Source organism: Micromonospora sp. MP36 (assembly GCF_008119785.1).
Lineage (GTDB): Bacteria > Actinomycetota > Actinomycetes > Mycobacteriales > Micromonosporaceae > Micromonospora.
This window is the reverse complement of sequence record NZ_VSFA01000001.1, coordinates 1-114601: the sequence shown is the minus strand read 5'-3', so window position 1 is coordinate 114601 and position 114601 is coordinate 1. Positions and strand designations below refer to the sequence as shown.

The window sequence follows — 114601 nt, the reverse complement described above, 5'->3', positions numbered from 1 at the left end:
GGCACCGGCACCGGCACCGGGGCCACCTTCGCCGGGTTCGCGGCGCTGGCCGACGCGGGGCTGCTACCGCCGCCGGCGACCGACGTGGCGGGGCTCCGGGCGGTGCTGACCGAGGCCGAGCAGTGGGTGGTCGCGGGCACGGCCCGGCAGCGCGGGCACGACCGCACGCTGCTGCTGGTGGTGGCCGCCCTGCCCGACGGCACAGCCTCCGCCGACCTCGCCCGGATCGGGGCACTGGCCGCCGGGGGGCATCGGGCGGGGTTGCACCTGGTGGTGGCCGGCTGGCCGGACGGGGAGCCGTTGCCGCAGGCCACCCCGCTGGCGGTGCGCACCGCGTACGCGCTGGTGGGCGATCCGCCGGGCGCGGGCTTCAGCAGCCCGGGCGCGGAGCCGCCGGGCGGGCTCAACTGCCCGGTGTTCGTGGCGGAGGACCCGCCGGAGGAACTGGTCGTCGGGGTCTGCCGCCGGCTGGCCCGGCAGATCGAGGACGGCTCCCGGCTCGCCCTGACCGACCTGCTGCCGCCCGCCGAGCTGTGGGTCGACAGCGCGGTCGACGGGCTGTCCACCATGGTCGGTGATGCCGCCGGCCGGCCGGTCAGCCTCGGCTTCACCGAGCTGACCCCGCACTGGTTGGTCAGCGGCCGGTCCGGGGCGGGTCGGGCGGCGTTCCTCACCAACGTGCTGTTCGGGCTGACCACCCGGTACGGCCCCGACGAGGTGGCCCTCTACCTCGCCGATCTGGGCGAGGGTGAGTCCTTCGTGGAGTTCCTCCAGGTCGAGCGGGACCGCACCTGGGTGCCGCAGGTCCGGGCCGCCGGGATGGCCGCCGACCGGGAGTACATGGCGGACCTGCTCGGCGAGCTGACGGCGGAGCTGCGCCGCCGGGAGGAGGCCGGCCGGCGAGCCGGCGGGCAGCGCTACCCGGAGCTGCGCCAGCATCAGGCGCTGCCCCGGATCGTCTGCGTGATCGACAACTTTCCGCTGCTGCTGCGGGAGCGGGACCGGCTGGCCACCGACACCCTGGCCCGACTGGACGCGCTGGCCCGCGCCGCCCGGGCGTACGGGATCCACCTAGTCCTGGCGGGCGAGGGCGACCTCGGCATCGGCGGCCCGCGCGACCCGCTGCTCGGCCAGTTCCCGGTCCGGGTGGCGCTGGCCGGCGGCTCGGCGGTGCTGGAGCCGACCAACGACGCGGCCGCCGGCCTGCCGGTGGGCAGCGCGGTGGTGAACACCGCCGGCGGGCTGGGCGGGCCGCGCGGCGCGACCCGGGGCCACGAGCGGATGATCCGGTTCCCGGACCCGCACGCCGATCCGGACCTCCTCGCCGGGCTGCGGCACCGGCTCTGGTCGGCCCGGCCCGCGGACGCCACCCCGCCGGTGGTCTTCGCCGGGTACGCGCGCCCGCTGCTCGCCAACGACCCGCGCTACCGGGCCGCGCTGGCTGGACGGGCGCACACGCCGGCCGCACTGCTCGGCCGGGCGGTGGACGTCCGCCGCTCCACGGTGGCCGTCCCGCTCGGGCCGGCCGCCGGCCGGAACCTCGCCGTGCTGGGCGGCGACGAGGAGGCGGCACGGCTGCTGCTGACCGCTGCCCGGAGCGTGGCGGCACACCACACCGCGGCCCGGTTCGTGCTGGCGCCGCTGGCGAACGGGTCGGCCGAGCCGGCCGCGGCGCTCGCCGCCGAGCTTGCCGCGCGGCACGAGGTCGACACGGTCGACGTGGCCGGCCTGCGGGCGGCGATCGAGACGGCCGAGCCGGGCTACCTGGTGGTGTTCGGGTTGGACGTGCCGGACGCGGCCGAACTGCCGCCCGACCGGCTGCGGTCGCTGCTGTTGGAGGGGCCGCCGGCCGGGCGGCACCTGCTCGGCTGGTGGCGCTCGATGGGGCCGCTGGCCGGCCTGCTCGGCCCGGAGGGCGAGGTGGACAAGCTCACCGCCGTGGTGGTGACCGACGTGCCGGGCAGTCGGCTGGAGCAGCTCTTCGACCGGCCGGTGCTGTGGCGGCCCCGGCCGGAGCGGGCGATGCTCTGGGACGGTCCGGGCGAGCAGGGAACGGTGCTGGTGCCGTTCGGGGAGGGGCCGGTGCCGTGAGCGAGCGGAGCGAGCGAACCATTCGGCTCAGCAGCGAGGCGTCGTGAGCGAGACCGGCGCGCCCGTGCCCGCGCCCCGGTCCGGTGGCCCCACCGCGGACATCGACCCGGCCGAGGCGGCCTGGGCGGACTACGTGGCCGCCGCCCGCCAGCTCGACGGGGTACGTCGCGCCGCGGCGACCGCCGCCAGCGAGCAGGCCCGGTCGGTGGCGGCGGCCCGGGAGGAGTTGACGGCCGTCCGGGAGCGGCTGGCCCCGCAGCAGTCACGGCTGCGGGAGCTGGGCGTACCGGCGATCTCGCTGGTGCCGACGCCGCCGGAGGTGACCGAGGCGGCCCGGTCGATGGCGGCCGGTCCGGCGGCGGTGCTGGCCTGCCTGCGCACCGCCAGCGGCTGGGCGGACGCCGCCGACGACACGCTCGCCGCGCGCGGGCTGCCCCGCCTGGCGCGCTGGCCGGCGCGCCCCCGCAACCTGCTGGTGTACGGGCCGCTGGCGCTGGTGCTCCCGCTGATCCAGTTGGTGCTCTTCCTCGCCACCGGCACCAGTCCGGCGACCGTGGCGGCGCTGGTGGTCGGGCTGCCGATGCCGGCGGTCGCGTTCATGGTGGGCTGGCTGACGGTCGGGCGGCTGTTCCGGCCCCGCCCGACGGACCGGGTGGACCGGACGCCCCGGTTCGGCGCGCTGGTGTGCCTGGTCCCGGCGGTGCTGGCCACCGCCGGGATCGTCCTGGCGATGCTGGCCGGCTGACCTCGGCTCTGTTAGGCCGGCGTCGCGCGAGAAGGGACCCCTTTCAAGGGGCCCTCCTTACGCGTCAGCGGGGGATGATCAGGGCCATCGCCTCGGCACGCGACTTGGCGTCGTGCTGGAGGGTGCCCCGCACCGCCGAGGTGATCGTCTTGGCGCCGGACTTCTGGATGCCGCGCATCGCCATGCACATGTGCTCGCACTCGAGCACCACCACGACGCCGCGCGGGGCCAGCCGGCTCATCAGCAGGTCGGCGATCTGCGAGGTGAGCCGCTCCTGCACCTGGGGGCGGCGGGCGAACACCTCGACCAGCCGGGCCAACTTGGACAGGCCGGTGATCCGACCGTCCGGCCCGGGGATGTAGCCGATGTGCGCGCTGCCCCGGAACGGGAGCAGGTGGTGCTCGCAGAGGCTCATCACATCGATGTCCCGGACGAGCACCAGTTCCTCGTGGTTGGCCTCGAACGTGGTGGTGAGCACCTGCGCCGGATCGACCCGCAGGCCGGCGAAGAGTTCGGCGTACGCGCGGGCGACCCGGGCCGGCGTCTGCTGGAGACCGTCGCGGTCCGGGTCCTCGCCAACGGCGATGAGGATCTCCCGGACGGCCTTTTCGATCCGGGCGAGGTCGATGGTCTCCTCGACCGGGCGCCCGGTCAGCTTGCCGCTGATCAGGCGCGCGGCGACGTAGTCCAGCCCGTCCTCGCCGTCGGGCTCGGTCGCGGAGACGGCCAGCTCCCCTGCGGGGGAGCTGGCCGTCGGGTCGGTGCTCAGTGGGTACCGTCCGAGTTGTTCGCGGACCCGCCGACCGAGGCGCCGTCGGCCTGGGCCTGCGCCTTGAGGGCCTCCTTCTCGGCGGGGGTGAGCACGGGCGGCTCGGTGGAGGGCTGGCGCTTGCCGAAGCCGTGGTACGGGGCCATCGGCGGGCGCTTCGCCACCCGGGCGCAGATCCGGGCCATGTCGGCCGTGGAGAGGGTCTCCTTCTCCATCAGCTCAAGCACGATGTTGTCCAGGACGTCCCGGTATTCGACCAGGATCTCCCAGGCCTCGTCGTGCGCCAGCTCGATCAGCGCCCGCATCTCGCCGTCGATCTCGGCGGCCACCGCGTCCGAGTAGTCCCGCTCGTGGCCCATGTTGCGGCCGAGGAACGGCTCGTCGCCGCTGGTGCCGTACTTGATCGCACCGAGCTTGGAGCTCATGCCGTACTGGGTGATCATCGCGCGGGCCAGCTGGGTGGCCTTCTCGATGTCGTTGCCAGCGCCGGTGGTGGGCTCGTGGAAGACGAGTTCCTCGGCGGCCCGGCCGCCCAGCGCGTACGCCAGGGTGTCGATCATCTCGGCCCGGGTCTGGGTGTACTTGTCCTCGGTCGGCAGGACCAGGGTGTGGCCCAGCGACCGGCCCCGGGACAGGATGGTCACCTTGTGCACCGGCGCGGCGTGCGGCAGCGCCCAGGCGACCAGCGCGTGCCCACCCTCGTGGTACGCGGTGATCTTCTTCTCCTGGTCGCTCATCACCCGGGTCCGGCGCTGCGGACCGGCGATCACCCGGTCGATCGACTCCTCCAGGGAGTCGTTGGTGATCGCCCGCTGGTTCTTGCGGGCGGTGAGCAGGGCGGCCTCGTTGATCACGTTGGCCAGGTCGGCGCCGCTGAAGCCGGGGGTACGCCGGGCGACCGAGTCGAGGTCGACGTCGGGCGTGAACGGCTTGCCCTTGGCGTGCACCCGCAGGATGGCCTTGCGGCCCTCCATGTCGGGGGCGTCGACCGGGATCTGCCGGTCGAAGCGGCCCGGGCGCAGCAGCGCCGGGTCGAGGATGTCCGGCCGGTTGGTGGCGGCGATCAGGATGACGCCGCCCTTGGTGTCGAAACCGTCCATCTCGACCAGGAGCTGGTTGAGGGTCTGCTCCCGCTCGTCGTGGCCGCCGCCCATGCCGGCGCCACGGTGCCGGCCGACGGCGTCGATCTCGTCGACGAAGACGATCGCCGGCGCGTTCGACTTGGCCTGCTCGAAGAGGTCGCGGACACGGCTGGCGCCGACACCCACGAACATCTCGACGAAGTCCGAGCCGGAGATGGAGTAGAAGGGCACCCCGGCCTCACCGGCGACCGCCCGGGCGAGCAGCGTCTTACCGGTACCGGGCGGGCCGAAGAGCAGCACACCCTTGGGGATCTTGGCGCCCAGGGCCTGGTATTTCGCCGGGTTCTGCAGGAAGTCCTTGATCTCGTGCAGTTCCTCGACGGCCTCGTCCGCCCCCGCCACGTCCGCGAAGGTGGTCTTCGGCGTGTCCTTGGTGATCATCTTGGCCTTGGACTTGCCGAAGTTGAGCACCCGGGAGCCGCCGCCCTGCATCTGCGACATGAAGAACAGCAGCAGGAGCACCAGCAGGGCGATCGGCAGCAGGTTGACCAACAGGCTCACCCAGATGCTGTCCGACGACACCTTGGTGTCGGCCGGACCGGTGATCTTGTTGTCCGCCTTGGCCTTGAGAACGTCGTTCCAGACCTGGTTGCCCACCTCGTACGGGAACTGTGCCTGGATCTTGTCGGTGGTGGTGTCGTCGAACTTGGCCTTGTCCTTCAGGTCGATCTGGAGCGTCTGCTCCTTGTCCTGGAAGACGACCTTCTCGATGCCGCCCTTGTTGAGCTGGTCGAGCGCGACCGACGTGTCCACCCGGTGGTAGCTGGGGCCAGCGGTGAACAGCTGACTGAGTACAACGGCGCCGAGGATGACCAGGATGATCCAGACCACCGGTCGGCGGAAGAAACGCGTACGTTCCATACTGTCGTCGGGCATCGAGACGCCCGCATCCTCCTGATCGACGTCCTGACCGTCTGATTGGTGTCGCCGCCTCGGGCGGCGGCCGCAGCCGCCGTGCGGGCCGGCCCCGACCCCGAGGCGCGCCTCCTGCGCGCCGCGGTCATTCGACGGTACACCGTTCGTGCCAGATGTGAGCTTGCGAGCCCGGCACTTACGCGTACGGCGAACCCGGGTTTGGGGCCGGCGTGGCGGGGAGCTCCCCACCCGGCCACCCGATCGCCCGGTCACGCGGTTCGAGGGGTCGGGCATGGAGGTTGCCTCCACGTCACCGGCATCTACCGTAGACCGGAAGGCTGAAAGCCCGCTGAACGTCCGCTTGACGTATCCGGAGCCCGGGCGGGTCGGACCGGCGGGGCCTCAGGCCCGGGCGTAGACCTCGGGCTTCAGGACGCCAACGTAGGGCAGCTCCCGGTAGCGCTCGCCGAAGTCCAGACCGTAGCCGACGACGAACTCCGTCGGGATGTCGAAGCCGACGTACTTGACCGGAACCGGCACCTTGACCGCGTCCGGCTTGCGGAACAGGGCGACCACCTCGACGCTGGCGGCGGAGCGCGACTCCAGGTAGCGGAGCAGCCAGGAGAGGGTGAGGCCGCTGTCGACGATGTCCTCGACGACCACCACGTGCCGGCCGGCGATGTCCCGGTCCAGGTCCTTCAGGATCCGGACCACCCCAGAGGAGGTGGTGCCCTGGCCGTACGAGGAGACGGCCATGAACTCCAGTTCGGCGGGCGGGCCCTGACGGCCCAGCGCCCGGGCGAAGTCGGCCATGAACATGACCGCGCCCTTGAGCACGCAGACGAGCAGGAGACCGTCCTCGACGTGCGCGTAGTCCGCCGAGACCTGCTTGGCCAGTTCCGCCGTCTTCTCGCGGATCTGTTCCTCGGAAATGATCACGTGGTCGATGTCGGCGTCGTACCAGGAGCCGTCAGCCATGCTCCTAGCCTGCCGTACGCCGGATCTCCTCCGTCGGCGGGGCCGCCCCTTTTGGCGCGGTCCCGCCCGGGATTTTCGGCTCGCAACGGGCAAATCAGCTCAGCAGGTACGGGAGGTCCACCGCCGGCCGTCGTCGGTGGGCTTCCAGTCGGCCGAGTCCCGCGAGTCGGCGGTCAGCCCGACGGCGCTCGCGACGACGAGGAAGAGCAGAAGGAGCAGGAGCAGGAAGACGGTCATGGCGGCGCTCGCTTTCGCGTGGTTGATGTCGATTTCGCCGCCGGTGCGCACCGGATGTCACTCAGTCTGCGCGCCGACTCCCCGCCCGGAAAGTGGCAGAAATGCCAGCGGGCATCGAATTTCTGCCACCTGTCGGGTTACCCTCGTCACATGCTCCGCTCCGTGGCCGTCATCGCGCTCGACCAGGTCGCCGCGTTCGAACTCGGCGTCCTCGCCGAGGTGTTCGGCACCGACCGCACGGCCGACGGCTTCCCCGGCTACCGCTTCGACGTCTGCACGGCGGACGGCCGGCCGGTCCGCAGCCGCTCCGGCTTCCTGCTCACCCCGCACGCCGACCTGAGCCCGGTGGACGACGCGGACCTGGTGGCCGTGCCGGCGCATGCCGAGGGGGCGGCCGTCCCGGAGCCGGTCCTGGACGCGCTGCGCCGCGCCGCCGACCGCGGCGCCTGGGTGCTCAGCGTCTGCTCCGGCGCCTTCGTGCTGGGCGAGGCGGGGCTGCTCGACGGGCGGGACTGCACCACCCACTGGCGGCACGTGGACGACCTGCAACGGCGGTACCCGGCGGCCCGGGTACGATGCAACTCTCTCTACGTCCAGGACGGACGGCTGCTGACCAGCGCCGGCACCGCCGCCGGCATCGACGCCTGCCTGCACCTGGTCCGCCAGGAACACGGGTCGGCGACCGCCACCCGGCTGGCCCGGCGGATGGTCGTTCCCCCGCACCGGGACGGCGGCCAGTCCCAGTACGTCGAGGCACCCATCCCGAAGGCGCCGGAGGCACCCACACTGGAGCCGGTGCTGGAGTGGCTGATGGGTCACCTGGACCGGGCGGTGACCGTGGACGAGCTGGCCGCCCGGGCCGGGATGGCGCCGCGTACCTTCGCCCGCCGGTTCCGCGCCGAGACCGGCACCACCCCGCACGACTGGCTGACCAACCAGCGGGTGCTGCTCGCCCGGCGGCTGCTGGAGGAGACCCGGTTGAGCGTGGAGACCGTCGCCGACCAGGCCGGCTTCGGCGACGCGGCGGCGCTGCGGCACCACTTCAGCCGCCGGGTCGGCACCACCCCGCACGCCTACCGGACCACGTTCCGGGAACGGGTCGAGGCCTGATCACCAGCCCAGGATCGGGGCTCACCGGCACGCACCGCCGCCGATGCCGGCTCGCCGATCTTGCGGCAGCCGAGGCCGCAGTCAGCGCCACCTCGGCGACCTGGTGGCCCAAGCCCGCCACTCATCCCGGCGACACTGCTCAGGTGGTCAGGCGGCCGTCGCGGCGGATCACCGGCAGGCCGCCGGGCAGGTGTACCGGACCCTGGCCGTGCCAGTCGGTGACCAGGGCGTCCAGCGCGGCGACGTGCCGGTGCGACAGCGCGCCCGGCGAGGCGCCGAGACCCCGGGCCCAGGCGTGCAGCACCCGGGTGCGTACCGCGGCCGGCAACGCGGCCAGCGCCGCGACAGACAGGCCGCCCTCGGCCGCCCGCACCGGCCGGATCACCGTCGCGCCGTCCGTCGAGGACGGCGCGGGCGCGGAACCCCCGGCTGGGGTCGGAGCGGCGCCGGGCCGGACTTCCGCCCGCGCCGACGGCTCCGGGCCGGATGCCGCCGCGCCTGCTGCCGGCTCGACGGGTGCCGGGGCGGCGAGCGCGGCGGCGGCGAGGGCGTCGAGGGCGGCGGTGTCGGCCGCCACCAGGCGGGCGGTCCGCGCCAGGTTGTCCACCACCCCGGGGCCGAGCGCGCGGACCAGCGCGGGCAGCACGTCGGCCCGGACCCGGGCGCGCGCGTACGCCGGGTCGGCGTTGTGCGGGTCGTCCCACGGGGTGAGCCCGAGCGCGGCGCAGGCCTTGCGGGTGTCCTCCCGGGAGACGTCGAGCAGCGGACGCAGCAGCGGCACCCCGGCCAGCTCGCGGCGCTCCGGCATGCCGGCCAAGCCGCGCGGGCCGGCACCCCGGGCCAGCGCGAGCAGCACCGTCTCGGCCTGGTCGTCGCGGGTGTGCCCGAGCAGCACCGCAGCGGCCGAGTGCCGGTGGCCGGCGCCGACCAGCGCCTCGTACCGGGCCTCGCGGGCGGCCGCCTCCGGGCCGCCGGTACGCCCGTCGACCCGCACCGGCACCGCCTCCACCGGGTCCAGACCCCGCTCGCGGGCCCAGCGGGCGACCGCCTCGGCCCGCTCCGCCGAGCCGGGTTGCAGGCCGTGGTCGACGGTCACCAGGCCGGCGCGCCGGCCGAGGCGGGGCGCCACGAAGGCGGTGGCCGCCGCCAACGCGAGCGAGTCGGCGCCGCCGGAGCAGGCCACCAGCACCGGCCCGTCCCCGGGCAGCCCGGTCAACGCCCGGCGTACGGCGAGCCGGACGGCGGCGACCGGCGGGGCGAGCGCGGCCACGGGCTCAGTAGGCGGCCGGGGTCGCGCCGGTCGGCCCGTGCACCCGGGCCACCCAGGCGTCCGGGTCACCCAGCTCGTCCAGCCGGGGCAGGGTCAGCGGCGAGTCGAAGATCTTGTTGAAGCCGGCCATGCCGACCCGGTCAACCACACCGTGCACGAACTTGCGGCCCTCGGCGTACTGGCGCATCTTGACCTCGATGCCGAGCAGCCGGCGGATCGCCTTCTCCAGCGGGTTGCCCGACTCCCGGCGCCGGTTGAACGCCGCGCGGATCGACTCGACGCTGGGGATGACCTGCGGCCCGACGCCGTCCATGACGAATTCGGCGTGCCCCTCGAGCAGGGTCATCAGCGCGGTGAGCCGGTCGAGCACGGCCCGCTGGGCCGGGGTCTGCACGATGTCCAGCACGCTGGCCCGGCTCTCCGGGTCCCGTACCGCGTCGGAGAGCGTGGCGACGCCCCGCCGCAGCCGTTCCAGCAGCTTTTCGCCCGCCTGCGCGGCGTCCACGAACGCCTGCACCTCACTCAGGAAGTACGCGCGCATCCACGGCACGGCGGTGAACTGGGTCCGGTGGGTCACCTCGTGCAGGCAGACCCAGAGCCGGAAGTCCCGGGGGTCGGCCGCCAGTTTCCGCTCCACCTCGACGATGTTCGGCGCCACCAACAGGAGTTGGCCGGGGTCGCCGGCGAAGACCTCGTACTGGCCGAGCACCCGGCCGGAGAGGTACGCCAGCACGCTGCCGGCCTGCACCCCGGTGAGCCGGGACCCGATCGCCTCGGTCAGCGGCCCGGGCCGCTTGTCACCGGAGATGCGGTTCACCAGCGGAGTGATCACCTCGCGCAGCCCGGCGATGTTCGCGGCCGCCCAGTCCCGGCGGTCCACCACGCGTACGGGCGGGTGGGCGACCTGGGCGCGCAGGCCAGTGTAGTCGGCGACGTGCAACGCCGCGTCCTCGGTCAGCCGTCGCAGCTCGCTGACGACATCGGTGGCCTCGGCGTACGACACCCGGGGGCCCGACTTGCCCAGTGCCCCCGCGGTGGCGGCGGCCAGATCCCAGTCCACGAACTGCGCCATGAACCCACCGTACCCGCGCCGCGACACCCCGACCCGGGCTCGCGACCGCCGATCGACAGCGGTCGCACCGGCGGCACGGTCAGCGGCAGCCGCAGCGAGCCAGCGTGGAGCTGATCCGGTCGAGGGCCTCCCGGGTGTCGTCGAGGCTGCCGGTCGTCCGGTCGGTGAGCACGGCGAAGGTGAGCAGCCGGTTGTCGGCGGTGGTGACCAGCCCGGCGATCGCGTTGACCCCGGTCAGCGTGCCGGTCTTGGCCCGGACCACGCCGGCCCCGGCCTTGGTCACCGACGCCTGGTACCGGTCGCCCAGGGTCCCGGACCAGGCACCGACCGGCAGGCCGCCGAAGATGGCCGCCAGCTCGGGATGGGTGCCGTTGCCGGCGAGGGTGATCAGGTCGGTGAGCAGTGAGGGGCTGATCCGGTTGGTCCGGGACAGGCCGCTGCCGTCGGCCAGGCTGATCTCGTCGGCCGGCAGGCCCAGCTCGCCGATCACCTGGTCGGTGGCGGCCGCGCCGCCGGTGAACGACGCCGGCTTGCCCTTGGCGAGGGCCACCTGCCGGGCCAGGTACTCGGCGATCACGTTGTCGCTGTCGCTGATCATGATGTCGACCAGCCGGACCAGCGGCAGCGACTCGACCTTGCCCAGCTCGGTGCCGGGCGCGGGCGTCGCCCCCGCCGAGGCGCCGGAGGCGGCGGGCGCGGTGCCGCGCTTGACCTGGGCGGCGTCGCCGGAGAGCCCGAGCAGCTTGGCGAACTGGCGGCCGGCGGTCAGGTCCGGGTTGGGCACCCGGTCGGCCGCGCCGTGGGTCTCGTCGAAGTTCTCCCGGGCCCCCGCGGGATCCTGCCGGGCGGCGTCGGTCGTCAGCGCGGTGATCGCCGCGCCGAACCCGCCGGTGGGGATGTCGGCGTCCCAGCCGGGCTCGTAGACCGGGCCGCTGAACAGGGACGAGTCGACCGTGACCTTGGTCGGGGCGGTGCCGCCGAGCGCCTTGCGCACCTGGGCGGCGAGGTCGTCCAGCCGGGCCGCGTTCGGGTAGAAGCCGTCCTTGTCGACGGCGAGGGTCGGGTCGCCGCCGCCCACCAGGACCACCTCGCCGGGGGCCGCGCCGGCCACGGCCCGGGTGGGAATCCGGTACGCCGGCCCCCGGGCGACCAGCACCGCGACGGCGGTCGCCAGCTTGGTCACCGACGCGGGCACCGTGGGGCTGTCCTGGCCGCGGCCATAGAGCTCGCGGCCGGTGGTCACGTCGGCCACCGACACGTTCACCCGGTCACCGAGCGCCGCGGCGCCGACCAGCGGTTCGAGCGCGGCGCGCACCCCGTCGGGGGTGGGCAGGGGCGCGTTGGCGTCGAGGCCGGCCAGCACGGCCGGCGGGTCGGGCTCGGGCGGCTGGGCGCTCGCCCGGGGCGTGCCGGCCTCGCCCAGCCAGCCGGCCAGCGGGCCGGGGGGGACCACGGCCAGCCCGGCGCCGGCCAGGGCGAGCACCAGCACGGCGGCCAGCACGGCCAGCAGCCGGAGCCGACTCCGGCGGGGCGGCGGGGCGGGGACCGGGGCGGGGCCGTACGGCGGGGCGGGCGGACTCACCGGCATGCCGCCTGCCGGCGGGCTCACCGGCACCCCGCCCGGCAGGTCGGGCGTGGGCCAGCTCAGCGGGGCCGTCGGGTCCGGGCCGTACTGTCCCGGATCGGCCCGGCCCACCGGGTTGGCGCCGTACCGGTCGGGATCGCGGCCGACGGAGGCGGACCCGGTAGCCCGGCCCGGGGTACGCGGAAGATGCGCGTCGGGGACCGGCACCCGGCCGGTGGCGCCGCCGGAACCGGAACGGCCGAACTTCGGCCCGTCAACCCCTTCGGGGCGGTAGTGTGAATCTTCCCTCCCCACGACCCCCTCCTCCCCCGCTCAAAAGCACCCTGGGTGACACTACTTCGGTCCGAACACTATGCGGCGGCCGGAGCCGGTGGGGGTCATTCGCCCTTCCGGGAGCGCGGCGCCACTGGTTTCCGTTAGCCAGCGTGGGCAAACGAGGGAGCGTGCGAGATGGATTTCGACGTCACGGTTGAGATCCCCAAGGGTCACCGCAACAAGTACGAGGTGGACCACGCGACCGGCCGGATCCGGCTGGACCGCACGCTCTTCACCTCCACGCAGTACCCCGCTGACTACGGCTTCATCGAGGGCACGCTGGGCGAGGACGGCGACCCGCTGGACGCGCTGGTGCTGGTCCCCGAGCCCACCTTCCCGGGTTGCCTGATCCGCTGCCGCACGATCGGCATGTTCCGGATGACCGACGAGAAGGGCGGCGACGACAAGGTCCTCTGCGTGCCCTACGAGGACCCGCGCCAGGAGCACCTGCGGGACATCCACCACCTGGGCGAGTTCGACCGGCTGGAGATCCAGCACTTCTTCGAGGTGTACAAGGACCTGGAGCCGGGCAAGTCGGTCGAGGGCGCGACCTGGGTGGGGCGTACCGAGGCCGAGGCCGAGATCCGGGCCTCGTTCCAGCGCGCCAAGGAGGCCGCCGAGCGCGGCGAGCACTGATCTTCGACGTCGACGGGCCCGGGCCGCTCAGCCGAGCGACCCGGGCCCGCGCGTAGCGCCTGTTCCGCTGGGTCAGCCGAGCAGCCCGCGGGCCCGGTCGTAGAGGTCCAGCACCGCGCAGGCCACCGGGACCAGGGAGACCACCAGCGCGGTGTCGGTCAGGTCGGCCAGCCTCCCGAGGTACGGGGAGACCGGCCGCCGGGCGTACGTGGCGCCGGCCGCCACCGCGACCAGGGCCACGGCGAGCCCGCCGACGGCCAGCGCCAGCCGGCCGGTCACCCCGGCACGATCGGCGAGCACCGCGCCGAGCAGGGCGTACCCGGCCAGCCCGGCGGCCACCGCGGGCACCCGGTGGCGGACCGCCACGAAGAGCCGGGAGCGCAGCAGCAGCACCGCGCAGCCGACCGCGACCAGCAGCCGACCGGCCAGCCCGCCGGCGGTGGCGAGCACCACCACGGCGGCGACCGCCAGCCCGGCGTGCCCGAGCAGCATCCCGGTGAGCATCTCCTCGGTCCGGGTCACCGCGGCGTGCACCCGCCCCTGGTCCGGCAGGTCGCGTACCCCGTCGGGACCGCCGGCCGGGGTGGTCGCGGGCAGGGTGATCGGCGGCAGCGGCAGCTTGCCGAGCCGGATGGCCAGCAGCGGCAGCCCGCCCAGCGCGAAGACCAGCCCGCAGAGCAGCACGGCGGCGGTGCCCGCCGGGTCGAGGAAGAGCCCGCCGAGAGCGGCGAGTGCCCCGGCGGCGCCGGTGGCCGCGCCGGCCACGAAGACCCGGGACCGGCTGGCCACCCCGAGCAGGCCGAGCACCGACACCAGGAGCAGCGCCACTGAGCCGGCCAGCAGTTCGGGCGCGCCGACCCAGCGCAGCGGCCCGAACGGGCCGACCGGGTCGCCGGAGCCCACCGCGAGGGCGCCGGACGCGGCGGCGTAGGGCAGGGCGTACCCACCGAGGGTGGCGCCGACCAGGCCGTCCCCGTACGCCCGGGAGCCGGCGGTGGCGGCGAGCACGAGGAGCAGGGCCACCGCGGCGGCCACCGGCCAACCGGTCCGGTGCCCGGGCCCGGCGGCGAGCACAGCGAGCAGGCCCACGGCGAGCGGCACGGCCGCCCCAGCCAGCGTGGCGGCCCGGGTGGCCGCCGGCGACCAGGCGACGCCTCGGCGGCGGGCCCCTTCGGCGATCGCCTCGACCACGTCGTCGTACTCCAACTCGGGCCACTCGGCGCGGGCCGGGACGAGGTGCAGCACCTCACCGTCGCGGACGCCCTGCGGCAGCAACGCCTGCGCGGTGGCCAGCACCGCCCCGTCGGTGCGGCGCAGCACCCAGCCGCCGTGCCGCTCCCCGTCGTCGGCCAGCCCCTCGCCGGCGTGCCGGAGCACCTCCGGCAGCAGCTCGGCCAGGGGAACCTGCTCCGGCAGGGCCACGTCCACCCGGCGCTGCGGGGCGCTGATCGTCACCCGGGCCAGCCCGCTTGTCATCGATATCTCTCCACATTGAACGGCAACCGTGGCTGACGGACGACAGGACTTACCTACGATGAGCCAGGCTCGGGTTACCGAGAGCCATGGGAGGCTCAGTGTCCACTGTCGTCATCAAGCGGCCGCCACGCCGCCCGGCGCCGGAGATTCCGGCCGGTGAGCTGCCCGTCGAGGCGCCGCCGGAGATCCCGGTGGCCACCGGTGGGCGCTGGCAGCAGGCGCTGATGGTGCTGCCCATGCTCGGCGGCACGGTGGCGATGGCGATGATGTTCGGCCGCGGCGGCGGGGCCTACTCGTACGTGGTGGGCGGCATGTTCGGGCTCTCCTCCGTGGCGATGCTGATGACCTCCTGGGGCAGCGCCGGCCCGAGGAAGTCGGAGCTGATGGCCGCCCGCCGGGACTACCTGCGGCACCTGGCCACGCTGCGGCGTCGGGGCCGGGAGACCGCCGGGGCACAGCGGGCCGGGCTCTACTACCGGCACCCCGACCCCGGCCGCCTCTGGTCGACGGTGGACAGCCACCGGGTCTGGGAGCGCCGGCCGGACGACCCCGACTTCGCCGTGGTTCGGGTCGGGGTCGGACCGCAGACGCTGGCCACCCCGCTGATCCCGCCGGTCACCCGGCCGCTGGAGGAGCTGGAGCCGATGACCGCGGGGGCGCTGCGGCGCTTCCTCGACGCGTACGCGGTGGTGCCGGACCTGCCGGTGGCACTGTCGCTGCGCAGCTTCGCCCGGGTCTTCGTACGCGGCCCCGTCGGCGACGCCGGTTCGCCAGCCGCGCAGGCGCTGGCCCGGGCCGTGCTCACCCAGCTCGCCGTCTTCCACGCCCCGGACGAACTGCTGATCGCGGTCTGCGCCGGCCCGGAGCGGCGGGCGTGCTGGGAGTGGGTCAAGTGGCTGCCGCACGCCCACCACCCGAGCCGCACCGACGCGCTGGGCCCGGTCCGGCTGGTCACCAGCTCCGCCGCCGAGCTGGAACGGCTCCTCGACGAGGTGCTGGCTAGCCGATCCCGGTTCAGCCCGACGGGTCCGGCCACCGACGGCCCGCACGTGGTGGTGGTGCTCGACGGCGGTGACCTGACCGGGGCCACCGACCTCGCCGGGGACGGCGGCATCGACGCGGTCACCCTGCTCGACCTGGACACCCCGCCGCCCCGCCTGCTCGACCGGTACGCCCTCCTGCTCGACCTGGCCGACGGCCGGCTGCACTCGCACTCCGCCGAGGGGCACGCCGAGGTCGGGACCGCCGACGGGCTGGCGCTCGCCGACGCCGAGGCCGTCGCCCGCCGGCTCGCCCCGCTGCGGCTCGCCGGCCCGGTACGCGGACCCGACGCCCCGCCCGGCGCCGAGCCCGGCCTGCCCGAACTGCTCGGCATCGGTGACCCGCAGAACTTCACCGCGGAGCAGGGCTGGGCCCCACGGGCCGCCCGGGACCGGCTGCGAATACCGATCGGCGTGGGCGCCGACGGCGGCGCCGTCGAGCTGGACCTCAAGGAGTCCGCGCAGGACGGCATGGGCCCGCACGGCCTGCTCATCGGGGCCACCGGTTCCGGCAAGTCGGAGCTGCTCCGGACGCTGGTGCTGGGGCTGGCCGCCACGCACAGCTCCGAGCAGCTCAACTTCGTCCTGGTCGACTTCAAGGGCGGGGCCACCTTCGCGCCCTTCGAGCGGCTGCCGCACACCGCCGCGGTGATCACCAACCTGGCCGACGCGCTGCCCCTGGTCGACCGCATGGTCGACGCGATCAACGGCGAGCTGATGCGCCGGCAGGAGCTGCTCCGCCGGGCCGGCAACTTCGCCAGCCTGCGCGACTACGAGCGGGCCCGGGCGGCCGGCAGCCCGCTCGCCCCGCTGCCGTCGTTGCTGCTCATCTGCGACGAGTTCTCCGAGCTGCTCTCCGCCAAGCCGGACTTCATCGACCTCTTCGTCCAGATCGGCCGGTAGGCCGGTCGCTCGGCGTACACCTGCTGCTGGCCTCGCAGCGGTTGGAGGAGGGCCGGCTGCGCGGGCTGGACACCCACCTGTCGTACCGGATCGGGTTGCGGACCTTCTCGGCGCTGGAGTCCCGGACGGTGCTCGGGGTGCCGGACGCGCACGAGCTGCCCCGCAGCCCCGGGCACGGCTACCTGCGCGCGGGCACCGACCCGCTGGTCCGGTTCAAGGCCGCGTACGTCTCCGGCGCGGTGCCCCGTCGGGGCGGCGCGGCGGGTACGCCGGCCGGCGCCCCTCGGCTGCACGCCTTCTCCACCCATCCGGTGCCGCTGCCCGAGCCGCCCGCCCCGGCCGCGCCGCCCGCCGCGGAGGAGGTGACCGAGTCCCTGCTCGACCTGCTGGTCGGGCGGCTGGCCGGGCAGGGCCCACCCGCGCACCAGGTGTGGCTGCCGCCGCTGGACGAGTCCCCCGCCCTGGACGAGCTGCTCGGCCCGGTGGGCCCCGACCCGGTACGCGGGCTCACCGTGGCCAACCCGGAGCTGCACGGCGCCCTCCAGGTGCCGGTGGCCGTGGTGGACAAGCCGTACGAGCAGCGCCGGGACCTCCACTGGCTGGCCCTGGACGGGGCGGCCGGGCACGTGCCCGTGGTCGGCACCACGCGCAGCGGCCGGTCGACCCTGCTGCGCACGCTGATCTGCGCGCTGGCCCTCACCCACACCCGGCCGAAGCGCAGGTCTATTGCCTGGATTTCGGCGGCGCGCTGGCCGCGCTGCGCGACCTGCCGCACGTCGGCGGGGTCAGCGGACGCGCCGACGCCACCACCGTACGCCGGACCGTCGGCGAGATCGCCGCCCTGCTGGCCGAACGGGAGCGGCGCTTCGCCGAGGCGGGCGTGGAGTCGATGGCGGCCTGGCGCCAGCGGCGGGCGGCGGCGCTGGCCGGCGGGCAGCCGGGCATCGACCCGTTCGGCGACGTGTTCCTGGGCGTGGACGGTTGGAACTCCCTGCGCACCGACTACGAGGAGCTGGAGCCGCTGGTCACCGAGCTGGCCACCCGGGGCCTGGCGTACGGGGTGCACGTGGTGGCCACCGCCCTGCGCTGGTCTGACTTCCGGCCGGCGATCCGGGACCTCTTCGGCTCGCGACTGGAACTGCGGCTCGGCGACCCGGCCGACTCGGTGGTGGTCAAGCGCCCGGTCGCCGCGACCGTGCCGGAAAACCAGCCGGGGCGGGGAATCACGGCCACCGAACTGCACTTCCTCGCCGCGATGCCCCGCGTCGCCGGCCTGGGCGCGGAGACCACCGACCTGGTCAAGGCGATCGCCGGGGCCTGGACCGGGCCGTCGGCACCCCCGGTACGGCTGCTCCCGCCGGTGCTGCCGTACGCCGAGCTGGACCAAGGCGCGACCAGCGGGCTGGCCTTCCCGATCGGGGTGGCCGAGGCGGACCTGCGCCCGGTGGTGCTGGACTTCGCCACCGAGCCCAACTTCGTGGTCTTCGGCGACCCCGAGTGCGGCAAGTCGTCGTTCCTGCGGGCGCTGGCCACCTCGATCGTCAACCGGTTCACCCCGGACCAGGCCCGGGTGATGCTGGTGGACTACCGGCGCAGCCTGATGGGCACGATCGAGACGCCACACCTGATCGGGTACGGCACGGCGGCGCCGCACACCACCGAGCTGATCGAGTCGGCGGCCGGCTACCTCCAGGGGCGGCTCGCCGGTCCGGAGGTAACCCCGGCCGAGCTGCGCGACCGATCGTGGTGGACCGGGCCGGAGCTGTTCGTGCTGGTGGACGACTACGACCTGGTGGCCGGCGGGCCCAGCAACCCGTTGCGGGCCCTGGAGGAGCACCTGCCGCACGCCCGGGACGTCGGCCTGCACGTGGTGCTGGCCCGCCGCTCCGGCGGCGCCGGCCGGACCTCGTACGAGCCGATCATCCAGCGGCTGCGGGAGCTCTCCACCGCTGGCCTGGTGATGTCCGGCGCGCCGGAGGAGGGGCCGCTGGTCGGCCAGGTGAAGGCCGCCCCGCTGCCGCCCGGCCGCGGCCGCCTGGTCACCCGCCGGGAGGGCGTACGCCTGGTGCAACTGGCCCACCTGCCGCCAGGGTGACGGTCTCCGTGACCGGCTCCGTGGCGTACGGGAAAACCGGTAATCTCCGAGCAGCGTGTTTCTGTCGCGATGAACGGCTGGGGAATGTGACCAGGGATCGGCGGTCAGTGAGTGCCGCCCGACGGCTCGTCGGGCGCGCGTTGCTCGGTGCGACGGCCGCCCTCGTCACCGTGGCGGGCCCCCTGACCACGCCCGCGCAGGCCGCCCCGAACACCGCCGTCCGGAAACCCGCCGCGCTGGCGCCGCTGGACGAGCCCACCGGGGTGGACCAGGTCCGCGCGGAGCAGTGGCAGCTCGCCAAGTTGCAGGCCCAGACGGCCTGGCAGAGTTCCACCGGCCGGGGCGTCATCGTCGCCGTGATCGACTCTGGCGTGGACGGTTCCCATCCCGACCTGACCGGCCAGGTGCTGCCCGGCGTCGACCTGGTGCCCGGCGGCGCTGACGTGCCCGATCCGGTGGGGCACGGCACCACCGTCGCCGGTCTGATCGCCGGGCGCAGGGACGACGACCGGGGCGTGGTCGGGCTGGCGCCGGACGCCAAGATCCTCCCGGTCCGGGTGCTCGACCAGGAGAACCGGTACGACGACGCGATGACCGTCGCCAACGGGGTCCGCTGGGCGGTCGACCACGGCGCCCGCGTGATCAACCTCTCCCTCGGCGGCACCGAGACCAGTGAGCCCCTGGCCGCCGCCCTCGACTACGCCTTCGCCCGCAACGTGGTGGTGGTCGCCTGCACCGGCAACCTGGCCAGCTCGACCAGCCGGGACGTGTGGTACCCGGCCCGTGAGCCGGGCGTGCTCGCCGTGACGGGTCTGGACAGCAACGACAACCTCTGGTCCGGCTCGGTCACCGGCCACGAGACCGTGCTCAGCGCCCCGGCCACCGGGGTCTTCGGGGCCCGCCCGCCGGGCACGTACTGGCGGGTCCAGGGCACCAGTTTCGCGGCACCGCTGGTCGCGGCGACGGCCGCCCTCATCCGCGCCCGATACCCGCAGATGTCGGCTGCGGACGTGGTCAACCGGCTGATCAGCACGGCGCGGGACCTTGGCCCCACCGGCCGCGACGACCGGTTCGGCTACGGCATGGTGGATCCGGTGGCCGCGCTGAACGCCGACGTGCCGTCGGTGGGCGGGAACCCGCTCGACGACAACGACTCCCCCGGCGTGGCGGGCTTCGGCCCGGCGCCCGGCACCGGCCCGGACAGCCGGGCCGCCGGCCAGGGCGCGGACCCGTTCACCTTCACCGCACCCAGGCAGCAGGCCCAATGGTCGGCCCACCCGGCCGGCCAGGCCGACGACTCGGCGCCGCAGGAGCGGCTCTGGACCGGCCTCGCGCTGTGCGTCGCCCTGGTCACCGGCGCAGCGCTGGCGGTCCGTCGGTTCCGCCAGTCGCGTCGCTGACCCGGGTCTGGCCGGGGCCTTGGTGGGTAGGGGTGACCGCATGAACGCGTCGGGCGCCGGCAGTCGGACCGCCAGCCACCAGCGGTCCTGGCGGAGCCGCCGGTTGGACCCGGACCATTCGCTGGGGCTCCGGCTCACCCTGGCCGCCGCCGCGGCCTTCCTGGTGCTGGTCCCGTTCACCCTGCTGGCGCTCCTGGTGCTGGCCGCCTGGCCGCCGCTGTTCCGGCTGGACGCCACGGTGTCCGACGCACTGCACCGGTACGCCCTCGACCACCCCGCCTGGGTACGGGTGATGAGCGTCTGGACCGACGTCTTCGCGCCCAACCCGCTGCGGGCCGCCGCGGCGGTCGTGGTGGCCTGGCTGCTGCTCCGTGGGGCCCCGCGGCCGGCCGTCATTCGGTCCGGAGCGCCGTCTCGCGGCGCGAAGGCCGAATTATGGCCGCTGGCGCTCTGGGTGGTCACCACGATGGCCGTCGGCGGCCTGCTCGGCGGCCTGCTCAAGGTGCTGGTCGGGCGGCAGCGGCCGAGCCTGCTCGACCCGGTGGCCCGGGCGACCGGGTTCGCCTTCCCGTCCGGGCACGCGCTGAACGCGACCCTGGCCGCCGGGGTGCTGCTGCTGGTCTTCCTGCCGTTCACCCAGGGCCGGCGGCCGCTGCGCTGGGCGCTCTGGGTGGTGGCGGTGCTGATCGCGGTGGTGACCGGGCTCAGCCGGATCGCGCTCGGTGTGCACTGGACCAGCGACGTGGTGGGCGGGTGGCTGCTGGGCCTGGCGGTGCTCGCGGCGACCGCGGCGGCCTTCACCACCTGGCGGGCCCGGACCGGTCACCGGCCGGCCCGGACCGTACGGGAGGGTGTCGAGCCGGAACTCGCCGACACCCGCCCGGACGGCACGCCGCGGTAGCGCTCAGGTGCAGTCGCCGGTGGCGACGGCCCGGGTACGCTCCGCGCCGGCCAGCGCCACCGGCCGGGCCTCGGCGGCGGTCACCGCGAAGCCGGTGTTCGGGTCGTCGGCCGCCGCCGCGAAGATCACCCCGAGCACCAGCCCGTTCGAGGAGACGAGCGGGCCGCCCGAGTTGCCGCTGCGGACCAGCGCCCGGATCGTGTAGATCTCCCGGGTCACGTCCCCCGAGGAGTAGATGTCCGGCCCGGTGATCCGGTCGACGTCCCGGATCCGGGCCGGGCGGGCGTCGTACGGGCCGTCGAGGGGGAAGCCCAGCACGATGGCGTCCGCCCCGCTGCCGGCCGGCCCGGCGGCGAAGCGCAGCGACGGACCGGGCAGCCCCGGCACGTGCAACACGGCCAGGTCCCGGGCCGGGTCGTAGACGATCACCTCACCGTCGTACCGCTCGCCGCGCAGCTCCACGGCCACCGAGCGGGTGCCCGCCACCACGTGTGCGTTGGTCATCACCCGGTCGTCCGCGTACACGAAGCCGGAGCCCTCGATGCGGCGGGCGCAGCTCGGCGCGGAGCCCAACACCTTCACCACCGACCGCTGGCTGTTCGCGACGACCTGGGAGCCGGCCAGCGCCGGGTCCGGCGGGGCGACCTGGCGGGCGCGGGTCGGCGCGAGGTCACCGAACACGTCCGGGAAGCCGTTGGTGTCGACGGTGTCGCGCAGCGCCGTGGACAGCTGCTGCGCCTTGTCCGGCAGGACCCGGTCGACCACGGTGAGCAGGGCGCTGTTGCGGACCGAGGAAGCCAGCCAGGGCAGCGACGAGGAGCCCAGCGGCACCGCGACCAGCCAGGCCACCAGCATGACCGCGAAGACCGAGATGAAGGCCCCACCGATGTCGTCGATCTTGCGCCCGGCGGAGCCGGTGATCGCGGCCCGCAGGTTGGAGCCGATCCAGCCGGCGAGCGCCTGGCCGAGCACGGCGAGCCCGAAGATCGCGACCAGGGAGATCAGCACCCGGGTGCCGCCGTCGGCGAACTGCCGGGCCGCCAGCGGGCCGACCTGGAGCCCCAGCAGCGCGCCGAGGAAGAACCCGGAGAACGACAGCGCCCCGATGACGAAGCCCTGGCGGTATCCGCTGATCGCGAACACGAGCATGAGCAGAAGCAGGACGAGATCCACGGCGGACACCCGTCAAGGGTACGGGCAGCCGGCCCGGCAGGGGCCCACCGCTCGCGGAACGTGACCGTCAGATCGGCGGAGCTCACCGGGGCGAATCAGCGGACCGGGCTCTCGTCGACCTCGTCGGTGCCGGCCGAGGGCGCCGGGGCGGCCCCGGTCGGGGGCAGCTCCACCACCCGGGAACGCGGCCACGGGCGGGCCCAGCCCCCCATCTCCAGCAGGGTGCTCAGCACCCCGGCGGTGAAGCCCCAGACCAGCATCCCGCGCACCGAGAAGGCCGGGCCGATCCAGCCGCTCGGATGGCGTACCCGCATCCGGTTCTCCGGGTCGACCAGCTCGGCGACCGGCAGCCGGGCGACGTGCGCGACCTCGGCCGGCTCGCGGGGGTGCACCGGGTGCGGGGCGTGCCACCAGGCGAGCACCGGGGTGACCACGAAGTCGCTCACCGGGATCCAGAGCCGGGGCAGCTCGGCCAGGACGGTGACGCTGGCCGGGTCGAGCCCGACCTCCTCGTTCGCCTCGCGCAGCGCGGTGGCGCTGGCGTCGACGTCCTCCGGGTCGGCCGCGCCGCCGGGGAAGGCCGGCTGCCCAGCGTGGTTGCGCAGCGTGGCGGCGCGCTGAAGGATCAGCACGTCCGGGCCGGCCGCCGGCTCCTCGCCGAGCAGCACCAGCACCGCGCTCTCCCGGCCGCCGCTCTCCGGGGTGGTGAGCCGGGTGAAGTCCTCGGCGCGGGCGGTGCCGAGGCGGTCGAGCAGCGGGTCGAGCCACCCCGGCGGCCGCCGGGTCCTGCCCGGGCCTCCGCTGTTCGCGCTCACGTGACCTCCACGCCGAGGTGCTTCCGGACCAGCTCGGCGAGGCGGGCGTCGTCCAGCGCGCCGGTGGAGTCGGTGTGCCGGATCCGACCGTCCGCGTCGACGAAGACGGTCAGCGGGAAGGCGTTCCGGTGCAGCGCCCGCTCGAACGCGTCCCCCTGGTCGACGAGCATGGGGAAACGGACGCCGAAGTCCTCGCCGATGGACTGCGCCCCGCCGCGACTGTCCCGGCTGTTCACCCCGATCACCTGGAACCGGCCGGCGGCCCGCTCGCTGAGCCGCTGGAAGGCGGGCAGCTCCTTGCGGCAGGGCTGGCACCAGGACGCCCAGACGTTGATCACCGCCGGGCCCTTGACGTCGCGCAGCGGCACCGGTGCGCCCCCGGTGAAGCAGGAGAGGGTCAGCTCGGGCAGCGGGTCACCCGGGCTGCCGGCCGGCGCCGGGGCGGCCGAGGGCGGCGTGGCGGTCAGCGGGGCGCAGTCGGCGAACGGCGAGGGACGCTCGGGCCGGGCCGCCGACGCCGGCCGCTCCGGCTCGGTCGCGGTGCCGGTACAGCCGGCCACCGTCAGCAGCAACGGGACGAGCAGGTACGCGAGACGGGCGGTCACGGCACCTCCGCCGCGACCGCCTGCTGCGGCACCAGGTCCGGGTCGATGCCGACGGCCGCCGCGAGGTCCCGAGCGCGGGGCCCCTTGAGCAGCTTGGCGGCGGCCACCGGATCGGTCGGGCCGGTGCCGTACGCCGGGCAGAGCTTCGCCAGCGTGCAGGCGCCGCAGGCCGGCTTGCGGGCGTGGCAGACCCGCCGCCCGTGGAAGATGATCCGGTGCGACAGCATCGTCCAGTCGCGCTTCGGGTACAGGGCGCCGATGGCGTGCTCGATCTTCACCGGGTCGGTCTCGGTGGTCAGCCGCCACCGCTGCACCAGCCGCTGGAAGTGGGTGTCCACGGTGATGCCGGGGACGTCGAAGGCGTTGCCGAGGATCACGTTGGCGGTCTTGCGACCGATGCCGGGGAGGGTGACCAGGTCGGCCAGCCGGCCGGGGACCTCGCCGTCGTACCGCTCACAGAGGGCGCGGCCGAGGTTGATCAGCGAACTGGTCTTGTTGCGGTAGAACCCGGTCGGCCGGATCAGCTCCTCCAGCTCCGTGCGGTCCGCGCCGGCGTAGTCGGCGGCGGTGCGGTAGCGGGCGAAGAGCTTCGGGGTGACCTCGTTGACCTTCTTGTCGGTGCACTGGGCCGACAGGATCGTGGCGACCGCCAGCTCCAGCGCGTTGGCGTGGTCGAGTTCACAGTGCGCGTCGGGGTGCGTCTCGGTCAGCATCCGGCCGATCCGCCGCGCCCGGCGGGTACGACCGAGGTCGGTCTCGGTGGCGCGCGTGGTCACGCCGGCCAGCCTACGTCGCCCGGCCGACGTCCCGGTGGGCCCACGCCCGCGGCGACCGGCGTCAGGCGCCCGCCGGGGGGCTGATCCGGCCCGCCTCGTCGATGGTGGGACCGGTCTGCGGGAAGTCGGCCCGGCTCACCTCGCGGACCAGTCCGAGGCCGCGGTGCTGCCGGTCGATCGCCGGCCGCCCCACCGAGTTCATCGCGGTCGAGGTGAACTGGCCCGCCACGAAGCTGCCGTCTGCCTTGACCGAGACCTTCAGCACCCCGCCCCAGCCCAGCCGACCGGAGGGGTTCAGTGACCGCCCGCCGCCGGCGAAGTTGCCCAGGCTGTACGCGATCAGCCGCCCCCGATAGACCTCCATGCCCCGCAGCACGTGCGGCCCGTGCCCGATGACCAGGTCGGCGCCGGCGTCGATGACGGTGTGCGAGAAGCGGACCGGATCGCCCCGGTTCTCCCCGAAGAACATCTCGGTGCCCGGCTTGACCCGGGTCTTGTCGGCACCCTCGGCGCCCATGTGCACCTGCACCACGACCACGTCGGCCTGGTCGGCGGCCATCTTGACCACCTTCTTGGCCGCGTCGAGGTCGACCAGGCTGTTCGACCACGGGTACGACGAGAAGCCGAGCACCGCGACCTTCACGCCCTGCACCTCGACCACGGTGATCTCGCCCGGCGCGCCGGTGTGTTTGAGCCCGTGCGCCTCCAACGCGGACTGGGTGTTCTCGTAGCCCTGCTGGCCGTAGTCGTAGCCATGGTTGTTGGCCTGGTTGAGCAGCTGGAACCCGGCTCCGCGCAGGTGCGCCGCATACCCGGGGGGCGCCCGGAACTGGAAGCAGTTCGTCGCGTTGGCCGCGCACTTGCCGGTGCCGGTGTCGTCAGTGAGTGGCTCCTCCAGGTTGCCCATCACCAGGTCGGCCTTCAGCGCGGCCTTGACGTCGTCGAAGAAGCCCTTCCCGCCGTTGGCGGGCAGCTTGGCCGGGGCGTTACCCATGATCACGTCACCGGTCGCGGCCAGCGAGATGGTCTTGCCGGACTCGCTCGCCGGCTTGGCCGGCTGGTCGGCCTCGGCCGGGACGGTCGAGCCGGCCGACCCGTCATCCGCGCCCGCGTGCCAGGTCGGCCCGTCCCCGCCGGACTTGCCGCAGCCGGCGGCGAGCAGGGCGACGAGCAGCACGCCGAGGACGGCGGCGAGGCGACGCGGGAGACGGGGCACGGAGGTGGCGGGAGAATACATCGTTCGCGACGCTACCGTCCGGAAAGCGCGGCGACGATGGCCGATCGGTCGAAAAACCCGGCCGGTCGAGCGGGAGCGGATCCGGCTCAGCCCGACTGGCGGTCGGACCACGGCACGACGGTGCCGGCGCCGCCGGCCCGGACGGCCGCGTGCACGGCCCGCGCCAGCGGGGCACCCCAGGCCGACCGGGGGCCACCGTACGGAGCGGCCTCGCCGCCGGCCGGGCAGAGCACCGTGACCGCGTCCGTGGGGGTGCCGGTGGCCGGCATCCCCAGCTCCCAGATCGCCTGCGCCTTCGCCTCGGTGGCCGTGGCCACCGCGTTGACCAGGGCCGCGTCGCCGAGCCGGGCCGGGACGTACACGACGATGTTGACCGTGCCGACGCGCTGGGCGGGGGTGGCGGGCGTGGGCGCGGCGGCCCAGACCGGGGTGCCCAGCCCGACGGTGGCCCAGACCCGTACGCCGGTGTCGGCCCGGGCCACCACCTCGGCCACGTCGACCCCGGTCAGCAGCCCCACCCCGGGCCCGGCCAGGCCGAGGCCGTCGGCCAGCTCGGCGAGGTGGACCGCCGGGTCGTCCCGGGCGTACGACATCGGCACGGTCGCGTTGACCACCCACCGGCGTACGCCGATGCCACCGCCCAGCGGGGCGCTGCCGATCGCCAGCAGCGGCTCCGCCGCACGCCAGACCAGCAATGGGACGTTCCACCCGTCCTCGTCACGGGTGGTCAGGAACGGCTCGCTCAGCACGTCCCAGAGCCTATGATCCGAGGGGGTGCACCTCTGATTCCCGCTCATGTGGGCCTAGACTGGCGGCGCGCGAGGGATCAGCGGACGGCGGACCCGGCCGACGGACGGCACGCGCAGGCGGAGGTGCGCGATGGACGAGGTACTGGCCCGCAGCGGGATCTTCCAGGGTGTCGACCCGGAGGCTGCCGAGGCGCTCGCCAAGGAGATGGAGACGATCGAGGTCCGTAAGGGCGAGGTCGTCTTCAACGAGGGTGAGCCCGGCGACAGTCTCTACATCCTCCTGTCCGGCAAGATCAAGGTAGGCCGCCGCGCGGCGGACGGCCGGCAGAACCTGATCGCCGTGATGGGCCCGTCGGACATGGTCGGCGAGCTGTCGCTCTTCGACCCCGGCCCGCGCACGGCGACGGCCACCGCGGTGACCGACACCCGGCTGGTCCGGCTGCGTAAGCAGGCGCTGCGGCCGTGGCTGAACAACCGGCCGGAGATCGCCGAGCAGCTCCTGCGGGTGCTCGCCCGCCGGCTGCGCCGGACCAACGACTCGCTGGCCGACCTGATCTTCACCGACGTGCCGGGTCGGGTCGCCAAGAACCTGCTCCAGATGGCCGGCCGGTTCGGCACCCGGGACGGCGGCGTGCTGCGGGTGACCCACGACCTGACCCAGGAGGAGATCGCCCAGCTGGTCGGCGCCTCCCGGGAGACCGTCAACAAGGCCCTCGCCGACTTCGCCTCGCGCGGCTGGCTGCGGCTGGACGGCAAGAGCATCATCATCCTCGACCCGGAGCGCCTGGCCCGCCGCGCGCGGGTCTGACCGCCCCGGCCCGGCCGGTCGCACCCGGCCGCCGACCCGTCCCGGCCCGGACCGCCCCACGCGGTCCGGGCCGGTGCCGTGTTCGGGCCCGGTCCGTCTGCCCGCCGCAGAATCACTGGACCCGGCCCCGGCGGGCCGGGAACGCTGGGCCGATGCTGGAACGTGTCGCAGTCCTGTCCGACATTCACGGCGCGCTGCCGCCCCTGGAGGCCGTGCTGGCCGAACCGGACGTCGCCGCGGCCGACCTGATCGTGCTCACCGGCGACATCGCCAGCGGCCCACAGCCGGTCGAGGTGCTGGACCGGCTCGCCGCGCTCGGCGACCGGGCCTGCTGGGTCGGCGGCAACGGCGAGCGGGAGCTAGTCGAGGCGCGGGCCGGCCGGAAGTCGCCGTTCGAGGTGGCGAACTGGGCGGCCGAGCAACTCCGGGACGACCAGGTGGCCCGGCTCGCCGCGCTGCCGCTGACCGTCACGCTGCCGGTCGCCGGTCTCGGCGACGTGCTCTTCTGCCACGCGACGCCCCGGGACGACGAGGAGGTCGTGCTGGTGGACTCGCGGATGGAACGCTGGGCGGAGATCTTCGCCGGCGTACCGGCCGGGGTGGGGACGGTGGTCTGCGGGCACACCCACATGCCGTTCACCCGGCTGGTCGACCGCCGGCTGGTGGTCAACCCGGGCAGCATCGGCATGCCGTACGGCGGGGCGGGCGCCTGGTGGGCGCTGCTCGGCCCGGGCGTGCAGCTGCGCCGGACCGAGTACGACGTGGACGCCGCCTGCGCCCGGGTGGTGGCCGAGTCCGGCTTCCCGGACGCCGCCGAGTGGGCCGACGAGTACCTCCGCGCGCGGCACAGCGACGCCGAGGCCCTCGCCGTTTTCGGCCCCCGCGACGGCCGCTGACGTCCCCCGGCGGTGGACCCGCTCGTCGCCGCGTCCGGCCAGTTTCTGATGCGGTGGCGCGAGCGGGCGCCAAGGACAGAGGGGTCCTGCAGGTGCTACGAACTTGATGACGTAAATGAATCGGGCCGGCCGGGGGTCTGATCCGGATTCGTCATCAAGTTCGTAGCCGATGAACCACCCTCTCCGGCCGCCGACGGCCGCAGGCCGGAGGCCCTCGCGGCCAGGTCGGCCCGTCCCCGCCAGCTTCGCCGCAGCCGGCGGCGAGCAGGGCGACGAGGTCGGCCGGTATCGCAGACGGTTCAGCTCAGAGCGGGCTACGAAACCGGCCGCTGCCGTCGCCGGAAAAAGTCAGGCTTGACTGTTTGTTTCGAGGGCGGCAACCTGTCCCCGTGCCCGTCGCATCGACCCGCGTCCCTCAACAGGAGCGCAGCCGCGCCACCCAGGCGCGACTGCTGGAGGCGACCGTCGAGTGCCTGGTCGAGCGCGGCTGGTCCGGCACCACCACGACCGTCGTGGCGGCCCGGGCCGGCGTCTCCCGGGGCGCCCAGTTGCACCACTACCCGACCAAGGCCGCGCTGGTCACCGCCGCCGTCGCGCACCTCACCGAGCGCCGGGCGGCGGAGCTGCGCGCCGAGGCCGACGCCCTGCCGGCCGGCCCGCGCCGGCTGGACCGGGTGGTCGACCTGCTCGCCGCCGCCTTCACCGGGCCGCTCTTCGTCGCCGCCCTGGAGCTGTGGGTGGCCGCCCGCACCGATGCCGAACTGCGCGACGCCCTGGTGCCCCTCGAAGCCCGGGTCGGCCGGGAGATGCACCTGCTCACCGTCGAACTGCTCGGGGTGGACGAGCGCCGGCCCGGCGTACGGGAGGCGGTGCAGACCACCCTCGACCTGCTCCGCGGCCTCGGCGTGGCCAACCTGCTCAGCGACGACTCGGCCCGCCGTACCGCCCTGCTGCACAACTGGAAGCGCCAGCTGACCGCGCTGCTCACGCCCGACGACGGCCCGCCGGACGCCGGCGGAGCGCCCGGGAGCGGCCCGCCCTGCCCCTGACCGCCCACCCCGCCCGGAGGCACCATGGTCGACCTGACAGCACTGCTCGCGGATCTGGCCGCCGAGTCCGAGCAGCTCGACGCCCTCGTCGCCCCGCTGCCTGCGCAGGAGTGGGACCGGCCCACACCGGCCCCGGGCTGGACCGTCGCCCACCAGATCGCCCACCTGGCCTGGACCGACCAGGTGGCCCACCTCGCCGCGACCGACGCGGCGGCGTTCTTCGCCTCGATCATGGCCGCGCCGGACCTGTCCCGGCTGGTCGAGGATGGTGCGGAGACGTTCCTCGCCCGGCCGGCCGAGCTGCTGGCCCGCTGGCGGGACGGTCGCGCCGCGCTCGCGGCGGCACTGGCCGCCACCCCGCCCGGCGAGAAGCTGCCCTGGTACGGCACCCGGATGTCGCCCGCCTCGATGGTGACCGCGCGGCTCATGGAAACCTGGGCGCACGGCGAGGACGTGGCCGACGCGCTCGGCGTCCAGCGGCCCCCGACCGCCCGCCTGCGGCACGTCGCGTACCTCGGCTTCCGTACCCTCGGGCACGGCTTCGCCGCCCACGGCCGCCCGGTGCCGACGGCGCCGGTCCGGGTGGAGCTGACGGCGCCGGCGAGCACGAGCGGCGACCTGGCGGGCGAAGCCGGCACCGACGGTGCCGTCTGGGCGTTCGGGCCGGCGGACGCGGCCGACCGAGTCACCGGGCCAGCGCTCGACTTCTGCCTGCTGGTCACCCAGCGCCGGCACCGCGCCGACCTGGCCCTGGTCGCCACCGGCCCGGTCGCCGACGAGTGGCTGGACGTGGCCCAGGCGTTCGCCGGCCCACCCGGTGCCAAGCGGGCGCCGGCCGCCGTCGACGGGGCGACCGCATGAGCGTCCTGCGGGTCGGCAACGCCTCCGGCTTCTACGGCGACCGGTTCAGCGCCTGGCGGGAGATGCTCGACGGCGGCGAGCTGGACGTGCTGACCGGCGACTACCTGGCCGAACTGACCATGCTGATCCTCGGCCGCGACCGGATGCGCGACCCCGCCCTCGGCTACGCGAAGACCTTCCTCCGGCAGCTGGAGGGCTGCCTCGGCACCGCGCTCGACCGCGGGGTGCGGCTGGTGACCAACGCCGGCGGGCTCAACCCGGCCGGCCTGGCCGCCGCGATCGGCGCGCTCGCCGACCGGCTCGGCCTCCGCGTCCGGATCGGGTACGTCGAGGGCGACGCGCTCGCCCGGCCGGACGCGCTGACCGCCAACGCGTACCTGGGGGCGTTCGGGATCGCGGCCTGCCTCGACGCGGGGGCGGACGTCGTGGTGACCGGCCGGGTCACCGACGCCTCGCTGGCCGTCGGCCCGGCCATCGCCCGCTTCGGCTGGACCCGGGACGACCTCGACGCGCTGGCCGGGGCCACCGTCGCCGGGCACCTGATCGAGTGCGGGGCGCAGGTCACCGGCGGCAACTTCAGCTTCTTCACCGAGCTGCCCGACGGCGGCCACCGGCCCGGCTTCCCGATCGCGGAACTCCACCCGGACGGCTCCGCGGTGCTCACCAAGTATCCCGGCACCGGGGGCGCGGTGACCATCGAGACCGTCACCGCCCAGCTGTTGTACGAGGTGGGCGGGCCGGCGTACCTCGGGCCGGACGTGGTGACCCGGCTGGACACGGTACGGCTGAGCCCGGACGGCCCGGACCGGATACGGGTCAGCGGCGTCCGGGGCACGCCCCCGCCGGACACCCTCAAGGTGGGCGTCAACAACCTGGGCGGCTTCCGCAACTCGATGACGTTCGTGCTCTGCGGGCTGGACATCCCGGCCAAGGCGGCCCTGATCCGGGGGCAGCTGGAGGAGGCGGTCGGCCCGGCGGGCCTGGAGTTCGTGCTGGCCCGTACCGATCATCCGGACGCCACCGACACCGAGGCGGCGAGCGCGCTGCTGCACGTACACCTGCGGGACGGCGACCGGGCGCGGGCCGGACGGGCCTTCTCAGCGGCGGCGGTGGAACTGGCGCTGGCCTCCTACCCGGGCTGCACCCTGACCACGCCGCCGGGCGACGCGACGCCCTACGGGGTCTTCACCGCCGACGCGGTGAGACAGGACGCCGTCGCGCACGTCGCCGTGCTCCCGGACGGGATCCGGGTGCCGATCGCCCCGCCCGTTCGGACCGCGGCGCCGCCAGCGGACGAACCGGCGGCCGGGGTGACCGGAGGACAACCGCACATCGGCCCGACCCGGCGCGGGCCGCTCGGTGAGCTGGTCGGGGCCCGTTCGGGGGACAAGGGCGGGGACGCCAACCTCGGCGTCTGGGCCCGGACCGACGCGACGTGGACCTGGCTGCGCGATTGGCTCACCGTCGCGCGGCTCGCCGAACTGCTGCCGGAGACCGCCCCGCTGACCGTCGAGCGGTACGAGCTGCCCAACCTGCGCGCGGTCAACTTCGTGATCCGGGGGCTGCTCGGCCAGGGCGTGGCCGCCTCCACCCGGTTCGACCCGCAGGCCAAGGCTCTCGGCGAACTGCTCCGCTCCCGGCTGGTGGACCTGCCCGCCGACCTCGCCCCGGAGGTGCCGTCATGACCATCGTGGACACTCCCGAACGGCGGCAGCTCCGCGAGCTGACCCGCGCCTTCGTGACCCGGGAGGTGCTGCCGTACCTGGACGGATGGGAGCGCGCCGGTGAGGTGCCCCGGTCGCTGCACGAGACCGCCGCGAAGCTCGGGCTGCTGGGCATCGGCTTCCCCGAGTCGGTCGGCGGCAGCGGCGGCAACCTGCTCGACTCGATCATCGTCACCGAGGAGATCATCCGCTCGGGCGGCTCGTCCGGGCTGATCGCCGCCCTGTTCACGCACGGGATCGCGCTGCCGCACCTGGTGGCGTCTGGGAACGACGACCTGATCGACCGCTACGTCCGGCCCACCCTCGCCGGGACGATGCTCGGCGCGCTGGCGATCACCGAGCCGGACGGCGGCTCCGACGTGGCGGGCATCCGCACCTGCGCGCGCCGGGACGGCGACCACTACGTGGTGAACGGATCGAAGACGTACATCACCAGCGGCGTACGGGCGGACTTCGTGACCACCGCCGTGTGCGCCGACTTTCCCGGGTCCGGAGAGCTCGCCCTGCTGGTGATTGAGAAGGGCGCGCCCGGCTTCACCGTCGGCCGGCGGCTGGAGAAGCTGGGTTGGCACTGCTCGGACACCGCCGAGCTGTCCTTTGTCGACGTCCGGGTGCCGGTGGCGAACCGGATCGGCCCGGAGGACACCGGCTTCATCACGATCATGCAGCACTTCGCCACCGAGCGGCTGTCGCTGGCCACCCAGGCGTACGCGACCGCGCAGCGCTGCGTCGAGCTGGCGATCCGCTGGTGCCGGGACCGGTCCACCTTCGGCCGGCCGCTCGCCGGCCGGCAACTGATCCGGCACCGGCTGGCCGAGATGCACACCCGGGCCGAGGCGGCGCGGGCCTACGTGCACGAGGTGGCCGCCCGGGTCGCTGCTGGCGAACCGGTGGTCACCGAGGTGGCGATGGCGAAGAACGTGGCGGTGGCCGCCTGCGACCACGTGGTCGACGCGGCCCTGCAGCTGCACGGCGGCTTCGGCTACCTGCGCGACGCCGAGGTGGAGCGGCACTACCGGGACGCCCGCATCCTCGGCATCGGCGGCGGGACCACCGAGATCATGAACGAGATCATCGCGAAGGGCATGGGGCTGTGACCACGCTGGACAGCGCGCTCGACCCGTCCTCGCCGGCCTACCAGGCCAACCGGGCGGCCCTGCTGGCCCGCCTCGCCGAGCTGGACGCCGCGCTCGACCAGGCCCGGGCCGGTGGCGGCGAGAAGTACGTGACCCGGCACCACAAGCGGGGCAAGCTGCTCCCCCGGGAGCGGATCGAGCTGCTGCTCGACCCGGACAGCCCGTTCCTGGAGTTGTCGCCGGTGGCCGGGTACGGCACCGACTTCCCGGTCGGCGCCAGCGTGGTGACCGGCATCGGGGTGGTCGAGGGCGTGGAGTGCCTGGTCGTGGCCAACGACCCGACGGTACGCGGCGGCGCGGTGAACCCGTGGTCCCTCGCCAAGACCCGGCGGGCCGGCGAGATCGCCCTGGCGAACCGGCTGCCCATGGTCAACCTGGTGGAGTCGGCCGGCGCGGACCTGCCCACCCAGGCGGAGATCTTCATCCCGGGCGGCCGGGTGTTCCGCGACCTGACCCGGCTCTCCGCCGCGAAGATCCCCACGGTCAGCGTGGTGTTCGGCAACGCCACGGCGGGCGGTGCGTACATCCCGGGGATGTCCGACCACACGATCATGATCCGGGACCGGTCCCAGGTGTACCTGGCCGGGCCGCCGCTGGTGAAGATGGCCACCGGCGAGGTCACCGACGACGAGTCGCTGGGCGGGGCGGCCATGCACGCCACGCGGTCGGGCCTGGCCGACTTCCTCGCCGAGGACGAGCGGGACGGCATCCGCCTGGCCCGGCAGTGCGTACGCCGGCTCAACTGGCGCAAGCAGGGCCCGCCGCCGCGCACCGCGTACCCGCGGCCACCCAGGTACGACCCGGAGGAGTTGCTCGGCATCGCCAGCGCCGACCTCAAGGTGCCCTTCGACCCCCGCGAGGTGCTCGCCCGAGTGCTCGACGACAGCGCCTTCGACGAGTTCAAGCCGGGCTACGGCAGCGCGCTGGTCACCGGCTGGGGCGAGCTGCACGGGTGGCCGGTCGGCGTGCTCGCCAATGCCCGGGGCGTGCTGTTCAGCGAGGAGGCGCAGAAGGCGGCCCAGTTCATCCAGCTCGCCAACGCCACCGACACCCCGCTGATCTTCCTGCAGAACACCACCGGCTACATGGTCGGCACCGAGTACGAGCAGCGCGGCATCATCAAGCACGGCGCCCTGATGATCAATGCGGTGTCGAACTCGGCGGTGCCGCACCTGACCGTCAACCTGGGTGCCTCGTACGGCGCCGGCAACTACGGCATGTGCGGCCGGGCGTACGAGCCGAGGTTCCTGTTCACCTGGCCGAACGCCAGGTCGGCGGTGATGGGCCCGGCGCAGCTCGCCGGGGTGCTCTCCATCGTGGCCCGCCAGGCCGCCGCCGCCCGGGGCCGGGAGTACGACGAGGACTCCGACGCCGCCATGCGGGCGATGGTGGAGCAGCAGATCGAGTCCCAGTCCGGGGCGCTCTTCCTCTCCGGCCGGCTCTACGACGACGGGGTGATCGACCCCCGGGACACCCGTACCGTCCTCGGGTTGTGCCTGTCGGCGATCCACAACGGACCGGTCCGGGGCGCCGACGGCTTCGGCGTCTTCCGGATGTGAGGGGCGACTGATGATCAACCGGCTGCTCGTGGCCAACCGGGGGGAGATCGCCCGCCGGATCTTCGCCACCTGCCGCACGCTCGGGATCACCACGATCGCCGTGCACTCCGACGCGGATGCGGACGCGCCCTTCGTCGCCGAGGCCGACCTGGCGGTACGCCTGCCCGGGCACACGCCCGCCGAGACGTACCTGAACCTAGTGCAGATCTTGCGCGCCGCCCGCCGGTCCGGTGCGGACGCCCTGCACCCCGGCTACGGCTTCCTCGCCGAGAATGCCGAGTTCGCCATGCGGGTGACCGAGCACGCCGGGTTGACCTGGGTCGGCCCGTCGGCCAAGGCGATTGCCGCGATGGGCGACAAGCTGGCGGCGAAGGCGCTGCTGGCCGACGCGGGCGTACCGATGCTGCCCACCTGGACCGAGGCCGACCAGGTCACCGACTTCCCGGTGCTGGTCAAGGCCGCCGCTGGCGGCGGCGGGCGGGGCATGCGGGTGGTCCGCGACGCGTCCGGGCTGGCCGAGGCCGTCGCCTCGGCCCGCCGCGAGGCGGCCGCGGCGTTCGGCGACGGGACGGTCTTCATCGAGCGGTACGTCGAGCGCGGCCGGCACGTCGAGGTGCAGATCTTCGGCGACACCCACGGGACGGTGCTGGCCCTCGGCGAGCGGGACTGCTCGATCCAGCGCCGCCACCAGAAGATCGTCGAGGAGGCACCCGCCGTCGTCGACCGGGGGCTGCGGGAACGGCTGCACGCGGCGGCGGTGGCCGCCGGCCGGGCCGTCGACTACGTCGGCGCCGGGACGGTCGAGTTCCTGCTCGCGCCCGACGGGGCGTTCCACTTCCTGGAGATGAACACCCGGCTCCAGGTCGAGCACCCGGTCACCGAGGCGGTCACCGGGTTGGACCTGGTCCGGCTGCAACTGCTCGTCGCCGAGGGCGAGCCGCTGCCGCTGGCGGCGACCCCGCCGGCCGACGGCCACGCGATCGAGGTACGCCTCTGCGCCGAGGAACCGGGCCAGGGCTTCCGCCCGGCCACCGGCACCCTGCACCGGTTCGCGATCCCCGGGGTGGCCGGCGAGTTCACCCCGACGAAGGGGCTGCGGCTGGACTCCGGCGTGACGGACGGCTCGACGGTGAGCGTGCACTACGACTCGATGCTGGCCAAGCTGGTCGCCTGGGCGCCCACCCGCGCGGAGGCGGCCCGGGCCCTGGCCGGCGCGCTGGCCCGGGCCGAGTTGCACGGCGTCGCCACCAACCGGGACCTGCTGGTCCGGGTGCTGCGCAGCCGGGAGTTCGGCGCGGTCGAGATCGACACCGGCTTCCTGGAGCGGCACCCGGAGGTCCTCGCCCCGCTGCTGCCGCCCGAGCAACTCCCGCTGGTCGCGTTGGCGGCGGCGCTCGCCTCGTCCGCCGAGCGCCGCGCGTCCGCGTCGGTGCTGGCCGGGCTGCCCTCGGGTTGGCGGAACGTGCCGGCGTTCCCGCAGGTGGTGCGTTACGCCGGGCCGGACGGCGGCGGGATCGAGGTGCGGTACCGGCTGGACCGCAGCGGCGGGCTCGCCGAATGGTCGACTTCGCCGAGTGCCGCACCTACCCCAGCGGGAGCGGCACCGGTGGCCCGGGACGGCGACGACCCGGCGGCGGAAGACATCCCGGCCCGCGACGTGCCGCCGGCCGTGACCCTGGTCGAGGCCGCCCCGGACCGCGTGGTGCTCGACGTGGACGGGGTGCGGCGGGTGTTCTGCGTACGCCGGGCGGGGTCGGCGGTCTTCGTGGACGGCCCGGACGGGGCGGCGAGCCTCACCGAGCTGCCGCGTTTCCCGCTGCCCACCGCGGAGCTGGCGGCCGGGTCGCTGCTCGCGCCGCTGCCCGGCGCGGTGGCCCGGGTGCACGTCCAGGTCGGCCAACGGGTCGCCGCCGGTGACCTGCTGCTGACCCTGGAGGCGATGAAGCTCGAACACCCCGTGCTCGCCCCGACCGACGGCGTGGTCGCCGAGCTGCCGGTGCCACCCGGCGGCCAGGTCGACACCGGGGCCGTGCTGGCCGTCGTGGACAACGCCAGCTCGGCGCGCCGGGACCTGGAGCCGCCCGACCCCGAGGAGGACCCGCGATGAACTTCGACCTCACGCCCGAGCAGGAGCAGCTCCGCGACGCGGTCCGGGCGCTGGGCCGCCGCTACGGCCACGCCTACTTCGTCGAGAAGGCCAAGGCCGGCGCGCACACCACCGAGCTGTGGCACGAGGCCGGCCGGCTCGGCTACCTCGGCGTCAACATCCCCACCGAGTACGGGGGCGGGGGCGGCGGCATCACCGAGCTGGCCATCGTCTGCGAGGAGCTGGCCGCGGCCGGCTGTCCGCTGCTGCTGCTCGTGGTCTCCCCCGCCATCGCCGCCACCGTGATCGCGAAGCACGGCACGGAGGCGCAGCGCAAGCGGCACCTGCCCGGCCTGGCCGACGGCTCCCAGAAGATCGTCTTCGCGATCACCGAGCCGGAGGCCGGCTCGAACTTCCATCGGCTCGGCACGGTGGCCCGCCGGGACGGCGACGGCTGGTTGCTCTCCGGCCGCAAGTGCTACATCTCCGGCGTTGACGAGGCGGGGTACGTGCTCGTCGTGGCTCGGACCGAGGACGCCACGACCGGCAAGCTGAAGCCCGTCCTCTTCATCGTGCCCACCGACGCGCCCGGGCTGACCTGCTCCAAACTGGACATGGAGATCGTCTCGCCGGAGAACCAGTTCCTGCTCTACCTGGACGACGTCCGGCTTCCCGGCGACGCGCTGGTCGGTGAGTCCCTGGACGCCGGGCTGCCCGCGCTCTTCTCCGGGCTCAACCCGGAGCGGATCACGGTCGCCGCGATGGGCGCCGGCACCGGCCGGTACGCGATCGAGCGGGCCAGCGCGTACACCACCACCCGGAAGGTGTGGGGCGGCCGGAGCATCGGCGCGCACCAGGGCGTCGCGCACCCGCTCGCGCACGCCTCGGTGCAGGTGGAACTGGCCCGCCTGATGATCTACAAGGCGGCCACCCTGTACGACGCCGGCCGCGACCTGGAGGCGGGCGTCTCCGGCAACATGGCCAAGTACGCGGCCGGCGAGGCCGCCGCGCTCGCCGTGGACACCGCCGTACAGGCGCTCGGCGGGGCCGGCATGACCACCGAGTACGGGGTGGCCACCCTGCTCGGCGCGGTCCGCGCCGGCCGGATCGCCCCGGTCAGCCGGGAGATGATCCTCAACTTCGTCGCCCAGCACGTTCTCGGCCAGGAGAAGTCCTACTGACCCGGAAGACTGCGGGCCGGCGAGGTCACACCGGCCCTCGGTCCACCGTCCGGCAGGCGGCGTCGATCCGGTGTACCGGGCGGACCCGCCGGCCCAGCCCCTCCAGCAGCGAGTCCTCGACGTGGAAGTCCCGGATACGCAACTGGCGGCGGGGCAACTCCTCCTCGCTCGGGCAGAGCACCTGGGCCCGTACCTGGTCGACCGGCACGTAGCGGACGCCGCCGCGCTCCTGGAGCAGCACGACGTTGACGTCGTCCACCGTCACCACGTGGCCGCGGATGTCCTCGCTCACGCCCGGGGCCGACTCGATCGTGGTGACGGTGAGCGGCAGCACCGGGGTGCTGATCACCGGGAGCGCGGCCCACACCAGCGTGGCCAGCACTGCGGCCTCGGTCACCGAGGCCAGCGGCCGGATCACCGCCGCCGGCAGCGGCCCGGTGACGAAGAGGGCCAGCACCGGCGGTACGACGAGCAGCACCATGGCGAGCAGTTCCCGCTGCTGCCAGGCGTCGAGCAGGGTCGGCGCGAGCAGCCACAGATAGCCGGTGAAACCGGCACCGAGCAGCAGCGCGCGGGGCACCACCTGCTCGTGCAGCCGCTCCGGGCTGAGCTGGAACGCCGCCACGAACGCCGGGACGAGCAGCGGCAGGTAGAGCAGCGGCCAGGTGACCAGGGCCAGCAGGAAGCTGGCCACCGCGAACCAGGCGGGGGTGGTATCCACCCAGCGGACGAAGAGCGGGCGGCGGACGCCGGGCGGCATCCGGTCCACGCTGATCCGGAGCACCGCACCGAGCGCGAAGACCGCGACCAGCCCGGCGGAGAGCAGTTGCGCGGCCGTGGTGAGGAACCCGGCGAGCAGGTTGACCGTGCCGACGTTGGCGACGAGCAGCAGGGTGGTCTGCAGTTCCCCGCCGGCCTCGACACCGAGCCGGAGCACGGAGAAGACCGCCGGGACGCCGACCACCGCCGTCCAGAAGGACTGGCTGGCCCGGGCCCGGCGTTCGGCCTTGTCCGCACCCGGCGGGAGGGGCGGAACCGGGCCCGCCGGGTCCGGGACGGTCGCCGCCGGTGCGCTCATCGCCGGGGTGCCTTGTCGTCGAAGTCGACGAGCTTGGGCACGTCCAGCGGCTGCGGCTGCGACCGGCCCCCCTTCAGCCACGGCCCCAGCGTCCGGTTGTACGCGCTGAGCCACGGGCTGCTGATCCCGTTCCGCCCCTCCAGGTAGCTCTTGTGCAGGAAGAACGCGACCAGGTCCCGCAGCGCCGGGTCGCCGATCGGCACCCCGATGCCGAGCTGTTCGCTGGTGCCGAAGGGCATGTCGACGATCTCGAACTCGGTGGGATACCGGGAGAGGAAGCCGGCGAGGATGGTCTCGTCGGAGCTGACCGCGTCGAAGCGTCCCTTCCGGATGCCCTCGACGCAGTCGCCGACGTCCTTCACCACGTACGCCTTGACCTGGTGCTTCTCCAGCTCGGCCTCGGTGGTGGAGCCGCCGCTGGTGCAGATCCGGTAGCCCGGCTCGCGAAGGTCCTCGATGGTGCGGATGCGGTCCTTGAGCCGCGTCGGCACCATCACCTCCTGAGTGGTGACGAAGTACGGCCCGGCGAAGCTGACCAACTTCTTGCGCTCCTCGGTGATGGAGAAGCTGGACACCACCAGGTCCACGGTGCCGGCCTGCAGGGCCGGGATCCGGTCCTCGGTGGAGAGTGTCACCCACTCGATCCGCTGGTCGCCTTCGAAGCCGAGGGACGAGGCGATGTAGCGGGCGATCTCGACGTCGAAGCCGGTGTGCGCGCCGTTGCGCAGCTCGCCCATCAACGGTTCCGTGGTGGCCACCCCGATTTTGATCCGGGGTTGGCCGTCGACGTGCGACTCGCGGAGCTTGTCGAGGACCGACGGCAGGGACGGCTCCCGGCGGTTGTCGCACCCGGCCGCGGCGGCCAGGGTCAGGGTCAGCGCCACGGCGAGGGTGGTGGCGACGGACCGGAGCCGGTGACGGGGAGGAACCTCATTCATGGGCGACCTCGATCACGGACACGGCGGGGTACCCAGGGTAGCGGCACCGACGGGTTGCCTGGTGGTTCACAGTGGTCGGTTCAGTCCGACATGGAGGTGGCCGGCCCAGCGGGTCGGCGTTGCCGGGAATTCGTCGCGAACGGCCCGAACCGTGTCGGTGAGCACCCGGGCCGCCGCGGCCGTGTCCGGGCGCCGGGTGCCGCCGTTCGTCAGACCGGCGTAGAAGGCCTCGGCGATCCGGTCGCTGTCCGTGGTACGCCAGGTCGTGCCGATCACGCCGGGGAAGCCCGCGAGCTGGAACGCCGCGGCCAGGTGCAGCGGTTCGTCGGTGAACGTCGGGTGCGTCTCGGCGGTGCTGCACGCGGAGAGAAAGGCGAGTTCGGCCCGCTCGAGGTGATACGAGCTGACCGTGTGCGGGCTGAGCCTTCCGCCTCCGCCGAGGCGCAGGCCGCCGGTCAGCATCGCGCTCAAGCCGGCGTCCGCCTCGCCGTGGCAGGCGAAGTGCGCGATCGGGTGTGCCCGCAGCGCCTCCTCGACCGCGCGCGCCGCCACCTCGGTCCCGGTGAGCACGGTCGAGCCGGGGACCAGGCGGGCGACGTGCTCGACCTCGGCGCGTACCTGGGACAGCGCCGGCAGGTCCCGCGCGGTCGGTACGCCGACGACGGCGGCCGTGGCGGTCGCCGGTGGCCGTGGGCGGTCCGCGGCGATGTGCGCCAGGGCGGTGAGGGTCGGCGTGTAGGACGACACGGTGCGGTCGAGGACCGTACGCCTGCGGCCCGGGTCGCGATGGTGACCGGCGGCGTGGAGCGGGAGGCGGGCCAGCGCGCCGACCGGGGACCACCAGATCCGCGGCGCCGGATCGTCCACGGGAGCGACCCGGTCGAGCACCGGCCCGGTGACGGCGTCCCAGAGCCAGGCCAGGATGCCGTGCAGTTGCTCCTGTGCGGCGGCGCGCCGGTCGAACGGCACCGCCGGGTCGGCCGCCTCGGACAGCGCCGCGTACCAACGGACGACGTGCCGCTGGACGGTGGTCCCCGACAGCTCGGGCAGGCGGACCACCTGGACGGGCCGCTCCGGGTCCGCCGGCATGACCAGCGCGTCGCCCCGGTCGCCGTGCGTGTTGACCACGACGACCGGCATTCCCGCGAGCCGCTGGCGGAGCAGCGGCACCGACGGTGGACGCAGGAAGTCGGCGAATCCGGGGAGCCCGCGGATCCGCTCGATCAGCCGGTCCCGTTCGACGGCGAGCTGCCGGGTACGGGCCGCCCAGGCCTCTCGGGGGTCCCATTCCGTCGTCGCACTGTCCAGCAGATCGCCGTCCGCCGACCGGCGCTCCACCTCTATGGTGAACTTCCGGACGTGCGTGTAGGCGTCCGCCTCCGCCAGTTCCCGGTCGACCCGGTCGAGTTCCGTGGCGAGTTGGGGGCTGACGGTGCGCAGCGCCACCCGTCCGCTGCGGATGCCCAGGGCCTCGTGGAACAGCAGGCCACGGCCGCGTTCCAACAGCTCGATGGCTCGGTCGGCGTCCCCAGCCGCGATCGCGACCGCGGCGGCCTCGGCCGCCAGCCCGCCCAGTGCGGCGACGGCGCCGAGCCGGCGGCGGGCGCTTGACGACCGGCTGACCGAGGTCGGCATGCGCCGCACCGCCCGCTCCAGGGCGGCCAGTCGGGCGGCCGGGTCGCCGGCCTCGCGGGCCAGCGCGGCCTGCTGGCGTTCGGCGTTGATCCGGGTCTGCGCGTCCGCCCTGGGCGACGCGGCGATCGCCGCGTACGTGGCGATGGCCTCGGCCCTCGCCCAGTTGGCGTCCGGCTCTTTCGATCTCGACAGCTCGGCGGCCGCCCGAGCCAGCAGCCCGGCCCGCAACGACCACCAGTGGTGCTCGGTCGGGGTCTCCTTGACCGCCTGCCTGGCCAGCTCCACGGCGTCGGCCAGGACCATGAGGTCGCCGCCGACCAGGTACCGCTGATACCGCGTTTCGGCGACCGAGCTGAGGATCCGGGGCTGGTCGGGATGGTCCGGCGGGAGCAGGGCGAGCGCCTCGCGGTAGGTGCGCTCGGCCATCGCGAGGCCGGCCTCGTCGTTCCGCCGGAAGGCCTGCCGCGCCAGGCTGCTCGCGTGGTTGAACAGGAAACCGATCCGGCGGGAATCGTCATCCGGCAGGGCCTCGACGGCGCGCCGGTTGGTCTCCACGGCTTCGGCGAGGAGCGTGTCGTCGGGTGCCAGCACCTCCCGTTGGGACAGCAGGTTGGCGAGCTTCAGGAGCCTCAGCGGGTACAGCTCGTGCCGGGTGGACGTTTCGCTGAGCGCCTCGCGCTGGTACCCCAGCGCCTCGTCGAGGAGGTCCGGATCGCCGGCCAGCCAGCCGGCGTCGGCCAGCGTGTCGGCGAGGACCACGAGCTGGAACGGGCGCAGGTCCGGCTGCGCGTCGGTCAGTTCCAGCGCCGCGCGGGCGGCCGACACGGCGGCGGCGACCAGTTTTTCGTCCCGCCCCTGCACTCCGGCGTGGCCGGCGGCGCCCGCCAGCAGGTTCAGCGCGTCCCGCCGCAGCGGATGCGACGGCCCGGTGGCGTCCAGGGCCACCTGCGCCCAGGTTGCCGCCCACGCGGTGCCGCCCAGCTCACCGCCGTGTTCCCAGCGATCGAGCTCGGCCCGGGCGAGCGACAGCAGGGCCTGCGGCCGGGCCGGATGGAAGCCGGGCACCGCGGCGGACAGCAGGGCGGCTGCCTCGTGCCACTCGGCCAGTGCCGGTGGTGAGGCGTCCACCGCGATCCGGGCGGCCGTCTCCTCGGCCCGCTGCAGGAGCCGGTCGATCACCTCGGGTTGGTTGGCCGCGGTGGCGACCGTGCGGGCCGGTTCGGGGCCGATCTCCCGGGCCAGCAGGTTGACGACCGTGTTGAGCCGCTCAAGTGCTGAGGCCGCCTCGGGCCGGTCCGGCGCGGCGGCGTGGACCGCGTCCCGCCAGGCGGCGGTCGCCTCCAGCAGGAGCAGGACCGATGCCTTCTCCGGAACCTCGTGCAGCCGGCACAACGCCACGCCGAGCTGTGCCACCGCTCGCGGGTCGGTGGGATGCCGCTGCCAACTGAGCTGCGTCGCCCGGCGGTATTCCCCGACGGCCAGTTCCAGCGCCTTGGGGCCGGCGCCCCGGTCGAAGTAGAGCTCGAACAGGCGGCCACGGCGGGCAAGCCGGTGCATCCGGTGCGGGTCCTGCGCGGAGGTGGCTGCCAATGCCTCCGAGGCGACATCCAGCGCCTCGTCGTACGTCGGCCCGTCCCCGGTCTCCTCGGCCAGCGTGGCCAACGCTTCGGAGAGATCGGTCAGCAGCGCGGCACGGAGCAGGACGGCCGACGCGTCGCGCTCCCGCGCCAGCGGCCGAAGCCATTCCCGGTACAGCGTGACGAGCATCCGGAGGGCCTTCGCCGAACCGGCCCGGTACCGCTGCCAGAGCCCCGCGACCCGGTCGGCCTGCTGCTGACTGAGCAGGACATCGGACAGTCGCGGCGCACTCGGTCGATCGGTCTCCCGGCATTCGTCCCGGATCAGCTCGGGCACCAGGTCCGGGTCCCGGCGGCACCCGCGCCGGAACTGCTCGACCGCCGCCCGGCGCTCCCGCAGACCGTCCAGCCCGGGCAGGTTGAGGTAGCGGTACCAGTGGAGCTGGGCCAGTGCCCGCGCCGCCTGGCGTCCGGCTCCGCGGTCACCGGCTGCGGCAGCGAGGGCCTCCTCTTCGTGGGAGAGATCCGCTCCGAACAGGGCACTCGGATCGCCCGTGCGTTCGTACTCGGCGGTGACCGCCGTGACCCGCTGCGCGGCACTGCCGGTGGTCCGTCTCGACATCGCTGCTCGATTCCCGTCGCTGGTGTCGGCCGGCGATCTCCTTGTCCCGCAACGATCCTGCCCGCTCCGGACCGGTCGATGGAAGCGGCAACACGCTCCCGTCCGGGAATGGTGTGCTGGCGTCTCGCGATCGTTACTGTGACAGCGGAAACACCCAACCGGGGTACGGGGAGCGGCCTTGGAACTCGTTGCGGAGCGCATCGGCCGGCTGTGCCGACAGGCCGGCGGGCAGTTGCGCGAGCATGCCGGGCGGTACGGCGTGGCCGAGGTGCTCGACCGGATCGTCGACGCGGTCGGCCAGGGGCGCCTGGACGGGCAACTGGAGGAGGACCTCGACCGGCTCGACGGGGCGTTCGCGCGTAACGGCATCGACGGGCTCACCACCGGCGTACGCGGGTTCGAGCCGTGGCTCGGCGGAGGCGGCCACCCGGCGGTCCTCGCCTGGGGCTGCCCGAGTCCGGGGCCGTGCCCTCGGAAGGTCCCGGTCGGCGACGGCGACCGGCCGGTGTGCGAGCTGACCGGCACGCCGTTCGTGGAGAGCCGGACCACCTTGTGAACGCGTTCCTGGCCGAGCTGGGCAAGCAGCTGGTGACCCGGTGGACTGTGGCGCTGTTGCTGCCGGGGGCGCTGTTCGCCGCCGCGGTGGTCCTGGCCCACGCCCTCGGCCACCAGCACGCCGTGGATCTCCGGGTCCTGACGGTCCGGTTGGCCGGGCTGTCCGATGGACGCGGCGTGCCCCTGCTGATCACCACGGCCGCGTTCCTGCTCGGTGCGGCGACGGCCGGGCTCACCGCGCAGTCGGTGGGCGTCTTCGTCTCGTGGACGTGGAGCCTGACCGGATCCGTGCCGGTGCTGCGCCGGCTCGCCGACCGGCGCCGCCGCCGGTGGGAGCGGGCGGACGCCGAGGTGGTGGCGGCCGAGCGGGCGCTCCTCGCGGACACCGCCGACCCCACGCTGCGCGATCGGGCCCGCCGGGCCATCGCCCGCCGCACGGCAGTCTGCCTCGTGGAGCCGGCGCGACCCACCTGGGTCGGTGACCGGCTGCACGCGGCCGACGTGCGGGTGCACCGAAGCTATGGGATCGACCTCGCGGCCGGGTGGCCGCGACTGTGGCTGCTCCTCCCGGCGGAGGTGCGCGGCGAACTGAGTGCGGTGCAGGACCGGTGCGCGTCGGCGGCCCGGCTGGCCGGCTGGGGCCTCCTGTACGCCGCCCTCGGGGCGTTCTGGTGGCCGGCCCTGATCATCGGCCTGGTGACCCTGCTCACCGCCCGATACCGCGCCCGCCTCGCCGTGAGCGTGTACGCCGACCTGGTCGAAGCCGCCGTGGACCTGCACGGCCGGGAGCTGGCCGTCCAGCTCGGACTGTCGTGTCCGGACCGGCTCACCCGGGAAGTCGGCGAACAGCTCACCGCGATCGTCCGCAAGGATGGCATCGTTCCCCATGCCCGCCGGGCCAGATCCGCCGAGCCGTCGCCGACCCGCACCTGACCTGCGGCCCTCGGGCCGTCACGGCTTCCAGGACGGGTTGTGCAGGATGGCCAGGTTCTGCCGCGCGTTGACCGCCAGGGTGTGGTCGCCGGCGATCTCCTGCACCGAGTCGAGCACCGTCCAGTACAGGTCGATCGCCCGTTTCCGGTAGCCGGCCAGGGCGAGGGTGGCGGCCAGATTGTTGCGCCGGCCAATGGTGCCGAGGCTGTCCCGCCCGAGGCTCCGCTCGCTGTGCCGGATGTTCTCTGTGTGCAGCTCGATGGCCTGCGCGTACTGGCCGGCGTACTGGTAACCCACCGCCAGGTTGTTCCGGACGACGAGGGTCAGTTCGCCGTCGCTGCCGTGCAGCTGCTCGGCTGCGGGAACGACCTCCCGCAGCACGTCCAGCCCGTCGTCAACCAGCCCGGCTTCGAAGTAGGCCTGACCGAGCGCGTTGCGGACCTTCAGCGTGTCCTCGTCGACCGCGCCGAACGCCTGCGCCGCCCCGGCGGCGAGGGGTTCGAGCAGGGCGATGGCCTCGGTGAACCGTCCACATCGGCGGTGGTCCTCGGCGAGGCTAAGCCGGTATGCCAGCGTGCCGCGGTCGCGGACCGCCTCCCGGCCCAGTCCGGCCGCACGCCAGAGGTCGAGGGACGCCCGGACCACGTCGAGCGGACCGTCCGCCGCGCGCGGGGGCGGCGGTGGCCTGGCGGGTAGGGGCTCGGGCGGCTCTGCCTCGTCCGCCACCCACGACGCGAGCCGCGCCCGCAGTTCCCCGGCCGGGACGCCGTCGACGTACAACCGGCACACCCCGTGGTCGAGGTGCAGGTCCAGGAGCGAACCACCGCCGGCCACCAGGCGGAGGTGAGTCAACGCCATGAAGTGGCCGGGCGTCCGGACGTCCAGCCCGCGCAATGCGGGCCAGGCGACGGCCAGGAACCGACGGATCCGTTGGCGCAGCCGGATGCCGGAGCGGTCGAGGACCGCGGTGAGCCGTGATGTCTCGCCCGTCCCGCGCGGATGCCCACTGAGACAGGTCACCTGGGGTATCGCGAGCGACGACATCGCGTCATCCTTTCAGCCGGACGCGCAAATGCCCACGGCCCGGGGTACGGCGGGCGCCCGATCGCCCGCCGTACCCCGGGGGTCCGTCAGTGGACGGTCAGCGTGCCGACCACCGGCAGCGGCGCGACCACCGGCGGGAGCCGCTTCGGCTCACCCCGACCCGGCGCACCCGCCCGGGCGAGGTCGCTCTTCGCCGCGGCCGCCCGCGCGTCCGGCGTCTCCGGAGCGTCCACGAACGGCTGGTCGTCACCGGTGCAGACCTTGCCCTTCGCCGGCAGCGTCCCCTTCAGCAGGTACCCGTCGACGGCCCCGGTCACGCAGGCCGAGGTGCCGTACGCGGTGTGGCCCCAGCTGTCGCTGCTGAGCAGGCGGCTGTTCGGCAGCAGCGCCGCCGAGCTGACCGCACCCTGGTAGTTGGTCGCCGGGTCCCAGTAGTTGCCGACCACCAGCACCGGGGCGCTGGTGCGCCGGTTGAACGGGCCGGTGTAGGCGTCCTCGTCCCGCACGGTCCAAGTGTTGCGGGCGCAGGGCGAGGTGGCCCAGGCCCAGGCCCGGCCGAAGTACGGGGCCCGCTTGTCCTCCTTGGCGGCCAGCGCCGGCCAGGCGTCGGCGCTCTTCGGGTGGTACGCGTCGGTGCAGTCGACCGTCAGGAACGTCTCCAGCCCGTTGTCGTACGGGAAGTCGTACCCGCGCTGCTTCCGGGCCTGCGCGGCGCGCTCGACCACCGCGGTCTGCGCCTGCGACCGGCGGGCCGCCGACGCCGCCGCCGGGTCGGTCAGCACCAGCAGTTCGCCGGTGAGGCCGACGATGTCCTGCCAGCCGTAGGGGCTGTAGAGCGCGCTGAGGCTGGCGCCGACGAAGTCGGCGTAGCCGATGGTGAACGGACCGTAGTCCGGGTCGTCGATCACCAGCGGCTTCTTGCGCAGCCGCTGCGCCACCGTCTCGTACGCGGCGACCGGGTCGCTGGCGGCGGCCAGCTCGCACTTCTCGGCGCCGGCCTTCGCGCAGCGCACCAGGATCTCGTGCAGCGCGTGGTACGCGCCGTCGGCGCTGCGCAGCCGGGTCTCCTGGAGCTGGTCGCGGGCCTTGCCCTGGCCGACCCAGGCGTTCGGGTTGAGCACCCCGTCGACGACGAGGGCGCGGACCCGGTCCGGGAACATGTTGGCGTAGTACTGGCCCAGCGCCGTGCCGTAGCTGAAGCCCAGGTAGGTGAGCTTCTTGTCGCCGACCGCGCGGCGCAGCACGTCCATGTCGCGGGCCACCTCGGCGGTGGAGGCCGCGCCGGTCAGCGGCTTGCCGGTGGTCGAGCAGGCCTTGCCGACCGCCTTGGACGAGGCGATGTAGGCCTTCTCCTCGGCCTTCGTCCACGGGAAGGCGACGTTCAACCCGGCGCCCGCCTTCATCTGGTCCTTGACCGAGCGGAAGCACTTGACGTTGTCGCTGGCGGCGACGCCGCGCGGGTCGACGCCGACGATGTCGAAGCGGTCGAGCAGGTCGTCGCCGAGGAAGTACGGCGCGGCGAGCGCGATGCTGGTGCCGGAGCCGCCCGGGCCGCCCGGGTTGAGGAAGAGGCTGCCGATCTTGTGCTTCTGGTCGCGGGCCTTGACCCGCAGCACCGCGATCTCGGTGGTGGCACCCTTCGGGTTGTCGTAGTCCAGCGGCAGGCGGACGGTGGCGCACTCGGCGTAGCCGTAGCAGGCGTACCAGCCGAGCTTCGGCGTCGGCACGCGGTCGACCCGGCGGGCCTCGACGGCGCTGGTCCGATCGGACGCGCGGGGCTGCGGCGTGGCGGCCGCAGCGGGCGCGACCGCCGATCCGGCTAGGACGATGCCGGCGGCCCCGGTTGCGAGCAGGGACCGGATTGCACGTGGCATGTGGCTGCCTTCCGGTGGGAGACGGGATCTGTCGAGGAGACCTCGACCCCAGTCACTCTAGGGATCACCGCCAACGAAGGCCGCCCGTCAAACGCTCGCCAAACCGACAAATAGCCGATTGATGTAACGAAATTTTCTTGATCGACGCTTTTTCCGCACCCGCTACGCGCGGATTCCGCACCCCTCACCATCGTCCACCGTGGCCTCCACCGGACGCCCCGACGACGCGCCCGGCCCGGTCCGGCGGTTGACAGGTGGCCGGCCTGGGCCATGCTTGTCGGGTGAGTTCGTTCCCGAAGCCCGATGCGCGGGTGAAGGCCGTCGTCGCGTCGCTGGCGACGGTGGCGGCGTTGGTGACGCTGGTGGTGTGGCGCCCCGCGGGCATCCTGTCGGTGGTCCTGGCCCTGATCTGCGTCCTGCTCGGGATGGTCGCCGGGGTGACGGTGACCGCCGCGCGGCAGGCCCCACGGCAGCCCCGCGGCGACACGCCGAGCGAGGACTGGCCGGTGCCCGGCGGGTACGGAGTGGACGCCGACACGCTGGAGGCGCTGGACCCGCGGGCCGTCCGAGCCGTCCGCGAACACCGGACGGCGGACGGGTACGCGGTGGACGCGGACACGCTGGAGGCGCTCGATCCGCGGGCGGTCCGGGAACACCGGACGGTGAACCGGCTCAGCGACCGGTGAGCGTCGGCACGGCGAGCGCGTTCACGCCCTGCCCCGCAAGGCAGCGGTAGGTGCGGCCGCCGTCCGACGGCGGCAGCACCTCCAGGTTCCACCCGCCCGCCTGCTTGAGGCCACTGACCAGGCGGAAGGTGCTGACGTTGCAGACCTGCCGGACGGCGGGGTCAGCGGCGACCGCGCCGTGGCCCGCCCCGGCCAGCGTCGCCGGCAGGTCACCCTCGGCGTACGTCTCCCAGGTGTGCTGGCCGTCGCACGACACCCGGTCCGCCTCGGCCCGGTCGCGGCGCAGCCGTACCGGGCCGAAACACTCCAGTTCATCGGCACAGCGGGCGCCGGAGGGCAGGCGTATCCCCTCGGCCGCACAGCCCGGCCGCACCTGGCCGACGGCGATCCCGCTAACCACCGGCGTGGGCGAGGCCACCGGGACGGGCGGGCCGCCGGCCAGCCACGCCCCCGCCCCGGCCGAGGCGGCGAGCGCGAGGACCCCCGCGCCGCCGAGGAACCAGCGGCGCCGCCACCGCCGGCCGGGCGTGGGCACGGTCGGGTGGGCGTCGTCCGCCGGCGGGCGCGGGCTCGGCCCGCCGGCCCGGCCCACGGGGTACGGCCCACCGGCGCGGGAACCGCTTACCGGGAACGCGGAGACCGGCACCCCGCTCACCGGGGCGGCCCCCGGATCCAGCGGGAGCGCGGCGAGCATCGCGCCCAGTTCCACAGCGGACGGACGCTCGCCCGGATCGTTGGACATGCCGAGCCGCAGCACGTCGATCAACTCGTCGGGGATCCCGGGCAGGCCGGGGATCGGCTGGTGGAACATCTCCAGCACGGTGACCAGGCTCGGGTTGCGCTCGGACTGCCAGCGCGGCGGGCGGCCGTGCATCACCGCGTAGAGGGTGGCGCAGAGCGCGTACACGTCGACCGCCGGCGTCGGCGGGCTGTGGTTGAACATCTCCGGCGGCGCGTACGCCGGAGTGAGCACCTCCAGGGTGACCGAGGCGTCCCGGACCTCGGCCAGCACCGCCAGCCCGAAGTCGGCCAGCACGGCCGGGTTGAAGTGCGAATAGAGGATGTTGGCCGGCTTGACGTCCCGGTGCAGCACCCCGGCCGCGTGCGAGTGGGCGAGGGCATCGGCGATCTTGACGCCCAGGTCCCGCGCCTCGACCGCGCCCAGCGGCGAGGTGCGCATCCGCTCCGCGTACGACCCGTCGCAGAGCTCCATGATCAGGTACGGGTGCTGGTCGACAGTGACCCCGACGTCGAAGAGGTCGACGACGTGCGGATGGGACGACATCTTGCCGGCGGCCCGCGCCTCGCGCAGGAAGCGCGCCTGGTCCCGCTCGCTGTCCAGCGTGCGGTTCTCCACCTTGACCGCGACCTCGCGACCCACGGAGATCTGGGTGGCCCGGTAGACGGTGGCGTAGCCACCCCGGGCAAATACCTCCAAATCGGTCAGACCGGGCACGATGGGCAGCCGCAGGGCGCCGGGCGGGGTCTCGGTCACGGCTCGAAAATACCCAACCGGTCGGGTCGCTCAGTGCACCGCGTCGGCCGCCGGCACGGGGCCGGAGCCGGCGGCGTCGTCGCCCGGGCCACTTACGGCGGCCGCCCGGCGGGCGTCCCACCGGAGGCCGACCGCGGTCGCGACCGCGCCCAGCCCCTCCCAGGCGGCCACCCCGAAGAACCGGTCCGGGGCGACGTCCGAGAGCACGGCGATGGTGAAGACGGTGAACGTGACCAGCCGGAACCAGACGGTGAACCGGTAGAACGGCCGCCACTCGGTGGCGACGGCGAGCAGGTAGTAGACCCCCATGTTGAACGAGGCCATCGAGGACGCGGTGAGGAACGTGCCGGTGTAGTCACCCGGAGCCCGCTCGGCCGGCACCTCGAAGCCGAGCATCCGCAGCTGCGCCTCCGGCCAGATCAGCCCGAGCGCGCCGAGGAGCAGCGCCAGCACGCCGAAGACCGCGATCGTCCAGCCGGCGCCCGAGCGCGGCAGCCTCATGAGTCCTCCCCACCCGCGACCGCCGACGTGGACGGCCTCCTCGGCCATCGAGGCTAGCCGCCACCCCCCGCTGGACACATCCCCGAAACCGCCAAACCTGCCCACTCCCGCCACATCGTCGGCGCGCACCCCGCCACCCTCGCGGCTGGGGATCCCGGCGACGGGAGTACGGGTCAGGCGGCGAGGCGGGCGCGGAGGGCGTCCGCGTACGCCCGCTCGCTGCGCTGCTCGGTGGCGTAGGCCAGGCGGACCGCCTCCTCGGCGCTGGCCAGCGCCTCGGCCGGGCGGTCGCAGGCGGCCAGCGTCTCGGCCAGCACGCAGGCCCCGATCACCTGGCTGCGGACGTCCTCGGCCGGAGCGGCGACCGCCCGCTGCGCCCAGTCCAGCGCCTGCACGGGCTGGCCGTGGGCGAGCAGCGCGGAGGCGTACCGGGCCATGGTCTGGCGGCGGGAGAAGAGCAGCGACGGGGTGTGGGCGGCGGCGGTGGCGACCGGGGCGAGCAGCCCCACCGCGGTCGCCGGGTCGTCGTCGGCGAGCCGGGCCATGGCGAGCAGTACCCGGGGCGCCACCTGGGCGGGGGCCTGCGGGTTGTGCGGCTCCACCGTGGTGAGCACCGACCGGGCGGCCTGCTCGGCGGTCTCCCAGTCGCCCAGATCCAGCGCCACGAACCCGCGCAGCGTGCCGGCCATCCCGGTGAGCAGCGGATGCGACGTCCGGCCGGCGTACGCGAGGGCGTCGCTGAGCAGGTCGGCCGCGTGTTCCGGCTCGCCCAGCCCGCGCGCCACCACCCCGCGGACCACCAGGGCGAAGCCCTGCCCCCAGTCGTCGCCGACCTCGGCGAAGTCCCGGTACGCGCGCCGCGCCGCCCGGTCCGCCTCGGCCAGCTCGCCCAGCTCGGCGGTGGCGTACGCCTCGACGGCGCGCAGCGTGCCGACCGCCCACGCCTCGCCGACCCGCTCGCCGAAGGGGAGGAAGACCTGCGCCATCCGGCACGCCTCCCGGAGCCGGCCGGCGAGCAGCCGGGCGAACGCCGTGGTGCCGCGCAGCCAAGCCCGGCCGTACGGGTCCTTCAGCTCGGCGAAGAGCCGGGCGGCCCGGCCGAGCACCGCGTCGGTGCCGGCGAAGTCGCCCCGGGTGGTGGTCACCCAGGCCAGGTTCTGCAACGACCAGGCCTGCCCGCGCGGGTCCTTCGCGGCGAGGCTGACCTGGTAGGAGGCGGCCAGCCGGCTGCTCGCCTGGCCGAGCCGGCCGGCGACGAAGTCGGCCATGCCCAGCCGGCGCATCGCCGAGGCGCGCATCGTCGGCAGCCCGGCCGCCGTGGCCACCTGCAACGCCTCCTGCCAGCAGGCTTCCGTCCGGGCCTGGTCGCCGAGGGTCTGGTGGGCCTGCCCGGCGAGCAGCAGGGCGGCCGCCCGGGTGGCCGCGTCGCCGGCGTTGGCGGCGATCTTCTCGGCGGAGGCGAGCGCGTCGTGCGGGCGGCCGACCTGGAGCAGCGCCCGGGCGTGCACGACCTGGTCGGCCGGCGGGACGCCGTCCCGGGCCAGCTCGGCGGCGCGCTCGGCGTACTCGACGGCCAGGGCCGGCTCCCCGGAACGCAGCGCGCGGCGGGCGGCCCGGCCGAGCGCGGCGACGCCCAGCGGGGCCACCGCGCGGGCCGGCGCGTCCGGCCGCAGCTTCACCGCGTCGGCGAGCGCGGCGGCCCGCTCCACGTGCTCGGCCACGAAGTCGTCCCGGTCGGCCTCGGTGAACCCGCCGGGCAGAGCGACGCCGTCGGCGCTCTCCGGGGCGGCCCAGCGGGCCAGCGCCGCGTGCCGCTCGGCCAGCTCCGCCTTGCTCACCCCGGCGTACGCGGCCTCGCGCATCAGCGGCGTGGCGAACGCGAAACCGGTGCGGGTGCGGTGCAACATGCGGCGCTGCAGCAGCTCGTCCACGGCCCGCTCCAGCTCCACCGCGACCACCGCCGCCGGCCGGCCGTCCCGGCCGGTGCGCTGCTCGCGGAGCGCCTCCAGGGCACCGGCGGGCACGGTGTCGCCGACCACCGCCGCGTCGCGCAGCACCGAGCGGGCGTCCACCGGCAGCGCGTCGATCCGCGCGGCGAGCACGGCGGCCAGGTCCCGGGAGAGCAGCCGGCTGCCCAGCGAGCCGGGTGCCAGCCGCCAGCCACCGGGGATGTCCCGGTCCGCGCCCGCGGTCAGCGCGCCCCGCTCCATCAGCAGCGTGACCAGCTCGGCCAGGTAGAACGGGTTGCCCTGAGCGGTGGCGAGCAGCCGGTCGCTGTCCACCTGCGGCAGCTTGCCGCCGCTCAGGTAGCTGGTGAGCAGCCGGGCCGCGTCGGCGCCGCGCAGCGGGGGCAGCGCGTGCACCTCGGCGTCCGCGACCCGGGTCAGCGCGCCGGCGGTACGCACCAGCTCGGGCCGGCCGAGCAGCAGCGTCAGCACCGGGCCGCTGAGCCGGTTGAGGGTCAACCCGAGCACGTTGATCGTCTCGGCGGTCGCGTCGTGCAGGTCGTCCACGACGACCACCAGCGGCGCCTCGACGGCGAGCGCGCTGAGCAGCCCGGCGACCGCGTTCGGCACCGCCTCGGCGTCCGGCGGCGGGGCGGCCGCGTTCCACTCGCCGTTCCCGGCCACGGGCGGGAGTTCGGCGTACCCGAGCAGCGCGAGGAGTTGGTCGACGGCGAGCGGGGGCAGGTCGCCGGGGAGCCGGCCGAGCCGCTGGCCGAGCCGGCGCAGCCGCTCCTCCACGGCTGGGCGGGTGAGCGCGGTGGCGGCGTCGTTGGGCAGCCCGACCGCGGCCCGGACCAGGTCGGCCAGTGGGGCGAGGCGGCGCCGCTCGCCGAACGCGGCGCAGCGTACGGAGAGCACCCGCGCGCCGGTGTGCGCGGCGTACCGGCCGGCGCCCACGTCGTAGCCCGCGGCGAGGCGTTCCACCTCGGCGGCGAACCGGGACTTGCCGATCCCCGCCTCGGCGGTCATCAGCAGCACCCGGGGCTCGCCCCGGTCGATCACCTCGGCGAGCCGGCCGGCGACCCGGCCGATCTCGGTCTCCCGGCCCACGAAGGGCGCCTCGTCGCCGAGGCCGGACCGGGTGCCCGGCGCGTCCAGGAGACCCAGCAGCTCGTACGCCTCGACCGGCTCGCGCTTGCCCTTGAGCCGCAGCGGGCGCAGCGCCCGCCAGGAGGCGACGTGCCGGGTGGCGGCGGCGGTCCGCGCGCCGGCGTAGACCGCGCCGACCGCGGCCGCGTCGGCCAGCCGGGCGGCGGTGTTCACCGTGTCGCCGATGACGGTGTATTCGATGGCCGCCTGGATGCCAGCGATCACGTCGCCGGTGTTCAGCCCGACCCGCAGGCCGAGCGGCGCGCCGCCGCCCCGCTCGTCGTCGAGCACCCGGCGGACGGCCCGCTGCATGGAGAGCGCCGCCCGGACGGCCCGCTCGGCGTCGTCCTCGTGCGCCACGGGCGCGCCGAAGACCGCCATGATGCCGTCGCCGGTGAGCTTGTCGACGTGCCCGCCGAAGGTCTTGACCGCGCCGGCGAGGGCGGCGAGCACCCGGTCGGTGACCGCGCCGACCCGTTCCGGGTCGAGGTCCTCCGACCAGGAGGTGAAGTCGGAGAGGTCCCCGAAGAGCACGGTGACCACCCGCCGCTCGGCGGCGGGCAGCATCGCGGCGGCCGGCAGTGCGGATCCGCAGTTGTGGCAGAACCGCGCGCCGGGTACGGCGACGGTTCCGCACACCGGGCAGGTCACGGCTGCTCCACTCCGAGGTACTCCAGCTGCGCGCGAACCGACCACTCGGCGGCCCACCAGAGCGACCGGTCGACGTCGGCGTACACCTTGGCGACCACCTCGGGCGCGGTGGCCGCGCCCGCGGCGACCGCGGCGCGGACCTGGTCGAGCCGGGCCCGGCGGTGGGCGAGGTAGAACTCGGCCGCCGCGCCGCAGTCGGCCAGCGCCGGGCCGTGCCCGGGCAGCGCCGGGATCCCACGGTACGTGGAGAGCAGTTCCAGGCTCGACAGGTAGTCCCCGAGGTGGCCGTCCGGGTGGGCGACCACGGTGGTGCCCCGGCCCAGGATGGTGTCGCCGGTGAGCACCACCCGCTCGCCGCCGTAGGCGACCAGGAAGCAGACCGAGTCGGCGGTGTGCCCGGGCGTGGTGAGCAGGCGGATCTCCAGACCCGAGCCGTCGACACGCCCGGTCAGCGGCTCGCCGCCGATGGTGTGCGCCGGGTCGGCGGCGCGGACGGGCGTGCCGCCAAGCAGCTCGTGCAGCCGGGCCGAGCCCTCGGTGTGGTCGGCGTGCCCGTGGGTGATCAGCACGGACCCGATCGGCCCGTTCGCCGCGATCGCGGCCAGATGCCCCTCGTCGGCCGGCCCCGGGTCGACGACGACCGCGTGCTCGGCGCCGGGGGCGCGCAGCACCCAGGTGTTGGTGCCGTCGAGCGTCATCGGCCCCGGGTTCGGGGCGCGCAGCAGCGTCACCCAACCCGGCAGCTCGTCCGCGAGCGCCCCTGCCGCCCCGGTCACATGCCCGCCCATGGCAGCGATCGTACGACCCCGCTCGCCACTCCCCGCGATCTTGCAGCTCTGGCCTGTGATTTGTGGTCGTTCACGGCTTTCGCTGGGCCGGAACCAGCAAGATCGCGGGGACCGGGCGTGAGTGGCGGCTCAGCCGACCTCGACGATGACCTCGACCTCGACGGGGGCGTCGAGCGGCAGCTCGGCGACGCCGACCGCGCTGCGGGCGTGCCGGCCGGCCTCGCCGAAGACCGCGAGGAACAGGTCGGAGGCGCCGTTGATCACGCCCGGCTGGCCGGTGAAGCCCGGTGCGCTGGCCACGAAGCCGGTCAGCTTCACGATCTTGACCACGTTCTCCAGGCCGACCAGCGAGTCGATCGCGGCGATGGCGTTGAGGGCGCACCGCTGCGCCAGGTCCTTCGCCTGCTCGGCGGAGACGCCGTTGCCGACCTTGCCGGTGGCGAGCAGCTTGCCCTCCGCCATCGGCAGCTGACCCGAGACGTAGACGTGCTGCCCGGACTGGACGGCCGGCACGTAGCTGGCCACCGGCGGCACCACCTCGGGCAGGCTCAGGCCGAGTTCCGCGAGCTTCGCGTGCGGTCCGTTGCTCATGCCGCCACCTCGTTCCGCTCGGCGTCGCCCTGCGCTGACTTCGCGCTGAGCCCGATGATTCGCTCGCTACGCTCACTCATGCCGGTCACGCCTTCGGCCGCTTGAGGTAGGCGACGAGCTGCTCCGGGTTCGGGCCGGGGACCACGGAGACCAACTCCCAGCCGTCCTCGCCCCAGTTGTCGAGGATCTGCTTGGTCGCGTGGACCAGCAGCGGGACCGTGGCGTATTCCCACTTCTGCATCGGGTAAAGGCTCCCTCGCCTGGCTTGGACTTCGGTCAGGCACAGCCTACGGTCCGCCGTTACCAGTGGGACGCCGGACGCTGCCCCGGCGTCGTGGGCGGCTCGCCGCACGGGCCCTCGTGCTCGTAGGGCTGGGGGCAGCGGGAGCGGTCGGGCAGCAGCAGGTCGCAGAAGACGCGATGCCGGTTGTTCTGGTCGTCCGCCGTGGAGACCGTCGTCTCGCCGGCGTCCAGTTCGCTGAGGAAGCCGAGCGAGGTGGCCACGGTGCCAGCCAGCACGGTGGCGGCCGTCAGGTCGGCGACCCGGACGGGCAGGTGGATGACGTATCCGGGCCCCTCCTCGTCCCGAGTTCGGTCACCCGCCAGGACCAGCGTGCGGAGCGCCTCGGCCGGCTGGCGATACCACCGCTCGTTGAACGGCGCCCCCGGGCCGGCCTCGGCGTCACCGGGCCGCCCCGCCCGGTCACCGGGGGAGAAGTGGGCTCGAGGGGTGTTCTCCGCGTCGCGCATGCGCTTCCTCCGGGCGTCGTACCTGCTCACCGTCACCACCGTCCGGCTCGGACCCACCGCACCGGCCCCGCGTCGCGACGAACGTAGGACGTGCCGTCAGTCCCAGCAACGGGACGCGCAGATGCGATCACCTCCAGTCACATATGCGACACATCTGTGGGCAGGAATGCGACGGCGTGCTTTCGTCCGACCCGCTCAGCGGGCCGGCCACGTACGCGGGGCTGGCAAGTCGCGCACCGACCGCTACCCTTCCGGTCTGGACGGGCGACCCGTGCTCGCCCACCACGCTCGACCACTGTCCGTCGCCTGGGGTGGCGACGGCGCCGCACCCCGGGGGAAGACATGACCCAACCGCCCATCGGTGGCGCCGCCGGTACGCCCGGCGATCCGTCCCACCAGGAGCCGCCCGGCGTCGCACCGGCCCCCGGGCCGTTCCCCGCGCCGCCCCCCGGGCCGCCGCCCGCACCGGCCCCCGGGACGTTCCCCGCGCCGGCCCCTGGGCCGTTCTCCGCATCGGCCCCCGGGGCGTTCCCTGCGCCGTCCCCCGGGCCGTTCTCCGCACCGGCCCCCGGGCCGTTTCCCGCACCGCCCCCCGGCGGGTTCCCCGCGCCGGCGCCCGGCTACCCGCCACAGCCGGGGCCGGTGCCCCCGAAGAAGCGACGCGGGCTGCTGATCACCTCGATCGTGCTGGCCGCGGCGATCCTGCTCTGCGGCGGTGGCGGCACGGCCGCGTTCCTGACCCTGCGCAACGCCGACGAGGGGCAGGGCGCGAAGGAGCCGGCGGTCGCGGTGGACGGTTTCCTCACCGCCGTCTACCAGGACCGGGACGCCCGGAAGGCGGCCACCTTCGTCTGCTCCACGGCGCGGGACGACAAGAAGATCGCCGCCAAGGTCGCCGAGGTGGAGAAGTACGCCGCGCAGTACCAGAATCCCCGGTTCCGCTGGACCACCCCGAAGGTGGACAACCGGACCGGCGACCGGGCCACGGTCACCACCAAGGTCACCATGACCACCTCAGACGAGAAGGTGGCCGACCAGGACCTGCGCTTCACCGTGGTGCAGAAGACGGGTTGGTGGGTCTGCGAGGTCGGCTGAGCCGGGCGGCTGGACGGGAGCCCGAGCGGGATGGTCCGGCGGGGCTCCGCCGCCCGTCCCGGACGGGTTCTAAGCTCGACAGGTGGCACCAGCTGAGCAGCCGGCCGAACGCGCCGGCACCGCATGGCCGGCCCGCCTGCATGTGGTGACCGGAAAGGGCGGCACCGGCAAGACCAGCGTGGCCGCGGCGCTGGCCCTCGGGCTGGCCGCCGGCGGCCGGCGCACCCTGCTGGTCGAGGTGGAGGGGCGGCAGGGCATCGCCCAGCTCTTCGGCACCGACCCGCTGCCCTACGAGGAACGGCACCTGACCGAAGCCCGGGGCGGCGGCGAGGTGCGGGCCCTGGCGGTGGACGCCGAGGAGGCGCTCCTCGAATACCTGGACATGTTCTACAAGCTGGGCGCGGCCGGCCGGGCGCTGCGCAAGCTCGGCGCCATCGACTTCGCCACCACCATCGCCCCGGGCCTGCGGGACGTGCTGCTCACCGGAAAGGTGAAGGAGGCGACCACGCGCACCAGCGGCCAGCGCCGGGTGTACGACGCGGTGGTGCTGGACGCGCCGCCGACCGGGCGGATCGGCCGCTTCCTCAACGTCACCGCGGAGACCGCCCGGCTGGCCAAGGTCGGCCCGATCAAGACCCAGAGCGACGGGGTCGCCGCACTGCTCCGCTCGCCCATGGCGGCGGTGCACGTGGTGACGCTGCTGGAGGAGATGCCGGTCCAGGAGACGGTCGACGCGATCGCCGAGCTGACCCAGTTGGGTTTCCCGATCGGCCGGGTGATCGTCAACGGCGCCCGGCCCCCGGTGCCGACCGGCCGCGCGGTGACCTCCGCCGAGCTGAAGCGGGGGCTGGCGGCCGCCGACCTGCCGACCGACGCGCGGACCGTCGCCGCCCTCGCCGGCGAGGCGCGGGACCAGCAGGTACGCCGGGAGCTGGAGGACTCGCTCCGGGCCGACCTGGTGGAGCTGGGGCTGCCGCTGACCGAGCTGCCGCTGCTCCCCGAGGGGGTCGACCGGGCCGGCCTGGAGACGCTGGCCGAGACGCTCGTCCGGGCGGATTGACTCACACTGCGGCCGGCACGGAGCAGAGACGCCCGGAAGACCGATACGCTCGATTGGTGCCTTCCGAAGACGCGGCGCCACCGCTGGACGTCGACCAGATCCTCGCCGATCCCGGCGTCCGGATCGTGGTGTGCTGCGGGGCGGGCGGAGTGGGCAAGACGACCACGGCGGCCGCGTTGGCGCTGCGGGCGGCCGAGCGGCACGGCCGGCGCACGGTGGTGCTCACCATCGACCCGGCCCGCCGACTGGCCCAGTCGCTCGGCCTGACCGAGCTGGACAACACCCCGCGCCAGGTCAAGGGCATCGACGTCGAGGAAAGCGGCGGCGAGCTGCACGCCATGATGCTCGACATGAAGCGCACCTTCGACGACGTGGTGCTCCAGCACACCGATCCGGCGAAGGCGGCGGAGATCTTCGCCAACCCCTTCTACCAGGCCATGAGCTCCACCTTCGCCGGCACCCAGGAATACATGGCGATGGAGAAGCTGGGGCAGCTGCACGCCCGGGGCGAGTGGGACCTGATCGTGGTGGACACCCCGCCGTCCCGCTCGGCACTGGACTTCCTGGACGCGCCGGCCCGGCTCTCCCGGTTTCTCGACGGGCGGATGCTGCGGCTGCTGCTCGCCCCGGCCCGGACCGGGGGGCGGAGCATGTTCAGCTTCGTGACGGCGGGCTTCGGGATGTTCTCCAAGGCCGTACAGAAGATCATCGGGGCGCAGCTACTCACCGACCTCTCCGGCTTCGTCGCCGCGCTGGACTCGATGTTCGGCGGCTTCCGGCAGCGAGCCGAGCAGACGTACCGGATCCTGCAGGCGCGGGAGACGGCGTTCCTGCTGGTCGCGGCGCCGGAGCCGGATGCGGTGCGGGAGGCCGCCTACTTCGCGGGTCGGCTGCGCGAGGAGCACATGCCGCTCGCCGGCCTGGTGCTCAACCGGGTGCACCGGCCGGCGGTGCCGGACCTGAGCGCGGCCGACAGCCTGGCCGCCGCGGCCCGGCTGGAGCACGCCGGCGGGCACGAGGGCACCGTCGAGGTGCTGCGGGCCCACGCCGCGCTGGCCCAGCAGGCGGTACGCGAGCAGCGGGTGGCGGCCCGGTTCACCGAGGCGTTCCCGGCCGTGCCGGCGGTGTCGGTGACGGCACAGCCCGCCGACGTGCACGACGTCGACGGGCTGCGGACGATCGGCGAGGCGATCAGCCGGCGGTGAGGCACGGTGACCGACGGGCCGGACGGCGCGGCGGTCAGTTCGCGGTGGTCACCAGGACCTTGTCCTTGCCGGCCTTCTCCTTGGCGTTCTTCTTCATGGCGGCCTCGAACATCTTCCGCCAGCTGGTCACCTGCGGGTGGCGGCGCAGCAACGCCCGGCGTTCGCGTTCGGTCATGCCACCCCACACTCCGAACTCGATCCGGTTGTCGAGCGCGTCGGCCAGGCACTCGTACCGCACGGGGCAGCTCCGGCAGATCCGCTTCGCCACGTTCTGTTCAGCGCCCTGTACGAACAACGCATCCGGGTCACCGTTCTGACACGCCGCCAGTGACGGCCAGTCAGTGATCATGCCCATCTGTACACGTCCCCCCTTGCAGTACCTACCGACGTCGCGCGACCAGCCGTCGAACTCCCCCCGGTCGTCCGGCCCGCCTCCCCAGGGCGGCACGGACGACAATGCGGCTCTGTCGCCGTCAACCATCATGCTGTGTAGTCGCCTGATTACGCAACGTTGTCGGCGAAATCCATCATTCCGGACACTCCCGGCTTCCCGGGCTTTCGCCCGCCGTCTACCCCGCCCGAGTACGTGAAAACGCTGCGCGGCTCCCCCATTCGGGGGAGACTTCTGCCGGGTCCACGCAACCACCCGGCAGGGTTCGTGCGTTTAGCACAACGAGGCCGGCGCGCACTGGAAATGGGGAAAGTTCCCCGCGCGCCCCTCGTTCCCTACTCGCGTACCCTGTCGAGGTGACCTGGATGCGGAAACGTGACCACAATGTGCTGACCAACGCCGCATCGCTGCTCATCTGTGGCCTGTTGGCCGGCGTGGTGGTCGCAGCTGCGGCCTTCCCCGCAGTGGCGATGTCCGGACTGGCCGCCAAGGCGGGGGCGGAGACCTTCGGCGCGCTGCCGAAGGAACTGACGGTGGCCCGCGCGCCGCAGATCACCTACCTGGTGGCCTCGGACGGCAAGACCCCGCTGGCCACGATGTACGACGAGAACCGCAGGGACGTCAAGCTCAAGGACGTCTCGCCGTATATGCAGAAGGCGATCATCGCGGCCGAGGACCACAACTTCTACAAGCACAACGGCGTGGACCTCAACGGCGTCGCCCGCGCGTTCGTCAACAACAGCTCCGGGGCCAACTCCCGGCAGGGCGCCTCCACCCTGACCATGCAGTACGTCCGGCTGGCCATCTCCTACTCGGCCACGCACCCGGCCGACGTGGTCGCCGCGACCGAGGACACCAGCGCCCGCAAGCTGCGCGAGATGTCGCTGGCCCTGCAGGTCGACAAGGAGTTCTCCAAGGACGAGATCCTGGAGCGCTACCTGAACATCGCCGCCTTCGGCAACGGCGCGTACGGCATCTACGCCGCCAGCCAGACCTACTTCGGCAAGCCGCCGAGCAAGCTCGACATCCAGGAGTCGGCGCTGCTGGCCGGCATGGTGAAGGCGCCGACCGCGTTCGACCCCACCACCAAGGCCGGCTACCCGGAGGCGGTCGGGCGGCGCGACTACGTCATCGACAACATGGTGCAGATCGGCGCGATCACCAAGGAGCAGGCCGACGAGGCCAAGAAGATCGAGCTGGTGGTCAAGGACAAGCGCGCCCCGAACGGCTGCGTCCAGGCCAACAAGCAGAGCTGGGGCTTCTTCTGCGACTACTTCTACCGCTGGTGGATGCAGCAGGAGACCTTCGGCGCCACCTCGTACGACCGGGAGCGCCGGCTGAAGAGCGGTGGCTACACCATCAAGACCACCCTCGACGTGCAGGCGCAGGACGGCGCCGACCGGGCGGTCCGCAACCATCTGGGCGTGAACAGCAAGGCCGCCCGGATGGTCGCGGTGGTCGAGCCGGGCACCGGCCGGGTCCGCGCCGTCGCGGTCAACCGGAACTACAAGCTCGACGATCGGGAGCACCCGCAGAACAAGGTCTCCAGCGACCCGAAGAAGGCCAAGAAGGGCATCCGGGGCACCTACCCGAACACGGTCAACCCGCTGGTCACCGGCGGCGGCGGCGCCAACGGCTACCAGGCCGGCTCGACCTTCAAGATCTTCACCCTGGTGGCGGCCCTGGAGAAGGGCCTCCCGCTCAGCTACACCATCAACGCGCAGCCGCAGTTCAAGTCCGAATACATCATCAAGCAGGGCTCGAAGGCCGCCTGCCCCGGAACCCACTTCTACTGCCCGGTGAACGCCTCGAAGTCGATGGCCGGCGTGCACAACATGTGGAGCGCGTTCGGCTTCTCGGTCAACACCTACTTCATCCCGCTGCAGCAGCAGGTCGGCGCCGAGAACGTGGTGAAGGCCGCCGAGAAGCTCGGCATCACCTTCCGCTCCCCGGACGACGCCACGCTCGCCGCCGACGCGCACCAGTGGGGCGCGTTCAGCCTGGGCGTCTCGCAGACCACCCCGCTGGAGCTGGCCAACGCGTACGCCACCCTGGCCGCCGACGGCAAATACTGCGAGCCGATCCCGGTCGAGGAGATCCGGGGCCCGGACGGCGACAAGCTGGCCGTCGCCAACCCGCGCTGCGAACAGCGGATTAGCACCCAGGTGGCCCGGGCCGCCGTCGACGCGGCCCGTTGCCCGGTGGGCGACCGCTCCGCGACCTCCAAGTGCAAGACCGCCACCGCGGGCAACGTCCGCGGGATCGTCAAGGCGCCGGTCGCCGGCAAGTCCGGCACCACCGACTCGGACAAGACCTCGGCACTGGTCGCGATGACCAAGCAGTACGCGGTGGCCGGCATCATGGCCGACCCGGACTGGCCGCAGACCAACCAGAAGATGGGCCACGACGTCGCGAACGGCATCAACCCGGCCGTGTACGAGACGCTGCGCGACGCCATGAAGGGCAAGGAGCGGATCGAGTTCACCCCGCCGAGCGGGAAGATCATCGAGGGCGACCAGCGCTCCATCCCCGACGTGAAGTGCCAGTCCATCGACGCCGCCAAGTCGCGGCTGCGCGGCGCCGGCTTCGATCCGGTGGTCGCCACCAACCCGAGCCCGTCGAGCTGCCCGGCGGGCACCGCCGCCGGCACCAGCCCGGACGGGCGCACCATCAAGGGCGGCGTGGTGATGATCGAGGTCAGCTCCGGCCAGCCGAAGCCCGGCGGCGCGGGCATCGGTGGCCCGGTGGTGCCGCCACCGAACGGCAACGGTCGGGGGCCGCGACCGCGCGGCTGACCGGTCAACGACAGAGCGGGCGGGCACCCCTGGTGGGTGCCCGCCCGCTTCGTCGTGTCGCCCCGGTCAGAGCCCGAGCTGCCGGCGTACCTCGGCGGCGACGCGGCCGCCCTCGGCCCGGCCGGCCACCGCGGCCTGGGCCGCCTTCATGGCCGGGCCCATCTGCGCCTTGCCGGTGAAGCCGCCCGCGGCGAGCGCCCCCGCGACCAGCTCGGTCAGCTCGGCGTCGGAGAGCTGCTTCGGCAGGTAGCGCTCCAGCACCTCGCCCTCGGCGGTCTCCTTGCCGGCCTGCTCGGTGCGGCCCGCGTCGGCGAAGGCGGTGGCGGCCTCGCGCCGCTTCTTCGCCTCCTTGGTCAGCACCGCGAGCACCTCGTCGTCGCTGAGCTCGCGCTTTTCCTTGCCGGCGACCTCGGCGTTGCCCACAGCGGCGAGGGCCATCCGCAGCGTGGAGGTGGTCAGCTCGTCGCGCGCCTTCAGGGCGGCGCGCATGTCGGCGGTGAGACGATCCTTCAGCGTGCTCATGGACGGTCAAACTACCCTGAACGGCATGCGAAAGCGCACACTATTCCGGCTCGCCGCCGGGACCGTCGCCGCCGGCGCGGCCGCCCTGGCGTACGCGTCCCTCGTCGAGCGCAATCTGTTCACCCTGCGCCGGTACGACGTACCGGTGCTTCCGACGGACGCCGAGCCGCTGCGGGTGCTGCACCTGTCGGACCTGCACATGATGCCCAACCAGCGGCGCAAGCAGGACTGGGTGGCCTCGCTGGCCGCCCTCGACCCGGACCTGGTGGTGGTCACCGGGGACAACATGGCGCACCCCGACGCCGTACCCGGCGTGCTGCGGGCCCTGCAACCGCTGCTCGACCTGCCCGGCGCCTTCGTCTTCGGCTCCAACGACTACACGGGGCCGGTCTGGAAGAACCCGTTCACCTACTTCCTGCCCGACCGGGAATACACCGAGGGCGTGCCGCTGCCGTACGAGGAGCTGCGCGACGTGTTCACCGGGGCCGGCTGGGTGGATCTCAACAACGCGCGGACCACCCTGAAGGCGGGCGGCCGGGAGATCGAGCTGGCCGGCGTGGACGACCCGCACGTCGAGCGGGACGACTACGACGCGGTGGCCGGCCCGGTCAGCTCCAGTAGCGCGCTCTCCATCGCCCTCAGCCACTCCCCCGAGCCGGCCGTGCTCGACCGGATGGCCGCCGACGGCTTCGGGCTGCTGCTCGCCGGGCACACCCACGGCGGCCAGGTCTGCGTGCCCGGCTACGGCGCGCTGGTGACCAACTGCGGCCTGCCCCGCTCGATGGCCCGGGGGCTGCACCGCTGGCCCGGCTCGGACGCCTGGCTGCACGTCTCCGCCGGCCTCGGCACGCACCCCACCGCGCCGGTGCGGTTCGCCTGCCCGCCGGAGGCGAGCGTGCTCACCCTGATCTCCCGCTGAACGACCCGTGCCGGAGGTGGGGGGTACCGAGTTTGACCATCGGAGCGGGTGGGCTACTATTTGTCGGCACGCCTCGGGGTGTGGCGCAGTTTGGTAGCGCGCTTCGTTCGGGACGAAGAGGTCGTCGGTTCAAATCCGGCCACCCCGACCAGAGGTAAACGAGTCAAGGCCCCTCCACGGAGGGGCCTTGACTCGTTCCTGACGTCAATCCTCGAACCCTGGACGCTTCTCGGCGGGTGACCGTTGATCATGACGGCACCCAGGTCCCCGGACCGGGCCGACGGGTGGCGGGCGCGGTTCGCCTACCCGGCTACGCAGGGGCGGATGATCAATTTTCCTGGCAAGGTTGATGCATGCCTGCGCTGATCCGTTCCCGCCTGACCGACTGGACCACCCTCGTACCCCCGATCGCGGTCCTGGTCCTCGCGGCCTCATGGGGACGGCACCTGCCCGGCGGGCTGATCGTGGTGGTGGCCGCGCTGCTGGCCGGCGCGGTGCTGGCCGCCGTGCACCACGCGGAGGTGGTGGCGCACAAGGTGGGGGAGCCGTTCGGCTCGCTGCTTCTCGCCGTGGCGGTCACGGTGATCGAGGTCGGACTGATCGTCACCCTCATGATCAGCGGCGGGGACAAGACCCAGGCGCTGGCCCGGGACACGGTCTTCGCCGCCGTGATGATCACCTGCAACGGGATCTTCGGCCTGTCGCTGCTGATCGGCGCGCTGCGACGCCGGATAGCGGTCTTCAACCCGGAGGGCACCGGTGGGGCGCTGGCCACGGTGGCCACGCTCGCCACCCTCAGCCTGGTGGTGCCCACCTTCACCATCGGCCGGCCGGGCCCGCAGTTCTCCCCGGCTCAGCTCACCTTCGCGGCGGTGGCGTCGCTCGCCCTCTACGGCCTCTTCGTGATGGTGCAGACCGGCCGGCACCGTGACTACTTCCTCCCGGTCACCCAGGAGGGCAGCATCCTGGCCGTCGACGCCGACCAGGACGGGCACGCCGACCCGCCGTCGGCCCGTACCGCGCTGGCCAGCCTTGCGCTGCTGCTGGTGGCCCTGGTCGCGGTGGTCGGCAACGCCAAGATAATCTCGCCGACGATCGAGGCGGGCGTCTCGGCGGCGAAGCTGCCGCAGGCGTTCGTCGGGGTGGTCATCGCCCTGCTGGTGCTACTGCCGGAGACCCTCGCCGCGGCCCGGGCCGCCCGGCGGGACCGGGTCCAGATCAGCCTCAACCTGGCCCTCGGCTCGGCGATGGCCAGCATCGGCCTCACCATCCCGGCCATAGCGCTGGCGTCGATCTGGCTGGAGGGGCCGCTGCTGCTCGGTCTCGGCGGCACCCAGCTGACGCTGCTCGCGCTCACCGCCGTGACCGGCGTACTCACGGTGGTGCCGGGCCGGGCGACGGTGCTCCAGGGCGGGGTGCACCTGGTGCTGCTCGCCGCGTTCGTCTTCCTCGCCGCGAGCCCCTGAGCGTCGGGGCCGTCATTTGATCGCGCCGAGGTCCAGCACGACGAGTTGATCGTCGGTCGCGCGCAGGGTCAGCACCTCGGGCTCGAAGTCCGCCAGCTGAATGTTCCAGCCGTACCCCGGTGAGGCGCCCGCCGGTCGGGGCTCGCTGATCCCGGCCGCCTTGCCGGTCGTGCGGTCCCAGATGAGGTGCAACCACGCCGCCGGAAGTTCGAGCTGACCGATCGCCAGCCGCCCGCCGTGGCTCGGGGACAGTTCCCCCCGGTAGGACAACTGCACCGGGTTGCTGCCGTCCAGCTCCTGCAGTGCGATCCGATCCCCCGAGCCGCGGCCAGCGCACCAGGTGGGCCCGCACTGCACGAACTGGACGTCGGTGGCCGCCTTCCACCGCAGCCGCTCACCGGTCACCACGTTGCGCAGTTCACCCGACGGCTTCGCCTCTATACCCGTGCCGAACCGCTGGTCCGTGATCCACGGCGCGGCGTTCGCCGGAACGAATCCCTGGCTGCCCGTGACATCGGCCGCCGGACCACCACTCAAGGAGACCCGGCGGACCGACACCCGTGGGCCCTCCGGCAGCTTCCACCTTCCAGGCGCTTCCTGCTCCCAGATGATCGAGTGCCCCGCGACACTGAACCGGGGCGCCGACCCGTCGGGAAGGTCCGTCAGGCGACGCGCCGGACCGCCGTCGAGAGGTGCGACCCATGCCTCCCGGACGGGGCGGTTGTTCCGGAAGCCTTCGAGAAACCAGACCGCCTGCCCGTCCACCTCCCGCGCCATGAGGACCCGCGACATCGCCAGACCCTGACTCACCGCCGACGTGCCCAGCACCGTCACCGTCCGGGACCGGAGGTCAAGAACCAACGGGCCCGCCTCGCCATCGAACCGGTCCCGCGCCACCAGGTAGCGGTCATCGCCGAGGACGGCCATGACGGCGTAGCGGGATCCGTCGGGAAGTCTGCCGGGCAGCCGGTGGACGGCCTCCGGCCAGACCTTCTGCGGCTCGGGCAGGTTGGCGAAGTCGGGGATCCGGTCCGGCGAAAAGACGTACTCGGGTCCGTGGTCGGGCTCCGGCGCGGCCAGACGTACCCCGGTCAGCACTGACCCGGCCACGAGCGCGACGGCGCAGGCTGCGGCGAGGCCCGCCCGCCGGTGCCGGCGCCGGCGCTGTCGCCCGCGCACCGCACCGACCGGGTCGTAGGCGGGCACCGGCGCCTCGTCCGCTGCGGAGGCCAGGGTACGCGTCAGGTGTTCCTCGAGCTCGCTGATCATTTCTGCCTCCCGGATGTCGCTTCCCTGTGCTGGCTGGTGTGCGCCCGGAGCTTCTCCAGCGCCCGGGAGGCCTGGCTGCGGACGGTGCCGCGGGAGACGTTCAGGAGCACCGCGATCTCGGCGTCTGTCCGGTGCTCGTAGTACCGCAGCACCAGGACCGCGCGCTGCCGGCGGGGCAGGCGTGCCAGTACCGGCCACAGCTCCGAGGCCGCGTCGATCCGGTCGACCGCCGAATCACCCACCGGCCGGTCCGGCACGTCGGGCATCAGGTGCTCTCGGCGCAGCCGCCGCCACCAACTGATGTGCAGCCGTGCCATGCTGGTGCGGACGTACGCGTCGGGGTTGTCCCGGCGGACCACCCGCGGCCAGGCGGAGCCCAACCGCGCCAACGCCTCCTGCGCCAGGTCGGCGGCATCGTGCCGGCTGCCGGTGAGCACATACCCATAGCGCACGAGCGACATCCACCGTGCCCGGACGAACTCCTCGAAGGCCGGTTCCGCACCATCCATGGCCACCTCCTCGAATTCGGGACGCCCGAGGAGGGCGAACTGTTGCACGCCGCTGGATCGATGCCCTGCCGCGGCGACCCGCGGCCTGGCCCGGCGCGGCCGCTCTCCGGCGGTCAGTCGTGCAACTCGGTGCGGGCCACCTCGGCGAACGCGGCGGTCAGGTAGTCCGCCAGCGGCCGGCCGGTGGCCGCCAGCAGGTCGGCCACGAGCAACGGCGCGTGTCGGGCGATCGCGGCCGGGTCGGGCGGTGTGTCGTCGTCGCCCGGTTCGTAGACCCCGAGGGCGCTCGCCAGCAGGACCAGCAGCACGTGCGGGTCGACGTCGGGCCACCACGGCGCGGTGGACCGGACGCAGCGCTCCAGCACCTGGCGGACATCGTCCCCGGCCAGCCCGTCCGGGTGGGTCTCCTCCAGCAGCAGCCGGACCACCCCGCCGAGCACCAGGCCGGTCCGGTCGGCGGCGGTTAGCCGCTCCACCGCCGGCCCGTACGCCTCGGCCTCCCGGTCGTGCGCGGCGGCGACCGCCTCGGTGGCGGCCGCGGCGATCTCGCGGGCCGGGGCGGGCAGGTGGCGCCAGGTGGTGGTCACCGGGCCAGCATGGCAGACGCCGTGTTCTTGCTCACCCGGCGGCTCTGCCGAGCACACAACGGCCGGTAATCCGTTCGCGGGTCGTCGTACCCGGCGCACAGAATCCAGGCATGCTGCGCCGCGCCCTGCCTGCCCGCCCGGAAGCCCGTCGGATCCTGATCGGCACCCTGCTGTCGGCCGTCGGGCGCGGCCTGACCCTGCCGTTCCTCTTCATCTACCTCACCAACGTGCGCGGGCTGTCCGACAACCAGGCCGGGCTGGTGATCGGTTGGTTCGGCGCGGTGACGCTCGCCCTGTCCCCGCTGGGCGGGACGCTGATCGACCGGTTCGGCGCCCGCCGGGTGGTGCTGCCCTGCCTGGCGGTCGAGGCGGTCGGCACGGCCTCGCTCGGACTGGTCCACTCGGTCGGCACGGCCTTCGCGGTCAGCACGATCATGGCGATCGGCGGCTCGGCGATCTGGTCCGGCCAGAACACGATCCTCGCCTCGCTGACCGGCGACGGTGAGCGGCAGCGGGTGTTCGGCCTGAACTTCGCCCTGCTCAACCTCGGCATCGGGGTGGGTGGCCTGATCTCCGGCGCGGTGGTCGACGTGGCCCGTCCGGTCACCTTCCAGGCCATCTACCTGCTGGACGCGTTGAGCTACCTGACGCCGGGGCTGATCCTGCTGACCCTGCCGCACGTCGGGCACCGGCTGGCGCAGGCCCGGGAGGCGGGCGCCGCACGGGCGACCGGGGGCTACGTCACCGTGCTGCGGGACCGGCCGTTCCGACGCCTGGTCATCTTCGGCCTGGTGCTGACCACCTGCGGATACGCGCAGATCGAGGTGGGCTTCACCGCGTACTCGGTGCGGGTGGTGGAGGTGACGCCCCGGGTGGTGGCCTGGGCCCTGGCCTGCAACACCGTGATGATCGTGCTCTCCCAGCTGCTGGTCATCCGCCGAATGGAGGGACGCAGCCGGACGGGGGCGCTGGCCGCGGTGGGCGCGACCTTCGCGGCCGCCTGGCTGGTCCTCGGCGCGGCCGGCCTGATCGGCACGGGCAATGCGCTGCTCGCCGCGCTGGGCGTGGTGGCGTGCTCGGCCATCTTCGGTTTCGGCGAGACGATGCTCTCGCCGGTCATGCCGGCGCTGACCAACGCCCTCGCCACCGACGAGCTGCGCGGCCGCTACAACGCGATGAGCTCGATGATCTTCGGAATCAGCGGGATCATCGGCCCGGTCACCGCGGGGCCGCTGCTCGGCGCGGCGCACGGGCGGCTCTGGGTGGCGGTCGTGGTGGGCGGCTGCCTGATCGCCTCGGTGCTGGCCCTGTCGCTGCGCCGGCTGCTCACCCCCACCCAGGACGGCCGCACCACGCCGGTCCCGGTCCAGCAGCCGGAGCCCGTCGTCGCCTGAGGGCGACGCTGCGCAACGAGCGACGGGCCCCGGAGCGAGTGCGCTCCGGGGCCCGTCGTGGTACGGATCGCCGTCAGGCGGCGGGAACCTCCGCGGTGGTCTGGATCCGGTCCAGCGCCGGCGGGGCGATCGGCGACTTCGCGGTCAGGTAGGCCGTGAAGGCGTCCAGGTCGATCATGCCGGTGACCTGGTTCTTCCCACCGGGGAGGATGCTGAAGCCGTCGCCGCCACCGGAGAGGAAGTTGTTCACCGTGACCCGGTAGGTCGCGGTGTCGGTGACCGGGGCACCGTTGATGGTGAGGCTGCCCCGGACCACCCGGGTGCCGCTGCACGGCGACGCGGCGGGCGCGGTGGTGCCGTTGACGTCGACGACGTAGTGCACCGTCGAGGACGCGTACAGCACCCGGGCGACGGTGAACTGCTGCTCCAGCATGCAGTAGAGCTGCGCGCCGGTCAGGTCCAGTGTCACCAGGTTGTTGGCGAACGGCTGGACGGTGAACGCCTCGGCGTAGGTGACCGGACCGGCGTCGACGTCGGCGCGGACACCACCGGGGTTCATGAACGCGGCGACCGCGTTCTGCTCGTTGTCCGTGGCGGCGAGCTGGGCGTCGGCGATCAGGTTGCCGAGCGGCGACTCACCGGTCTGGTACGTCGGCTTGCCGTTGGCGTCGACCCCGGTCTGGTACAGGTTCTCCTGGGTCTTGGTGATCGCCTGGGTGGTCTCGCCGACGACCTTGTCGGCCACCGGGCCGAGCGCGGTCTTGTAGTGGTTGATCAGCGAGGTGGTGGCCGGGTCCTTCGAGACGTCCCGGGTGACCACGACGTTGTTCGCCTTGGCGGTGATCACGTCGCCACTGCGCCGGTCGACCTGAAGGTCGATGTCGGTGACCAGGCGGCCGAACGAGCTGGCGCTGGTGACCAGCTTGCCGTTGATGTTGCAGTTGTACGCGGCGTGGGTGTGCCCGCTGACGATCACGTCGATGGCGGGGTCCATCCGGTTGGCGATGTCGACGATCGGGCCGCTGAACCCGGTGCAGTCGTTGATGCCGCCGCCGTTCTGCACGCCACCCTCGTGCAGCAGCACGACGATGGCCTGCACACCCTGGGCCTGCAGGATGCGGGCGTACTTGTTGGCGGTGTCGGCCTCGTCGGCGAAGCTCAGGCCGGCGACGCCCTGCTGGCTGACGATCTGCGGGGTGCCCTCCAGGGTCATCCCGATGAAGCCGACCTTGACGCCGTCGACCTTCTTGATCCCGTACGGCGGCAGCAGCGGCTGGCCCGTGGCGGTCTTGAAGGCGTTCGCCGACAGGTACTGGAACTTGGCGCCCGCGAACGGCGTGCCGTCGGCGCAGCCGTCGACCGGGTGGCAGCCGCCGTTCTGCATGCGCAGCAGCTCGGTGGCGCCCTCGTCGAACTCGTGGTTGCCGACGCTGGTGAAGTCGAGGCCGGCCAGGTTCATCGCCTCGATGGTCGGCTCGTCATGGAACGCCGCCGAGAGCAGCGGGGAGGCACCGATCAGGTCACCTGCGCCGACCGTGATGGTGCGCTCCCGCTCCTCCTCGGTGGCGCCGCGCAGCTGGGCGAGCCGGGTGGCCAGGTACTCGGCGCCACCGGCAGTCTGACCCGCGATGGTGCCGCTAGACCCGGTCGGCGGCTCCAGGTTTCCGTGGAAGTCGTTGATGGCGAGCAGCTTGACGTCGACCGGCTTCGGGCCGGCCTCCGCCTGGCTGGGGTGTACGGCGACCGCGGTGAACGCGGTCGCGGCGAGTACGGCCAGGCCGACGGCGGCCCGACGCATCCCGGGGACGGACATGGGACTCCTCGTGAGATACCGGCGCGTGACTGTTTCGGGCGATGGTTCGCCCGGCGACCCTGCTGCATGCCGTGACAGGGGTCGGTCGGCGGGCGGCGTGAGTCGGGGGAAACACCGCCCCGCCGGGGGAAAGCTTCTCATCCACCGGGCGATCGGTCGACCGGGCCGGCACCCCTGGATGCTGGCCAGGGCCGGCGACGTGTACCGGTCTGCCCGACGAGTCCGACATGACGGGCAGATGAATTCCTTCACGGCCCCCCTTGTCGGGGTTCGGCAGTAGAAAGTAGCCATGACGTCGAACGGGACCACCTGGACGGTGGAGACGGTGCGGTCCGCCGATGGCACCGCGATCGCGTACGAGACCGCCGGGGAGGGGCCGCCCATCATCCTGATCGGCGGGGCCTTCAACGACCGCGGCACCACCCGCCCGCTGGCCGCCGCGCTGGCGTCCGACTTCACCGTGTACGGCTACGACCGGCGGGGACGCGGGGCCAGCGGGGACACCGCGCCGTACGCGGTGCAGCGGGAGATCGAGGACGTGGCGGCCCTGATCGACCGGGCGGGTGGCCGGTCCCACCTCTACGGCCTCTCCTCCGGCGCGATCCTCGCCGCGTACGCGGCGGCCGAGGGGCTGCCGCTCACCGCGCTGGCGCTCTTCGAGCCCCCGTTCCAGGCCGGACCGCATGGCGGACCCAAGCCGGGGCTGGCCGTACACCTGACCGAACTGGTGGCGGCGGGCCAGCGTGACGACGCGGTCGGGCTCTTCCTGACCGAGGCGGTCGGGGTGCCGGCCGAGGCGGTCTCCGGCATGCGCGGCACGCCGGACTGGGCCTGGATGGAAGGGCTGGCGCACACCCTGCCATACGACACCACGGTGACCGGTGGCGGTGAACTGCCCGCCGCCCGGCTCGCGACGATCGCCGTACCGACGGTGGTGGTGGACAGCACGGGCAGCCCGGACTGGCTACGGGACGCGGCCGCCGCCACGGCGCGGGCGATCCCCCACGCCAGCCATGTCAGCCTGGCGGGCGGCTTCCACGAGGTGCCGCCGGAGACGCTGGCCCCCGCGCTGCGCGACGCCCTGCTGGCCTGAGCCGGCCGGCAGCGGAGCGGCGGGCCGGCCCGGGCGCCCGGCACCGGGTTGGACCCGAGAGCCGGTCCACCGCTTCAGAACCAGCAGGTCTGCCCGGCCGCGTGGCTGACCTGGACGGTGTGCGTCACGCAACTGTCGCCGGCCACCCGGTGCAGCAGGAAGGCGGTCGGCTCGGCCACCATCCAGATCTCCGGGTCGTCGGTCATGGTCAGGTTCACCTGCGCCCAGGTGCTCGGCGCGGTGGTCAGCACCGTGCCGGCGAAGTTGCTGGTCACCGGCCGGTGCAGGTGACCGGCGGCGACGCGTACGACATGGGGGTGCCGCTTGATCACCGCGGCGAAGGCGTCGGCGTCCGTGAGCCGGATGGCGTCCATGGCCGGGATGCCGACCGCGACCGGCGGATGGTGCAGGCACACGACTGCGGGCACGTCGGGGCGGCCGGCGAGCACCCCGTCGAGCCAGCCCAGTTGCTCGTCGCCGAGCCGCCCGGCGTCGTCTCCGGGCGCGAGCGAGTCGAGCACCACCAGCGTCGCGCCCGGGTGATCGACGTGGTAGTACGCCGAGAAGCCACCGCCCAGGTAGGGGGTGCCGCCGAAGGTGTCGAGCAGGGACTCCCGGTCGTCGTGGTTGCCGGCGGCGAGGTGCACCGGCAACGGGAAGCGCCCGATGATGTCGCGCAGCGCCACGTACTCGTCGGGGCGGCCGTTGTCGACCAGGTCACCGGTGATGACCACGCAGTCCGGCCGGGGTCGCAGGGCCAGCACCCGGCCGAGCGCGCGGTGCAGCCCGGACGCCTGCTCGGCGGCGAGCGGGCCGGTGGTCACGTGCGGGTCGCTGAGCTGGGCGATGAGCATCGACGCCTCCTCGGGACCGGGAACCTCACGCTATCGTCGCGGGCCCCGGCGCGCGGCCCCGCCGTACCCACAGGCCGCGTCCACACCCTGTGGATAGCACATGTGTACGAAGGTCGGTGGACCGCCCGCTGAGTACCCTTGATCGCGCCCCGGCCCCTTGACCTGGAACGACGTGGATCACGAGCGAGTCATCCGAGACGTCGCGGTCCGCCTCTCGATGGCGTCGACCGCGCTGGAGGCGTGCCGGTGGACGGTCACCGCGCTCGCCCGGCACACCCCGGCGGCCATCTCGATCCTGCTCGAGGTCCACGACCGGCTGCGCTGCGTCGCGGCCACCGGCGCCTGGCAGGTCTTCTCCACGCTGCCGCCGGAGACCGGGAGCGACACCGCCAGCTCCGCGGACGGCCATGATCCGGTCGCCGCGCCGCCAGGCGGCACTGCGGACCGAATGAGGACCGGTCTGGCGCCGTCGGTCATCGGCCGGGTGTACGCCTCCGGCGAGCCCGCCACCGTCGCCGATGTCGCCGCCGACCCCGACCATCTCCCGGTGCGCCCCGACGTCACCGCCGAGGTCTGCGTACCGCTGTGCGACCCGACGGGCCGGCCGATCGGCGTGCTCGACCTGCAGTGGAGCGGCCCGGTCGAGCTGGACCGGTGGCGGCAGACCGCCGAACGGCTGGCCACCCGGCTGGCCGGCCGGATCGTGGCGCTCGGCGGCCCGCCCGCCGAGAGCCGCAGCGAGAAGCTGCTCCGGCACGCCGCCGCGATGACCGCCGCGCCCACCGACTGGGACCTGATGATCGCCGCCATCACCGCGGCCCGGGACGTCTCGGATCTCTCCGCCGCCGTGCTGGTCCTCGCCGACCGGCCGGAGCCGCGGCTGAGCGCGCCGACCGGCACCCCCGGCGAGTTGGAGTCCCGGATCCGGGCCGAGCTGACCGAGGCCGGCCCCGCCGCGCTCGGCCGGCTGATCGCCCGGGCGCACCGGCACGGCGCCGCGTACACGCTGGGCGAGGCGGGGCACCCGCCGACCGAGGACCACCTGCCGCTGGCCCGGGCCGGGGCGCGGACCCTGGTGACCGTGCCGGTCGGGCCGACGGACACCGGCGGGGTGCTGCTGGTCGCCGACGAGCGGCTGCTGCGCCCCGACCCGACCACGGTCAACCTGATGGAACTGCTGGCCGGGCAGGCATGGGCCTGCCTCGACCGGCTGCGTACGCTCGCCCGGCTGCGCGAGCAGGCCAACTCCGACCCGCTCACCGGGCTGGGCCACACCGGGCCGTTCGGCCGGCGGATCGCGAGCGCCACGCCGGGGCGTACCGCCCTGCTGGCGATCGACGTGGACGGCTTCAAGGACGTCAACGACACGTACGGCCACCAGGCCGGGGACCGGCTGCTGGTCGGGCTGGCCCGGGCGCTGGAGGGGGCGCTGCGGCAGGGCGACGAGCTGTACCGGACCGGCGGCGACGAGTTCGTCGCGGTGATCGAGGTGAGCCGCCCCGAGGAGGCGCTCCGGATTGCCGAGCGGCTGACCGAGGCGGCCCGGCGGACCGGCCGGACGATCAGCGTCGGTGTCGCCCTCCCCCAGCCCGGCGAGTCGCCCGACCTGGCCCTCCGCCGCGCCGACCAGGCCCTGTACGCGGTCAAGCGGCACGGCCGCGACGGCGTCCGCCTGGCCGCCGCCTGACCTCGTCCCGCCCCCACCGCACCCCGACCCCACGCGATCGATCATGAAGTTGTTGTCGCGACACGCCGGGCGGCGCGACAACAACTTCATGATCAACGGGTGGATCCGCGGGGGGGTGGGATCCGCGGGGGTGGTCAGTGGGTGAGGTCGGCGGCGAGGAGTTCGGCGATCTGGGCGGTGTTGAGGGCGGCGCCCTTGCGCAGGTTGTCGCCCGTGACGAAGAGGTCGAGGGCGCGCGGGTCGTCAACGGCGCGGCGGATCCGGCCGACCCAGGACGGGTCGGTGCCGACCGCGTCGATCGGCATCGGGAACTCGCCGGCGGCCGGGTCGTCGACCAGGATCACGCCGGGCGCGTTGCGCAGCGCCTCCCGGGCCCCCTCGGCGTCGACCTCGGTGGCGAAGACCGCGTGCACGGCGACCGAGTGGCCGGTCACCACCGGCACCCGTACGCAGGTGGCGGAGACCTTGAGGTCGGGCAGGCCGAGGATCTTGCGCGACTCGTTGCGCATCTTCATCTCCTCGGACGACCAGCCGCCGTCGGCCAGCGAGCCGGCCCAGGGCACCACGTTGAGCGCCAGCGGAGCCGGGAACGGGCCCAGCTCGTCGCCGACCGCCTGCCGGACGTCGCCCGGACGGGAGCCGAGCACCCGGTCCCCGGCGATCTTGCCGAGCTGGGCGTGCAGCGCGTCCACGCCGGCCTGCCCCGCCCCGGACACCGCCTGATACGAGGCGAGGACCAGCTCGCGGAGGCCGTATTCGCGGTGCAGCGGGGCGACCGCCACGATCATCGCCAGGGTGGTGCAGTTGGCGTTGGCGATGATCCCCTTCGGCCGGTTGCGGACCTGCTCCGGGTTGATCTCCGGCACCACCAGGGGGACGTCGCGGTCCATCCGGAACGCGCCCGAGTTGTCCACCGCGACCGCGCCCCGGCTGACCGCGATCGGCGCCCACTCGGCCGAGACCTCGTCCGGGACGTCGAACATCGCCACGTCCACGCCGTCGAACGCCTCCGGGGTGAGCGCCTGGATGGTGACCAGCTCACCCCGGCACTGCACCTGCCGGCCGACCGAACGCTCGGAGGCGAGGAGCCGGATCTCACCCCAGACGTTGGCCCGGGAGGAGAGCAGCTCGCACATCACCGTGCCGACGGCACCGGTCGCCCCGACCACGGCGAGGGTGGGCAGCGACGGCATGGCCGGCTACCGCCCGGTGCCCGCGTAGACCACGGCCTCGGACTCGCCGCCCAGGTCGAAGGCATCGTGGATGGCCCGGACCGCCTTGTCGAGGTCGGTGTCGCGACACACCACGGAGACCCGAATCTCGGAGGTGGAGATCATCTCGATGTTCACGCCGGCCGCGCCGAGGGCGGCGAAGAAGCCCGCCGCGACGCCCGGGTGCGAGCGCATGCCGGCGCCGATCAGGGAGACCTTGCCGACGTGGTCGTCGTAGAGCAGGCCCTTGAACTTGACCACGTCCTGGATCTTGCTGAGCGCGGCCATCGCGGTCGGGCCGTCGGTCTTCGGCAGGGTGAACGAGATGTCCGTGCGGCCGGTGCCCTCGGTGGACACGTTCTGCACGATCATGTCGATGTTGATCTCGGCCCCGGCCACGGTGTCGAAGATCCGCGCGGCGGCACCCGGCTCGTCGGGCACCCCGACGATGGTGATCTTCGCTTCGCTGCGGTCGTGGGCGACCCCGGTGATCAGTGCCTGTTCCACAGGAAGGTCCTCCATCGATCCGGTGACCATCGTGCCGGTGTTGGTCGAGTATGACGAACGGACGTGGATCGGCAACCCCGCACGCCGGGCGTACTCGACGCTGCGCAGGTGCAGCACCTTGGCGCCGCAGGCGGCCAGCTCCAGCATCTCCTCGTAGGTGATGTGCTTGATGTGCCGGGCGTTGGGCACGATCCGCGGGTCGGCGCTGAACACGCCGTCCACGTCGGTGTAGATCTCGCAGACGTCCGCGTCGAGTGCGGCGGCGAGCGCCACGGCGGTGGTGTCCGACCCGCCCCGGCCCAGCGTGGTGACGTCCTTGGTGTCCTGCGAGACGCCCTGGAAGCCGGCCACGATGACCACCGAGCCCTCGTCCAGCGCGCCCTTGAGGCGGCCCGGGGTGACGTCGATGATCCGCGCCCTGCCGTGCACCGAGGTGGTGATCACGCCGGCCTGCGAGCCGGTGAACGAGCGGGCTTCGTACCCGAGGTTGTGGATGGCCATGGCGAGCAGCGCCATGGAGATCCGCTCCCCGGCGGTGAGCAGCATGTCCAGCTCGCGACCGGGTGGCAGCGGGCTGACCTGGTTGGCCAGGTCGAGCAGCTCATCGGTGGTGTCCCCCATCGCGGAGACCACCACGACCACGTCGTCGCCGGCCTTGCGGGCGGCCACGATGCGCTCGGCCACCCGCTTGATCCGCTCGGCGTTGGCGACGGAGGACCCGCCGTACTTCTGCACCACGAGTGCCACGACGGTGCACTCCCTCCCAGCGACGACCCTGAGCGTGCCGGCGCCGCCGGGTTCCGGTCCGGCGGCGCGTGTCAGACCTCCCCAGGGTATCGGGCGGCGCCCGGCACCGGGCCGGGTGATCCCACCATCCGGCCCAGGGTGGGGCGGCTCACCAGGGTCGGACGCACCGCCGGCGGGCGTCGCGACACGCCGACGGAAGAGCCGCGCGGCGGGCCCCCGGGACCCGGGTCGGCACCGCAGAATGTCCCGGTGCACGCTCATCTCCGCGCGGCCCGCCTGCTGACCGGCGCCCTGGCGATCGTCCTGCCGGCGCTGCTGGCCGCCTGCACCGCCGACCCGTCGGAGCCCGCCCCGGCCAGCACCGGCGACCCGGCGCCGGCGGAGGTGGACGGGGCCCGCGACGAGCTGGCCGCGCTCGCGGCGGCCGCCCAGGACCGGCACCTCACCGCCACGTACACCTGGACCGGCGCGGACGGCGCGGCCCGGACGGTCTCGGTGACCAGCGCGAACGACGGCACCTGGCGGGTGGACGTGCCCGGTTGGGGGCGTGGCGGCACGGTCGACGTGTCGCTCGCCGGCACCGCCGACGGGCTGTTCCAGTGCGCGCTGCCCTCGGCCGGCCGCCCGGAGGCGGCGAGCTGCGTACGCCTCGGCGACCCGGACGACGCCGTGCCCCGGAAGCTGGACGTCCGCGTGCAGCACCCGTTCACCGACTGGCTGGAGGTGCTCACCGACCGGCGGGCGCCGCTCGCGGTGTCACCGGCCACCCCGCCGGCCGGGATCAGCGGCCAGTGCTACTCGGTGGACTCGACGTCCGCGTCGCTGAACGCCCCGCTGGACGTGGGCATCTACTGCTACCGGCCGGACGGCACCCCGACCGCGGTCCGGGCCGCCTTCGGCACCCTGAAGCTGGCCGGCGAGCCCGGCCCGGCCCCGGCGACCGTGCGGTTGGCCGGCCCGGTGACCGAGGACGAGCCGCTCGACGCCGGGTCGCCCACCGACAGCCCGAGCCCGGAAACGCCCTGACCCCATTGTCCGTTACGGGTGCTCTTAGCCACATCTGACCGGCCCGCCCGAGCGAGCCGGAGCACCGTCCGGGATGCTCCACCCATGGCCGATCTCACACCGCTGCTCGCCTTCCGCTGGAGTCCCCGGGCCTTCGACCCGAACGCGGAGCTCACCGGCGACGAAGCCGCCTCCCTGCTGGAGGCCGCCCGCTGGGCGCCCTCCGCCGGGAACGCGCAGCCGTGGCGATTCGCCCTGGGGCACCGGCAGGACGAGACCTGGAAGCGGATCCTGATCAGCCTCCCCGCGAGCGACCAGACCTGGGCGCGGCACGCCGCCGCGCTGGTGGTCGGCGCGCACACCGGCGGCGAGCCGGAACGGGCCGCGTACGACCTCGGTCAGGCGGTCGCCCACCTGACCGTGCAGGCCAGCGCGCTCGGCCTGCACGTGCACCAGCTCACCCGCTTCGACCGGGCCGGTCTCGCCGCCGAACTGGACCTCGCGCCCGGGATCCGGCCGCTGGTGGTGGCGGCCGTCGGCCGTCTCGGCGACCCGTACGCGCTCCCGGCGGAGCTGCGCGCCCGGGAGACCGGCCTGCGCCGCCGCCAACCCCTCGCCGCCCTGCTCCTCCGCTGAGCCCCGCCCCCGGCCCCGCGCTCGATCCAGAAAGTAGTGGCCTCGACGGGACCTGGATGCCACTCGATCCAGGATCAAGCACTATCTGGCAAGGCTGCGGTATCCGCTGGAGATTCGGCTCAGCCTTAAATGGGTCGACCGGGCGACGGGGGCACGGTTTGCTCGACGGCCATGGGGGCCAGGGACACCATCCGCACCGCCGTCCGGCACGTCGTACCACCGGCCGGCCTGACCCGCGCCCTGGCCGTGCAGGCCATGGTGTACGCGACCGGCCACGGCCTCTTCCAGGCCGGCAGTGCGGTCTTCTTCACCCGGGCGCTCGGGCTCAGCCCGACCCAGGTCGGGCTCGGGCTCTCGCTGGCCGCCGGGGTGTCCCTGCTCGGCACGGTCCCGCTCGGCGCGGTCACCGACCGGTACGGCACGCAGCGGGTGTGGCAGATCGGGCTGGTGGCCGAGGCGGCGCTCTTCGGGGCGTACCCGTTCGTGGGCGGCTTCGCCGGGTTCCTGGCCGTGGTGGTCGCGCTGGCCGTGGTGGACGCGACCACCGGGGTGGCCCGGCAGGTCTACTCGATCAACGTGCTGCGCCCGGAGGACCGGGTGACCGCGCTGGCCTACCAGCGCTCGGCGCTCAATGTCGGCTTCGGGCTGGGCGCGGCGATCAGCGGCGTGGTGCTGGCCGTGGACACGCTCGCCGCGTACCAGGGGATGGTCTGGTTCAACGCGGCGATGCTGCTGGTCACCGCGGTCTTCGTGTACCGGCTGCCGCGGGTGCCGGTCGCCGCCGCACCGGCTGCGGGGCCCAGCCGCTTCGCCGTGCTGCGCGACCGGCCGTTCATGGCGGTGTCCCTGCTGTCCGGCCTGCTCGGCGCGCACGGCACGCTCTACCTGGTGGTGCTGCCGCTCTGGGTGCTCAGCCACACCGACGCCCCGCGCACCCTGATCGCGGCGCTGGTGCTGCTCAACACGATCCTCGCGGTGCTGCTCCAGGTACGCGCCAGCCGGGGCGCCGACACGGTGGCCGGCGCCGGTCGGGCGCTACGCGTCGGCGGCCTGTTGATCGCCCTGTTCTGCCCGGTCCTGCCGATCTCGGCGGTGACCGGCGGGGTGCTGACGATCGTGGTGCTGGTGGCGGCGGCGGTGGTGCTCACCCTCGCCGAGCTGGTCCAGTCGGCCGGGGCCTGAGGGATCACCAGCACCCTGCCGCCGGCCGCGCACCGGGGCGCGTACGTCGGCGCGTTCCGGCTCGGCGGGCAGCTCCAGTACCTGGCCGGTCCGGCCGGGTTGACCGCGCTCGGGGTGACCACCGGCGGCTGGGGCTGGTTCCCGATGGCCGCGCTGTTCGCCGTCGCCGCGGTGGCGGCGGTGCCGCTGGTCGGCTGGGCGGACCGCCGCCCCCGCCTCGGCGAGACCGCGACGGTCGCCGAGCCGATCGGATCGGACGCCCCTGCCGCGACCGGACCAGGGGCCGACGAGCCCACCCGCGTGCCGGGTTGATCAGGGCCTCGCGGGCGTCGAGCGATCCTGGATGCGCCCGCGAGCGCGAGCACCGACGCTCTGGCCTGGCACCGACGGCGACTGGGATCCTCGTCTCACATGACGGACCCAGCTACCACCGGGCCACGTGATCACGTAGGGTCACCTTGTCATGTGGCAGGCGCACCTTCTCCTTGGCTGCCGCGACGAGGCCTGACCGGCCGGCACCTCGTCGCGGAGTTGAACCGCGCCGTCCAGCACATCCGAGCTTTCTCGCGGCACCGCCCGGCAACGTCGCCCGGCATCCCGCCGACACCTTCCGATCTGCTGACGCCACATGTTCCAGGGAGCACTCCGAGATGGCTGAAATCGCCACCGACGCTGAAACCGATCCGATCGCCCGGCAGCGCCCCAGCCGGATGCCGGTCCACCGTTACCTGCCGTACCACCAGCAGTTCCGCCTCGATCTGCCGGACCGCACCTGGCCGACCCGCCGGGTCGACGCCGCGCCGCGCTGGTGCGCGGTGGACCTGCGCGACGGCAACCAGGCGCTGATCGACCCGATGTCGCCGGAGCGCAAGCGCCGGATGTTCCAGCTGCTGGTGCAGATGGGCTACAAGGAGATCGAGGTCGGCTTCCCGTCGGCCAGCCAGACCGACTACGACTTCGTCCGGCAGCTGATCGAGCAGGACCTGATCCCGGAGGACGTCACGATCCAGGTGCTCACCCAGTGCCGGGAGCACCTGATCGACCGGACCTTCGAGTCGCTGCGCGGCGCCCGCCGGGCCATCGTGCACTTCTACAACTCGACCTCGACGCTGCAGCGGCGGGTGGTCTTCGGCCTCGACCGGGACGGCATCACCGACATCGCCACCACCGGCGCCCGGCTCTGCCAGAAGTACGCGGAGATCCACACCCCGGACACCGACATCCACTACGAGTACTCGCCGGAGTCGTACACCGGCACCGAGCTGGAGTACGCCCTCGAGGTGTGCGCCAAGGTCATCGAGGTGGTCGACCCGACCCCGGACCGGAAGCTGATCGTCAACCTGCCGGCCACCGTCGAGATGGCCATGCCGAACGTCTACGCCGACTCGATCGAGTGGATGCACCGGCACCTGCCCCGCCGGGACAGCCTGGTGCTGAGCCTGCACCCGCACAACGACCGGGGCACCGGCGTGGCCGCCGCCGAGCTGGGCCTGCTGGCCGGCGCCGACCGGATCGAGGGCTGCCTGTTCGGCAACGGCGAGCGCACCGGCAACGTCGACCTGGTGACGCTGGGGCTGAACCTGTTCTCCCAGGGCATCGACCCGATGATCGACTTCTCGAACATCGACGAGATCAAGCGGGCCGTCGAATACTGCAACCAGCTGCCGGTGCACGAGCGGCACCCGTACGCCGGCGACCTGGTCTACACCGCCTTCTCCGGCTCCCACCAGGACGCGATCAAGAAGGGCTTCGACGCCCTGCACGTCGACGCCGCCGCGGCCGGCGTGCCGGTGGACGAGTTCACCTGGGCCGTGCCGTACCTGCCGATCGACCCCAAGGACCTGGGCCGCACCTACGAGGCGGTCATCCGGGTCAACTCGCAGTCCGGCAAGGGCGGCGTCGCGTACATCATGAAGAGCGAGCACCAGCTCGACCTGCCGCGCCGCCTCCAGATCGAGTTCTCCGGCGTGGTCCAGCAGGTCACCGACCACGACGGCGGCGAGGTCGAGCCGGGCACCATGTGGGAGATCTTCGCCCGCAACTACCTGGTCGACCACCAGGTCGACCCGGCGGTCGCCCTGACCAGCTACGCCATCGGCACCGCCGACGGCAAGGTCGAGATCGAGGCCCAGGTGGGCTTCGGCGGCGAGGTCCACCCGCTCACCGCGGTCGGCAACGGCCCGATCGACGCGTACGTCAACGCGTTGCAGTCCCTGGGCGTGGCGGTACGGGTGCTCGACTACCACGAGCACGCGCTCTCCTCCGGCGGGGACGCGCAGGCCGCCGCGTACGTGGAGTGCGAGGTGGACGGCCGCACGGTCTGGGGCGTCGGGGTGGACCCGAACATCGTGACCGCCTCGGTGAAGGCGGTCACCAGCGCGGTCAACCGCGCCCGCGCCTGAGTCGCCCGGCGGCGCCCGGCCCGGTGCCGGGCGCCGCCCTACCGCTTGTCGGGCGGGGTCGAGGCGGGCAGCGAGGGGCAGGGCTGGGCGCCGGGCGCCTTCCGGGCCGGGCGGTGGATCAGCAGCCCGGCCATCGCGGCCCCGACCAGCAGCAGGCCGGCACACCAGAGCATCGCCCCGCGGAACGCGCCGGCCAGCGCGCCCTTCTGCTCGTACCCCGTGCCGGAGAGGCCGACGACCAACGGCAGCGCGGCCACCGCCAGCAGGTTCCCGACCCGCGAGGCGGCGTTGTTGAAACCGCTCGCCACCCCGGCGAACCGGTCCGCCACCGCCGCCAGCACCGACGCGGTCAGCGGGGCCACCACCAGGGTCAGGCCCACGCCGAACAGGACCACCCCGGGCAGCACATCCACCCAGTACGACGCGCCCGGCCGGATCCGTCGCAGCAGCACCAGGCCGACCGCGGCGATCACCGGGCCGACGGTGAGCGGCAGCCGGGGACCGATCCGGGCGGACAGCGCCCCGGCCCGGGGCGAGCCGATCAGCAGCGACGCCGTCACCGGCACGGTGGCCAGCCCGGTGAGCATCGCCGACCAGCCCACCCCGTTCTGCAGATAGACGGAGAGGAAGAAGGTGAAGCCGCCGAGGGCCGCGTACACGACCACGGTGTAGACGTTCAGCACCGAGAAGAGCCGGCTGGTGAAGAGCCCGGTGGGCAGCATCGCGGCCTCCCCGCGCCGCCGTTCGAACAGCACGAAGACCACCGCGGCGAGCACCCCGACCAGCACCGCCGCCAGCACCGCGGGGGAGGCGGCGCCGCCCGTCCGGGCGTCGATCAGGGCGTACGTGACGCCGCCCAGGGCCAGCGCGCCGAGCAACGCCCCGACGACGTCGAACCGCCGTCCCGCCCCGGTACGCGACACGTCCACGTCCCGGCTCTCCGGCACCCAGCGGAGCGTGGCGAGCACCACCGCCACCGCCAGCGGCAGGTTGATGAAGAAGATCCACCGCCAGGAGAGCGCGTCGATCAGCCACCCGCCGAGGAACGGGCCGAGCGCCGTCGAGACGCCGGAGAGCCCGGACCAGGTGCCGATCGCCCGTCCCCGGTCGTCCGGGTGGAAGCTGGACTGGAGCACGGAGAGGGAGCCGGGGGTGAGCAGCGCCCCGCCGGCGCCCTGCAGGAACCGGGCCACGATCAGCCAGCCGGTGCCCTGGGACAGTCCGCAGAGCACGGACGCCGCCGCGAACCAGACCACGCCGAGCAGGAAGACCCGCCGCCGGCCGAACCGGTCGCCGAGCGCGCCGCCGAGCAGCACGAACGCGGCCAGCACCAGCAGGTAGCCGTTGACGGTCCACTGGAGATCGGCCACGGTGGCCTTGAGCTCCGCGCCGAGCCGGGGCAGCGCCACGTTGACCACCGTGGCGTCCAGGAACACCATCCCGGAGGCGAGGACCGCAGCGAGCAGGGTGCCGCGCCCGGCGGCGGTGTTGATCCGGAGCGCGGGAGCGGGTGCCGTCATGGGTATCCACTCTGCCCGGCACCATCGCCCGGCGTCACTAATCACAGAAACCCTTCCCGGGGTACTGTGCGGACTCGCCGGGAGCCCGCAAGCTGGAGAGGTGTCGTCTGTGCGTACGAGAGCAGGAGTTCGGGCCGGGCTGGCGGCCGCGGCCGCCGCGATGCTCGCCCTCGGCGCGGCGGGTTGCGTGCCGGTGGTCGACGAGCCGGAGGCGACGCCGAGCGACGCCGGCAACGTCATCCAGCAACTGGATCAGTTGACGGTCGCCGCCGCCGGGTCGATGAAGGGCTACAGCCGGGCCCGCTTCCCGCACTGGCGGGACACCGGCAAGAACTGCGACGTGCGGGACAGCGTGCTGCAGCGGGACGGGGAGAGCATCGAGCTCTCCGGGTGCAACGTGGTCGGCGGCCAGTGGGAGAGCCGGTACGACGGGCAGGTCCTGACCGACCCGACCGACGTGGACATCGACCACGTGGTGCCGCTGGCCAACGCCTGGCGCTCGGGCGCGGACAAGTGGGACGACTCGAAGCGCGGCGACTTCGCCAACGACCTGACCCGGCCGCAGCTCGTGGCGGTTTCCGCGCGCTCCAATCGGGCAAAGGGTGACCAGGACCCGTCCCAGTGGAAGCCGGCGAACCGGTCTTACTGGTGCCAGTACGCCGCTGACTGGGTAACGGTCAAGCACTACTGGCGGCTGACGGTGACCACCGCCGAGAAGGCCGCCCTCACCGACATGTTGGAGGGCTGCAAATGAGCGAGCGTCAGCGAGCGAATCATCATTGCAGTGCGCTGGTGCCTCATGACGGCACGCAGCGGAGCGGAGTGCCGGCATGAGCGAGCGTCAGCGAGCGAATCATCATTGCAGTGCGCTGGTGCCTCATGACGGCACGCAGCGGAGCGGAGTGCCGGCATGAGTGAGGGTTCGGCGACCGGGCCGGCCGCGGCCGGGATGTCCGCGGACGGCGCTCCGTCCGCTCCCGCCGACGTCTCCGGGGCGGGCATGTCCGCCGACACCGTCCCGGGCACTCCGACCGGTGGCGCGCCGGCCGGGCCGCAGCAGCGGGTCACCGACATCACCGCCGGGCCCGGCGGGGTGATGACCGACGAGGTCGGCGTGGTGACCGGCGAGCTGACCCTTCGCACCGCACAGGCCGACGGCCAGGTCACCCTGTCCGTGCAGTACAAGGACGCCGACGAGTGGTACGCGGTGACCGGTGGCCGGGCCCCGCTCGCCGACCCGGCCGGGCTGGACACCGTGCACACCATCGCGGTGGCCCTGCTCAACCGCCCAGAGGGCTGACCGCACCGACGACGAGGCCCCTTCCCCGTCCGGGGAAGGGGCCTCGTGCCGTGATCACGGGGTCGGGATCAGCTCGCCGGGGTCGCCCGGCGCCGCGCCCTCGTCCGGCCGGACCAGTTCCGGCTCCACCTCGTGCGGCCGGATCCGGCCGGCGGCGATGTCCTCGGCGTAGTGGCAGGCCACCCGGTGTCCGCTGAGCACCTCGCGCAGCGCCGGCCGCTCCTCGGCGCAGCGGGTCGGCTGGGCCCACGGGCAGCGGGTGTGGAACCGGCAGCCGGCCGGCGGGTTGCTCGGCGAGGGCAGGTCACCGGCGAGCAGGATCCGCTCGCGGCGGTCCTCCGTCACCGGGTCCGGCACCGGCACCGCCGACATCAGCGCCCTGGTGTACGGGTGCATCGGCTCGCGGTAGAGGTCGTCACTGGACGCCTCCTCCACCAGGCCACCGAGGTACATCACGCCGACCGTGTCGGCGATGTGCCGGACCACCGCCAGGTCGTGGGCGATGATCAGGTACGTCAGGCCGCGCTCGTTCTGCAGGTCCTCCAGCAGGTTGAGCACCTGCGCCTGGATCGACACGTCCAGCGCGGACACCGGCTCGTCGGCGACGATCAGGTCTGGGTCGAGCACCAGCGCCCGGGCGATGCCGATCCGCTGCCGCTGGCCGCCGGAGAACTCGTGCGGGTACTTGCTCAGCGCGGAGGCGGGCAGGCCGACCGCGGCCAGCGCCTCCCGCAGCTTCTTGGCCGTGGCCGCCTTGTCGCCGGCCAGGCCGTGCGCCCTGAGCCCCTCGACCAGCAGCGACTCCACCGACTGCCGCGGGTCCAGGCTGGACAGCGGGTCCTGGAAGATCATCTGCATCCGGCGGCGGGCCCGGCGCATCGTCTCGCCCTTGAGCGAGCGGATGTCGGTGCCGTCGAAGACGATCTCCCCGGCGGTCGGTTCGACCAGCCGCAACAGGCCCCGGCCGAGCGTGGACTTGCCACACCCCGACTCACCCACCAGGCCGTACGTCTCACCCTTGTTGATCGACAGTGAGACGCCGTCGACGGCGTACACGTAGCCGACGGTGCGGTCGATCAGCACGCCGCTCTTGATCGGGAAGTGGACCTTGACGTCGCGCAGTTCGACCAGTGGTCCGGTCCGCTCGGTCACGGCACCGCCACCTCCTCGGAAACGGGGTTGTTGCAGCGCAGGTCGCCGCCGGTCGCGGTGGGTTCGAGCGGAGGCGTCCCCTCCAGGCAGGCGTCCACCACGTTGTCGCAGCGGGGGGCGAAGGCGCACCCCTCGGCCCACGGGATGTTGTCGGCCACCGAGCCGCGGATGGCGTGCAGCCGCTCGCCCCGCGGCGCGTCCAGCCGCGGCACCGAGTCGAGCAGCCCGCGCGTGTACGGGTGTCGCGGCCGGGCGAACAGCTCGTGCCGGGCGGCCCGCTCGACCACCTTGCCGCCGTAGAGCACGTTGACCGTGTCGCAGAGGCCGGCCACCACGCCCAGGTCGTGCGTGATCATGATGAGCGCGGTGCCGGTCTCGTCGACGAGCTGCTTGAGCAGGGTGAGGATCTGCGCCTGGATGGTCACGTCCAGCGCGGTGGTCGGCTCGTCGGCGATCAGCAGCCGCGGCTTGCAGGCCAGCGCGATGGCGATCAGGGCGCGCTGCCGCATGCCGCCGGAGATCTGGTGCGGATACTCCTTGAGCCGCCGGGTCGGGTCGGGGATGCCGACCGCGTCGAGCAGCTCCCGGGCCTCCTTCAGCGCCGCCTTGCGGTCCATGCCGCGGTGCCGCTCGAGCACCTCCGCCACCTGGACGCCGATCGGCACGACCGGGTTCAGCGAGGAGAGCGGGTCCTGGAAAATCATGCCGATGTCCCGGCCGCGCCGGTCCCGCATGTCGTCCGGACGGAGCTGGAGCAGGTCGGCGCCGTCGAAGAACACTTCCCCGGTGACCTTGTTGCCCCGCCGGGGCAGCAGGCCCATGATCGCCAGGCTGGTCACGCTCTTGCCGCAGCCGGACTCGCCGACCAGGCCCACGGTCTGCCCCGGCTCCACGCTGAAGCTGACCTTGTCGACCGCGGTGAAGGGCCGCTCACCGCGACGCTGGAACACCACGCTCAGATCGCGTACGTCGAGCAGGCTCATCGGGTCACTTCCTCTCGCCGATCGGTGGCGGTCGTGCTGGTCCCACGCATCGCCGTCACCGCCGGTTCTTCGGGTCGATCGCCTCGCGCATCCCCTCACCCAGCAGGGTGAAGCCGAGCGCGACCACGATGATCGCCAACGCCGGGTAGTAGGCCAGCTCGGGCCGCACCTCGAAGTAGCGGACGCCGTCCACACCGAGCATCAGGCCCCACTCGGCCCGGTTGATGTCCGGGTCGCCGAGACCGAGGAAGGAGAGCGAGGCGGCCTCCAGGATCGCGGTGGAGAGGGTCAGTGTGGCCTGCACGATCACCGCGGTCATCGCGTTGGGCAGCATGTGCCGCAGCACGATGGACCGTTGCTTCACGCCGAGCGCCCGGGCGGCCAGCACGTGGTCGCTCTCCCGCTGGGCCAGCATCGAGCCGCGCAGCAGCCGGGCGAAGATCGGCACGTTGACGATGGCCACCGCGAGGATCACCGTCCACTGGCTCGACTTGCTGGCCATGGCGACCAGGCTGATCGCCAGCAGCAGCGCCGGCAGGGCCAGCATCACGTCGGTGAAGCGCATCAGGATGTTGTCGATCCAGCCGCCGAAGGCGCCGGCGACGGCACCGATCAGCACCCCCAGGGCCAGCCCGATCAGCGTGGCGAGCACGCCGACGAAGAGGGTCTGCCGGCTGCCGTAGATCAGGCGGGACAGGAAGTCCCGGCCGAGCGGGTCCGACCCGAGGGGAAACCCGCTGCTGGCCCCGGGGATGCTGTCGACGGTGAGGTTCTTCGTGAGCTCGTCGAAGCGCTGCGCCGGGTCGTGTGGCGCGAGCAGCGGCGCGAAGATCGCCACTAGGATGAACACCGCGACGATGGCCGCGCCGAACATAGCGACCGGGTTACGCCGCAGCCGGCGAAAGGCGTCCCGGACGAGGCTCACGCCGCCCTTGTCGGCGCTCGCCCGGGCCAGTTCGTCCAGCCGCGCCTTCTTCCGGTCGCCGAGCCGGCCGATGCCGCGCTCGGTCGCGCTCGCCGGCCGTTCGCCGGTGCCGGTTGGGTCGGCGCCGTCACGGGGGGCGGCCACCCCGGGCCGGGTGATCGGGTCGCTCATGCGGCCACCTCGCTTCGCTCGGCGGCAGCATGAGGCTCCGCCAGACTGTGCCTGATGATTCGCTCGCTCACCGCACACGCACCCTCGGGTCGATGACGGCGTAGGAGAGGTCGACCAGGAGGTTGACCACCACGAAGACCAGCGCGGCCAGCAGGATCAGCGCCTGGAGCACCGGGTAGTCGCGGCCGCCGCTGATCGAGTCCGTGATCAGCGTGCCCAGGCCGCCCCAGTTGTAGACCTTCTCGGTGAGCACCGCGCCGGAGAGCAGCGCGCCGGTCTGCAGGCCGATGATGGTGACCACGGGCAGCAGGGCGTTGCGCAGGATGTGCCGGCCCCGGATGGTCTTGTGCCGCAGGCCCTTCGCCTCGGCCGTGCGGACGTAGTCCTCGTTGAGCACGTCCAGCACGCTGGCCCGGGTCATCCGGACGATCACCGCCAGCGGGATGGTGGCCAGGGTGAACGCCGGCAGGATCAGGTGCCACAGCGCGTCCGCGGTGGCGTCGAACTCCCGGGTGAGCAGTCCGTCAAGGACGAAGAAGCCGGTGACGTTGGTGTTGTCCAGGCCGGTGCTGAGCCGCCCGGAGGGCGGGAACCAGTGGATGTTCTGGGTGAAGACGTCCTTGAGCAGGTAGCCCAGGAAGAAGATCGGGATCGAGATGCCGAGCAGGGTGCCAGCGATGCTCAGGTTGTCCAGCAGGCGACCCCGGTATCGGGCGGCGAGATAGCCGAGCGGGACGCCGAGTCCGATAGCGATGATCATAGCGGCCAGGGCCAGCTCGATGGTGGCCGGGAAGGCGCGGCCGATCACCTCCGTCACCGGTTCGCCGGTCCGGATGGAGTTGCCGAAGTCGCCGGTCAGCACCCGCTGCATGAACTTGGCGTACTGCACCAGGATCGGCTGGTCGTAGCCGAGGGCCTTGGTCAGCAGGGCGCGCGTCTCGGGGGTGGCCCGCTCGCCGAGCAGCGCATCGACCGGGCCGCCGGGCAGGTTCCGCAACCAGATGAAGATCAGCGCTGACAGCGCTATCAACGTCACCACCAGCTGGAGCAGGCGGCGGACTATGACTCGCAACATCTCTCACACACCAGATTCTCGGTAACTGCGGGTCGGCCCGGGCCGGGGGAAGCCCGGCCCGGGCCGATTCCGCGTACGGCGTCAGTGGAGCGTCAGCCGACGCTGACCGTGTTGAACCGCTCGTCGGTCAGCGGGCTGGCGATCAGGCCCTTGACGTCCTTGGTGACCACGATGGCCGGCGGGGCGTGCCAGACCGGCACGGCCGGCAGCCACTTGGCGGCGATGTCGCGGTTGACCTGCTCCCAGGCGGCCTTCTTGCCGGCCTCGTCGACCGTGCCGTCGGCCTTGGTGATGGCGTCGAACATCTCGGTCATCCCCTGGTCGCCGAACTCGTTCTTGGCCCGGCCGAAGAACGTCCCGACGAAGTTGCCCGGGTCGTTGTAGTCACCGGTCCAGCCGAGGATGTGCAGGTCCTGCTTGCCGAAGGTCTGCACGTCGTCCTTGAAGCCACCGTTCCACGGGCGCGGCACACCGTTGACCTTGATGCCGACGGCCTGCAGGTCGTTGGCGAGGACGGTGAAGATCTCCTGCGGGTTCGGCATGTACGGCCGGGAGACGTCGGTCGGGTAGTAGAAGTTGAGCGTCAGACCCTCGGCGCCCGCCTCCTTGAGGAGCTGCTTGGCCTTCTCCGGGTTGTAGTCGTACTTCTGCACGTCCGGCGCGTAGCCGAGCACGGTGTCCGGCATGAACTCGTCGGCGACCTTGGTGCCGCCCGGGCCCTTGGTCTGGACGAGCTGCTGACGGTTGAGGGCGTAGGCGATGGCCTGACGCACCCGCAGGTCCTTCAGCTTCGGGTTCTTCTGGTTGATGCCCAGGTAGAGGACGTTGAACGCCGGGCGGTTGATGACGTTGAAGCCCTCACCCTCCAGCGCCTTACGGTCGGCCGGGGCCGGGAAGTCGATGCCCTGAACGGTGCCGGCCCGCAGCTCCTGCTTGCGGGTGTTCTCGTCCGGGATGACCTTGATGATCAGCTTGTCGACCTTGGCCTTCTCACCCCAGTAGTCGGGGTTCCGGTTCAGGGTGATCTCGCCCTTGGCCTTGTCCCAGCCACCGAAGGTGAACGGGCCGGTGCCGACCGGGTGCTCGCTGGCGAACGCGCTGTACTCGAAGGAATCGCCGTTCTGCTTGACCGTGTCGGCGTCGTACTTCTTCAGCGCCTCGGGGCTGGCGATCGAGAGTGCGGTCAGCGCGAAGGCACCGGGGAAGGCGCCCTTGTACTGGTTGAGGGTGAGGACGGCGGTGTTGTCGTCCTTGGCCTCGCACTTGTTGTAGACCGCCTTGCCGGCGTTCTCGCTCTCGTTCTTCGCGAACCCGCCGAAGACGTCCATGTAGTAGATCATGTTCGCCTGGGCGGCGGCGCCCTTCATGTTGTACCAGCGGTCGAAGTTGAAGCAGACCGCGGCGGCGTTGAAGGCGGTGCCGTCGTGGAACTTGACGCCCTTGCGGAGGTGGAAGGTCCAGACCTTGCCCTCGGCGTCGTGCTCCCAACTCTCCGCCAGCGCGCCCTGCAGGTCGGCCGTGCCCGGCTTGTTCTGGATGAGCGTGTCGTACATCTGGCGGATCGGCCGGAACGACTCACCGTCGTCATTGAAGATCGGGTCGAAGTTCTTCGGGTTGCTGGCACCCGCGAAGACGAAGGTGCCGCCAGTCTTGGCCCCGCCGCTGTCACCGTCGCGCTCGCTCTTGGCGCAGCCGGACGCCCCGACCGCCAGAGCGGCTGCGGCCGCGAGGGCCACGGCCGCTTTACGCCTGCTCGCCTGCATCTCTCACCTCTGTCATGCGCCTGTCCACGCCGAAGTTGTGGCTCAGTCTGTGTGCGGGAGGCTATGACACGACACACAGAAGCGGAACGCCCGTTAGGCAATCTCTATCAAGCCGACACCAAGCGGCCGGTCTGACAGGGACCGATCTCGCGACAAACAGGACTGTCACAGTCGCGAGCAGATGATGGGATCGGGCGTATCCCTGCAAATCGGCCCCATCGCCCGGCGCGGTGCTGAACGGCTCTCGTCCCACATTCCGGGTATCGCACCATCGGTGCCGCCCGGAGCTGGACTCGCGAATACCTGCGGGCGATGGCGACGGGGCTGGACTCGGCGAGGACCACGAGGCCGGGCTACCGCGCCCGCGCGCATGACTCCGCCCCGGGCGAGGGGTTGCGGTCCACTCCTCCGGTGCCTACGAACTTGATGACGTGGATGGATCGCCCGCCCGTCGGCCGGCTGACTCGTTCACGTCATCAAGTTCGTAGCGTCGCAACGGCCTTGTCGCGTCCCCCGCAGGGCCCACGCACGCAGCACCACGCGGGGCGCGGGCGCTCAGACCGCCCGGCGGCCCTCGAACGCCCGGCCGAGGGTGATCTCGTCGGCGTACTCCAGGTCGCCACCGACCGGCAGGCCGCTCGCCAGCCGGGTCACCGCGATCCCCATCGGCTTGACCATCAACGCCAGGTACGTCGCGGTCGCCTCGCCCTCGGTGTTCGGGTCGGTGGCGAGGATCAACTCCCGGACCGCGCCCCCGCCGAGCCGGGTCATCAGCTCGCGGATCCGCAGGTTGTCCGGGCCGATCCCCTCCAGCGGGTTGATCGCCCCGCCCAGCACGTGGTAGCGGCCGCGGAACTCACCGGTCCGCTCGATCGCCACCACGTCCTTCGGCTCCTCCACCACGCAGAGCACCTCGTCGGTACGCCGCGGGTCTCGGCAGATCCGGCACTGCTCCGACTCGGCCACGTTGAAGCAGGTGGTGCAGAACCGCACCAGCTCCTTGACCTTGCGCAGCGCACCGGCCAGCCGGTTCACGTCGGCCGGATCCGCCGACAGGACGTGGAACGCGATCCGCTGGGCGCTCTTCGGGCCCACGCCCGGCAGCCGGCCCAGCTCGTCGATCAGGTCCTGGATGGCACCCTCGTACATCTGCCGGCTCAGAACCCGGGCAGGCCGAGGCCGCCCATCCCGCCCGCGACCGGACCCATCTTCTTCTCGGTCAGCTCCCGGGCCGCCTCGGCGGCGTTGTGCACCGCGGCGACGACCAGGTCCTCCAGGGTCTCCACGTCCTCCGGGTCGACCGCCTTCGGGTCGATCTTGATCGCCTTCAGCTCACCGGTGCCGGCGACGGTGGCGGTGACCAGGCCACCGCCCGCGGTGCCGGTCAGCTCCGCCTCGGCCAGCTCGGCCTGAGCCTTGGCGATCTGCTGCTGCATCTTCTGCGCCTGCTTCAGCATCTGCTGCATGTTCGGCTGTCCACCTGGGCGCACGGATGGCTCCTTCTCGCACTCGTCTACTCGGCCGCGCCCAGCCTAGTCGGGTGGCGGCACTGCTCCTCGGCGGTCGACCCGCGCTCAGCGCGCGTCCACCTCGTCGATCTTCTCCGCGCCGAACGCCTCCCGGAGCAGCTGCACCGCCTGCTCCTCGCTGGACTGCCGGGCGGTCCGCTCGTCGATCACGTCGTCCAGCGGCTCGTCACCGGGGTCGAAGCCCTCGTAGGCGGGAGCCGCGGCCGCCGCGCGACCGGCCACCGGCCCGTCGTAGTCCGGGTCGTAGGGCGGTTCACCCGCCCAGTCGGCGTCCGCGGTCTTGGGCTGCGCCGTGCGGGCTCCCTTGCCGGGCCCGCCACTCGCCGCGGCCGCCGCGGCCGCCCGGGCCGCCGCGATCGCGCTGCTCACCGGCGCGCCACCGGCCGCAGCCGCCCGGGCTGCCGCGACCGCGCTGCTCGCCGGTGCACCGCCGGCCGCACCCGCCGCAGGCTGCGGCGGCGTCGGCGGCGGACCAGCCGGCTTGGGGACGGCGGGAGCCGCCGTCCCGGTGGTCGTGGCGCCCCCCGGCCGGGCCGGCTCGGGCCAGTCGTCCGCGCCGGTGGCGGTCGCGGCACCGCCGGGGCGGGCCGCCTCCGGCCAGTCCTCCTCGGCCCCGCCGGGCTGGGCCGGCTCGGGCCAGTCCTCGTCGTCGCCAGCTGCCTCGGCGGCGCCACCACGACCGCCACCGGCCTCGCGGGCCGCCCCGGCCGGGGAGGCACCGGTTCCGTTCCGTGCACCGGCAGCGATCGCGGCGCCGCCGGCATCCGACCGAACGCCGCCGGACGAAGCACCACCCGGACCGGCGGGCCGACCTGCCGAACCACCGCCCGAACCCGCCGAGCCGCCAGACCGGCTCCCGTGGGCGCCGGCCGGACCTGTCGAAGCGTCGGGCTGCCCGGCGGGCGCCGGCCGGGTGGGGGCGGCGGGACGCGCCGGGCCGCCGAGCGAGGCGGCACCCCGCTCACCGGCCACCTCGCAGCGGATCTGCCAGCGGCCGCCCAGCTCCTCGTAGAGCGCGTCGGTGAGCACCGCGGCGTGGTCGGCCATCATCCTGGCCAGCACCGTCGACTTCACGGTCAGCACCAGGGTGTCGCCGTCCAGCTCGCGGACCACCGCGTCGCGCATCAGCGCGGCGATCCGCTTGTTGGTCCGGTTGACCTTGCCGACCACCTCGGGCCAGACCCGGCGTACGGCGACGGCGTCCAGCGCGCCGGCCGGGGCGGAGCCGGGACGCGGCGGCTCGGGGGTGGCCGGGTCAGACATCACCGCCGAGGCCGGTGCCGGACGGCGGGCGGGGCTTCCGGACACCGGGCCAACGGCAGGGGTCGGCGGGGTGCCCGCAGCCGGGTCGGTCACGCCCGGGGTGGTCGCGGACCGGGTCCCGGCCGCCGCGGCGGCGGCCCGTGCGGCGGCCACCCCGGACGGGGCACCGGCAGCCGCCGGCGTGCCGGCGGTCTCCGGGTCGAGCGCGGCGGCAGCCGCGGCCGGGGCGGGCGGCTCGGGGCGTACCTCCGGGGCGGGGGCGACCGGCGCGGGGCCGGCGGCGGCCGACGGCAGTTCGGCGCCGCCCAGGGTGAGTCGGCGCTCCATCCGTTCGAGGCGCTGGAGCAGGCCGCCGGTGGAGTCGTCCACGCCGGGCAGCAGCATCCGCGCGCAGATCAGCTCCAGCAGCAGCCGGGGCGCGGTCGTGCCACGCATCTCGACCAGGCCGTTGTGCACGATGTCGGCGCACCGGGACAGGGTGGCCTGGCCGAGCCGCTGGGCCTGGGCGGCCATCCGCTCGATCTGGTCCGAGGGACCGTCGATCAGGCCCTTGGCGGCGGCGTCCGGCACCTGCTGCATGACGATCAGGTCACGCAGCCGCTCCAGCAGGTCCGAGGCGAACCGGCGCGGGTCGTGGCCGGCCTCGGCGACCCGGTCGACGGTGGCGTACGCCGCCGCGCCGTCGCCGGCGGCGAGCGCGTCGCACATCTCGTCGATCAGTGCGGAGTCGGTGACGCCGAGCAGTGCGGCGGCCCGGGCGTAGCTGACCCCCTCCGGGCCGGCGCCCGCGATGAGCTGGTCGAGCACGGAGAGGCTGTCCCGGGCGCTGCCGCCACCGGCGCGCACCACCAGCGGGAAGACCGCCGGCTCGACCTTGACCCCCTCGGCCTCGGTCAGCTGCTCCAGGTAGGGGCGCAGCACCTTGGGCGGGATCAGCCGGAACGGGTAGTGGTGGGTCCGTGACTTGATCGTGCCGAGGACCTTCTCCGGCTCCGTGGTGGCGAAGATGAACTTGACGTACTCCGGGGGCTCCTCGACCAGTTTGAGCAGGGCGTTGAAGCCGGCCGACGAGACCATGTGCGCCTCGTCGATGACATAGATCTTGAAGCGACTGCGGGCCGGGGCGAAGAACGCCTTCTCGCGCAGCTCGCGGGCGTCGTCGACGCCGCCGTGGCTGGCCGCGTCGATCTCGATGACGTCGATCGAGCCGGCCCCGTCGGTGGCCAGCGAGCGGCAGGACTCACACTGGCCGCAGGGCTCGGGCGTGGGACCCTGCTCACAGTTGAGCGAGCGGGCCAGGATGCGGGCGCTGGAGGTCTTGCCGCAACCCCGGGGGCCGGAGAAGAGGTACGCGTGGTTCAGCCGCCCGCTGCGCAGCGCCTGCGACAGCGGCTCGGTGACGTGCTCCTGACCGATGACCTCGGCGAACGTACGGGGCCGGTACTTGCGGTAAAGAGCCAGTGCCACCCGTCCCGCCTCCTCTCGACCGAGCCATTCTGCGCCGGTCGGGCGGGGGTGACCAACCACCACCCCGTGACCTGACCCGCAGGGACGTTACCGGCACCCGGAGACAGAAAGGCCTCCCGTGCACCCGGCAGAGCCCGCTTATCCTTGCTGCCTTCCGGCCCTGGGGAGGTTCACGAGATACCGCCGCACGGGAGGTGCCCCAAGCGTACCCGACTCCGAGGCGATCTCCAGGGGGTGGTGGGGTGGCCCGCCCGACGGAGACCTGTATCCTGGCTCGCGGAGGATTCGCCTAGAGGCCTAGGGCGCACGCTTGGAAAGCGTGTTGGGTTAACACCCTCACGAGTTCGAATCTCGTATCCTCCGCCGTTGACGCAAGGGCCGGCCCCGCTCGGGGCCGGCCCTTCGGCGTTTGCCCGGCCGGCCCCTCGGCCGGGCTCCTCAGCTCCGGTCACTCACCGCAGCGGCCGGGGCCGAGGTGGGCAGGCCGGGTGCGGGGGCGGCCGGGCGAGCGCCGCCGCGCAGTGCCCAGCCGGCGACCAGCCCCGCGCCGGCCGCCGCCACCAGCAGGATCACCCGGTGGTCGACCAACGCCAGCAGGCCGGCGGCGGCGAGGACGGCGACGGTGCCGGGGCCGAAGGTGAGCGTGTTGACCGTGGCGGCGACCCGGCCGACCAGCGCGCCCGGGGTCTCACGCTGCACGGCGGTCCAGACGGTGATCAGCACCAGCGGCACCCCGATCCCGACGGCCAGGGTGCCGACGGTCACCGGGACGAGGGCGGGCACGGCGCGCAGCGCCAGGCCGGCGGCGAAGACCGCCACCGCCGCCGCGGTCAGCCGCCGGTCACCGAGACGGCGCAGCAGCGCCCCGGCGGCCAGCCCGCCGACCAGCGACCCCACGCCCTGCACCAGGGCGAGCACGCCGTTGAACTCGGGCGGTCGGTGCAGGCCGGCGTCCACCACGGCGTACGCGACGGTGCCGTTGACGCCCATCAGCAGCATGGTGGCGCCGGCGCAGGTGACGAGGCGCCGCAGTGGGGCGTGCCGGCGCAGGTGCCCCAGCCCGTCGGCGAGCTGCCGCCCCCAGCGCTCCGGCGGGGGCGGTGGTGCCTCGCGTACCCGGATCAGGGTGAGGGCGAGCGCGGCGAGGGCGAAGGTGGCCACGTCGAGCAGCACCACCGGGGGCCCGCCGTACGCGGCGAACAGGGCCGCGCCGGTCAGCGGGGCGAGCAGCTTCATCCCCTCGTTGACGGTCGACCGCAGCCCGTTGAAGTCGCCGAGCAGTTCGCCGGGGACCACGGCGGGCACCAGCGCCGCCTCGGCCGAGTCGATCAGGACGAAGCTGACCCCGTACGCGAGCATCACCACGAAGATCAGCCAGACCCGGGCGGCGGAGTCCACCAGCAGCAGCACCGGCAGCAGCACCGCCATCGCGACGTGCAGGGCGATCAGCAGGGGCCGGCGACGGAACCGGTCGGCGAGCACGCCGATCAGCGGGCCGACCAGGGTGGGCCCCCAGACGCCGAGGGTGACCAGGCCGGCCAGGCTGCTCGATCCGGTCAGCTCCTTGACCCAGATCGCGGCCACCAACAGCATCGCCGCCGTGCCGAAGCCAGAGACCAGCACGGCGCCCAGGTAGAGGCCGGCGGGACGGTTGCGCAGCACCCCTGCCGTACCCCAGCTCATGTCGCCCGATTCTGGCCGCGCGCCACCCCCAAGTCAATGCTTGGGGGTGGGCACGGCCACCCGATGCGGTTCAATGGCGGCCGTGAGCAGCACCGATCCGCGCCTGCGCGCGCTGGCCCATCCGGTACGACTGCGCATGCTGTCGCTGCTGTGGAGCGCACCGCTCTCCGCCGCGGCGCTCGCCCGGGAACTGGCGATCTCGCACGCCCTGGCCAGCCAGCACCTGCGCCGGCTGGACGCCGCCGGCCTGGTGGAACTGGCCGACGTGCGTAGCCGGCGCGGCGGCCGGGAGCGCCGCTACCGCGCGGTACGCGGCCCGCGGCTCACCGACCAGCAGGAGGGGCAGGCGCTGCTCGCCGAGTCGCTGGCCCGCAACCTGCTGGACCGGGTGGCACACCGGGCCCCGGATGCGGCCGGCGTGACCATCGACGCCGAACTCTGGGTCGCCCCCGAGGAGTGGGAGGCGGCCCGGCGCCGGCTGCACGCGATCATGACCGAACTGCACGACGCCGCCCGGCCCCCGCACGCCCCCGGTACGGTCCGGGTGGGCGCCACGGTGATGGCCTTCCCGATGACCGACGCCCCGCCGCCCGCCGACTGACCGCCCGTCGCACACATGTTCTATCCACAGCCTGTGGACGCCGAGAGGATCGGATGAGTTACGAGCTCAGCGCGGTCGTCGCCGACGTCGAGCTGCTCCGCGAGCAGACCGCCGACCTGGACCACGCGGTGCTCGCCGCGCTCCGCCAGGACTTCGCGCTGCTGCCGGTCACCCCGCAGCTCGTGGCGGAGCTGACCGGCGGGCTGCCCGACTTCCGCACCGACGAACCGTCCGCGGCGCAGCCGTTCCAGCTCGTCCTCTCGCCGGCCCTCACCGGATTGCTGGCCCGCTGGTCACGGCAGGGGCCGGTGGCGTACCTGGAGGCGGCGTTCGCTGGCGGGCTGGGTCACCAGTCGGCGGTGGTCTGGCTGGGCGGCGCGGTGAGCTGGGGGCCGTGCTTCGACGACACCCTCGACCGGCCCCGCACCGAGTGGCCGATCAATGCGGCACTCACCCGGCTCGGCGCCGAGCCGGGACCCTGGATCGACCCGTTCGCCGAGCTGGGCCTGCACCTGGAGCGCGACACTTCCGGCTGGCTGGCGCACGGCCGGCGTGGCCTGTCCGCCGACTACTGGGACGACCTGGCCGAAGAGTGGGAACTGCGGCAATCCGAGCCGCACCAGCAACCTCCGCGCCCCGGTCCCGTTGGGGACTGGGGGAGCGCATGAGACTGCGACAATTCGGATTCATCGCCGCGCTGATGGCGGCCGCGTCGATCGCCGGCAGCGGCGTCCGTCCACAAGGGGCGGACGTATCGGCCCGCCCGGTCGGGGCCGCCGAGGTGGTCGGGCTCGACGGGCTGCACGACGCCGAGTTCGGCGTCACCGAGCAGGAACTGACCCGGCGCGGGGTGCTGCGTACCGACGTGGCGGCGTGCGGGCCGACGCTGGCCGGGCACGAATCGGTCAGCCCGATCTTCGTCGACGACCGCCTGGTCCTGCTCTGGTTCGACGACCCGATGAGCACCCCCGAGGGGATCACCGTCGGCACGCCGATCAGCGAGGTGCGCGCGCGGTACCCGGCGGCGGTCGACCTGACCGCGCCACAGGGGACGCACCGCTTCGACGGGCTGCTCGCCCGCGACGGCGACCGGGCATACCTCTTCCTCCACGACCGCAGCACGGTCCGGAAGATCATCGCCGGGTACGCGGACTGGGCCCGCCGCCTCTTCGACGAGGGCTACGGCCCCTGCTGACCGGATTGGCTACGGATACGACGAAGCGCCCGGGATGTCCCGGGCGCTTCGTCGTTGGCGGTGGCGGCGGGATTTGAACCCGCGGAGGGCGTAAACCCTCACACGCTTTCGAGGCGTGCTCCTTAGGCCACTCGGACACACCACCGCCGAGTAGGGTACAGGACCCTGGGTCCGGACGCCGAACCGGTATCCCCGGGCCCGGCCTGGCAGGATCTTTGCCATGAGTACGCACATCGGCGCTGAGCCGGGAGAGATCGCCGAGCGGGTCCTGATGCCGGGCGACCCGCTGCGGGCCAAGTGGATCGCGGAGACCTACCTCGAGGACCCCCGCTGCTACACGACGGTCCGCGGCATGCTGGGCTTCACCGGCCGCTGGAACGGCGTCGAGGTCTCCGTCCAGGGCTCCGGCATGGGCATGCCCTCGGCCTCCATCTACGCCCACGAACTGATCAACGAGTACGGCGTGAAGACGCTGATCCGGGTGGGCTCCTGCGGTGCCCTACGGGAGGACCTCCAGCTGCGTGACGTGGTCGCCGCCATCGGCTCGTCCACCGACTCGAACATGAACCGGATGCGGTTCGACGGGCTGATCGACTACGCCCCGGTTGCCGACTTCGGGCTGCTGCGCACCTCGGTCGAGGTGGCCGAGCGGCGCGGCATCACCATGCACGTCGGCCCGATCCTGGCGGCGGACGCCTTCTACACCGACCGCCCGGACCTCTACGACACGCTGGCCGACTACGGCGTGCTGGCCGTGGAGATGGAGTCGGCGGCGCTCTACACGATCGCGGCCCGGTTCAAGGCCCGCGCGCTGACCATCCTCACGGTCAGCGACCACATCAAGACCGGCGAGAAGACCTCCTCCGCCGAGCGCGAGCAGACCTTCAGCCAGATGGTCGAGGTCGCCCTCGACACCGTCATCGCCTGACCGTCCGGGACCCTTCGCCGCCCCGCCGCCGACTCGGTGGCGGGGCGGCGGCGTTCCAGGTCACAGAAACAAATACGACCGGTCGTGCTTTTTTCGGTTACGCTGCCCGCATGACCTCCGATGGCCGGGTCGCCCGCGGCGACCGTACCCGCACCGCCGTGCTGGACGCCGCGGTGTCCCTGGCCACCGAGGCCGGCCTCGACGGCCTCTCCCTCGGCCAGCTCGCCGAGACGCTCGGGGTCAGCAAGTCCGGCCTGTTCGCGCACTGGCGCTCGAAGGAGGCCCTCCAGCTCGCCACCGTCGACCGAGCGGTGGTGCAGTGGCAGGAGCGGATCATCGCCCCCGCCCTGCGCGCTCCTCGAGGCGTACGCCGGATCTGGGCGCTGCACGACGCCCGGATCGACTTCTACGCCGCCCGGGTGCTCCCCGGCGGCTGCTTCTTCGCCACCACGGAGTTCGAGTACAACGCCCGCCCCGGCCCGGTGCGGGACCGGATCGCCGAGGCGTTCCGCAGCTGGACTACCTTCCTCGAACGCCTCGTCCAAGAGGCGGTCGACCTCGGCGAGCTGCCCACCGACGTGGACGTCCCGCAGCTGGCCTACGAGATCGACGCGCTCGGCATCAGCGCCGTGATGCGGTCCCGTCTGCTGGACCCGGACGCCGCCTACCGGCACGCCCGCCAGGGCCTGCTGACCCGCCTGCGGGCCCTGTGCCCCGATCCCACCCTGCTACCGGAAGGCCCCCGATGAGCGACCCCACTCCCGAGTTCGGCCACGTCGAGCACGTGCCCGTGCACTTCGACGACCTCGACGCCATGGGCATCCTGCACAACGCCCGGTACGCGGTGCTGCTGGAACGCGCCCTCACCCCGTACTGGGCCGAGCGCGGCGTCTCCTTCCGGGGCGGGCGGCACAGCTCCCCCGACGCGTTCCACGCGGTACGCGAGTTCACCATCACCTACCGGGCCCCGATCACCGGGACCGGGCCGGTGGCGGTGCACTTCTGGCTCGAACACTTCGGCACCAGCAGCGCGCGGTACGCCTTCCAGTTCCGCTCGGTCGACGGCCACACCCGGTACGCCGAGGGCACCCGGTCGATCGTCCGGCTCGACCCGGCAACCATGCGCCCCACCGCGTGGACCGACGCCGCGCGGGCGGTCGCCGCGACCCTGCTGCGCCCCGCCCCGGTGCCCGCCTGACCGGCGGGGCGGCTAACCGGGCCCGTGCGCCTCGCGAGGCGTTGAGCGGGGCCCTTCCTTACCGGAAGAAGGCGCGCAGCAGCGCGGCGCTCTCCGGCTCGAGCACCCCGCCGTACACCTCGGGGCGATGCGTGAGGCGGCGGTCGCGCAGCACGTCCCAGAGCGAGCCGACCGCGCCCGTCTTCGGCTCCCACGCGCCGAAGACCACCGTCGAGATCCGGGCCAGGGAGATCGCGCCCGCGCACATCGTGCAGGGTTCCAGCGTCACCACCAGGGTGCAGCCCTCCAGCCGCCAGCGGCCCAGCCGCTCGGCGGCCCGCCGCAGCGCCAGCACCTCGGCGTGCGCGGTCGGATCCCCGGTCAACTCCCGCTCGTTGCGCCCGATCGCCAACTCGGCGCCGTCCGGGCCGTAGACGACCGCGCCGACCGGGACGTCCTCGACCACCGCGTCGCCGTCCTCCGCCGGGCCGCTGTCCGGGCCGGTCACCGCGACCTCCAGCGCCCGGCGCATCCACAACTCGTGCCGCTGCCGGCGGCCCACGCTGCCCGGATCGGCCAGGCCCTCGTCCGCGCCGGGGCCGACCCGGCCCAGCCGGCCAGGGGTCGGCTGACCGGGGCGTACCGTCTCCAGGGCCGGGTCGGTGGCGTCGGCCGGCTCCGCGGCACCGGGCACCACCGACTCGGACCGCTCAGACCTCACGCAGCTCCTCGACCTCGTCCGCGCAGCCCAGCACCTGGCAGATCTCGGCGGTCACGTCGGCCGGCATCATCCCCTCGTGGGCGCAGAGGGAGAGCAGCTTCTGCGCCGAGATGCCCAGGTCGGCGAGGAGGTCGGCGTCGCCCACCGGGTCCGCCTCCGGGTCCACCGCCGGCTGCTCGCTCTCCTCGTCGCCACCGGTGGCCGCCCGCGGCTCCTCGGTGTCCTCCAGGCCGGTGACCGAGGTCTTCAGGTCGCCGACCAGCAGGGCGCCGAGCCGGGACTCCTCCGCGTACGCCGAGTCGGAGCCGAAGACCCGCAGGTCCTCACCCTCGTCGAGGCGCAGGATGACCAGGTAGGTGTCGTCGGCCTCGACGAACAGCAGCGACAGGTCGGCGTCCGGCTCGACGTCGCGCAGCCGCTCGGCGACGTCGTCGATGTCGGTGACACCCCGCAGGTTCACCTCGTCGGCGGTCCAGCCGCCGTCGACGCGTGCCACGGCAGCAGCGAAGTACGACACGGTCCCCCCAAATTGGCCTCGGCAGCACGCCGACTCGTCACGCGTGCACGTTAACCGGTCGGGTCGGCGGGCGACCGGTCAACGCCCCGAAGGGCCGGCCGTTCCTGGAGAAAGTCGGTCAGCCGGCGATGCGCCGGCGGGTGGCGATGAGCTGGCGCAGGCGCTCGGTGCGGACCCGCTGCGGCCGCTCGCGCTGACGTACCGCGCGGGCACCCGCCAACTCGGCGAGGAGTTGCAGGCGACGGCGGCTCCGGTCGGGGTCGAGCCGCGGCGGGGTGGTCCAGGCCATACCGCGAGCGTGAACCGTCACCACGCGAACGTCAAGACGGCCTTCGCTGCGCAGCGAACCGTGCACCGATGGTCACCAGAGCGGCCAGTCCCCACTCTGCGCCCAGCGGACCGCGACGACCGCCGCCGCGATGCTCCACCCGCCCGACGTGACGATCGCCACCCCGGCCGCCACCCCCCGGTCGCCGTACCTGACCAGCGCGGCGGCGGCCAGCCAGGCCAGCCCGCCGGCGACCAGCGTCCACCAGGCGTAGCTGGACACGTCGTGGCCGAGCAGGCCGAACAGGAGCAGCCAGGCGAACGCGGTCACCGCGCCGGCCGAGACGCCGCCACCGGTGACCGGGTACGGCTCGCGCCAGCTGGGCCGCATCGGCGCCCCGGCGGGGAAGAGCCCCGAGGGGGTACGCGGCGGCGGATGCACCGGGCCCGGACCGGGCTCACCGGGTACGGCGGGCCAGCCGTTCATCGCCTCTGCTCCCTTCACGGACCGGGGACGTACCGAGGTGACGCGGCGCGACCCCGCTCGCGCCCGTCCGGACGCGCACCGGGTCTCGCCGTTCGTCCCTACCGTAGTGGTCTGCCAGGATGGCCGGATGCGCTCGCGATCGACCGGACGCCGGCTGGGCTCGGTGTACCCGGTCCTGCTGCTGCTCGCACCGGCCCTGATCGCCGGGTGCGGCCCCGCCCCCCGCCCCGCCCCGACCGGCGGCAGCGCGTGGCAGAGCCCGAGCGCCGCCGCCCCGGCGCCACCGTCCCCCGCGCCGAGCACCGCCGCGCCGGCCAGCCCGTCGCCCACGCCGGCCCGGTCCGACCTGCGGCACGTCTTCCCCGTCCGCGCGGACAACGTGGCGTACCACCCGACCCACTCGGCGTACCCGGGGACGGACATCTTCGCCGACTGCGGCGAGCCGGTCGTCGCGGTCACCGACGGCGTGATCCTCGAGGTGAGCCGGGTGGACCGGTTCGACAAGCGGGGCCCGCGCGGGCCGTACAACGGGGGCCTCTCGGTCGCGCTGCTCGGCGACGACGGCGTCCGCTACTACGGCTCCCACCTGAGCGCGGTCGGCACCGGCGTCGACCCCGGCGTACGCGTCCGCGCCGGCCAGGTCCTCGGCAAGGTGGGCCGCACCGGCAACGCCAACAACGTGTGCCACCTGCACTTCGGCCTCTCCCCGAAGTGCCAGGGTCACGACGACTGGTGGATCCGACGGGGCGTGGTCTGGCCGGCCCCATACCTGAACTCGTGGCGGAAGGGGGGCAACCGCGGGCCGGCCGCCGAGGTGACGGCCTGGCAGCGCAAGCACGGCTGCCCGAAGGCCCCGACCACGGGCGGCGACGCCGGCTGACCGGTGTCCACTCCCGACACTCCGCGACACACCCGGGCGGCCGGCGGCGCGGGCGCGTAGGTTGCAGGGCATGACTGCCCGGGATCCCATCGCCGACCTGCGCCGGATCGCGTTCCTGCTGGAGAAGGCGAACGAGGCCACCTACCGGGTCCGGGCGTTCCGGTCGGCGGCCAACGCGCTTGCCGCCCTGCCCGCCGGCGAGGTGGCCGTACGCGCGCGCGGCGGCAAGCTCACCGAGCTGAGCGGAGTCGGCGACGTCACCGCCCGCTGCGTGGTGGAGTCGCTGGCCGGCGAGGAACCGGTCTACCTGCGCCGGCTGCTCGCCACCGAGGGCACCGACCTCGACGCGGCCGCCGCCGCGCTGCGGGACGCGCTGCGCGGCGACTGCCACACCCACTCCGACTGGTCGGACGGCGGCTCACCGATCGAGGAGATGGCCCTGGCGGCGGTCGAGCTGGGGCACGAGTATCTGGTGCTGACCGACCACTCGCCCCGGCTGAAGGTGGCCCGGGGGCTGACCGCGGAGCGACTGCGCCGGCAGCTCGACCACGTGGCCGCGGTGAACGAGGCGCTGCCGAAGGGCTTCCGCATCCTCACCGGCATCGAGGTGGACATCCTCGCGGACGGGTTGCTGGACCAGGACGAGCAGCTGCTGGCCCGCCTCGACGTGGTGGTCGGCTCGGTACACAGCGGCCTCAACGACGACCGCGCGAAGATGACCCGGCGGATGCTCGCCGCGATCGCCAACCCGCACCTGGACATCCTCGGGCACTGCACCGGGCGGATGGTGTCGTCTCGTCCGGCCGGGGTGACCGGGCCGGGCGACCGGGGGCACCGGGCGCGTACCCGCAAGGAGAGCGACTTCGACGCGGACGCCGTCTTCGCGGCCTGCGCGGAGCACGACGTCGCCGTCGAGATCAACTCCCGGCCCGAGCGGCAGGACCCGCCCAAGCGGTTGATCCGTCGCGCTCTGGAGGCCGGCTGCCGGTTCGCCATCAACACCGACGCGCACGCCCCCGGCCAGCTCGACTGGCAGCGGTTCGGCTGCGAACGCGCGGCCCTCTGCGGCGTCCCGGCGAATCGGGTGATCAACACCTGGAAGGCGGACCGCCTGGCCAAGTGGGCAGCCAGCCGCCGTTGAGCGGGCGGTAGGTCGCCGCGGTGGCGGTGTCCCGGAGGTCAGGACACCGCCAGCTCGCCGACCCGGCGGCCGGATCCGGCGATCCGCGCTGACCGCCGGACGGCGGGCTCGGCGGTCAGCGCGGGGCCGCGGGCTCGGCGGCTCGCACGGCGGGCGCGCCCACGGCCGTCCGGGGCCGGCGCCGGCCGAGCACGCCCTGGGCGACCGCGACGCCGAGGAGCACGACGAGCGCACCCACCGGCTGGTGCCAGTTCATCCGCTCGCCGAGGACCAGGGCGCCGATCAGCACGGCGAAGACCGGGATCAGGTACGTGACGGTGGAGGCGGTGCTCGCCCCGGCGAGCCGGATGTTGCGCAGGTTGATCACGAAGGCCAGCCCGGTGCCGAGCGCGCCGAGCGCCAGCACGCTGCCCACCACCCGGGCGGACAGGCCGGTCGGCACCGGCGGCGCCCCGGCCACCAGGGGCGCGACCACCGCGAGCTGCGCCGTCGCGACCAGCAGCTGTGCCGCCGACAGCGACAGACCGGAGTACGCGCTCCCCGCGATGAACTTCTTCTGGTACGGGATGGCCACGCCGTAGCAGGCCGCCGCTCCGAGGCACATGAGCTGGCCGGTGAAGTGCGACCCGCCCACGCCCTCCCAGACGCCGAGCACCACCAGCACGCCGGTGAAGCCCAGCGCCAGCCCGACCGCCCGCCGCACGGTCAGCCGCTCGGTGCGGAACACCAGCACCGCGAGCGGCAGCACGATCAGCGGCGTGGTCGCGTTCCAGATGCCGGCGAGCATCGACTCCACCCGCTGCTCGCCGAAGCCGAACAGGGTGAACGGCAGGGCGACGCCGAAGGCGGCGACCACCAGCAGGTGCGCCCAGACCCGGGGCTCGCGGGGCAGCCGGTCGCGCAGCACGGCCAGCACGACCAGCAGGGTCGCCGCGCCGGTGGCGACCCGGTAGAGGGTGAGGTGCAGCGGGTGCAGCTCGGTCACCCCCACCTTGATGAAGAGGAAGCTGGAACCCCAGATCGCGCCGAGTGCGAGAAAGCCGGGCAGCCAGCTCCGCAGGGCCGCCCGGTCAGGAGTCAAATCCGCTGTCACTCCTGACACTCTGCCGGAGGGATACGACGAAGTCCCGCGAAAATCGGACCCCGTGTCGACCGTCACGGCAACCCTCCGGCGACAGCCTCGCGGAGCGATCGTGAACACGGCAAACACCGTCGACAACGGGGTGCCGGCGTCACGTAGGGTCGCAGCGTGGGACGAATCGATGACCTCGCCAACCGGTACGTGGCCGACTGGGCCCCGCTGACCCCGACCGGCGCCACCTACGTCGGCATCGCCGGCTACGACGACCAGCTCGACGACCTCTCCCCCGAGGGGTACGCGGCCCGCGCCGACCTGGTCCGGCGCACCCTGGCCGACCTCGACGTGACCGAGCCGGACTCGGAGGCCGAGCGGACCGCCAAGGAGGCCATGCAGGAGCGCCTCGGGCTGGAACTCGCGCGCTACGAGGCCGGCGAGAGCAGCAGCGAGATCAACGTGATCGCCAGCGGGCTGCACGAGATCCGCATGGTCTTCGACCTCATGCCGACCGAGGGCGACGACGCCAAGGCCAACATCGCCACCCGGCTCAACCGCTTCCCCGCCGCCCTCGAGGGTTACAAGCGCACGCTGCGCGAGGCGGCCACCGCCGGCCACATCAGCTCCCAGGTGCAGCTGGTCGAGGTCGCCAAGCAGTGCGACATCTGGACCGACCCGAACGGCGACAACTTCTTCCACGGCCTGGCCGAGCGGCTCGGGGCCGACGGCGCGCTCGGCGCCGAACTGCGCAAGGGTGCCGCCGCGGCGACCGCGGCCACCGCCGAGTTCGGGCAGTTCCTCCGGAACGAACTGGCCCCGCAGGGCCGGCAGAAGCAGGCCGCCGGCCGGGAACGCTACGAGCTGGCCTCGCAGTACTTCCTCGGCGCGAAGGTCGACCTCGACGAGACGTACGCCTGGGGTTTCGCGGAGCTGGCCCGCCTGGAGTCCGAGATGCGGGCGGTGGCCGCCCGGATCGTCGGCCCGGGGGCGACCATCGACGACGCGGTCCGGGCGCTGGACGCCGACCCGGCGCGGACCATCCAGGGCAAGGAGGCGTTCCGGGACTGGATGCAGGCGCTCGCCGACAAGGCGATCAGCGAGCTGCACGGCACCCACTTCGACATCCCCGAGCAGGTCCGCCGGATCGAGTGCTGCCTCGCCCCGACCAGCGACGGCAGCATCTACTACACCGGCCCGAGCGAGGACTTCTCCCGGCCGGGCCGGATGTGGTGGGCGGTGCCGCAGGGCATCACCGACTTCTCCACCTGGCGTGAGGTGACCACCGTCTACCACGAGGGCGTGCCGGGCCACCACCTGCAGGTCGCCCAGACGGCCGTCCGCGCCGACCTGCTCAACCGCTGGCAGCGGCTGCTCTGCTGGGTCTCCGGGCACGGTGAGGGCTGGGCGCTCTACTCCGAGCGGCTGATGGACGAGCTGGGCTACCTGGAGGACCCGGGCGACAAGCTCGGCATGCTCGACGGGCAGGCGTTCCGGGCGGCCCGGGTGATCGTCGACATCGGCATGCACCTGGAGCTGGAGATCCCCCGGGACAACCCGTTCGGCTTCCACCCGGGCGAGCGCTGGACGCCGGAGCTGGGCTGGGAGTTCATGCGGGCGCACTGCCGGGTGCCGGACGAGAACCTGCGCTTCGAGCTCAACCGCTACCTGGGCTGGCCGGGGCAGGCGCCCGCGTACAAGGTGGGCGAGCGGATCTGGCTCCAGGCCCGGGAGGAGGCGAAGGCCCGCAAGGGCGCCGACTTCGACCTCAAGGAGTTCCACCGGCAGGCGCTCGACCTGGGCTCGCTGGGGCTCGACCCGCTGCGCCGGGCGCTGGCCCGGCTGTAGCGACGACCGACGGCCGGGAGTGGAGGAAGCCTCCGCTCCCGGCCGTTTCGCGTGTAAGGCCGGCTCAGACCAGGTCGAGCTTGAGCGTCGGCTTGGCGGTGAGCACGTTGCTGTCGACGAACGCCAGGTCGATCACCGGGTCGGTGAAGGTGAGCGGCACGGGCGAGGTGATCGGGAGGCCGTCCGGGAACGGCAGGTCCGGGGTGAGGGTGATCGGGATGCCCAGGAACCGCGCGGAGAACCGGGTGGTGTAGAAGGCGACGTCGCCCTGGACGGTGAGCTGGTCGGTGACCTTCCGCATCGTCTTGCCGGCCGGCCCGTCGGCCTGGAGGACGAAGTCGTCCGTCACGCCCTTGTCCATGGTGAACTTCAGGCACTTGAGCGTGCCGTCGGCGGTGGGCAGGTCGACGATCCCGTCGAAGTGCAACCCGGTCATGGTCACCTTGGAGCCGGTGAGCTTGGCGGGCTTGGCGGCGACCCGGGGCTGCCCCGGCTCGGCGGCGATCCGGGGGAGCGGCTTGCCGACCTCGACCGGCTTCGGCTTGGTCGGTGCCGGGCTGGCGCAGGGCTCGGCGTCCGGCTTCGTCGGCGCGGTCGGCCTCGCCGAGGTGCTGCTGCTCGGCGTCGGTGCCGCGCTGGTGGTGCTCTCGCTCGGACTGGGGCCGGTCGTGGTCACGGCTGGCAGCGGCTCCGCGGCGGCCGCCGGGTCATCCGTACTGGCCGGCGTGGGCGCGGTGCCGGCGTCGCCACCCGTGAAGAGACCGGTAATACCGTCGATGATGTTGGTCAGCAGGTTGCCGTCGGAGTCCTTATTCACCGCCGCCGCGCTCGGGCTCGGCGAAGCGGACGCCGAGGCCGTCGGGCTCGGCGCCGGCGAGCTGGCGGTCGGGCAGGCGGCGGGTGCGGCGACCGCCGGCTGGCCGCCGTGGAGCGCGATCAGGCCGACCGTGGAGACGGTGGCGAGCACCAGCAGGATTCCGTACAGCTTCGGGTCGCGGTGACCGGAGCCGGGCGGCGGCCCCGACGGGTCGACCGCCGGCAGCACGTGAGTGCGATCCGCCCCGGCCTCCGGCTCGGCCGGGGTCGACTCGCGCAGCGGGTTGCGCGGCGGCGGAAGGGTGTCGGTGAGCGGCCCGTCGGTCTCCTCCTCGCGCTGCCGGGGCAGCAGTTCGTCGATGAGGGCCGGCTCGTCCTCGGCCTCCTCGCCCTCCCGCGGCTCGTCGTCGACAGCCGGTCCGGGCTCCTCAGTGGTGGGCGCCGGACGGCCGGGCACCCAGGCGAAGCCGAGCGCGGCACCGGTGATGCCCAGCAGCATGCCGATGAAGAAGCCGCCGAAGTTGACCCCGATCAGCGAGTAGACCGCCGTCACCGCCGCGATGACCGAATAGAAGATCCGCTGCTGCGGGGTGAGCCACATGAGCAGGCCGCAGACCACCAGGATGGTGGGGATCAGCCAGGCGAGGAAGCCGGTCGGCCCCATCTTGAGCGTGAGGCCGGCCAGGGTCGCCTGGGTGGTGCCGAAGATCTCCACTCCGGCGAGCACGGTGAACAGGCCACCCCAGAACGGCCTGCTCCGCCGCCAGCGCCGGAAGCCGCGCCAGGCCCTGGTGATCCCTCCAGGTCGGGCGTGCTGCGCGTCCGCGGTCGTCACGTACTCCTCCTACGAGCGGTGCGGTGATACGAGGGGATGGCCGAACACGACGGGAGGTCCGCGGAGGGCGCGCCCTCCGCGGACCTCCCGGTCCGATCAGTAGAAGCACTCCTTGCCGGCGGCGTCGCCGAACGCGTACACCTTCAGCTTCAGGCCCTTGAGGTTGAAGGTGCCGGCCGTGGTGTAGCGGGCGACCTGCTCAAGACCCTTGATGGTCACGTGGTCCGCGCTCTGGCCGAAGGAGCCCTCCAGGGCGGCGGGGTTCAGGTCGGTGGCGTCCTGGCCGATCTTGATCTTGGTGAACGTCGCGTCGCCGGCGAGCGAATCCATCGCGATCAGCATGCCGTCGGCGGTCGCGGGCTCCTTGCCCTTGCCGGCCTCGATCCGGAGCACGACCGGCAGGTTGGGCAGGCTCGCGTTGACCGACTGGCAGAGGTTGTAGAGGTCCGCGTGGCCGATCTCGGAGAGCGCGACCGGCTGGGGCACCGTCTTGCCCTTCTCGTACACGACGCCGCCGTACTGCTTGAAGCCGTCGCCCTCGAGCCGGGTCGCGCCGACCTTGAACGCGGTGCCGGACACGGTGATGTTGGCGGCGATGGCGCCGTTGGCCATGCCGAAGACGATGCCGCCGGCGACGGCCGCAGCGGGGATCGCCATCGCGGCGAAGCGACGCCAGCGAGTGCCGCCACGCAGTTGGCGGTCTTCCGAATCCTTCACGGGGTCCTCCTCGAAGGGGATGACGTCACCGATCGCGGGAGCGCGACTCGGGACAAGGGGGAAAAGCGTGGGGCGCTCGCGGTGCCGTTGTGCCGACGGACCGCGCGGTTACGCGGATTGGATGCTCTCGCGAAGCGACAGAGCTCACAAGTACCTAGCTACTGACCGGTAACAGGCTCGCGATAACAAGATCATCCTTGGTTACCGGCGGTTAACATCGGGACGACCACCAGCCAGGGGCAAACCATCGCGATTACGACACGAAGGCAGAGAGGTCTCACCTGTGGTAGCGGTCACCGGTCTTCGTCACAGTTCGGTAACGGCCGGCTGACAAACCGCTGTGGATGATACGCCGGTCACCCGTCCGGCGGAACCGGCGGACCGTCCGGCGCGGTCAGCTCCGCCCGTTCAGCCACGACTCCAGCAGGTGGTGATCGATCGAATCGATCCGGCCCAACCGGCGCCCCTGCGCCAGCCGCGCCCGCAGTTCCGCCCGGCTGAACCAGCGGGCCGCCACCACTTCCTCACCGTCGACCCGTACCTCGGTCGAGGCCGCCGTGGCCCGGAACCCGACCATCAGCCCGGCCGGGAACGGCCACGCCTGCGACCCCTGGTACGCCATCCCGGTCACGGTCACCCCGGCCTCCTCGGCCAGTTCCCGGCGGACGGCGTCCTCCAGGCTCTCGCCGATCTCCACGAAACCGGCCAGCGTCGACCAGGAATCCTCGGCCGCGCCACGGTGCCGGGCCAGCAGACACCGGTCCGGCTCGCCGGGCGCCTCCACCAGTACGATGACCGCCGGCTCGATCCGGGGGAAGAGCACCCGCCCGCAGTCCGGGCCGGTGCAGGAGCGGACGTGCCCGCCGTCCCGGGCCGCCGTCGCCGCGCCGCAGCCCCCGCAGTACCGCTGGCCCCGGTGCCAGTGCAGCAGCCCCTTGGCGTACGCCTGCACGGCCGCCTCGGCCGGCGTCAGCCCACCCACCAGAGCCCGTACGTCCACCGCCTCCGCCGCGCCGGCCAACGCCAGCGCCTCCGACTCGGGCCGGCCGGAGAGGTCCACGGCGAAGACCGCCCGCCCCGCGTCCAGCCCGAGGAAGACCCTCTCGTCGGCGGCGGCGCGCAGCCCGGCCGCGTCGACGGCGGCGCACCGCACCGGTACCCGGTCCGCCGAGACCAGGCAGCGGTCCCGCCAGAACGGCAACACCACGCTCTCCCGGTCGGCCAGCCGCGCCTCGACCCATCCGGGATCGGCCCGCAGCCCACCCGCCCGGTCCAGCCACCCGCCGCCGTACGCCAGAGCCTGCTCATCGGTCCGCACCCGCACACCGTCCCACGGCCTCCGTCGGTGCGGGACCCCGGGGCTGATCGCCGCGACCCCGGCAACACGCCTCCCTCGCGCCCCCTGCCGCAGACTCCCGGCCGGCCCGAGCGTTGGTTACCGTAGGTGTCTTCCGGGTGGGGGGAGGGACCCCCACGTGGTACTCCTGATCGAGGTTCCTGTGACGCTGTACGGCGACAAACTGCCGCCCGCCGACGACCGGCCCACCGTGCGGGTCACCGCGGTGAACTGGCCGGACGACGAGCCGGAACCCACCGTCGCGCCGACACCCGACCGGCCCGGCGGCGGCCAGCGGTCCCGGCGGGGCCGGATGCTGCTGGCCGGCGGGATCGTCGCGGCCGTGCTCGTCGCCGGCACCGGTCTCGGCGCCTACGCGTACGCCGGGGACGTGCCCCGGGGCACCATGGTCCTCGGCGCCGAGCTGGGTGGCCGGAGCCGGGCCGAGGCGGTCCGGGCGCTGCGGGCCGAGCTGGACCGCCGGGCGGCCGCCCTGAACGCCCCGCTCACCGTCACCGTGGGCGAGAAGAAGACCGAGGTGAAACCGGCCGACGTCGGGCTCGCCATCGACGTGGACGCCACCGTGGCGGCGGCGGCCGCCGCCGAGGCGCACCCGGTGAGCCGGCTCGTCGGCTCCCGTACGGTCGACCCCGTGGTCACCGTCGACGCTGCCCGGCTGGACGCCACGCTGCGCCAGGCCCTAGGGGACCAGGGCCGGGAGATGACCATGCCGGCCATCATCTTCACCGGCACCACCCCGAAGCCCGTCTACCCGAAGCCGGCGCTGACGGTGGATTCGGCCGGCGCGGCCGACGTGGTGAAGGCGGGCTGGCTCGCCGGCAAGCCGGTGACCGTGCCGCTGGTCGAGAAGTGGCCGGCGACCAGCCGGGAGGAGGTCGACCGGCTCATCGCCGAGCTGGCCAAGCCCGCGGTGGCCGCCCCCGTCACGCTCTCCACCGACCGGGGCTCGATCAGCATCCCGCCCGCCGCCATCGCCAGCGGCCTGCGCTTCTCCGCCGACGACGCGGGCAAGCTGACCCCGCGCGTGGACGCGAAGCGGCTGCGTAGCGCCCTCGGCGACCGGCTGGCGAAGGTCGAGGTGGCGCCGAAGGACGCGGGCCTGACCATCAGCGGCGGCAAGCCGAAGGTGGTCCCCGGTCGGGCTGGACAGCAGGTCGACTCGGCCACGCTCAGCCGGGAACTGCTCGCCGTCCTACCGAAGGCGAACGGCCGCACGGTGACCGCCCAGTTGACGCCGGCCGAGCCGGAGCTGACCGAGGGGAAGCTGGCCGAGCTGGGCATCAAGGAACGGGTCTCCACCTTCACCACCCGGTTCCCGGGCGGCCTCTCCTCGCCGCGCAGCCAGAACATCGTGCAGGCGGCCAAGGACGTCGACGGCGCGATCGTGAAGCCGGGCGAGACGTTCTCGCTCAACAGCCACACCGGCGAGCGCGGATACGACCAGGGCTACCAGGACGCGCCGACCATCGTGAACGGCAAGCTGGTGCCGGGCGTGGGCGGCGGCGTCTCACAGTTCACCACGACGCTGTTCAACGCGACCTACTACGCGGGCCTCGAGGACGTCGAGCACAAGCCGCACTCGTTCTACTTCAGCCGCTACCCAGCGGTGATCGAGTCGACCATCTACTGGCCGCAGCTGGACTTCAAGTTCCGCAACAACACCCCGCACGGCGTCCTCATCGACACGTCCTACACGTCCAGCACGATCACCGTGTCGATCTGGAGCACCAAGATCTACGACAGCGTCACCACCGAGTACGGCCCACGCCGGAACATCACCCAGCCGAAGACGGTCTACCTGGACCCCGGCCCCAAGTGCATCTCCGCCGCAGGCAGCGTGGGCTTCGCCCAGGACGCGTACCGGGTCATCAAGAAGGACGGCAAGGTCGTCAAGCGGGAGAAGTTCAGCTGGCGCTACGACCCCGAGCCCCGCTTCATCTGCGGCACCAAGCCGGCCGACTGACGTCCGCCGAGGTCAGGCACGACAAATGCCCCGCCGGCCCGATCGCCGGCGGGGCATTCTCTTCGGGTACGCGTCAGGGCCGGGCCCCGGCCAACCCCTGCCGTACGCCGTCCGCGTCGCGGTCGGTCCCGTAGACCGGGGAGCCGGGCTGCTGCCGCCAGCTCTCGTCGAGCGAGCCAGCGTCCACCGGTTCGAAGCCCAACTCGTCGACCAGTTGCATGACCAACCGCTTGGCGTCCGGGTCGTCCCCGGCCACCGGCAGGGCGATCCGGTCCGGCGCACCGGCCGACCGGCCCAGGTCCATCAGATGCGCGGCCTGGATGTTGTTGAAGACCTTCACCACCCGGGCGCCCTTGAGGTGTTCCGCGGTCCACCGGCTGGAGCTGAGGCTCCGGTCGAGCAGCTCCCCGATGTCGCCGTCCCGCTGTGGGTAGTAGTTGTTCGCGTCGGCGACCAGGGCACCGTCGAAGAGGTCCGCCGGCAGGTCCGGTACGACCTTGACCGGCACGGCGAGGACGACCAGGTCGGCACCCTGCACGGTCTCCTCCAGCGTGCCCGCCATGGCACCGGTTTCCGCCGCGAGATCGCCCAGGCTCTGCGGCCCGCGCGAGTTGGTCACCACGACGTCGTGGCCGAGCGCCCGGAGGCGACGGGTGAGGGTGCCACCGATGTGGCCGGAGCCGATGATTCCGATGCGCATGGCCGCACTCCTCCCTTCCGCCGGCGCCCGGCGGTCAGTTCCCGGTCCCGCACCGACCGTACGAGACCCGGACGGCGGTACGCGCGGATTCACCGAAGCTCTCGGAGAACA

General features: G+C 73.5%; 97 protein-coding genes, 3 tRNA genes, 1 other RNA gene and 2 pseudogenes (1 of these 103 cut by a window edge). 47 read left to right on the top strand and 56 right to left on the bottom strand.

Going from position 1 to position 114601, the window contains the following annotated elements; all coding sequences use genetic code 11:
• Positions 1-2091 carry the 3' portion of an FtsK/SpoIIIE domain-containing protein gene (locus tag FXF52_RS00505; protein ID WP_187413266.1) on the top strand. The gene continues 471 nt to the left of window position 1, outside the view, so only the last 2091 of its 2562 coding nucleotides appear in the window; the start codon falls outside the window, past its left edge; the stop codon is at positions 2089-2091.
• Between the two features lie 43 nt (positions 2092-2134).
• Positions 2135-2836 carry a hypothetical protein gene (locus FXF52_RS00500; protein WP_148793123.1) on the top strand — a complete coding sequence of 234 codons (702 nt, stop codon included), beginning with the start codon at positions 2135-2137 and terminating at the stop codon, positions 2834-2836.
• A gap of 64 nt (positions 2837-2900) precedes the next feature.
• Here the strand turns inward: FXF52_RS00500 and folE are convergent, their stop codons facing one another.
• From folE to FXF52_RS41410, 4 genes are all read right to left on the bottom strand, one after another.
• Entirely contained in the window at positions 2901-3566 is a 666-nt protein-coding gene (folE, locus tag FXF52_RS00495; protein WP_148793122.1) for a GTP cyclohydrolase I FolE, read from the bottom strand.
• Positions 3567-3601: 35 nt separating this feature from the next.
• A complete protein-coding gene (gene ftsH, locus FXF52_RS00490; RefSeq protein ID WP_148793683.1) occupies positions 3602-5608 on the bottom strand; it encodes an ATP-dependent zinc metalloprotease FtsH in 2007 nt (668 codons plus the stop codon).
• A 396-nt stretch (positions 5609-6004) separates the two neighbouring features.
• A complete protein-coding gene (gene hpt, locus FXF52_RS00485; protein ID WP_148793121.1) occupies positions 6005-6580 on the bottom strand; it encodes a hypoxanthine phosphoribosyltransferase in 576 nt (191 codons plus the stop codon).
• 99 nt (positions 6581-6679) lie between these two features.
• Positions 6680-6817 carry a hypothetical protein gene (locus tag FXF52_RS41410; protein WP_187413265.1) on the bottom strand — a complete coding sequence of 46 codons (138 nt, stop codon included), beginning with the start codon at positions 6815-6817 and terminating at the stop codon, positions 6680-6682.
• A gap of 150 nt (positions 6818-6967) precedes the next feature.
• On the opposite strand from FXF52_RS41410, the gene FXF52_RS00480 reads away from it, so the two are divergent.
• Complete coding sequence (locus FXF52_RS00480) at positions 6968-7927, top strand: GlxA family transcriptional regulator (protein ID WP_148793120.1); 960 nt, start codon at positions 6968-6970, stop codon at positions 7925-7927.
• 139 nt (positions 7928-8066) lie between these two features.
• Here the strand turns inward: FXF52_RS00480 and tilS are convergent, their stop codons facing one another.
• The 3 genes from tilS to dacB form a co-directional block, all read right to left on the bottom strand.
• Complete coding sequence (tilS, locus tag FXF52_RS00475) at positions 8067-9197, bottom strand: tRNA lysidine(34) synthetase TilS (protein ID WP_148793119.1); 1131 nt, start codon at positions 9195-9197, stop codon at positions 8067-8069.
• 4 nt (positions 9198-9201) lie between these two features.
• Complete coding sequence (locus FXF52_RS00470) at positions 9202-10269, bottom strand: zinc-dependent metalloprotease (protein WP_148793118.1); 1068 nt, start codon at positions 10267-10269, stop codon at positions 9202-9204.
• 79 nt (positions 10270-10348) lie between these two features.
• A complete protein-coding gene (dacB, locus tag FXF52_RS00465; RefSeq protein ID WP_187413297.1) occupies positions 10349-11857 on the bottom strand; it encodes a D-alanyl-D-alanine carboxypeptidase/D-alanyl-D-alanine-endopeptidase in 1509 nt (502 codons plus the stop codon).
• Between the two features lie 447 nt (positions 11858-12304).
• Between dacB and FXF52_RS00460 the strand changes: the two genes are divergently transcribed.
• Entirely contained in the window at positions 12305-12805 is a 501-nt protein-coding gene (locus FXF52_RS00460) for an inorganic diphosphatase (RefSeq protein WP_148793116.1), read from the top strand.
• A 72-nt stretch (positions 12806-12877) separates the two neighbouring features.
• Here the strand turns inward: FXF52_RS00460 and eccD are convergent, their stop codons facing one another.
• Positions 12878-14281: a type VII secretion integral membrane protein EccD gene (gene eccD, locus FXF52_RS00455; protein ID WP_148793115.1), complete on the bottom strand. Its 1404-nt coding sequence runs from the start codon at positions 14279-14281 to the stop codon at positions 12878-12880.
• A gap of 98 nt (positions 14282-14379) precedes the next feature.
• On the opposite strand from eccD, the pseudogene eccCa reads away from it, so the two are divergent.
• The 3 genes and pseudogenes from eccCa (at position 14380) to FXF52_RS00440 (ending at position 20620) form a co-directional block, all read left to right on the top strand.
• A pseudogene (eccCa, locus tag FXF52_RS00450) lies at positions 14380-18319 on the top strand (type VII secretion protein EccCa).
• Positions 18320-18426: 107 nt separating this feature from the next.
• On the top strand, positions 18427-19719 hold the full coding sequence (mycP, locus tag FXF52_RS00445; RefSeq protein WP_148793114.1) for a type VII secretion-associated serine protease mycosin: 1293 nt from the start codon (positions 18427-18429) through the stop codon (positions 19717-19719).
• A gap of 40 nt (positions 19720-19759) precedes the next feature.
• On the top strand, positions 19760-20620 hold the full coding sequence (locus FXF52_RS00440; RefSeq protein WP_148793113.1) for a phosphatase PAP2 family protein: 861 nt from the start codon (positions 19760-19762) through the stop codon (positions 20618-20620).
• 3 nt (positions 20621-20623) lie between these two features.
• Here the strand turns inward: FXF52_RS00440 and FXF52_RS00435 are convergent, their stop codons facing one another.
• The 6 genes from FXF52_RS00435 to FXF52_RS00410 form a co-directional block, all read right to left on the bottom strand.
• Positions 20624-21802, bottom strand: a complete 1179-nt coding sequence (locus FXF52_RS00435; protein ID WP_148793112.1) for a MarP family serine protease — start codon at positions 21800-21802, stop codon at positions 20624-20626.
• Positions 21803-21888: 86 nt separating this feature from the next.
• Positions 21889-22608: a CoA pyrophosphatase gene (locus FXF52_RS00430; protein ID WP_148793111.1), complete on the bottom strand. Its 720-nt coding sequence runs from the start codon at positions 22606-22608 to the stop codon at positions 21889-21891.
• Positions 22605-23213, bottom strand: a complete 609-nt coding sequence (locus FXF52_RS00425; RefSeq protein WP_148793110.1) for a TlpA disulfide reductase family protein — start codon at positions 23211-23213, stop codon at positions 22605-22607. Before FXF52_RS00425 ends, FXF52_RS00430 begins: the two co-directional genes overlap by 4 nt.
• The gene (gene nth, locus FXF52_RS00420) at positions 23210-23989 is read right to left on the bottom strand and encodes an endonuclease III (protein WP_148793109.1); all 780 of its coding nucleotides are present in this window, start codon (positions 23987-23989) and stop codon (positions 23210-23212) included. The genes FXF52_RS00425 and nth overlap by 4 nt, the downstream gene beginning before the upstream one ends.
• Positions 23990-24050: 61 nt before the next feature.
• A complete protein-coding gene (locus FXF52_RS00415; protein ID WP_148793108.1) occupies positions 24051-25226 on the bottom strand; it encodes a CapA family protein in 1176 nt (391 codons plus the stop codon).
• An 86-nt stretch (positions 25227-25312) separates the two neighbouring features.
• Positions 25313-25975: an adenosylcobinamide amidohydrolase gene (locus tag FXF52_RS00410; RefSeq protein ID WP_148793107.1), complete on the bottom strand. Its 663-nt coding sequence runs from the start codon at positions 25973-25975 to the stop codon at positions 25313-25315.
• A gap of 130 nt (positions 25976-26105) precedes the next feature.
• Here FXF52_RS00410 and FXF52_RS00405 point away from each other — a divergent pair, with 130 nt between their 5' ends.
• The 9 genes from FXF52_RS00405 to FXF52_RS00365 all read left to right on the top strand — a co-directional run bounded on the left by FXF52_RS00405 (position 26106) and on the right by FXF52_RS00365 (position 37275).
• Complete coding sequence (locus FXF52_RS00405) at positions 26106-26783, top strand: Crp/Fnr family transcriptional regulator (RefSeq protein ID WP_007073398.1); 678 nt, start codon at positions 26106-26108, stop codon at positions 26781-26783.
• 152 nt (positions 26784-26935) lie between these two features.
• Positions 26936-27679, top strand: coding sequence for a metallophosphoesterase (locus FXF52_RS00400; RefSeq protein ID WP_148793106.1), 744 nt, complete (start codon positions 26936-26938; stop codon positions 27677-27679).
• Positions 27680-28068: 389 nt separating this feature from the next.
• The gene (locus tag FXF52_RS00395) at positions 28069-28728 is read left to right on the top strand and encodes a TetR/AcrR family transcriptional regulator (protein WP_148793105.1); all 660 of its coding nucleotides are present in this window, start codon (positions 28069-28071) and stop codon (positions 28726-28728) included.
• A 24-nt stretch (positions 28729-28752) separates the two neighbouring features.
• Positions 28753-29589, top strand: coding sequence for a TIGR03084 family metal-binding protein (locus tag FXF52_RS00390; RefSeq protein ID WP_148793104.1), 837 nt, complete (start codon positions 28753-28755; stop codon positions 29587-29589).
• Positions 29586-31274: an acyclic terpene utilization AtuA family protein gene (locus FXF52_RS00385; RefSeq protein WP_148793103.1), complete on the top strand. Its 1689-nt coding sequence runs from the start codon at positions 29586-29588 to the stop codon at positions 31272-31274. Before FXF52_RS00390 ends, FXF52_RS00385 begins: the two co-directional genes overlap by 4 nt.
• The gene (locus FXF52_RS00380; protein ID WP_148793102.1) at positions 31271-32410 is read left to right on the top strand and encodes an acyl-CoA dehydrogenase family protein; all 1140 of its coding nucleotides are present in this window, start codon (positions 31271-31273) and stop codon (positions 32408-32410) included. Before FXF52_RS00385 ends, FXF52_RS00380 begins: the two co-directional genes overlap by 4 nt.
• Positions 32407-34008, top strand: a complete 1602-nt coding sequence (locus tag FXF52_RS00375) for an acyl-CoA carboxylase subunit beta (RefSeq protein WP_148793101.1) — start codon at positions 32407-32409, stop codon at positions 34006-34008. Before FXF52_RS00380 ends, FXF52_RS00375 begins: the two co-directional genes overlap by 4 nt.
• A 10-nt stretch (positions 34009-34018) precedes the next feature.
• Entirely contained in the window at positions 34019-36115 is a 2097-nt protein-coding gene (locus FXF52_RS00370) for a biotin carboxylase N-terminal domain-containing protein (protein ID WP_148793100.1), read from the top strand.
• Positions 36112-37275 carry an acyl-CoA dehydrogenase family protein gene (locus FXF52_RS00365; protein ID WP_148793099.1) on the top strand — a complete coding sequence of 388 codons (1164 nt, stop codon included), beginning with the start codon at positions 36112-36114 and terminating at the stop codon, positions 37273-37275. Before FXF52_RS00370 ends, FXF52_RS00365 begins: the two co-directional genes overlap by 4 nt.
• A 25-nt stretch (positions 37276-37300) precedes the next feature.
• On the opposite strand, the gene FXF52_RS00360 is transcribed toward FXF52_RS00365, so the two are convergent.
• From FXF52_RS00360 to FXF52_RS00350, 3 genes are all read right to left on the bottom strand, one after another.
• A complete protein-coding gene (locus FXF52_RS00360) occupies positions 37301-38353 on the bottom strand; it encodes a hypothetical protein (protein ID WP_148793098.1) in 1053 nt (350 codons plus the stop codon).
• A complete protein-coding gene (locus FXF52_RS00355; protein WP_148793097.1) occupies positions 38350-39291 on the bottom strand; it encodes a transporter substrate-binding domain-containing protein in 942 nt (313 codons plus the stop codon). The genes FXF52_RS00360 and FXF52_RS00355 overlap by 4 nt, the downstream gene beginning before the upstream one ends.
• Before the next feature lie 66 nt (positions 39292-39357).
• The gene (locus FXF52_RS00350; protein WP_148793096.1) at positions 39358-43125 is read right to left on the bottom strand and encodes a CHAT domain-containing protein; all 3768 of its coding nucleotides are present in this window, start codon (positions 43123-43125) and stop codon (positions 39358-39360) included.
• Positions 43126-43303: 178 nt separating this feature from the next.
• Between FXF52_RS00350 and FXF52_RS00345 the strand changes: the two genes are divergently transcribed.
• On the top strand, positions 43304-43681 hold the full coding sequence (locus FXF52_RS00345; protein WP_148793095.1) for a hypothetical protein: 378 nt from the start codon (positions 43304-43306) through the stop codon (positions 43679-43681).
• Entirely contained in the window at positions 43678-44613 is a 936-nt protein-coding gene (locus FXF52_RS00340; protein ID WP_148793094.1) for a hypothetical protein, read from the top strand. Before FXF52_RS00345 ends, FXF52_RS00340 begins: the two co-directional genes overlap by 4 nt.
• Positions 44614-44631: 18 nt before the next feature.
• Here the strand turns inward: FXF52_RS00340 and FXF52_RS00335 are convergent, their stop codons facing one another.
• Both FXF52_RS00335 and FXF52_RS00330 read right to left on the bottom strand, forming a co-directional pair.
• Complete coding sequence (locus FXF52_RS00335) at positions 44632-45657, bottom strand: tetratricopeptide repeat protein (RefSeq protein WP_148793093.1); 1026 nt, start codon at positions 45655-45657, stop codon at positions 44632-44634.
• An 86-nt stretch (positions 45658-45743) separates the two neighbouring features.
• The gene (locus FXF52_RS00330) at positions 45744-47531 is read right to left on the bottom strand and encodes an alpha/beta hydrolase (RefSeq protein WP_148793092.1); all 1788 of its coding nucleotides are present in this window, start codon (positions 47529-47531) and stop codon (positions 45744-45746) included.
• Positions 47532-47812: 281 nt separating this feature from the next.
• Here FXF52_RS00330 and FXF52_RS00325 point away from each other — a divergent pair, with 281 nt between their 5' ends.
• Entirely contained in the window at positions 47813-48217 is a 405-nt protein-coding gene (locus FXF52_RS00325; protein WP_148793091.1) for a hypothetical protein, read from the top strand.
• Here FXF52_RS00325 and FXF52_RS00320 read toward each other — a convergent pair.
• The 7 genes from FXF52_RS00320 to FXF52_RS00290 all read right to left on the bottom strand — a co-directional run bounded on the left by FXF52_RS00320 (position 48204) and on the right by FXF52_RS00290 (position 56088).
• On the bottom strand, positions 48204-49712 hold the full coding sequence (locus FXF52_RS00320; RefSeq protein ID WP_148793090.1) for a serine/threonine-protein kinase: 1509 nt from the start codon (positions 49710-49712) through the stop codon (positions 48204-48206). The genes FXF52_RS00325 and FXF52_RS00320 overlap by 14 nt on opposite strands.
• A gap of 30 nt (positions 49713-49742) precedes the next feature.
• The gene (locus FXF52_RS00315; RefSeq protein ID WP_148793089.1) at positions 49743-50213 is read right to left on the bottom strand and encodes a hypothetical protein; all 471 of its coding nucleotides are present in this window, start codon (positions 50211-50213) and stop codon (positions 49743-49745) included.
• Between the two features lie 173 nt (positions 50214-50386).
• Positions 50387-53959, bottom strand: a complete 3573-nt coding sequence (locus FXF52_RS00310; protein ID WP_148793088.1) for an adenylate/guanylate cyclase domain-containing protein — start codon at positions 53957-53959, stop codon at positions 50387-50389.
• On the bottom strand, positions 53956-54747 hold the full coding sequence (locus FXF52_RS00305; RefSeq protein ID WP_148793087.1) for an MBL fold metallo-hydrolase: 792 nt from the start codon (positions 54745-54747) through the stop codon (positions 53956-53958). The genes FXF52_RS00310 and FXF52_RS00305 overlap by 4 nt, the downstream gene beginning before the upstream one ends.
• A 129-nt stretch (positions 54748-54876) precedes the next feature.
• The gene (locus FXF52_RS00300) at positions 54877-55338 is read right to left on the bottom strand and encodes a RidA family protein (RefSeq protein ID WP_148793086.1); all 462 of its coding nucleotides are present in this window, start codon (positions 55336-55338) and stop codon (positions 54877-54879) included.
• A gap of 85 nt (positions 55339-55423) precedes the next feature.
• Positions 55424-55579: a DUF4177 domain-containing protein gene (locus tag FXF52_RS00295; protein ID WP_013736319.1), complete on the bottom strand. Its 156-nt coding sequence runs from the start codon at positions 55577-55579 to the stop codon at positions 55424-55426.
• A gap of 59 nt (positions 55580-55638) precedes the next feature.
• Positions 55639-56088, bottom strand: coding sequence for a hypothetical protein (locus FXF52_RS00290; protein ID WP_148793682.1), 450 nt, complete (start codon positions 56086-56088; stop codon positions 55639-55641).
• 546 nt (positions 56089-56634) lie between these two features.
• Here FXF52_RS00290 and FXF52_RS42790 point away from each other — a divergent pair.
• The 3 genes and pseudogenes from FXF52_RS42790 to FXF52_RS00275 form a co-directional block, all read left to right on the top strand.
• Positions 56635-57183 (top strand): annotated as a pseudogene (locus FXF52_RS42790) (hypothetical protein); the annotation flags it as partial.
• A gap of 82 nt (positions 57184-57265) precedes the next feature.
• Positions 57266-58243 (top strand): ArsA-related P-loop ATPase, encoded by a 978-nt coding sequence (locus tag FXF52_RS00280; protein WP_148793084.1) that lies wholly within the window; start codon positions 57266-57268, stop codon positions 58241-58243.
• Between the two features lie 53 nt (positions 58244-58296).
• Positions 58297-59448: an ArsA-related P-loop ATPase gene (locus FXF52_RS00275; RefSeq protein WP_187413264.1), complete on the top strand. Its 1152-nt coding sequence runs from the start codon at positions 58297-58299 to the stop codon at positions 59446-59448.
• A gap of 34 nt (positions 59449-59482) precedes the next feature.
• On the opposite strand, the gene FXF52_RS00270 is transcribed toward FXF52_RS00275, so the two are convergent.
• Positions 59483-59803 (bottom strand): WhiB family transcriptional regulator, encoded by a 321-nt coding sequence (locus tag FXF52_RS00270; RefSeq protein WP_046564004.1) that lies wholly within the window; start codon positions 59801-59803, stop codon positions 59483-59485.
• 401 nt (positions 59804-60204) lie between these two features.
• Between FXF52_RS00270 and FXF52_RS00265 the strand changes: the two genes are divergently transcribed.
• A complete protein-coding gene (locus tag FXF52_RS00265) occupies positions 60205-62634 on the top strand; it encodes a transglycosylase domain-containing protein (protein WP_148793082.1) in 2430 nt (809 codons plus the stop codon).
• 66 nt (positions 62635-62700) lie between these two features.
• Here the strand turns inward: FXF52_RS00265 and FXF52_RS00260 are convergent, their stop codons facing one another.
• Positions 62701-63156 carry a GatB/YqeY domain-containing protein gene (locus FXF52_RS00260; protein ID WP_148793081.1) on the bottom strand — a complete coding sequence of 152 codons (456 nt, stop codon included), beginning with the start codon at positions 63154-63156 and terminating at the stop codon, positions 62701-62703.
• Positions 63157-63181: 25 nt separating this feature from the next.
• On the opposite strand from FXF52_RS00260, the gene FXF52_RS00255 reads away from it, so the two are divergent.
• The 3 genes from FXF52_RS00255 (at position 63182) to FXF52_RS00245 (ending at position 65541) form a co-directional block, all read left to right on the top strand.
• On the top strand, positions 63182-64075 hold the full coding sequence (locus tag FXF52_RS00255; RefSeq protein WP_148793080.1) for a metallophosphoesterase: 894 nt from the start codon (positions 63182-63184) through the stop codon (positions 64073-64075).
• A 74-nt stretch (positions 64076-64149) separates the two neighbouring features.
• A tRNA-Pro gene (locus FXF52_RS00250) sits at positions 64150-64226 on the top strand.
• Between the two features lie 202 nt (positions 64227-64428).
• Positions 64429-65541, top strand: coding sequence for a calcium:proton antiporter (locus FXF52_RS00245; RefSeq protein ID WP_187413263.1), 1113 nt, complete (start codon positions 64429-64431; stop codon positions 65539-65541).
• A gap of 12 nt (positions 65542-65553) precedes the next feature.
• Here the strand turns inward: FXF52_RS00245 and FXF52_RS00240 are convergent, their stop codons facing one another.
• From FXF52_RS00240 to FXF52_RS00230, 3 genes are all read right to left on the bottom strand, one after another.
• Entirely contained in the window at positions 65554-66810 is a 1257-nt protein-coding gene (locus FXF52_RS00240) for a hypothetical protein (protein ID WP_148793079.1), read from the bottom strand.
• Complete coding sequence (locus tag FXF52_RS00235) at positions 66807-67319, bottom strand: SigE family RNA polymerase sigma factor (RefSeq protein ID WP_148793078.1); 513 nt, start codon at positions 67317-67319, stop codon at positions 66807-66809. The genes FXF52_RS00240 and FXF52_RS00235 overlap by 4 nt, the downstream gene beginning before the upstream one ends.
• A gap of 113 nt (positions 67320-67432) precedes the next feature.
• Positions 67433-67906 carry a hypothetical protein gene (locus tag FXF52_RS00230; RefSeq protein WP_187413262.1) on the bottom strand — a complete coding sequence of 158 codons (474 nt, stop codon included), beginning with the start codon at positions 67904-67906 and terminating at the stop codon, positions 67433-67435.
• 110 nt (positions 67907-68016) lie between these two features.
• Between FXF52_RS00230 and FXF52_RS00225 the strand changes: the two genes are divergently transcribed.
• Positions 68017-69300 carry an MFS transporter gene (locus FXF52_RS00225; protein ID WP_148793076.1) on the top strand — a complete coding sequence of 428 codons (1284 nt, stop codon included), beginning with the start codon at positions 68017-68019 and terminating at the stop codon, positions 69298-69300.
• A 73-nt stretch (positions 69301-69373) separates the two neighbouring features.
• Here FXF52_RS00225 and FXF52_RS00220 read toward each other — a convergent pair whose 3' ends face one another.
• Positions 69374-71113 (bottom strand): bifunctional UDP-sugar hydrolase/5'-nucleotidase, encoded by a 1740-nt coding sequence (locus FXF52_RS00220; RefSeq protein ID WP_148793075.1) that lies wholly within the window; start codon positions 71111-71113, stop codon positions 69374-69376.
• A gap of 289 nt (positions 71114-71402) precedes the next feature.
• Between FXF52_RS00220 and FXF52_RS00215 the strand changes: the two genes are divergently transcribed.
• Positions 71403-72206, top strand: a complete 804-nt coding sequence (locus FXF52_RS00215) for an alpha/beta fold hydrolase (RefSeq protein ID WP_148793074.1) — start codon at positions 71403-71405, stop codon at positions 72204-72206.
• Positions 72207-72280: 74 nt separating this feature from the next.
• Here the strand turns inward: FXF52_RS00215 and FXF52_RS00210 are convergent, their stop codons facing one another.
• Positions 72281-73060, bottom strand: a complete 780-nt coding sequence (locus FXF52_RS00210; protein WP_148793073.1) for a phosphodiesterase — start codon at positions 73058-73060, stop codon at positions 72281-72283.
• 172 nt (positions 73061-73232) lie between these two features.
• On the opposite strand from FXF52_RS00210, the gene FXF52_RS00205 reads away from it, so the two are divergent.
• Complete coding sequence (locus FXF52_RS00205; RefSeq protein WP_148793072.1) at positions 73233-74747, top strand: diguanylate cyclase; 1515 nt, start codon at positions 73233-73235, stop codon at positions 74745-74747.
• Between the two features lie 134 nt (positions 74748-74881).
• On the opposite strand, the gene FXF52_RS00200 is transcribed toward FXF52_RS00205, so the two are convergent.
• Positions 74882-75940, bottom strand: a complete 1059-nt coding sequence (locus FXF52_RS00200) for an aspartate-semialdehyde dehydrogenase (RefSeq protein WP_148793071.1) — start codon at positions 75938-75940, stop codon at positions 74882-74884.
• A 6-nt stretch (positions 75941-75946) separates the two neighbouring features.
• A complete protein-coding gene (locus FXF52_RS00195; protein ID WP_148793070.1) occupies positions 75947-77212 on the bottom strand; it encodes an aspartate kinase in 1266 nt (421 codons plus the stop codon).
• A 249-nt stretch (positions 77213-77461) separates the two neighbouring features.
• Between FXF52_RS00195 and FXF52_RS00190 the strand changes: the two genes are divergently transcribed.
• The 5 genes from FXF52_RS00190 to leuA all read left to right on the top strand — a co-directional run bounded on the left by FXF52_RS00190 (position 77462) and on the right by leuA (position 82437).
• Positions 77462-78238, top strand: coding sequence for a hypothetical protein (locus FXF52_RS00190; RefSeq protein ID WP_255471667.1), 777 nt, complete (start codon positions 77462-77464; stop codon positions 78236-78238).
• An 84-nt stretch (positions 78239-78322) separates the two neighbouring features.
• Entirely contained in the window at positions 78323-78853 is a 531-nt protein-coding gene (locus tag FXF52_RS00185; protein ID WP_148793069.1) for a nitroreductase family protein, read from the top strand.
• A 171-nt stretch (positions 78854-79024) separates the two neighbouring features.
• Complete coding sequence (locus tag FXF52_RS00180) at positions 79025-80035, top strand: MFS transporter (protein ID WP_187413261.1); 1011 nt, start codon at positions 79025-79027, stop codon at positions 80033-80035.
• A gap of 99 nt (positions 80036-80134) precedes the next feature.
• Positions 80135-80347: a hypothetical protein gene (locus FXF52_RS00175; RefSeq protein WP_148793067.1), complete on the top strand. Its 213-nt coding sequence runs from the start codon at positions 80135-80137 to the stop codon at positions 80345-80347.
• Between the two features lie 338 nt (positions 80348-80685).
• Positions 80686-82437, top strand: coding sequence for a 2-isopropylmalate synthase (leuA, locus tag FXF52_RS00170; RefSeq protein ID WP_148793066.1), 1752 nt, complete (start codon positions 80686-80688; stop codon positions 82435-82437).
• Between the two features lie 38 nt (positions 82438-82475).
• Here the strand turns inward: leuA and FXF52_RS00165 are convergent, their stop codons facing one another.
• Complete coding sequence (locus tag FXF52_RS00165) at positions 82476-83957, bottom strand: MFS transporter (RefSeq protein ID WP_148793065.1); 1482 nt, start codon at positions 83955-83957, stop codon at positions 82476-82478.
• A 160-nt stretch (positions 83958-84117) separates the two neighbouring features.
• On the opposite strand from FXF52_RS00165, the gene FXF52_RS00160 reads away from it, so the two are divergent.
• Both FXF52_RS00160 and FXF52_RS00155 read left to right on the top strand, forming a co-directional pair.
• Complete coding sequence (locus FXF52_RS00160) at positions 84118-84711, top strand: HNH endonuclease family protein (RefSeq protein WP_255471707.1); 594 nt, start codon at positions 84118-84120, stop codon at positions 84709-84711.
• A 156-nt stretch (positions 84712-84867) separates the two neighbouring features.
• Positions 84868-85257: a hypothetical protein gene (locus FXF52_RS00155; protein ID WP_148793063.1), complete on the top strand. Its 390-nt coding sequence runs from the start codon at positions 84868-84870 to the stop codon at positions 85255-85257.
• A gap of 54 nt (positions 85258-85311) precedes the next feature.
• On the opposite strand, the gene FXF52_RS00150 is transcribed toward FXF52_RS00155, so the two are convergent.
• From FXF52_RS00150 to ffs, 9 genes are all read right to left on the bottom strand, one after another.
• Positions 85312-86409, bottom strand: a complete 1098-nt coding sequence (locus FXF52_RS00150; protein WP_148793062.1) for an ABC transporter ATP-binding protein — start codon at positions 86407-86409, stop codon at positions 85312-85314.
• Positions 86406-87392: an ABC transporter ATP-binding protein gene (locus tag FXF52_RS00145; protein ID WP_148793061.1), complete on the bottom strand. Its 987-nt coding sequence runs from the start codon at positions 87390-87392 to the stop codon at positions 86406-86408. The genes FXF52_RS00150 and FXF52_RS00145 overlap by 4 nt, the downstream gene beginning before the upstream one ends.
• Before the next feature lie 55 nt (positions 87393-87447).
• Positions 87448-88488 (bottom strand): ABC transporter permease, encoded by a 1041-nt coding sequence (locus tag FXF52_RS00140; protein ID WP_148793060.1) that lies wholly within the window; start codon positions 88486-88488, stop codon positions 87448-87450.
• Positions 88489-88555: 67 nt separating this feature from the next.
• Positions 88556-89563: an ABC transporter permease gene (locus tag FXF52_RS00135; protein ID WP_148793059.1), complete on the bottom strand. Its 1008-nt coding sequence runs from the start codon at positions 89561-89563 to the stop codon at positions 88556-88558.
• Between the two features lie 92 nt (positions 89564-89655).
• Complete coding sequence (locus tag FXF52_RS00130; RefSeq protein WP_148793058.1) at positions 89656-91326, bottom strand: ABC transporter substrate-binding protein; 1671 nt, start codon at positions 91324-91326, stop codon at positions 89656-89658.
• A 555-nt stretch (positions 91327-91881) separates the two neighbouring features.
• Positions 91882-92475 (bottom strand): recombination mediator RecR, encoded by a 594-nt coding sequence (recR, locus tag FXF52_RS00125; protein ID WP_148793057.1) that lies wholly within the window; start codon positions 92473-92475, stop codon positions 91882-91884.
• 8 nt (positions 92476-92483) lie between these two features.
• Positions 92484-92792 (bottom strand): YbaB/EbfC family nucleoid-associated protein, encoded by a 309-nt coding sequence (locus FXF52_RS00120; RefSeq protein WP_030502117.1) that lies wholly within the window; start codon positions 92790-92792, stop codon positions 92484-92486.
• A 108-nt stretch (positions 92793-92900) separates the two neighbouring features.
• Positions 92901-95585 (bottom strand): DNA polymerase III subunit gamma and tau, encoded by a 2685-nt coding sequence (locus FXF52_RS00115; protein WP_148793056.1) that lies wholly within the window; start codon positions 95583-95585, stop codon positions 92901-92903.
• A 107-nt stretch (positions 95586-95692) separates the two neighbouring features.
• An RNA gene (ffs, locus tag FXF52_RS00110) (signal recognition particle sRNA small type) lies at positions 95693-95782 on the bottom strand.
• 81 nt (positions 95783-95863) lie between these two features.
• On the opposite strand from ffs, the gene FXF52_RS00105 reads away from it, so the two are divergent.
• Positions 95864-95948 (top strand) — tRNA-Ser (locus FXF52_RS00105).
• 75 nt (positions 95949-96023) lie between these two features.
• Here FXF52_RS00105 and FXF52_RS00100 read toward each other — a convergent pair.
• Positions 96024-97268 carry an MFS transporter gene (locus tag FXF52_RS00100; protein WP_148793055.1) on the bottom strand — a complete coding sequence of 415 codons (1245 nt, stop codon included), beginning with the start codon at positions 97266-97268 and terminating at the stop codon, positions 96024-96026.
• An 82-nt stretch (positions 97269-97350) separates the two neighbouring features.
• On the opposite strand from FXF52_RS00100, the gene FXF52_RS00095 reads away from it, so the two are divergent.
• The 3 genes from FXF52_RS00095 to FXF52_RS00085 are packed head-to-tail and all read left to right on the top strand — an operon-like array spanning position 97351 to position 99064.
• Positions 97351-97869, top strand: a complete 519-nt coding sequence (locus tag FXF52_RS00095; RefSeq protein WP_187413259.1) for a helix-turn-helix transcriptional regulator — start codon at positions 97351-97353, stop codon at positions 97867-97869.
• A 53-nt stretch (positions 97870-97922) separates the two neighbouring features.
• Complete coding sequence (locus FXF52_RS00090; protein WP_148793053.1) at positions 97923-98537, top strand: hypothetical protein; 615 nt, start codon at positions 97923-97925, stop codon at positions 98535-98537.
• Positions 98538-98569: 32 nt separating this feature from the next.
• Positions 98570-99064: a hypothetical protein gene (locus FXF52_RS00085; RefSeq protein WP_187413294.1), complete on the top strand. Its 495-nt coding sequence runs from the start codon at positions 98570-98572 to the stop codon at positions 99062-99064.
• Between the two features lie 55 nt (positions 99065-99119).
• Here the strand turns inward: FXF52_RS00085 and FXF52_RS00080 are convergent.
• A tRNA-Ser gene (locus tag FXF52_RS00080) sits at positions 99120-99209 on the bottom strand.
• A 75-nt stretch (positions 99210-99284) separates the two neighbouring features.
• On the opposite strand from FXF52_RS00080, the gene deoD reads away from it, so the two are divergent.
• From deoD to FXF52_RS00065, 3 genes are all read left to right on the top strand, one after another.
• Positions 99285-99992, top strand: coding sequence for a purine-nucleoside phosphorylase (gene deoD / locus FXF52_RS00075; RefSeq protein WP_148793051.1), 708 nt, complete (start codon positions 99285-99287; stop codon positions 99990-99992).
• A gap of 110 nt (positions 99993-100102) precedes the next feature.
• Positions 100103-100741, top strand: a complete 639-nt coding sequence (locus FXF52_RS00070) for a TetR/AcrR family transcriptional regulator (RefSeq protein ID WP_148793050.1) — start codon at positions 100103-100105, stop codon at positions 100739-100741.
• Positions 100738-101190 (top strand): thioesterase family protein, encoded by a 453-nt coding sequence (locus FXF52_RS00065; protein WP_148793049.1) that lies wholly within the window; start codon positions 100738-100740, stop codon positions 101188-101190. Before FXF52_RS00070 ends, FXF52_RS00065 begins: the two co-directional genes overlap by 4 nt.
• A gap of 58 nt (positions 101191-101248) precedes the next feature.
• Here FXF52_RS00065 and FXF52_RS00060 read toward each other — a convergent pair whose 3' ends face one another.
• The 4 genes from FXF52_RS00060 to FXF52_RS00050 form a co-directional block, all read right to left on the bottom strand.
• Entirely contained in the window at positions 101249-101701 is a 453-nt protein-coding gene (locus tag FXF52_RS00060) for a nucleoside deaminase (RefSeq protein ID WP_187413293.1), read from the bottom strand.
• Positions 101702-101879: 178 nt separating this feature from the next.
• On the bottom strand, positions 101880-102407 hold the full coding sequence (locus FXF52_RS00055; protein WP_148793047.1) for a tRNA adenosine deaminase-associated protein: 528 nt from the start codon (positions 102405-102407) through the stop codon (positions 101880-101882).
• Positions 102408-102525: 118 nt separating this feature from the next.
• Positions 102526-102696: a hypothetical protein gene (locus FXF52_RS41405; protein WP_187413258.1), complete on the bottom strand. Its 171-nt coding sequence runs from the start codon at positions 102694-102696 to the stop codon at positions 102526-102528.
• 72 nt (positions 102697-102768) lie between these two features.
• Positions 102769-103161, bottom strand: a complete 393-nt coding sequence (locus FXF52_RS00050) for a hypothetical protein (protein ID WP_187413257.1) — start codon at positions 103159-103161, stop codon at positions 102769-102771.
• Positions 103162-103288: 127 nt separating this feature from the next.
• Here FXF52_RS00050 and FXF52_RS00045 point away from each other — a divergent pair, with 127 nt between their 5' ends.
• Together FXF52_RS00045 and FXF52_RS00040 are read left to right on the top strand one after the other, a co-directional pair.
• Entirely contained in the window at positions 103289-104041 is a 753-nt protein-coding gene (locus FXF52_RS00045) for a M23 family metallopeptidase (protein WP_148793046.1), read from the top strand.
• A 70-nt stretch (positions 104042-104111) separates the two neighbouring features.
• Positions 104112-105182 carry a PHP domain-containing protein gene (locus tag FXF52_RS00040; RefSeq protein ID WP_148793045.1) on the top strand — a complete coding sequence of 357 codons (1071 nt, stop codon included), beginning with the start codon at positions 104112-104114 and terminating at the stop codon, positions 105180-105182.
• Positions 105183-105297: 115 nt separating this feature from the next.
• On the opposite strand, the gene FXF52_RS00035 is transcribed toward FXF52_RS00040, so the two are convergent.
• The gene (locus tag FXF52_RS00035; protein WP_148793044.1) at positions 105298-106275 is read right to left on the bottom strand and encodes a DMT family transporter; all 978 of its coding nucleotides are present in this window, start codon (positions 106273-106275) and stop codon (positions 105298-105300) included.
• A 156-nt stretch (positions 106276-106431) separates the two neighbouring features.
• On the opposite strand from FXF52_RS00035, the gene FXF52_RS00030 reads away from it, so the two are divergent.
• Positions 106432-108102: a DUF885 domain-containing protein gene (locus FXF52_RS00030; RefSeq protein WP_148793043.1), complete on the top strand. Its 1671-nt coding sequence runs from the start codon at positions 106432-106434 to the stop codon at positions 108100-108102.
• A gap of 64 nt (positions 108103-108166) precedes the next feature.
• On the opposite strand, the gene FXF52_RS00025 is transcribed toward FXF52_RS00030, so the two are convergent.
• The 3 genes from FXF52_RS00025 to nudC all read right to left on the bottom strand — a co-directional run bounded on the left by FXF52_RS00025 (position 108167) and on the right by nudC (position 111788).
• Positions 108167-109753, bottom strand: coding sequence for a DUF6114 domain-containing protein (locus FXF52_RS00025; RefSeq protein ID WP_148793042.1), 1587 nt, complete (start codon positions 109751-109753; stop codon positions 108167-108169).
• Between the two features lie 96 nt (positions 109754-109849).
• Positions 109850-110410 carry a DUF6230 family protein gene (locus FXF52_RS00020; protein ID WP_187413292.1) on the bottom strand — a complete coding sequence of 187 codons (561 nt, stop codon included), beginning with the start codon at positions 110408-110410 and terminating at the stop codon, positions 109850-109852.
• A gap of 454 nt (positions 110411-110864) precedes the next feature.
• Entirely contained in the window at positions 110865-111788 is a 924-nt protein-coding gene (nudC, locus tag FXF52_RS00015; protein ID WP_148793040.1) for an NAD(+) diphosphatase, read from the bottom strand.
• A 181-nt stretch (positions 111789-111969) separates the two neighbouring features.
• Here nudC and FXF52_RS00010 point away from each other — a divergent pair, with 181 nt between their 5' ends.
• Positions 111970-113790 (top strand): VanW family protein, encoded by a 1821-nt coding sequence (locus FXF52_RS00010; protein WP_148793678.1) that lies wholly within the window; start codon positions 111970-111972, stop codon positions 113788-113790.
• Positions 113791-113863: 73 nt separating this feature from the next.
• Here the strand turns inward: FXF52_RS00010 and FXF52_RS00005 are convergent, their stop codons facing one another.
• Positions 113864-114583 carry an NADPH-dependent F420 reductase gene (locus FXF52_RS00005; protein WP_255471666.1) on the bottom strand — a complete coding sequence of 240 codons (720 nt, stop codon included), beginning with the start codon at positions 114581-114583 and terminating at the stop codon, positions 113864-113866.
• Positions 114584-114601: the final 18 nt, after the last annotated feature.

What these genes read in the sequence shown, in the direction of transcription:
- FXF52_RS00140 (WP_148793060.1), bottom strand. Translation starts at nt 88,488, where the DNA reads ATGAGCGACCCGATCACCCGGCCCGGGGTGGCCGCCCCCCGTGACGGC.
- FXF52_RS00305 (WP_148793087.1), bottom strand. Translation starts at nt 54,747, where the DNA reads ATGGGCGGGCATGTGACCGGGGCGGCAGGGGCGCTCGCGGACGAGCTG.
- FXF52_RS00045 (WP_148793046.1), top strand. Translation starts at nt 103,289, where the DNA reads ATGCGCTCGCGATCGACCGGACGCCGGCTGGGCTCGGTGTACCCGGTC.
- FXF52_RS00130 (WP_148793058.1), bottom strand. Translation starts at nt 91,326, where the DNA reads ATGCAGGCGAGCAGGCGTAAAGCGGCCGTGGCCCTCGCGGCCGCAGCC.
- FXF52_RS00260 (WP_148793081.1), bottom strand. Translation starts at nt 63,156, where the DNA reads ATGAGCACGCTGAAGGATCGTCTCACCGCCGACATGCGCGCCGCCCTG.
- FXF52_RS00350 (WP_148793096.1), bottom strand. Translation starts at nt 43,125, where the DNA reads ATGTCGAGACGGACCACCGGCAGTGCCGCGCAGCGGGTCACGGCGGTC.
- FXF52_RS00400 (WP_148793106.1), top strand. Translation starts at nt 26,936, where the DNA reads ATGCTGGAACGTGTCGCAGTCCTGTCCGACATTCACGGCGCGCTGCCG.
- FXF52_RS00415 (WP_148793108.1), bottom strand. Translation starts at nt 25,226, where the DNA reads ATGTATTCTCCCGCCACCTCCGTGCCCCGTCTCCCGCGTCGCCTCGCC.
- FXF52_RS00385 (WP_148793103.1), top strand. Translation starts at nt 29,586, where the DNA reads ATGAGCGTCCTGCGGGTCGGCAACGCCTCCGGCTTCTACGGCGACCGG.
- FXF52_RS41410 (WP_187413265.1), bottom strand. Translation starts at nt 6,817, where the DNA reads ATGACCGTCTTCCTGCTCCTGCTCCTTCTGCTCTTCCTCGTCGTCGCG.
- FXF52_RS00120 (WP_030502117.1), bottom strand. Translation starts at nt 92,792, where the DNA reads ATGCAGCAGATGCTGAAGCAGGCGCAGAAGATGCAGCAGCAGATCGCC.
- FXF52_RS00090 (WP_148793053.1), top strand. Translation starts at nt 97,923, where the DNA reads ATGAGTTACGAGCTCAGCGCGGTCGTCGCCGACGTCGAGCTGCTCCGC.
- FXF52_RS00265 (WP_148793082.1), top strand. Translation starts at nt 60,205, where the DNA reads ATGCGGAAACGTGACCACAATGTGCTGACCAACGCCGCATCGCTGCTC.
- FXF52_RS00185 (WP_148793069.1), top strand. Translation starts at nt 78,323, where the DNA reads ATGGCCGATCTCACACCGCTGCTCGCCTTCCGCTGGAGTCCCCGGGCC.
- leuA (WP_148793066.1), top strand. Translation starts at nt 80,686, where the DNA reads ATGGCTGAAATCGCCACCGACGCTGAAACCGATCCGATCGCCCGGCAG.
- FXF52_RS00165 (WP_148793065.1), bottom strand. Translation starts at nt 83,957, where the DNA reads ATGACGGCACCCGCTCCCGCGCTCCGGATCAACACCGCCGCCGGGCGC.
- FXF52_RS00335 (WP_148793093.1), bottom strand. Translation starts at nt 45,657, where the DNA reads ATGTCGTCGCTCGCGATACCCCAGGTGACCTGTCTCAGTGGGCATCCG.
- FXF52_RS00070 (WP_148793050.1), top strand. Translation starts at nt 100,103, where the DNA reads ATGACCTCCGATGGCCGGGTCGCCCGCGGCGACCGTACCCGCACCGCC.
- FXF52_RS00405 (WP_007073398.1), top strand. Translation starts at nt 26,106, where the DNA reads ATGGACGAGGTACTGGCCCGCAGCGGGATCTTCCAGGGTGTCGACCCG.
- FXF52_RS00295 (WP_013736319.1), bottom strand. Translation starts at nt 55,579, where the DNA reads ATGCAGAAGTGGGAATACGCCACGGTCCCGCTGCTGGTCCACGCGACC.
- FXF52_RS00255 (WP_148793080.1), top strand. Translation starts at nt 63,182, where the DNA reads ATGCGAAAGCGCACACTATTCCGGCTCGCCGCCGGGACCGTCGCCGCC.
- FXF52_RS00100 (WP_148793055.1), bottom strand. Translation starts at nt 97,268, where the DNA reads ATGAGCTGGGGTACGGCAGGGGTGCTGCGCAACCGTCCCGCCGGCCTC.
- recR (WP_148793057.1), bottom strand. Translation starts at nt 92,475, where the DNA reads ATGTACGAGGGTGCCATCCAGGACCTGATCGACGAGCTGGGCCGGCTG.
- hpt (WP_148793121.1), bottom strand. Translation starts at nt 6,580, where the DNA reads ATGGCTGACGGCTCCTGGTACGACGCCGACATCGACCACGTGATCATT.
- FXF52_RS00145 (WP_148793061.1), bottom strand. Translation starts at nt 87,392, where the DNA reads ATGAGCCTGCTCGACGTACGCGATCTGAGCGTGGTGTTCCAGCGTCGC.
- FXF52_RS00365 (WP_148793099.1), top strand. Translation starts at nt 36,112, where the DNA reads ATGAACTTCGACCTCACGCCCGAGCAGGAGCAGCTCCGCGACGCGGTC.
- FXF52_RS00460 (WP_148793116.1), top strand. Translation starts at nt 12,305, where the DNA reads ATGGATTTCGACGTCACGGTTGAGATCCCCAAGGGTCACCGCAACAAG.
- FXF52_RS00215 (WP_148793074.1), top strand. Translation starts at nt 71,403, where the DNA reads ATGACGTCGAACGGGACCACCTGGACGGTGGAGACGGTGCGGTCCGCC.
- FXF52_RS00290 (WP_148793682.1), bottom strand. Translation starts at nt 56,088, where the DNA reads ATGCGCGACGCGGAGAACACCCCTCGAGCCCACTTCTCCCCCGGTGAC.
- FXF52_RS00065 (WP_148793049.1), top strand. Translation starts at nt 100,738, where the DNA reads ATGAGCGACCCCACTCCCGAGTTCGGCCACGTCGAGCACGTGCCCGTG.
- FXF52_RS00160 (WP_255471707.1), top strand. Translation starts at nt 84,118, where the DNA reads ATGCTCGCCCTCGGCGCGGCGGGTTGCGTGCCGGTGGTCGACGAGCCG.
- eccD (WP_148793115.1), bottom strand. Translation starts at nt 14,281, where the DNA reads ATGACAAGCGGGCTGGCCCGGGTGACGATCAGCGCCCCGCAGCGCCGG.
- FXF52_RS00235 (WP_148793078.1), bottom strand. Translation starts at nt 67,319, where the DNA reads ATGGATGGTGCGGAACCGGCCTTCGAGGAGTTCGTCCGGGCACGGTGG.
- FXF52_RS41405 (WP_187413258.1), bottom strand. Translation starts at nt 102,696, where the DNA reads ATGGCCTGGACCACCCCGCCGCGGCTCGACCCCGACCGGAGCCGCCGT.
- FXF52_RS00240 (WP_148793079.1), bottom strand. Translation starts at nt 66,810, where the DNA reads ATGATCAGCGAGCTCGAGGAACACCTGACGCGTACCCTGGCCTCCGCA.
- FXF52_RS00210 (WP_148793073.1), bottom strand. Translation starts at nt 73,060, where the DNA reads ATGCTCATCGCCCAGCTCAGCGACCCGCACGTGACCACCGGCCCGCTC.
- FXF52_RS00225 (WP_148793076.1), top strand. Translation starts at nt 68,017, where the DNA reads ATGCTGCGCCGCGCCCTGCCTGCCCGCCCGGAAGCCCGTCGGATCCTG.
- FXF52_RS00355 (WP_148793097.1), bottom strand. Translation starts at nt 39,291, where the DNA reads ATGAATGAGGTTCCTCCCCGTCACCGGCTCCGGTCCGTCGCCACCACC.
- FXF52_RS00220 (WP_148793075.1), bottom strand. Translation starts at nt 71,113, where the DNA reads ATGTCCGTCCCCGGGATGCGTCGGGCCGCCGTCGGCCTGGCCGTACTC.
- FXF52_RS00300 (WP_148793086.1), bottom strand. Translation starts at nt 55,338, where the DNA reads ATGAGCAACGGACCGCACGCGAAGCTCGCGGAACTCGGCCTGAGCCTG.
- FXF52_RS00330 (WP_148793092.1), bottom strand. Translation starts at nt 47,531, where the DNA reads ATGCCACGTGCAATCCGGTCCCTGCTCGCAACCGGGGCCGCCGGCATC.
- FXF52_RS00135 (WP_148793059.1), bottom strand. Translation starts at nt 89,563, where the DNA reads ATGTTGCGAGTCATAGTCCGCCGCCTGCTCCAGCTGGTGGTGACGTTG.
- FXF52_RS00245 (WP_187413263.1), top strand. Translation starts at nt 64,429, where the DNA reads ATGCCTGCGCTGATCCGTTCCCGCCTGACCGACTGGACCACCCTCGTA.
- FXF52_RS00480 (WP_148793120.1), top strand. Translation starts at nt 6,968, where the DNA reads ATGCTCCGCTCCGTGGCCGTCATCGCGCTCGACCAGGTCGCCGCGTTC.
- FXF52_RS00155 (WP_148793063.1), top strand. Translation starts at nt 84,868, where the DNA reads ATGAGTGAGGGTTCGGCGACCGGGCCGGCCGCGGCCGGGATGTCCGCG.
- FXF52_RS00390 (WP_148793104.1), top strand. Translation starts at nt 28,753, where the DNA reads ATGGTCGACCTGACAGCACTGCTCGCGGATCTGGCCGCCGAGTCCGAG.
- FXF52_RS00060 (WP_187413293.1), bottom strand. Translation starts at nt 101,701, where the DNA reads ATGCGCCGGGCGCTGGAGGTCGCGGTGACCGGCCCGGACAGCGGCCCG.
- FXF52_RS00440 (WP_148793113.1), top strand. Translation starts at nt 19,760, where the DNA reads ATGAACGCGTCGGGCGCCGGCAGTCGGACCGCCAGCCACCAGCGGTCC.
- FXF52_RS00180 (WP_187413261.1), top strand. Translation starts at nt 79,025, where the DNA reads ATGGGGGCCAGGGACACCATCCGCACCGCCGTCCGGCACGTCGTACCA.
- dacB (WP_187413297.1), bottom strand. Translation starts at nt 11,857, where the DNA reads ATGCCGGTGAGTCCGCCCGCCCCGCCGTACGGCCCCGCCCCGGTCCCC.
- FXF52_RS00040 (WP_148793045.1), top strand. Translation starts at nt 104,112, where the DNA reads ATGACTGCCCGGGATCCCATCGCCGACCTGCGCCGGATCGCGTTCCTG.
- FXF52_RS00050 (WP_187413257.1), bottom strand. Translation starts at nt 103,161, where the DNA reads ATGAACGGCTGGCCCGCCGTACCCGGTGAGCCCGGTCCGGGCCCGGTG.
- deoD (WP_148793051.1), top strand. Translation starts at nt 99,285, where the DNA reads ATGAGTACGCACATCGGCGCTGAGCCGGGAGAGATCGCCGAGCGGGTC.
- FXF52_RS00380 (WP_148793102.1), top strand. Translation starts at nt 31,271, where the DNA reads ATGACCATCGTGGACACTCCCGAACGGCGGCAGCTCCGCGAGCTGACC.
- FXF52_RS00020 (WP_187413292.1), bottom strand. Translation starts at nt 110,410, where the DNA reads ATGGCGATCCCCGCTGCGGCCGTCGCCGGCGGCATCGTCTTCGGCATG.
- ftsH (WP_148793683.1), bottom strand. Translation starts at nt 5,608, where the DNA reads ATGGAACGTACGCGTTTCTTCCGCCGACCGGTGGTCTGGATCATCCTG.
- FXF52_RS00360 (WP_148793098.1), bottom strand. Translation starts at nt 38,353, where the DNA reads ATGAGCGCACCGGCGGCGACCGTCCCGGACCCGGCGGGCCCGGTTCCG.
- FXF52_RS00315 (WP_148793089.1), bottom strand. Translation starts at nt 50,213, where the DNA reads ATGAGGCTGCCGCGCTCGGGCGCCGGCTGGACGATCGCGGTCTTCGGC.
- FXF52_RS00085 (WP_187413294.1), top strand. Translation starts at nt 98,570, where the DNA reads ATGGCGGCCGCGTCGATCGCCGGCAGCGGCGTCCGTCCACAAGGGGCG.
- FXF52_RS00270 (WP_046564004.1), bottom strand. Translation starts at nt 59,803, where the DNA reads ATGGGCATGATCACTGACTGGCCGTCACTGGCGGCGTGTCAGAACGGT.
- FXF52_RS00200 (WP_148793071.1), bottom strand. Translation starts at nt 75,940, where the DNA reads ATGCCGTCGCTGCCCACCCTCGCCGTGGTCGGGGCGACCGGTGCCGTC.
- FXF52_RS00470 (WP_148793118.1), bottom strand. Translation starts at nt 10,269, where the DNA reads ATGGCGCAGTTCGTGGACTGGGATCTGGCCGCCGCCACCGCGGGGGCA.
- FXF52_RS00370 (WP_148793100.1), top strand. Translation starts at nt 34,019, where the DNA reads ATGATCAACCGGCTGCTCGTGGCCAACCGGGGGGAGATCGCCCGCCGG.